Origin of the sequence: Aquabacter albus, from assembly GCF_040049275.1 — a bacterium.
Taxonomy (GTDB): domain Bacteria; phylum Pseudomonadota; class Alphaproteobacteria; order Rhizobiales; family Xanthobacteraceae; genus Aquabacter.
On record NZ_JBDZDT010000001.1, the window covers coordinates 1 to 115,343 of the forward strand.

Annotated in this window: 92 protein-coding genes (1 of these 92 running past the window's edge); 49 read left to right on the forward strand and 43 right to left on the reverse strand. The window is 66.0% G+C overall.

Annotated elements, in window-relative coordinates; translation table 11 throughout:
* Window positions 1-458: transposase (locus ABLE91_RS00005; RefSeq protein ID WP_348927158.1), on the forward strand; the 458-nt coding region annotated here is incomplete at its 5' end.
* A 228-nt stretch (window positions 459-686) separates the two neighbouring features.
* Here the strand turns inward: ABLE91_RS00005 and ABLE91_RS00010 are convergent.
* Window positions 687-6,878, reverse strand: coding sequence for an autotransporter outer membrane beta-barrel domain-containing protein (locus ABLE91_RS00010; RefSeq protein WP_348927160.1), 6,192 nt, complete (start codon window positions 6,876-6,878; stop codon window positions 687-689).
* Between the two features lie 454 nt (window positions 6,879-7,332).
* On the opposite strand from ABLE91_RS00010, the gene ABLE91_RS00015 reads away from it, so the two are divergent.
* The 3 genes from ABLE91_RS00015 (at window position 7,333) to ABLE91_RS00025 (ending at window position 10,895) form a co-directional block, all read left to right on the forward strand.
* Window positions 7,333-9,366 carry a sensor histidine kinase gene (locus ABLE91_RS00015; protein WP_348928285.1) on the forward strand — a complete coding sequence of 678 codons (2,034 nt, stop codon included), beginning with the start codon at window positions 7,333-7,335 and terminating at the stop codon, window positions 9,364-9,366.
* A 9-nt stretch (window positions 9,367-9,375) separates the two neighbouring features.
* On the forward strand, window positions 9,376-10,098 hold the full coding sequence (locus ABLE91_RS00020) for a response regulator transcription factor (RefSeq protein WP_348927163.1): 723 nt from the start codon (window positions 9,376-9,378) through the stop codon (window positions 10,096-10,098).
* Between the two features lie 371 nt (window positions 10,099-10,469).
* On the forward strand, window positions 10,470-10,895 hold the full coding sequence (locus tag ABLE91_RS00025; RefSeq protein WP_348927166.1) for a VOC family protein: 426 nt from the start codon (window positions 10,470-10,472) through the stop codon (window positions 10,893-10,895).
* Between the two features lie 147 nt (window positions 10,896-11,042).
* Here ABLE91_RS00025 and ABLE91_RS00030 read toward each other — a convergent pair whose 3' ends face one another.
* Together ABLE91_RS00030 and ABLE91_RS00035 are read right to left on the reverse strand one after the other, a co-directional pair.
* The gene (locus ABLE91_RS00030; RefSeq protein WP_348927168.1) at window positions 11,043-12,695 is read right to left on the reverse strand and encodes a calcium-binding protein; all 1,653 of its coding nucleotides are present in this window, start codon (window positions 12,693-12,695) and stop codon (window positions 11,043-11,045) included.
* Window positions 12,696-12,870: 175 nt separating this feature from the next.
* Window positions 12,871-14,427 carry an FAD-dependent monooxygenase gene (locus ABLE91_RS00035; protein WP_348927170.1) on the reverse strand — a complete coding sequence of 519 codons (1,557 nt, stop codon included), beginning with the start codon at window positions 14,425-14,427 and terminating at the stop codon, window positions 12,871-12,873.
* 537 nt (window positions 14,428-14,964) lie between these two features.
* Here ABLE91_RS00035 and ABLE91_RS00040 point away from each other — a divergent pair.
* From ABLE91_RS00040 to ABLE91_RS00055, 4 genes are all read left to right on the forward strand, one after another.
* Complete coding sequence (locus ABLE91_RS00040; protein ID WP_348927173.1) at window positions 14,965-15,612, forward strand: dihydrofolate reductase family protein; 648 nt, start codon at window positions 14,965-14,967, stop codon at window positions 15,610-15,612.
* Window positions 15,613-15,707: 95 nt separating this feature from the next.
* Entirely contained in the window at window positions 15,708-16,163 is a 456-nt protein-coding gene (locus ABLE91_RS00045) for a VOC family protein (RefSeq protein ID WP_348927175.1), read from the forward strand.
* Window positions 16,164-16,417: 254 nt separating this feature from the next.
* Window positions 16,418-17,440 carry a hypothetical protein gene (locus ABLE91_RS00050; protein WP_348927178.1) on the forward strand — a complete coding sequence of 341 codons (1,023 nt, stop codon included), beginning with the start codon at window positions 16,418-16,420 and terminating at the stop codon, window positions 17,438-17,440.
* A 313-nt stretch (window positions 17,441-17,753) separates the two neighbouring features.
* Window positions 17,754-18,722, forward strand: coding sequence for a helix-turn-helix domain-containing protein (locus ABLE91_RS00055; protein WP_348927180.1), 969 nt, complete (start codon window positions 17,754-17,756; stop codon window positions 18,720-18,722).
* Between the two features lie 184 nt (window positions 18,723-18,906).
* Here ABLE91_RS00055 and ABLE91_RS00060 read toward each other — a convergent pair whose 3' ends face one another.
* A complete protein-coding gene (locus tag ABLE91_RS00060) occupies window positions 18,907-19,242 on the reverse strand; it encodes a hypothetical protein (RefSeq protein ID WP_348927182.1) in 336 nt (111 codons plus the stop codon).
* A 33-nt stretch (window positions 19,243-19,275) separates the two neighbouring features.
* On the opposite strand from ABLE91_RS00060, the gene ABLE91_RS00065 reads away from it, so the two are divergent.
* Window positions 19,276-24,045 carry an autotransporter domain-containing protein gene (locus ABLE91_RS00065; protein ID WP_348927185.1) on the forward strand — a complete coding sequence of 1,590 codons (4,770 nt, stop codon included), beginning with the start codon at window positions 19,276-19,278 and terminating at the stop codon, window positions 24,043-24,045.
* 316 nt (window positions 24,046-24,361) lie between these two features.
* Here ABLE91_RS00065 and ABLE91_RS00070 read toward each other — a convergent pair whose 3' ends face one another.
* Window positions 24,362-25,609 (reverse strand): alpha/beta fold hydrolase, encoded by a 1,248-nt coding sequence (locus ABLE91_RS00070; RefSeq protein WP_348928286.1) that lies wholly within the window; start codon window positions 25,607-25,609, stop codon window positions 24,362-24,364.
* Window positions 25,610-25,708: 99 nt separating this feature from the next.
* Here ABLE91_RS00070 and ABLE91_RS00075 point away from each other — a divergent pair, with 99 nt between their 5' ends.
* The 4 genes from ABLE91_RS00075 (at window position 25,709) to ABLE91_RS00090 (ending at window position 31,323) form a co-directional block, all read left to right on the forward strand.
* Window positions 25,709-26,224, forward strand: a complete 516-nt coding sequence (locus ABLE91_RS00075) for a winged helix-turn-helix transcriptional regulator (RefSeq protein ID WP_348927187.1) — start codon at window positions 25,709-25,711, stop codon at window positions 26,222-26,224.
* A gap of 466 nt (window positions 26,225-26,690) precedes the next feature.
* A complete protein-coding gene (locus ABLE91_RS00080; protein WP_348927189.1) occupies window positions 26,691-27,692 on the forward strand; it encodes an NAD-dependent epimerase/dehydratase family protein in 1,002 nt (333 codons plus the stop codon).
* 5 nt (window positions 27,693-27,697) lie between these two features.
* Window positions 27,698-29,758 carry a glycosyltransferase family 2 protein gene (locus ABLE91_RS00085; RefSeq protein ID WP_348928288.1) on the forward strand — a complete coding sequence of 687 codons (2,061 nt, stop codon included), beginning with the start codon at window positions 27,698-27,700 and terminating at the stop codon, window positions 29,756-29,758.
* A complete protein-coding gene (locus tag ABLE91_RS00090) occupies window positions 29,758-31,323 on the forward strand; it encodes a DUF6212 domain-containing protein (protein ID WP_348927192.1) in 1,566 nt (521 codons plus the stop codon). Before ABLE91_RS00085 ends, ABLE91_RS00090 begins: the two co-directional genes overlap by 1 nt.
* 64 nt (window positions 31,324-31,387) lie before the next feature.
* Here ABLE91_RS00090 and ABLE91_RS00095 read toward each other — a convergent pair whose 3' ends face one another.
* The gene (locus ABLE91_RS00095; RefSeq protein WP_348927194.1) at window positions 31,388-32,380 is read right to left on the reverse strand and encodes a helix-turn-helix transcriptional regulator; all 993 of its coding nucleotides are present in this window, start codon (window positions 32,378-32,380) and stop codon (window positions 31,388-31,390) included.
* A gap of 482 nt (window positions 32,381-32,862) precedes the next feature.
* Between ABLE91_RS00095 and ABLE91_RS00100 the strand changes: the two genes are divergently transcribed.
* Window positions 32,863-33,087 (forward strand): hypothetical protein, encoded by a 225-nt coding sequence (locus ABLE91_RS00100; protein ID WP_348927196.1) that lies wholly within the window; start codon window positions 32,863-32,865, stop codon window positions 33,085-33,087.
* A gap of 243 nt (window positions 33,088-33,330) precedes the next feature.
* Entirely contained in the window at window positions 33,331-37,842 is a 4,512-nt protein-coding gene (locus ABLE91_RS00105) for an autotransporter domain-containing protein (protein WP_348927199.1), read from the forward strand.
* Window positions 37,843-37,885: 43 nt separating this feature from the next.
* Here the strand turns inward: ABLE91_RS00105 and ABLE91_RS00110 are convergent, their stop codons facing one another.
* The 5 genes from ABLE91_RS00110 to ABLE91_RS00130 all read right to left on the reverse strand — a co-directional run bounded on the left by ABLE91_RS00110 (window position 37,886) and on the right by ABLE91_RS00130 (window position 42,846).
* Window positions 37,886-38,767: an AraC family transcriptional regulator gene (locus ABLE91_RS00110; protein WP_348927201.1), complete on the reverse strand. Its 882-nt coding sequence runs from the start codon at window positions 38,765-38,767 to the stop codon at window positions 37,886-37,888.
* Window positions 38,768-38,938: 171 nt separating this feature from the next.
* Complete coding sequence (locus ABLE91_RS00115; RefSeq protein WP_348927203.1) at window positions 38,939-39,829, reverse strand: GntR family transcriptional regulator; 891 nt, start codon at window positions 39,827-39,829, stop codon at window positions 38,939-38,941.
* 112 nt (window positions 39,830-39,941) lie between these two features.
* Window positions 39,942-40,961: a TRAP transporter substrate-binding protein gene (locus tag ABLE91_RS00120; RefSeq protein ID WP_348927206.1), complete on the reverse strand. Its 1,020-nt coding sequence runs from the start codon at window positions 40,959-40,961 to the stop codon at window positions 39,942-39,944.
* Between the two features lie 32 nt (window positions 40,962-40,993).
* Window positions 40,994-42,316: a TRAP transporter large permease gene (locus ABLE91_RS00125; RefSeq protein WP_348927207.1), complete on the reverse strand. Its 1,323-nt coding sequence runs from the start codon at window positions 42,314-42,316 to the stop codon at window positions 40,994-40,996.
* The gene (locus tag ABLE91_RS00130; protein WP_348927210.1) at window positions 42,313-42,846 is read right to left on the reverse strand and encodes a TRAP transporter small permease; all 534 of its coding nucleotides are present in this window, start codon (window positions 42,844-42,846) and stop codon (window positions 42,313-42,315) included. Before ABLE91_RS00130 ends, ABLE91_RS00125 begins: the two co-directional genes overlap by 4 nt.
* A gap of 199 nt (window positions 42,847-43,045) precedes the next feature.
* Here ABLE91_RS00130 and ABLE91_RS00135 point away from each other — a divergent pair, with 199 nt between their 5' ends.
* The 4 genes from ABLE91_RS00135 to ABLE91_RS00150 all read left to right on the forward strand — a co-directional run bounded on the left by ABLE91_RS00135 (window position 43,046) and on the right by ABLE91_RS00150 (window position 46,396).
* Window positions 43,046-43,933: an isocitrate lyase/PEP mutase family protein gene (locus ABLE91_RS00135; protein WP_348927212.1), complete on the forward strand. Its 888-nt coding sequence runs from the start codon at window positions 43,046-43,048 to the stop codon at window positions 43,931-43,933.
* Window positions 43,934-43,991: 58 nt separating this feature from the next.
* Entirely contained in the window at window positions 43,992-44,294 is a 303-nt protein-coding gene (locus ABLE91_RS00140) for a DUF4387 domain-containing protein (RefSeq protein ID WP_348927214.1), read from the forward strand.
* Complete coding sequence (locus ABLE91_RS00145; protein ID WP_348927217.1) at window positions 44,291-45,685, forward strand: acyclic terpene utilization AtuA family protein; 1,395 nt, start codon at window positions 44,291-44,293, stop codon at window positions 45,683-45,685. Before ABLE91_RS00140 ends, ABLE91_RS00145 begins: the two co-directional genes overlap by 4 nt.
* Before the next feature lie 108 nt (window positions 45,686-45,793).
* The gene (locus ABLE91_RS00150; RefSeq protein ID WP_348927220.1) at window positions 45,794-46,396 is read left to right on the forward strand and encodes an HD domain-containing protein; all 603 of its coding nucleotides are present in this window, start codon (window positions 45,794-45,796) and stop codon (window positions 46,394-46,396) included.
* 19 nt (window positions 46,397-46,415) lie between these two features.
* Here the strand turns inward: ABLE91_RS00150 and ABLE91_RS00155 are convergent, their stop codons facing one another.
* Complete coding sequence (locus ABLE91_RS00155; protein ID WP_348927222.1) at window positions 46,416-48,095, reverse strand: Na/Pi cotransporter family protein; 1,680 nt, start codon at window positions 48,093-48,095, stop codon at window positions 46,416-46,418.
* Between the two features lie 257 nt (window positions 48,096-48,352).
* Here ABLE91_RS00155 and ABLE91_RS00160 point away from each other — a divergent pair, with 257 nt between their 5' ends.
* Complete coding sequence (locus ABLE91_RS00160) at window positions 48,353-49,627, forward strand: aspartyl protease family protein (RefSeq protein ID WP_348927223.1); 1,275 nt, start codon at window positions 48,353-48,355, stop codon at window positions 49,625-49,627.
* A gap of 36 nt (window positions 49,628-49,663) precedes the next feature.
* On the opposite strand, the gene ABLE91_RS00165 is transcribed toward ABLE91_RS00160, so the two are convergent.
* Entirely contained in the window at window positions 49,664-50,716 is a 1,053-nt protein-coding gene (locus ABLE91_RS00165) for an alpha/beta fold hydrolase (RefSeq protein WP_348927225.1), read from the reverse strand.
* Window positions 50,717-51,035: 319 nt separating this feature from the next.
* Here ABLE91_RS00165 and ABLE91_RS00170 point away from each other — a divergent pair, with 319 nt between their 5' ends.
* Window positions 51,036-51,452: an organic hydroperoxide resistance protein gene (locus ABLE91_RS00170; protein ID WP_348927226.1), complete on the forward strand. Its 417-nt coding sequence runs from the start codon at window positions 51,036-51,038 to the stop codon at window positions 51,450-51,452.
* Window positions 51,453-51,545: 93 nt separating this feature from the next.
* Here ABLE91_RS00170 and ABLE91_RS00175 read toward each other — a convergent pair whose 3' ends face one another.
* The gene (locus ABLE91_RS00175; protein ID WP_348927228.1) at window positions 51,546-53,315 is read right to left on the reverse strand and encodes a cytochrome c biogenesis protein DipZ; all 1,770 of its coding nucleotides are present in this window, start codon (window positions 53,313-53,315) and stop codon (window positions 51,546-51,548) included.
* 189 nt (window positions 53,316-53,504) lie between these two features.
* A complete protein-coding gene (locus ABLE91_RS00180; RefSeq protein WP_348927230.1) occupies window positions 53,505-54,275 on the reverse strand; it encodes an alpha/beta fold hydrolase in 771 nt (256 codons plus the stop codon).
* 207 nt (window positions 54,276-54,482) lie between these two features.
* Here ABLE91_RS00180 and ABLE91_RS00185 point away from each other — a divergent pair, with 207 nt between their 5' ends.
* Both ABLE91_RS00185 and ABLE91_RS00190 read left to right on the forward strand, forming a co-directional pair.
* Window positions 54,483-55,223 carry a response regulator gene (locus ABLE91_RS00185; protein ID WP_348927232.1) on the forward strand — a complete coding sequence of 247 codons (741 nt, stop codon included), beginning with the start codon at window positions 54,483-54,485 and terminating at the stop codon, window positions 55,221-55,223.
* Window positions 55,220-56,542, forward strand: coding sequence for an ATP-binding protein (locus tag ABLE91_RS00190; protein WP_348927233.1), 1,323 nt, complete (start codon window positions 55,220-55,222; stop codon window positions 56,540-56,542). The genes ABLE91_RS00185 and ABLE91_RS00190 overlap by 4 nt, the downstream gene beginning before the upstream one ends.
* A gap of 107 nt (window positions 56,543-56,649) precedes the next feature.
* On the opposite strand, the gene ABLE91_RS00195 is transcribed toward ABLE91_RS00190, so the two are convergent.
* Window positions 56,650-62,004 carry an autotransporter domain-containing protein gene (locus ABLE91_RS00195; RefSeq protein WP_348927234.1) on the reverse strand — a complete coding sequence of 1,785 codons (5,355 nt, stop codon included), beginning with the start codon at window positions 62,002-62,004 and terminating at the stop codon, window positions 56,650-56,652.
* 946 nt (window positions 62,005-62,950) lie between these two features.
* On the opposite strand from ABLE91_RS00195, the gene ABLE91_RS00200 reads away from it, so the two are divergent.
* Window positions 62,951-63,277, forward strand: a complete 327-nt coding sequence (locus tag ABLE91_RS00200) for a hypothetical protein (RefSeq protein WP_348927236.1) — start codon at window positions 62,951-62,953, stop codon at window positions 63,275-63,277.
* An 89-nt stretch (window positions 63,278-63,366) separates the two neighbouring features.
* Here ABLE91_RS00200 and ABLE91_RS00205 read toward each other — a convergent pair whose 3' ends face one another.
* Window positions 63,367-65,160, reverse strand: coding sequence for an ABC transporter ATP-binding protein (locus tag ABLE91_RS00205; RefSeq protein ID WP_348927238.1), 1,794 nt, complete (start codon window positions 65,158-65,160; stop codon window positions 63,367-63,369).
* A 627-nt stretch (window positions 65,161-65,787) separates the two neighbouring features.
* Here ABLE91_RS00205 and msuE point away from each other — a divergent pair.
* From msuE to ABLE91_RS00235, 6 genes are all read left to right on the forward strand, one after another.
* Window positions 65,788-66,348, forward strand: a complete 561-nt coding sequence (gene msuE, locus ABLE91_RS00210) for an FMN reductase (protein WP_348927240.1) — start codon at window positions 65,788-65,790, stop codon at window positions 66,346-66,348.
* A 25-nt stretch (window positions 66,349-66,373) separates the two neighbouring features.
* Window positions 66,374-67,330: an aliphatic sulfonate ABC transporter substrate-binding protein gene (locus tag ABLE91_RS00215; protein WP_348927241.1), complete on the forward strand. Its 957-nt coding sequence runs from the start codon at window positions 66,374-66,376 to the stop codon at window positions 67,328-67,330.
* A gap of 29 nt (window positions 67,331-67,359) precedes the next feature.
* Complete coding sequence (locus ABLE91_RS00220) at window positions 67,360-68,316, forward strand: sulfonate ABC transporter substrate-binding protein (RefSeq protein WP_348927244.1); 957 nt, start codon at window positions 67,360-67,362, stop codon at window positions 68,314-68,316.
* A gap of 28 nt (window positions 68,317-68,344) precedes the next feature.
* Complete coding sequence (gene ssuD, locus ABLE91_RS00225; protein ID WP_348927245.1) at window positions 68,345-69,496, forward strand: FMNH2-dependent alkanesulfonate monooxygenase; 1,152 nt, start codon at window positions 68,345-68,347, stop codon at window positions 69,494-69,496.
* Window positions 69,493-70,272 carry an aliphatic sulfonate ABC transporter permease SsuC gene (ssuC, locus tag ABLE91_RS00230; protein WP_348927247.1) on the forward strand — a complete coding sequence of 260 codons (780 nt, stop codon included), beginning with the start codon at window positions 69,493-69,495 and terminating at the stop codon, window positions 70,270-70,272. Before ssuD ends, ssuC begins: the two co-directional genes overlap by 4 nt.
* Before the next feature lie 202 nt (window positions 70,273-70,474).
* Window positions 70,475-71,236: an ATP-binding cassette domain-containing protein gene (locus ABLE91_RS00235; protein ID WP_348928290.1), complete on the forward strand. Its 762-nt coding sequence runs from the start codon at window positions 70,475-70,477 to the stop codon at window positions 71,234-71,236.
* Window positions 71,237-71,351: 115 nt separating this feature from the next.
* Here the strand turns inward: ABLE91_RS00235 and ABLE91_RS00240 are convergent, their stop codons facing one another.
* On the reverse strand, window positions 71,352-72,566 hold the full coding sequence (locus ABLE91_RS00240; RefSeq protein WP_348928292.1) for a lytic murein transglycosylase: 1,215 nt from the start codon (window positions 72,564-72,566) through the stop codon (window positions 71,352-71,354).
* Window positions 72,567-72,789: 223 nt separating this feature from the next.
* Here ABLE91_RS00240 and ABLE91_RS00245 point away from each other — a divergent pair, with 223 nt between their 5' ends.
* The 3 genes from ABLE91_RS00245 to ABLE91_RS00255 all read left to right on the forward strand — a co-directional run bounded on the left by ABLE91_RS00245 (window position 72,790) and on the right by ABLE91_RS00255 (window position 75,874).
* Complete coding sequence (locus ABLE91_RS00245) at window positions 72,790-73,680, forward strand: PhzF family protein (protein WP_348927250.1); 891 nt, start codon at window positions 72,790-72,792, stop codon at window positions 73,678-73,680.
* Between the two features lie 225 nt (window positions 73,681-73,905).
* Window positions 73,906-74,649 carry an SDR family NAD(P)-dependent oxidoreductase gene (locus tag ABLE91_RS00250; RefSeq protein ID WP_348927252.1) on the forward strand — a complete coding sequence of 248 codons (744 nt, stop codon included), beginning with the start codon at window positions 73,906-73,908 and terminating at the stop codon, window positions 74,647-74,649.
* A gap of 64 nt (window positions 74,650-74,713) precedes the next feature.
* Window positions 74,714-75,874, forward strand: a complete 1,161-nt coding sequence (locus tag ABLE91_RS00255) for an MFS transporter (protein WP_348927255.1) — start codon at window positions 74,714-74,716, stop codon at window positions 75,872-75,874.
* A 3-nt stretch (window positions 75,875-75,877) separates the two neighbouring features.
* On the opposite strand, the gene ABLE91_RS00260 is transcribed toward ABLE91_RS00255, so the two are convergent.
* Complete coding sequence (locus tag ABLE91_RS00260) at window positions 75,878-76,768, reverse strand: LysR family transcriptional regulator (RefSeq protein WP_348927256.1); 891 nt, start codon at window positions 76,766-76,768, stop codon at window positions 75,878-75,880.
* A gap of 265 nt (window positions 76,769-77,033) precedes the next feature.
* On the opposite strand from ABLE91_RS00260, the gene ABLE91_RS00265 reads away from it, so the two are divergent.
* The 7 genes from ABLE91_RS00265 (at window position 77,034) to ABLE91_RS00295 (ending at window position 84,449) form a co-directional block, all read left to right on the forward strand.
* Window positions 77,034-77,855 carry an alpha/beta fold hydrolase gene (locus tag ABLE91_RS00265; protein ID WP_348927259.1) on the forward strand — a complete coding sequence of 274 codons (822 nt, stop codon included), beginning with the start codon at window positions 77,034-77,036 and terminating at the stop codon, window positions 77,853-77,855.
* Window positions 77,856-77,904: 49 nt separating this feature from the next.
* On the forward strand, window positions 77,905-78,462 hold the full coding sequence (locus ABLE91_RS00270; protein ID WP_348927261.1) for a carboxymuconolactone decarboxylase family protein: 558 nt from the start codon (window positions 77,905-77,907) through the stop codon (window positions 78,460-78,462).
* A gap of 4 nt (window positions 78,463-78,466) precedes the next feature.
* On the forward strand, window positions 78,467-80,215 hold the full coding sequence (locus tag ABLE91_RS00275; RefSeq protein WP_348927264.1) for an ABC transporter permease: 1,749 nt from the start codon (window positions 78,467-78,469) through the stop codon (window positions 80,213-80,215).
* Window positions 80,216-80,228: 13 nt separating this feature from the next.
* Window positions 80,229-81,365 (forward strand): ABC transporter ATP-binding protein, encoded by a 1,137-nt coding sequence (locus ABLE91_RS00280; protein WP_348927266.1) that lies wholly within the window; start codon window positions 80,229-80,231, stop codon window positions 81,363-81,365.
* A gap of 101 nt (window positions 81,366-81,466) precedes the next feature.
* Window positions 81,467-82,558 (forward strand): ABC transporter substrate-binding protein, encoded by a 1,092-nt coding sequence (locus ABLE91_RS00285; RefSeq protein ID WP_348927267.1) that lies wholly within the window; start codon window positions 81,467-81,469, stop codon window positions 82,556-82,558.
* 74 nt (window positions 82,559-82,632) lie between these two features.
* Window positions 82,633-83,145, forward strand: coding sequence for a flavin reductase family protein (locus tag ABLE91_RS00290; RefSeq protein ID WP_348927270.1), 513 nt, complete (start codon window positions 82,633-82,635; stop codon window positions 83,143-83,145).
* A 194-nt stretch (window positions 83,146-83,339) separates the two neighbouring features.
* Window positions 83,340-84,449, forward strand: a complete 1,110-nt coding sequence (locus ABLE91_RS00295) for an LLM class flavin-dependent oxidoreductase (RefSeq protein ID WP_348927273.1) — start codon at window positions 83,340-83,342, stop codon at window positions 84,447-84,449.
* A gap of 130 nt (window positions 84,450-84,579) precedes the next feature.
* Here the strand turns inward: ABLE91_RS00295 and ABLE91_RS00300 are convergent, their stop codons facing one another.
* From ABLE91_RS00300 to ABLE91_RS00320, 5 genes are read right to left on the reverse strand one after another with little or no spacing between them, the layout of a single operon-like run.
* The gene (locus ABLE91_RS00300) at window positions 84,580-85,011 is read right to left on the reverse strand and encodes a DUF1801 domain-containing protein (protein ID WP_348927275.1); all 432 of its coding nucleotides are present in this window, start codon (window positions 85,009-85,011) and stop codon (window positions 84,580-84,582) included.
* 36 nt (window positions 85,012-85,047) lie between these two features.
* The gene (locus tag ABLE91_RS00305; RefSeq protein ID WP_348927276.1) at window positions 85,048-85,524 is read right to left on the reverse strand and encodes a DUF1801 domain-containing protein; all 477 of its coding nucleotides are present in this window, start codon (window positions 85,522-85,524) and stop codon (window positions 85,048-85,050) included.
* Window positions 85,525-85,529: 5 nt separating this feature from the next.
* Window positions 85,530-85,751 carry a hypothetical protein gene (locus tag ABLE91_RS00310; protein WP_348927278.1) on the reverse strand — a complete coding sequence of 74 codons (222 nt, stop codon included), beginning with the start codon at window positions 85,749-85,751 and terminating at the stop codon, window positions 85,530-85,532.
* Between the two features lie 40 nt (window positions 85,752-85,791).
* Window positions 85,792-86,202 carry an SRPBCC family protein gene (locus ABLE91_RS00315; protein ID WP_348927281.1) on the reverse strand — a complete coding sequence of 137 codons (411 nt, stop codon included), beginning with the start codon at window positions 86,200-86,202 and terminating at the stop codon, window positions 85,792-85,794.
* Window positions 86,199-86,522 (reverse strand): ArsR/SmtB family transcription factor, encoded by a 324-nt coding sequence (locus tag ABLE91_RS00320; RefSeq protein ID WP_348927283.1) that lies wholly within the window; start codon window positions 86,520-86,522, stop codon window positions 86,199-86,201. Before ABLE91_RS00320 ends, ABLE91_RS00315 begins: the two co-directional genes overlap by 4 nt.
* Before the next feature lie 249 nt (window positions 86,523-86,771).
* Between ABLE91_RS00320 and ABLE91_RS00325 the strand changes: the two genes are divergently transcribed.
* Entirely contained in the window at window positions 86,772-87,539 is a 768-nt protein-coding gene (locus ABLE91_RS00325; RefSeq protein WP_348927285.1) for an LOG family protein, read from the forward strand.
* Between the two features lie 59 nt (window positions 87,540-87,598).
* A complete protein-coding gene (locus tag ABLE91_RS00330; protein ID WP_348927287.1) occupies window positions 87,599-89,140 on the forward strand; it encodes a bifunctional aminoglycoside phosphotransferase/ATP-binding protein in 1,542 nt (513 codons plus the stop codon).
* Window positions 89,141-89,157: 17 nt separating this feature from the next.
* Here the strand turns inward: ABLE91_RS00330 and ABLE91_RS00335 are convergent, their stop codons facing one another.
* The 10 genes from ABLE91_RS00335 to ABLE91_RS00380 all read right to left on the reverse strand — a co-directional run bounded on the left by ABLE91_RS00335 (window position 89,158) and on the right by ABLE91_RS00380 (window position 99,194).
* Window positions 89,158-90,282: an MFS transporter gene (locus ABLE91_RS00335; RefSeq protein WP_348927289.1), complete on the reverse strand. Its 1,125-nt coding sequence runs from the start codon at window positions 90,280-90,282 to the stop codon at window positions 89,158-89,160.
* A complete protein-coding gene (gene ccoS, locus ABLE91_RS00340; protein WP_348927291.1) occupies window positions 90,279-90,428 on the reverse strand; it encodes a cbb3-type cytochrome oxidase assembly protein CcoS in 150 nt (49 codons plus the stop codon). The genes ABLE91_RS00335 and ccoS overlap by 4 nt, the downstream gene beginning before the upstream one ends.
* On the reverse strand, window positions 90,425-92,593 hold the full coding sequence (locus ABLE91_RS00345; protein WP_348927294.1) for a heavy metal translocating P-type ATPase: 2,169 nt from the start codon (window positions 92,591-92,593) through the stop codon (window positions 90,425-90,427). The genes ccoS and ABLE91_RS00345 overlap by 4 nt, the downstream gene beginning before the upstream one ends.
* 25 nt (window positions 92,594-92,618) lie before the next feature.
* A complete protein-coding gene (locus ABLE91_RS00350) occupies window positions 92,619-93,125 on the reverse strand; it encodes a FixH family protein (RefSeq protein ID WP_348927297.1) in 507 nt (168 codons plus the stop codon).
* A gap of 14 nt (window positions 93,126-93,139) precedes the next feature.
* A complete protein-coding gene (gene ccoG / locus ABLE91_RS00355; RefSeq protein ID WP_348927298.1) occupies window positions 93,140-94,591 on the reverse strand; it encodes a cytochrome c oxidase accessory protein CcoG in 1,452 nt (483 codons plus the stop codon).
* Window positions 94,592-94,624: 33 nt separating this feature from the next.
* Window positions 94,625-95,521: a cytochrome-c oxidase, cbb3-type subunit III gene (ccoP, locus tag ABLE91_RS00360; protein WP_348927300.1), complete on the reverse strand. Its 897-nt coding sequence runs from the start codon at window positions 95,519-95,521 to the stop codon at window positions 94,625-94,627.
* A 4-nt stretch (window positions 95,522-95,525) separates the two neighbouring features.
* A complete protein-coding gene (locus ABLE91_RS00365; RefSeq protein WP_348927302.1) occupies window positions 95,526-95,687 on the reverse strand; it encodes a cbb3-type cytochrome c oxidase subunit 3 in 162 nt (53 codons plus the stop codon).
* A 3-nt stretch (window positions 95,688-95,690) separates the two neighbouring features.
* Window positions 95,691-96,440, reverse strand: a complete 750-nt coding sequence (ccoO, locus tag ABLE91_RS00370; protein ID WP_348927303.1) for a cytochrome-c oxidase, cbb3-type subunit II — start codon at window positions 96,438-96,440, stop codon at window positions 95,691-95,693.
* 11 nt (window positions 96,441-96,451) lie between these two features.
* A complete protein-coding gene (gene ccoN, locus ABLE91_RS00375; protein ID WP_348927305.1) occupies window positions 96,452-98,125 on the reverse strand; it encodes a cytochrome-c oxidase, cbb3-type subunit I in 1,674 nt (557 codons plus the stop codon).
* Between the two features lie 127 nt (window positions 98,126-98,252).
* On the reverse strand, window positions 98,253-99,194 hold the full coding sequence (locus ABLE91_RS00380; RefSeq protein WP_348927307.1) for a LysR family transcriptional regulator: 942 nt from the start codon (window positions 99,192-99,194) through the stop codon (window positions 98,253-98,255).
* A gap of 300 nt (window positions 99,195-99,494) precedes the next feature.
* Between ABLE91_RS00380 and ABLE91_RS00385 the strand changes: the two genes are divergently transcribed.
* The 6 genes from ABLE91_RS00385 to ABLE91_RS00410 all read left to right on the forward strand — a co-directional run bounded on the left by ABLE91_RS00385 (window position 99,495) and on the right by ABLE91_RS00410 (window position 106,556).
* On the forward strand, window positions 99,495-100,691 hold the full coding sequence (locus tag ABLE91_RS00385; protein WP_348927309.1) for an ABC transporter substrate-binding protein: 1,197 nt from the start codon (window positions 99,495-99,497) through the stop codon (window positions 100,689-100,691).
* 182 nt (window positions 100,692-100,873) lie between these two features.
* A complete protein-coding gene (locus ABLE91_RS00390; protein WP_348927311.1) occupies window positions 100,874-101,749 on the forward strand; it encodes a branched-chain amino acid ABC transporter permease in 876 nt (291 codons plus the stop codon).
* The gene (locus ABLE91_RS00395; RefSeq protein ID WP_348927313.1) at window positions 101,746-103,542 is read left to right on the forward strand and encodes a branched-chain amino acid ABC transporter ATP-binding protein/permease; all 1,797 of its coding nucleotides are present in this window, start codon (window positions 101,746-101,748) and stop codon (window positions 103,540-103,542) included. Before ABLE91_RS00390 ends, ABLE91_RS00395 begins: the two co-directional genes overlap by 4 nt.
* On the forward strand, window positions 103,539-104,276 hold the full coding sequence (locus ABLE91_RS00400; RefSeq protein WP_348927315.1) for an ABC transporter ATP-binding protein: 738 nt from the start codon (window positions 103,539-103,541) through the stop codon (window positions 104,274-104,276). The genes ABLE91_RS00395 and ABLE91_RS00400 overlap by 4 nt, the downstream gene beginning before the upstream one ends.
* Window positions 104,277-104,312: 36 nt before the next feature.
* A complete protein-coding gene (locus tag ABLE91_RS00405; RefSeq protein WP_348927317.1) occupies window positions 104,313-105,011 on the forward strand; it encodes a cyclase family protein in 699 nt (232 codons plus the stop codon).
* Window positions 105,012-105,155: 144 nt separating this feature from the next.
* Window positions 105,156-106,556, forward strand: a complete 1,401-nt coding sequence (locus ABLE91_RS00410) for an amidase (RefSeq protein ID WP_348927320.1) — start codon at window positions 105,156-105,158, stop codon at window positions 106,554-106,556.
* A gap of 4 nt (window positions 106,557-106,560) precedes the next feature.
* On the opposite strand, the gene ABLE91_RS00415 is transcribed toward ABLE91_RS00410, so the two are convergent.
* The 9 genes from ABLE91_RS00415 to ABLE91_RS00455 form a co-directional block, all read right to left on the reverse strand.
* Complete coding sequence (locus ABLE91_RS00415; protein ID WP_348927322.1) at window positions 106,561-107,403, reverse strand: Pnap_2097 family protein; 843 nt, start codon at window positions 107,401-107,403, stop codon at window positions 106,561-106,563.
* Between the two features lie 5 nt (window positions 107,404-107,408).
* Entirely contained in the window at window positions 107,409-108,665 is a 1,257-nt protein-coding gene (locus ABLE91_RS00420; protein ID WP_348927324.1) for an MSMEG_0569 family flavin-dependent oxidoreductase, read from the reverse strand.
* Window positions 108,662-108,970 carry an MSMEG_0570 family nitrogen starvation response protein gene (locus ABLE91_RS00425; protein ID WP_348927325.1) on the reverse strand — a complete coding sequence of 103 codons (309 nt, stop codon included), beginning with the start codon at window positions 108,968-108,970 and terminating at the stop codon, window positions 108,662-108,664. The genes ABLE91_RS00420 and ABLE91_RS00425 overlap by 4 nt, the downstream gene beginning before the upstream one ends.
* Entirely contained in the window at window positions 108,963-110,120 is a 1,158-nt protein-coding gene (locus ABLE91_RS00430) for an MSMEG_0565 family glycosyltransferase (protein ID WP_348927328.1), read from the reverse strand. Before ABLE91_RS00430 ends, ABLE91_RS00425 begins: the two co-directional genes overlap by 8 nt.
* The gene (locus ABLE91_RS00435) at window positions 110,117-111,238 is read right to left on the reverse strand and encodes a sll0787 family AIR synthase-like protein (protein ID WP_348927330.1); all 1,122 of its coding nucleotides are present in this window, start codon (window positions 111,236-111,238) and stop codon (window positions 110,117-110,119) included. Before ABLE91_RS00435 ends, ABLE91_RS00430 begins: the two co-directional genes overlap by 4 nt.
* 1 nt (window position 111,239) lies before the next feature.
* Window positions 111,240-111,782 (reverse strand): MSMEG_0567/Sll0786 family nitrogen starvation N-acetyltransferase, encoded by a 543-nt coding sequence (locus tag ABLE91_RS00440; RefSeq protein WP_348927332.1) that lies wholly within the window; start codon window positions 111,780-111,782, stop codon window positions 111,240-111,242.
* Window positions 111,779-112,897, reverse strand: coding sequence for an MSMEG_0568 family radical SAM protein (locus ABLE91_RS00445; protein ID WP_348927333.1), 1,119 nt, complete (start codon window positions 112,895-112,897; stop codon window positions 111,779-111,781). Before ABLE91_RS00445 ends, ABLE91_RS00440 begins: the two co-directional genes overlap by 4 nt.
* Window positions 112,824-113,867 carry a Nit6803 family nitrilase gene (locus ABLE91_RS00450; protein WP_348927335.1) on the reverse strand — a complete coding sequence of 348 codons (1,044 nt, stop codon included), beginning with the start codon at window positions 113,865-113,867 and terminating at the stop codon, window positions 112,824-112,826. Before ABLE91_RS00450 ends, ABLE91_RS00445 begins: the two co-directional genes overlap by 74 nt.
* Before the next feature lie 69 nt (window positions 113,868-113,936).
* Entirely contained in the window at window positions 113,937-114,419 is a 483-nt protein-coding gene (locus ABLE91_RS00455; RefSeq protein WP_348927337.1) for an MSMEG_0572/Sll0783 family nitrogen starvation response protein, read from the reverse strand.
* A 313-nt stretch (window positions 114,420-114,732) separates the two neighbouring features.
* Here ABLE91_RS00455 and ABLE91_RS00460 point away from each other — a divergent pair, with 313 nt between their 5' ends.
* Window positions 114,733-115,343: the 5' portion of an aminotransferase-like domain-containing protein gene (locus tag ABLE91_RS00460; RefSeq protein WP_348927339.1), read on the forward strand. 772 nt of this gene lie beyond the right edge of the window; the window shows 611 of its 1,383 coding nt (coding positions 1-611); the start codon lies at window positions 114,733-114,735; its stop codon lies beyond the right edge, outside the window.

The following is a 115,343-nucleotide window of genomic DNA, read 5'->3' on the forward strand; positions in this document are numbered from 1 at the left end:
GGTCAGACTTCACCTACGACCACGCCCGCGATCTATACACCTGCCCATCCGGGAGGCAGTTGAGGCTTCGCCAGAAGGTCTATCGAACCGAGCGACCGCTTGTCGATGAGAACGGCTTGATGCGCTATCACGCCAGCAAGTTCGATTGCGATGCCTGTTCCCTGAAGCCGCAATGCTGCCCGAACACGCCGGCACGCAAGATCCTGCGATCGATCCATGAAGGCGCCCGTGACATGGCGCGGGACATCGCGGCCACAGAGACATACCTCACCTCGCGCCGACAGCGGAAGAAGGTGGAGATGCTGTTCGCCCACCTGAAGCGCATCTTGAGATTGGACCGGCTGCGCCTGCGAGGTCCAAACGGCGCCCGAGACGAGTTCCACCTGGCTGCCGCTGCTCAGAACCTCAGGAAGCTTGCCAAGCTCCTGCCGAATGCCCCGAGAGTGGCGACGGCTTGAGGGCGAGGCGCACGCCCGACACCAGCGCCAATGTACGGCCCCTCCAGCGACGACTTTTTCAACGACATCCGCCAGGAGCGGTAATGTCCACTGCCCGCTTGGAGGCGGAGCAATGCGTCATCCAGTTCACGCGCCTGGATGTCAATGCTGTGACCTGATTTCCGAACCACCATATTGAGCCTAGAGCGGGCGCGTCGGGTGTCCGGCGCGCCTCCCCGTGGCGTATCGCTAGAACGGAACGGCGAAGCGCGCGCTCAATTCCTGTGCGAGATAATCGTTGCCGATATCCGCCTTGTATTCGGCCCGCAATTCATAGCCCTTCGCGGAGACGAGCTGGAGGCCGGCACCGAGGTTCAGGAGTGTCTGCGGCAGAACGATTTGCGTGACGAAGTTTTCCGGCGGGGCCGAGAGCGAGGTGAGCTGGACATTCATCGCCATGCTGTCCGTGGTGAAATAGGTCATGCCGACGCTGGCATAGGGCCGCAGCCATGTCTGGGGATCGAGATCCAACCGCGCGCCGATCTCGAGGTTCGGGCTGAGCGCGATATTGAACTGGTCGACCGAAGACATCTGCAGGCCCGGCCCGCCCACCCCCTGCTCCGTGCTGCTGGGCATGTAGGTGTACAGGAAGTTCACATCGGCAAAGGGCCGCACATACCAGGTGGGGAAGGCGAACTCGTAGCTCGCGCGGAGCCGGGCGGCTGCCGTCAGAACGCTGGAGGTGCCGCTCGCGGTCCACACGGCGGGACCGACGGTCAAGGTCCGGTCCGTGTCGTAGCTGCCGAAGCCCAGGTGCCCGGAGGCTGCGAACAGCCACGGGCCGATCTGGTGCTTCAGCGCGATGGCCGCGTCCGCGCTGTTGCCTTCGGTGCTGGAGAAGCCGTTGCTGTCGGTGAGCCAGGATTGGGTGAAGCCCGCGGTCGCCCCGACAAACCAGTCGGAGACGACTTCACGCTGCACGCCCACGCGATAGGTGACGCTGCTCCCATTGTAGCCGTCCGCCACGTTTGACGTGGTGCGGTCCACCCAATTGCCGATGATGCGGGCCCAGGCGCAGTTTGTCTCCTCCAGAAGCGTGCCCGTGCCGACGAACATCGGGCAGCTCATCGCCGCGGTCATGGAAACAAGAGTATTACTGGTTTGGTTGGCGCCCACGCTGCTGGATTCCTCCGGCACGAAGCTGTCGACGGCGCTCATATAGCTTTGGGGCGAAGCCGACCGGGCATAATTGCCGAACAAGGTGGCATTATCAGTATCCCTGCCCCCGTTGTTCCAGATCCCCTGGAGATAACTCATGTGGCTCAGCTCGGAGGCAGAGGCGACCATACCGGTCGGGGTCACGAAATTGGCATTCGGGACGATCACCACCGTTGTGCCGCCATTCACAGCCGTCCAGGCGAATGGGCTGCCCGCAGCGGCGTTGGTGACGGAGAAGCCGCCGGTGATGGGCCCGCTGGCATTCAGGACCACGAAGCTGCTGCCCGGCAGAAGGCCGCCCTCCACGTTCGCCTGAAGAACGCCGCCGAGCCGGGCGCCGCCGGTGACGTTCAGCACGTCATTCGTGGGTTTGCCGGACGTGGGCGTGCTCGTTACGTCCACCAGAAAAGTTCCCCCCGCCCCCTGCTGGAACAGGCCCGTGAGGTTGGCCGTGGCGAAGGTGCCGACCCCGCCAATGTCGAAAGTTCCGTTATTTGCGAATGCGCCATTGGCACCGAGATTGACGGTGCCCGTTCCGGCCGTGCGGTAGATGCCGCCCGCCAGGTTGCTGAACTGGTTGAACTCGGTGGAACTCCCAACCGCAAGATTCACGTCGCCGATGACCTTGCCTGCATTTTGGACCAGATCCGTCCCGAAGGAGGAGAGAATGGCTTGGCCGGACAAGGCGGAGACGGTGGAACCGCTGGCGAAGCTTATGGTGTTGCCGCCGGCGCTGAGCGGAGCGCCGCCATCGATGCGGATCGCCGCGCCGCTGCCCGAGCCGCCCGTGAGGGTGCCCGAATGGGAGATAGAAACCACCCCGCCGGTGCGCGTGGGATCAAGGGTTCCGTCCGCCTTCTGAACACCGCTCTGGACGAAGATGCCGTAGGAGTTCGCGCCCAGCGCTTCGATGGCGCCCGCCGTATTGATGGTCACCGCTCCACCCGTGCCCAGGGCATTCTGGCGTCCGGACTGCGCAGACTGGAGCGGGAGAAGCGCTCCATTCATATCGTAGATGGATCCGCCGCCGCCACCGAGGCTCTGGGCGAAAATGCCATGGGCCTGAGCGCCATGCGTCTTGATGTTCAGGAGGGCATCGGAGCCGGTCATCCCCACGGTAATGGCCCCGCCATTGCCGTTCGATCCGCCATCCGACACGAAGCCGCCGTGGATGTCGTAAGGGGCGCTGAAGCCGCCCGCGCCGCCATAGCCCCCGCCGCCGCCAATGGACTGGAGAAATACCGCCGTCGCACCATTGCCTGAGGTGGTGATGCGGCCATTGGGGCCGAAATTCACGGCGACAGTGCCGCCATTGCCGGCCACGCCGCCCGCGCCGCCAATATTCGCGGCGATCGACAGAAGTCCTGAGCCGCCCGTGTCGCCGGCAAAGCCGCCGCCACCGCCGATGCTCTGAGCAAAGATGCCGAATGCGGCGTCCCCAAGGGTCGCGATCGTTCCGCTGTGGTTGACGGTCACACCGCCACCGCTCCCGCCCGCGACGCCGGAGCCGCCGATCCGCAGATTGGCTGAGGGCGACGGCAGGATGGTGGAAGGGGTGTCCTGGGCATTGCCGCTCTTGGTGATGCCGAGGGCCGCAAGAATGGTGAGCGCATCCTGCATCGCCTGCCCCTCCAGGGCAGAGGTTGCGAGCGCATAGGGATCGAAGACATCGGTGAGGCTCATAAAGGCAGCGCCACCACCGCCGCCAACGCTCTGCGCCACCAAGGCGTGCGACTGGTAGCCCTGTGTCCGAATGGTTCCGGAATTGTTGACGGTGACGCTGCCACCGTCGGAGCTGACGCCGCCCCTGCCGCCCAGGGCGACCGTGGCAGACATGGAAATGGTGTTGGCGCTGGAGGCAGAGCCTCCGAGGCCGCCGCCGCCGCCCACACTTTGCGCGAACAGACCGTAGGAACCTCCGCCCTCGGTGAGGATATCGCCAGTATTGCGAGCAATCACCGTGCCGCCGTTTCCGCCCGCCCCGCCGGTGCCGCCGACAGTGAAATCGACGTTGATGTTATTGTTGCCGAGAGCCATGCCGCTGCCGCCGATGCCGCCGCCGCCGCCCACGGATTGGGCGAAGATGCCGTAGGCATTATCTCCGCGCGTGGTGATGGTGCCGTCATTCTGGATGCCGACCGGCCCGCCCGAACCGCCGCCGCCTCCGCTGCCGCCCACGCCAAAAGCGAGCGCCACATTGGGCAGTTTCTGGCTCTCGAAGCCCGCTTCCTTCAATTGATCCTTGATTTGGTCGCCGAGCTGATCCCACAATATATCCAGACTTGCATCGGCCAAATTCTCAAAAAATGATCCATCTGACGTCAAAGTTTTGATAAATCCGAGTATATCTTTGGCGGCAGCAAGCTTCTCTTGCTGCGTGCTATTCTTGTCTAAGAAAGTTGCCTCTGCCTCCTTCTTTTTTGGATCACCGAACAAGCTTGACGCCACTTTGTCTGATTTGAGCAGCTCCCCGGTCAATGCAAATATAAAGTTCAACGGATCATCGCCATATGAGACGGGGGCCTTCACGCTTCCGGTGAAGGAGCCGCCCAGGCCGCCGCCGCCACCGACGCTCTGCGCGATAATGCCGAATGAACCCGAGCGATCCGTCGCGATACCGGCGTTCGCACGGTTGGTGACGGATACCGTACCGCCACTCCCGCCAACGCCACCGGTGCCGCCAATGCTTAGGCTAAAGGCTGCGGTGGCTGAGTTGTTCGTGAGATACCCGCCCCCCACACCGCCGCCGCCGCCAATGCTCTGAGCCAATATGCCCGCAGCGTTCATTCCGTGCGTCAGCAAGGTCTTGGTGTTGTCCACGGTTACGGCGCCGCCCGAACCGCCGCCGCCTGCGTTTCCTCCCACCGTAAGGGTGATCCCAATGGAATCGCCGGTTGGCAAGTTGGACGTGAAATCGTCCATCTGATCATCCCAGCTCGTGCCGGTGGAGGTGGTGGTGCTGGCGCTTCCGGCAGCACCACCGCCCCCGCCGATGCTGAGGGCAACGATGCCCTGGGCAAAGTGGCCGGATGTCTCGATGGAAGAATTGTTTGTGATATTGACGGTGCTGCCCGCGCCTCCGCCGCTGCCATCGCCGCCAATGGCAATGCTGATGTTCATGCTGGGCTGGTAGCTCAAGGTGTTGCTGATGGCCGAGGCCATGCTGCCGGTGCCGCCGCCGCCGCCAACGCTGATCGCCTGAATGCCGGAGGATGCCATGCCGGTGGTGACAATGATGGCATCGTTAACGACTGTGACGGGACCCGCTATTCCGCCAGCCCCTCCTGATCCGCCAACCGCATAGCTGAGGGACGCTCCGGGCGCATCCGGGGGAGATACTGCCATGGCATAGGCGAACGCTGCGCCGCCGGAGCCGCCGCCGCCGCCGACGCTCAAAGCCTGGATGCCATATGATTCAATGCCGGACGTCGTAATGACGGACGTGTTGTCGATGGTGACCGAGCCGCCATTCCCGCCGGCGCCACCCTGGCCGCCTATGGAACTTGCGTAGGCTGCAACAACACCGACCGTATAGGCCCTGGCCGTACCGCCGGTGCCGCCCGAACCGCCAATGCTCTGGGCAAGGATCGCGCTTGCAGCATCTCCCGAGGTGGTGATGGAAGGCGAGATCCCCGACGCGCTGGACGATGACCCCTTGATGGTCACAGTTCCGCCATTCCCGCCGCCGCCGCCGGTGCCCGAGTCGGTGCCCGAGCCCCCCAGTGCGGCACCGATGACGGGGCCACTGGAGTTGGTAAAGAGGCCTATGGAGAAGGCATCTCCGCCCACGCCGCCACCGCCGCCCACGCTCTGGGCCAGCATGCCATAGGCCTCGTCGCCCGTGGTTGAGAGCGCACCCCCATTGGTCATGGAGACGGAGCCGCCGTTACCGCCTGTTCCGCCCGCGCCACCCGAGCTGAAAAAGAGCAGCCCGTTGCCGCCGGCCCCACCGCCGCTGCCGGTCCCGGGGGCGGGCGAAATCGGTATCGGCCCTGACCGATAGGAATCGTCCGCGTTTCCCCCGCCGATGCTCTGGGCAAAAAGCGCGTAGGACGCCTGTCCTTCCGTACGGATTGTGCCTGTATTCACCAAGGTGATGGTGCCGCCGGCACCCGCCGCGCCACCGTCACCGCCGCCGAAGATCCCGGCGCCCCCCGTTCCGCCGGTGCCGCCGACGGACTGCGCGAAAAGGCCGATGGAATAATCGCCTGTCGTGGAGATCGTCCCCGTATGACTTGCGCCAATGGCCCCCGCCATGCCGCCGGCCCCACCGGGATTGCCGCCCGACATTGGCTCGTTACCGCCGCCCCCTCCCACGCTTTGGAGAATGACCCCAAGGGAGGACGCGCCCGAGGTCTTGATCGACCCGTCGCTCGTGAAGCTCACGGCCCCGCCGGCGCCGCCTTGCGACACATAGTCTCCAGAGCCCTTGGTGGTGCCGCTCATGGTGCCCACGCCGCCGATGGATTGAGCGATCACGCCGGGAGAGCTGTTCCCTGCGGTCGAGACGGTGCTGCCCGTATTCAACGTCACCGAGACCGTCCCGCCGGCGCCGCCCGCATTGGAGAAGATCTGGTCCTGGTTGACACCGTCCTTGCCTGCATCGCCCCCTAGTGACTGGGCCAGGATGCCGGCGAAATTGCTGCCGGCTGCTATCAGCGAAGTGCCAAGGGTCACCGAGACCGTCCCGCCGGCGCCGCCTCCGCCGCCAAGGCCCCCGGGGCCGCCATTGCCGCCATAGGAGTAGACTTTCAGAAGCCCCACGCGAGCCTTGAGGGGATTGTCCGCGCTCGATGCGTCGGGTTGATCGCCCGTGCCCGTGAGACTGCCGGTCTGGAGCAGGGTAAGGTTGCCGCCGCTGCCACCATTTCCGCCAGCTATCAGAGTGGCGAAGCAGCAATTGTCTCCTTTCCCGCCATTGCCGCCGACGGAGCCGATCTCCACTGCGGGGCCCGTGGCCCCGGCGGTATAGGAGGTGGACAGCGTAATCGTCCGGGAAATGCCTGGATTACCGGGACCGGAAGCGAAACTGTCGGTCCACCCCGCGTGGCCGGGCGAGCCATCCGTTGAGATAAGCACCTGGCTGAGGGGATCGGCGCTGGCGGGTTGGCTGATGGAGGACAGGCCAATGAGAAGGGCGCCGGCGTTGATGCCGCCCAGCAGAGCGACGCGACGGGAAAAGCCGAGGATCCGGGAATTCGATAGAGTTTGGAAATTGGACATGGCTGACGCTCCGGCGACGTGCGAGGACGTGCGGGTTCAAAGGTCAGCACCTGGCAAAAGCCCGGTGCGATCGATCCATTCGGGATAGCGTCAGAAGGCCCGCATCATCCTGTGCGAAGGCCTTTTCCAGATGGCGGCATGGCACGCGCCGCGCGCGGAGCCGCCGCCCGAGAAAACGGATCTAATGAACATCGAAGCTTGCCCCCACAACGCTCCGCAGACTTGGCACGGACGGCAGTGAAGAACCCCGACCGATAGCCACGGGCGCAATCCGACCCGTCGATATGTCTAAGGGGAAGAGGCACTATAAATCCAGAATTATGTCGTAGAGTTTTGAATCGAATTGTCACGTATTTTGACAATTGCCTGAAATCGATGGGGAAGCCGAATTCTTGTCGTAAAACCTGCACATCTCGGGCTATGTAATGCCGAGGAAGCGGGGGCTTACTTGGCGATGCGCGGCGCAGCATGTGCGTTCTTGTTTGTTTTGGCGTCGCTATATGTCCTCGCCACCGCGTCAGCCTGTGCTGCGGCTCCTTTAATCATCACAGGTGCGAGCGACCATCAAAGCGCCGATGGACATATGGAGGTTTTGCGAGACGAGGATGGCTCGCTTTCCATCGACGATCTCGCCTCGGGGCGGATGGATGCCCGCTTTTCTCCCTTAGCGGGCGGCTTCAATGGCGGCTTCATCCGGAGCGGCGCCTATTGGATCCGGTTCAGCATCGTACCGGCCGCGCCCCTAGCATACGGCCAGTGGTGGCTTGCCCTGGTGGCGCCTCTGGTGGACCGGCTCGATGTCTATCTGCCCGCACCGGACGGGGCTCCCGGCTATATCCACGAAGAGGGCGGCGCCCTGACCGTGGTTCAGGCGCAACGGGCCCGGATGCAGGCTTATCTGTTCCCGCTCGATTTTTCCGAGCCGCGGGAGCAGACCATCTATGTGCGCCTTGCGGGGGCGCGATCCATCAGCCTCAGCCCCGAAATCTGGCGCACGGCGCCGCTCTATGATTACCTTCTGCGCCTCTCGCTTCTCTATTCGCTCATCTGCGGATTTCTGCTCTTCACGGCCGTGGCCGGCTTCACCTTCGGCGTGACGCTGCGGGAACGAAGCCTTATCGTCTATGGCTTCTACATGTTGGTGACGTCCGTCCTCTTCCTCATCAATGACGGATATCTCTCCCTGCTGAAGCCCTCGATCAGCCCCGAATTCGCGCGGCGGATCATAGGCGTCGCCGCCTTCGGCAGCGTCACGCTGGCAACCTGTGTGGTGGTGGAGGTTTTCTCCACATGGAAAAGATTTCCCCGCCTGCATCTGGTCTGTGTCGTGACCATCGGGCTCGGCATCTGCGCGATCATCGCAAGCGTGGCCGGCTTCTATGGCAATATCGCCCCGGCCCTCTCCGGGTTCGTCCTGCTGCTCACCTTCCTCACCCCCGTCGTGGCCTTCCGCTTCATGCGCGCGAACGAGCCCGCCGGCACCATCTTCTTCGTGGGCTTCTCGGTTTACAGCCTCACCATGCTCATCGCCCAGGGACGCTTCCTCGGACTGCTGCCGGTCACCCCCTTCACCGAATGGGGCTATCAGGCCGTGGCCTGCGTGCATGCCACCAGCATTCTGCTCGGGCTGGCCACGCGGATGCGCACGGCAGAGCAGGCAAAACTGCGATTGCAGGACGAATTGCTGGTGCGCATGCACAGCGAAGGCGTCGCGCTCGAGGCCGCGGTGCGGCAGCGCACGCGTGCCCTGGAGGAGGAGGTGGGGTCGCGTCGCGCCGCGGAGCAGGCGCTGCAGACCATGCTGCGGGAGCAGCGCCACCTGCTCGCCATGGTCAGCCATGAATTCCGCTCCCCGCTCGGCATCATCCGCGCGTCCATCTCCATGATCGGCCTCTATGCAAGGGGGATTGCCGCGCCGATCCATGCCGAGCTTGAGAAGATGGCCCGCGCCGTCGAGCGCCTCGTGAGCTTCATCGATGCCTGTCTCGCCGACGAGCGGCTCGATGACGCGTCGCTGCAAGTCAAACGGATCAGGACCAATATTTCGGAGCTGATCGAGCAAAGGGCAGCCGAACGGGCCGTTACGCGAAGCCGAACCGTGCGGACGGATATCGAACCCGGCATCCATGCGGACATTGACCCTACCCTTGTCGGCATTATCGTGGATAATTTGATCGGCAATGCGCTTAAATACTCAGAAGATGACCTACCTGTTGATGTCGTGGTGAGGGCAGACGAGGCGGCTCATTCCATACTTATAACCGTAGAAGATCGCGGGCTCGGGATCATCGAAGATGAGCAGGCCCTGATCTTTGACAGATACTTCCGCGGCCAACAATCCCTCGCCCGGCCGGGGCTCGGTCTCGGCCTCCATGTGGCGCAACGGATCGCGATCTTGCATGGTGGCCGGATCGAGGTCGCGAGCGTACTGGGAAAAGGCAGCCTGTTCACACTCACGCTTCCGGCTCAAGAGACGGCATCTGCCTGAAACGCCCGCATGACCAAAGATCAGATGACGAACGCTCCCGACAAGATCCGCGTCGTCCTGGTGGAGGACGAGGCCGACCTGCGCGACACGTTGTGCCGATTTCTCCGGGAAGTGGGGATGAACGCCCGAGGGATTGGCTGCGCCAACGATCTCTGGCCGGAGCTGAAGAAGGACCCGGCCGACATCGTCGTGCTGGATGTCAATCTGCCGGGCGAGAGCGGCTTCACCGTGGCAGCGCGGCTCAGGGCGGCGAGCAATATCGGCATCGTCCTTATGACAGCCCGCTCGCCCAAGGAGGATCGGCTGCTCGGCCTGTCCATCGGCGCCGACCATTATCTCGTGAAGCCGGTGGAGCCCGAAGAGCTTGAGCTCCTCATCCGCAACTTGCACAAGCGCCTGATGTCCAGTCTTGCTCCCGTTGCCGAAACGTGGACGTTCAATGCCAAATCCTGGACACTGATCACTCCCACGGCCCAATCCATTCAGGTGTCGAAAGCTGAATTTTCGATCCTGACAAGCCTTATGGAGCGCCCGGGGACCCCTGTTTCGAGAGATCAATTGCGTATCCTGCTCAACGCATCCGACCAGCAGGGCACGGGGCGTAGCGTTGACACCGTCATTTACCGTTTAAGGCGAAGGATTGCCCTTGAATGCCAGGCCAACCTTCCAATTCACACCGCGCGAGGCATTGGATATGTCTTTGTGGCGGATGCTGAGCTTACCAATAAATAAGCTGTGACCGCAGGAGATTAAGCAGTTTTCCTGTTAAGATGTTTTCTTTTCCGCGCCTTAGGCATTTGGGCGCTGGCATAGGCGAATTTCAGCTGGCTATTCCTGCAACCGCTGCCGGGAGTCGGGCGAGGCTCTTTAAGAGGCTTCTAGTTCTGCATCGCTGCTTGGATAGTCATTCCAATTGGCTTTAGCAGCGAGCAAAATCTGCCCATGCTGAGTGAACGAAGGTCCGCTCCTGGCGCGACGGCTGTTGAGGGCCGGCTGGAGATGACCCCGAGCAGGCCTCGGGACCGCGGGCGAGATTTTTTCGCCCGCCTGTCGGGTCAGTGCGGGCTGGCGCGTCCTAGGTGAGCGTACCGCGGAGGAATGCCATGCCACAGATGATCTTCGTGAACCTGCCCGTTACCGACCTCGCCCGATCCGTCGCCTTCTACGAGGCCGTAGGCGCCACCCGGCACCTTCACTTCAGCGATGAGACCGCCACCTGCATGGTTTTCTCCGATGCCATCCACCTGATGCTGATGACCCACGCAAAGTTCGCCGAATTCTGCCCCCGGCCGATCGCGGACGCGCGTGAGGTGATCCAAGTGCTGCTCTGCCTCACTGCGGCGAGCCGCGCGGAGGTGGACGGCAAGGTCGAGGCCGCGGTCTCCGCTGGCGGCAAAGCCGACCCCAGCAAGGTCGACGAGTATGAAATGATGTACGGCCGTAGCTTTGAAGATCCCGACGGCCACTTATGGGGAATCAACTGGATGGACCCCGCCATGATGGGGAGCTCCGAGGCCGAAACCGCCTGAGCCCGCCCCGCGCCATCGCGACGGCCAACCATCCCAGCTCACATACATCGGTGGGGCGCTTCATGCGTGCCGTCTACTGATGCAGTTCGACATCAATCACAGGGGGGTGGATGCGCGCAGCAGCATCGCCGCGGCGCGCATCAGGTGTCACATGAGATGCAGATTGTCCGCCGAGAGATCGGCGACGTGGGTGTTCTCCATCAGGATGCCATAGGTCCAGGGGCGGCCATCGCCGAGATCGATGTAAAGGCCGTCCGGCGTGTCGTCGGCGTGGGCCACGAGATCGCCGAAGGAATGGATGCCGGCCCAATCCTGCGCCGCCTTGGTGAGCCCGATGATGTCGCCGCCGTCGCCGGCCTGGAAATCCACGATGCGGTCGCGGCTGCCGGCTTCCATGTCATAGATGAACGTGTCCGAGCCCTCGCCGCCCACCAGCCAGTCATTGCCTTCTCCGCCCGCGATGACATCACCGCCGGCCCCACCATGCAGGGAATCGTGGCCCCCTCCCCCTTCCACGTGGTCGGCACCCGCCGCACCATTCAGGAAGTCGCGGCTTGAGCTGCCAAGGAGCGTGTCATCATGGGCTGAGCCCTCCACATCCTTGATGCGGATGAGCGTGTCGCCCTGGGCGTCCCCACCCGTCCCCCGGCCGTTGGCCAGATTCACGGTGACGCCGGCGGATGACGTGTCATACGTGGCACGCGTCGGCTCATTCTCGGACCCGGCCGAAGCTTCCAGGATGTCGGCGCCGGCACCGCCCCGCAACAGGTCCCCGCCATTCTGGAAGTCGGAATCCCGGCCCGAATTGCCGCCGGAAATGAGGTGGTCATCGCCCGCCCCGCCGTCGAGCCTGTCATCAAGCGTGGTGCCGATGAGCGTATCGCCGTGGGCCGAGCCGACCACGTTGTGGAAGAAGAACAGCGTGTCGCCTTCCGCATCCCCGCCAAAGCCACGGCCAGACACGAGATCGACCGTCACGCCGGCGGCGGAATGGGCGTAGACCGCCGTGTCGTCATAGGTCCAGGCGAACTCGTTGCCGTACAGGATGTCGGCGCCCATGCCGCCTTCGATCACGTCGTTGCCGTTGCCGCCATGAATCTCGTCGTCCCCGCCCCCGCCCGAGAGGATGTCGTCGCCGAAATTGCCGTAAAGCAGGTCGGAATAATCGCCGGTGCGGAACACGTCGTCGGTGTCCGCGCCGTAGAGGGTGAACTGCTCGATATTCTGGAAATGAGCACCCTCGGTGGTGGTGTCCATGGTCCAGTCGAGCGTGCCGCTGACATTCATCTCCAGGTGGTCCACGCCCGCGCCGCCATCGATGTCGGCCTGATCGTAGACATGGATGGTGTCGTCGCCGCCGCCGGCCTCGATATGGTCGTCGCCAAAGCGGCCATCGATGACATTGTCTGCGTCATTGCCGATGATCACGTCGTGCTGAGCGGTGGCCTCTACATTTTCCACGCTGATATAGCGGTCACCTTCCGCCCCACCGGAGCCGATGCCGGTGAGAAGGTTCACGTTCACGCCCACGCGGGTGAAGAAATAGCTGATGCTGTCGCTCCCGGGGCCACCATCGAGCAGGTCGAAACCCGCTTCGCTGTCAGGGCTGCCGAAGAAGCTCGGCGACAGCATGTCGTCGCCGGCGCCGCCCTCGATATGATCGTCGCCAAGCCCTCCCGACAAGCGGTCGTTGCCATCCTCGCCGAAGAGCCTGTCATTGCCTTCGAGGCCCATGATCTGATCGTCTTCGGGGGTGCCGTTCAGGATGTCGTCGCTGCTGGTTCCGGTGATGGCGGCCATGAATGCCTCCTGTTTTCCATCCCTCAGAGCCAGTCTAGCGACCCGATGGCCGACTTTGACGCTCCGGTATTACCTTCGGCCACCAGATTGCATAACAAATATATGATGCGAATTTTGCTTCAAAATGGAATGTAATTCATAAAAATTACTTTCATTATCCGATCTTTTGCACGATTTAGCAGACTTCGGGGGCTTCAAGCTGGCGCGCGCCGAACCAACTGCCCAGCGCCTCTTCAAGCCCGGAGCGGTCGCGTTCTCCCGCCCAGACCACGTGTCCATCGGGCCGGATCAGTACGGCCGCAGGTGCGGTGACGGCGCCAAGCGCCGGAAGCTCCCACACGCCTTCGCATCTGGCGTCGACCCGTTGCACCCGATCCGCCCACGGCGTGATGTCGAAGCTGCCGGGCTCACCGAAATTGAGCAGCACCGGCCGGGCAGCGTTGAGCAGGGTGAAGACCCGCAGCGGGCCGTTCTCGGTGACCAGATCAAGATCGGGCATGCGACGGCCGCGCAGCGGATGCCCCTCTCCAAGGTCGTAATGAATATCCAGGCCGGACATCATCGCGGCGAACCGCCGGCGCGGCTCTTCCATGCCGAGGAGTTCTGCCATCGTGTCGCGCAGCGCCTTCGTCCGTTCGTCTTCACGGCGAAGGACGATGGACGCCATCGTGTGGCGCAACACACGGGCGCCGATCGGGTGGCGCTCGGCATGGTAGGTGTCGAGGAGACTGTCCTGCGACACCCCCTTCACCACCTGCGCCAGCTTCCATCCCAGGTTGACCGCATCCTGCACGGCGGTCTGGAGACCCTGGCCGCCGTCGGGTGGATGCACGTGCGCGGCATCGCCCGCGATCAGCACACGTCCTTTGCGGTAGGAGGCCGCCTGCCGCGCAGCATCGGTGAACCGGGAAATCCAGGTGGGAGAATGGATCCCGTAATCGGTCCCGTAGACGGTGATGAGCGCCGCGCTGAGATCACCAAGGGTGGGCTCGCCGGCCTGTCCAACGTGCTGCTCGGTCACGAGAATGCCGACCGGCCCGCGATCCGCATAGACGATCTTGCCGTTTCGGATCTCGTATTCCACCCGGCCGAGGGCATGGGTGCCAAGGGCGTCACGGCGGATGCCCCATTCCGGCGGCGTCTCCGCGAGCTCGGCTTCGGCGATCAGGTTGCTGGTGGTGGGTTCTGATCCAGGGAATGCGATGCCGGCGGCCTTGCGGATCAGGCTGCGTCCGCCGTCGCATCCGACGAGATATTGCGCCCGCAGCGAGCGGCCATTGCTCAGCTCGACATCCACGCCGGTGTCGTCCTGCGCGAAGCCTTTCACTTCGATGCCGCGATATATCGGCACCTTGAGTCCATCCACCCAGCCGGCGAGAATCCGCTCGATATGGTTTTGCCGCAGCCCGAGACTGTAGGGATGGCGGGTCGGAAAGCCGCTGAGATCAAACTGGACCCCGGCAAACCCGATGACCTGCACCTTCTGCCCCTCAGCGAGAAATCGATCCGCAATGCCGCGTTGATCGAAGACCTCGAGAGTGCGCGCGTGGAGGCCGCCCGCGCGCGAGCCGGCGAGATCCTGGTTGTGGCGCCGCTCGACGATGGCGACGTCGACGCCCGCCAGCGCCAATTCGCCCGCGAGCATCAACCCTGTCGGCCCCCCGCCCGAGATAATCACGGCACGCTCATCTTGGGAGCGATCGCCTGCGTTCAGACCGTGGGGAGCAGCCATAACCCGTCACCCTGCATCTGCGGAACCGGGTTCGAGAACGCGGCCCCTCGTTTGCTGAGGGCCTGTAATCTGCGCACAAAGAGGCGGCCAGCAACTCTTGATCTCAGTTTGTTTGTCCCCAGATACAGGTTAGCCACAGCACAGCAGCGTCTCCGCGAACGGCGAGTTCCGGTTCCACCGGCGGGCAGAGACGCGCCTCGACCCAATATTGGATCGGCCTGAAAGCGGGCGCTTTGAGTGGCCGTAAGAAGGCGCTTGCGGACATGGCCGCTCTGCCGGTCGGCGTCCGGAACCAGCCTTCTGAAGCGATCCTTATCGGCAGCCTCAGGTCGCGCATCTCACCTCGGATACCCGCGGCTGTATCGGCCGGTGACAAGGTCGGACCGGTGCTCTCCCATTTTTATTTCCGTGCGATGTCGCATTCCCGCAGGCGTGTTCGTCATTAACGAAGCGGCCGGATGGCTGCCCGACGGCTCCAGAACCGTCGATCGGGCCTCCCGACCAGGTTCGACCCTCAGCAGAGAAGGAGCACCTTTAATGTCACTCGCCCGTGTCCAACACGTCTCCGTCTCGCTCGACGGTTTCGCCACCGGCGAAGGTCAGAGCCTCGACGCACCGTTCGGCCACGCCGGCGAGCGGCTGCACGAATGGATGTTTGAGACCCAATGGGGTCGCAGGATGCTTGGCCAGCCCGGCGGCACAGGAGGCATCGATGACGCCTTCCTGCGGCTGTTCCTTCCAGGGATCGGCGCCGAGATCATGGGTGCGGGGAAGTTTGGCTACCCGGGATGGCATGAGGATCCGGAGTGGAAGGGCTGGTGGGGTCCCAACCCGCCGTTCCACACACCGGTCTTCGTTCTCACCCATCACCCGCGTGCGTCGATCGAGATGGAGGGCGGCACGACATTCCACTTCATCGACGCTTCGCCCGCCAAGGCACTCGCGACCGCCCGCGAGGCTGCAAGGGGCCAGGACGTGCGCATCGGTGGGGGGCCCAGCATGGTCCGCGACTTCCTTGCCGCCGGGCTCGTCGACCATATGCACATCGTGGTGGTCCCGATCCTGCTCGGACGGGGCGTGCGCCTCTGGGATGGGCTGGAAGGTCTTGAGAAGGGCTACAAGGTCGAGACCACGTACGCCCCCAGCGGCGTCACGCATGTGACATTCACCCGTTCGGGCCTGTAGCCGCCACGTCGATCCCCCGCCACCGGCGCGTCGCCGCCTTCCGGCGAGAGCAAGGTCTCCGCGACCGCCCACCTCCTAAAGAGACGACGGAAATCATGACTAAAAGCAAATTGCTACGAATGGACAATGTCGGCATCGTGGTGGAATTTCTTGATGATGCCGTCTCTTTTTTCACCGACCTTGGCCTGACGCTTGAGGGGCGAGCCATGATTGAAGGAGAATGGGCCGGACGTGTCACTGGATTAGGAAATCAGCGCGTCGAGATCGCCATGATGGTCACTCCTGACGGCCACAGCCGCCTCGAACTCTCGCGTTTTCTCACCCCGTCTGTCGTCGCCGATCACCGGAACGCCCCGGTGAACGCCTTTGGCTACTTGCGCGCCATGTTCACGGTGAGCGACATCGAAGAAACACTCACCAGACTCCGCAAGCACGGTGCGCAGCTCGCCGGCGAAGTGGTTCAATACGGGGACTCGTACCGGCTCTGCTACATCCGCGGTCCCGAAGGACTTCTCATCGGACTGGCAGAACCACTCGGCAGTAGCTCTTAACGGTTAGACAGGGTCTTCTTCCCGTCCCAGCGAGACGCTCATGCAGTTAAGCCGCGCGATTGTTCACGCCTTCCAGAAGATCCCCGCGCCACTAGCTGTGCTGAGGGTGCGGCTTTCGGCGGTAAGACGGACAAGCCTCACGCAGCATGGTCCCCCCTGCATGGAAACAGCCCAACTAGGGCCGCAATAGGACGTTGATAGATGCGGAATTCCCGGGAGGATGAGCCTGGGATTTCGTTCCTTGGAGGTCACGCGTGCCAATAGCCGCTCCCCACATCGAGGGTATCTACTATGCGGGCACGGAGGCTAGCTTCGACCTGCCGGTGATCAATCTCACCGATCCTCGTTTCTTTGTAGCGGAGGACCCGGCGGCGGCCGCCAAACTATACGAAGCCTTTGCCGCGGCCCAGCGCCGCCCATGGTACGTGCCAGGCTTCGTCATGCGCATGGTGCTGCGCTCCGCGGCAAGGAAATCGCTGCTCCTGAAGGCCATTCTCCAGCCCGAGGGCGGCTTCCTTGATGGCATCAGCACCTATGTGATGAAGCTCGGCCCGGATTTCCTCGTGCTGCCCTTCGACACGCCCATGGACCGCCGCATGGCCTCTTCGCCGCACGTCCCGCTGCTGCGGCTACGCATGCAGCAGACCGCGCAATTCCTAGTGCAAGGGCTGCTGGGCGACCTCATCGCGAGCTCGGCGCCGCTGAGCCTTGTGAACATCGGCGGTGGCCCGGCTTTGGATAGCATCAATGCGGTGCTCTTCCTGCGCCGCGACCATCCCGAACTGGCACAGCGGCCGATCGCCATCCATGTGCTGGACGGCTCGAAAGCCGGGCCCGATTTCGGCATGAATGCACTGGCTGCGCTGCAGGCTGAGGGCGCCCCATTGCACGGGCTGAGTATCACCATGCGCCACGTTACCTATGACTGGAGCCACACGGCCCCGTTGCAGCGGCTCGTGGACGATTTGAACGCCAAGAATGAGATCTTCGCCGCATCGACAAAAGGCGCACTGTTCGAATACGGCAACGATGCCGATGTGATCGCTAATCTGAAGGTGCTCCGGAACGGTGCGCGGCTGGTCACCGGCTCGGTGACGCGGGACGATGCCATCCGCCGCAGCACTGTTGCGGAGACCGGTGTCAAGCTGATGCTGCGTGGGCAGAAAGGTCTCACGCCTCTGGCGGCGGAGGCGGGGTTCGAGATCACCGATAGCGAATCTGTCTATCTCAGCGATCAGGTGCTGCTGCGGCCAGCCCAGGTCGGAGCCCATGCTTGAGGCTTCTCCACGCTCCTCGTCGACGCGGGAAATCTCTCGAGCTTTGAGACGGGCCTGATGTGCCGGCGGATGCGGATCGACTGATTATCGATCGACCAATAGTCGAGGTCGGTGCGGGGATGCCGCGATGGTTTGCGAGCTCTGTGACCGTCAGAAATATCCCCGCGCCCGCGAGATCGTCCAGCAAGGCGACGTGTGCCGCGAGGTCTTGCGGCGCGCCACATGCACCCACTGACAGCCGCCATGCACAGCCCGCTTGCGGTGCGCCGTCCGGCGTGAATGATATCGCGCCTGACCAAAGGAGAGCCGAGACGTGAAAGTTGCGCCGACACCTGCCAATGCAGGGGAGTTTCGGACCGGCCTTTGGAAGTTCGACGGCCGCACATTGGATCTGCCCTGGGGACGTGGGCGCCTGGAGAAGGTCGATCTGGAGATCGGCCTTGCCTTTTATCGGGCTGAGTTCGAAGTCGAGGAAACCTGCGTCATGCAGGCCGACCATGACACCGAGAACCGGCCTCTTGTCGGCAGTTTCATGCATCTTATTGGGCGCTCCTTCCTGCTGACGCCGGACGGTGCCACTCACGAGGTCGGCCAGGGCAAGGCCTTGCTGTTGCGCGTCGCGCAAAACGGCACCCGCTTCCTTCTCCCAGGAGGGCAGGTTGTTCGGCATGTCGGGGTTGCGATCCACCCGGATCGGCTTGCCCAGTGGTACGGCGGCAGCCTGCCAGAGAGCCTCGCCTGCTTTAGCGAAAGCCCGACCAGCGGCGCCTGCGTCAGGCTCTTTTCCATCAGCAATCGACTACGGCGACTGAAGTCGCTCGTATTCACCGGCCTGCGCGACGGCCCGGCCGCGCGCATTGCGCTCGGCGGCATCTGCGCCCAGATCATGGCCGAAGCCCTGGATGCCTGCCATGCCGCAGACGCGGCCGCCAAACTGCAGATGACACCCGGGGAACGCTTCGCCGTCGAAGACGTGATCGCCGCCATCCGCGCCCGGCCGCAGCGGGCTCTGTCGGCGGACGAGGCGGCCGCATCGGCAGGGCTGACGCGTCACCGCCTGCTGCAGGTCTTCACCGCGATAGCGGGACAGTCCTTCGCCGCCTTCCAGCGGAGCGAACGGCTGAACCTGGGTCGTCGTCTCATCGAGGACAAAGGTTTCAACATCCCTCGCGCGGCCGAAGAGGCCGGCTATAACCATGTCACCAACTTCTCCGTCGCGTATCGCCGTCAGTTTGGCGAGACCCCGGGCGATACCCAGCGCCGCGCGGCCAGAAGCGCCTGAACATCGACGCCCCGCGCCGGCAAAACGCATAATTCCCTGCAAAAATCATAGGAAATAATTCTTTCTCGCAAAGGCCTTGCCTTGCATAACTTCCCTAGCGATTTCAACACACCGATCCGGGCACCCAAGGTGACGACAACGCGGCGAATGCCGTGGGCGTGAGGCCGCAGGGCGTGGTTGGAAGTCATGCGAAGGGGAAATCATGCGGCCGGTTGTGACGCGAGCTGATGCGCAGCGTCGAGGAGCGCTGGCTGGGGTTTCCATCCTCGCCCTGGTCCTCGCCGCTGGGACCGTTCAGGCGGACAACCTGCTCATCGGAGCTGGCGGAAACGGCGGGGCTGAAGTTTTCGCTACAGGCGGGGGCGGAGGGGGCGGCGGCATTGGTGGCGGTGGCGGTGGCTCCGGCGGGCAGGTGAGCGGTGGTGGTGGGGGCGTCGGCGGTGGCGGCGGTGGCGGCGGTGGCGCCAATGCCCAAGGAGGAAACGGTGGAAGCGGTGCGCTCGGTGGCTCCGGCGGGCAATTTTCCGCGTTTGCATCGGGAGGCAGCGGTGGCGTGGGCGGGGGTGGTAGCTTTGCCTACTCGGGCGGCGGCGGCGCGATTGGCGGCGCCGGGGGCACGGGCACTCGTTTCGATCTTGGCGGCATCGCCGGTGCCGGCACAGGATCAGGATTGAATGGCGCCGGGCATAACGGCGGTGGTGGCAGTCTTTATGGCGGCGGTGGTGGTGGGGATAGCGGCGGCGGTGGTGGTGGCCGGGTGGCCGATCTCTCCGGTACCGACATTTCCGGCAAGACGCCGGGCACCGGTGCGGTCAGCGTTGGCACCGGCGCAATTATCTCGAACCGGACCTATGATTTCGTGGGCATTGGCGGCGGTGGCGGTGGCGGTGGCTACAACACGGGTGGGCTGGCAGGCTCCAGTGGCAGTCTTACCTTGGACGCCGCCACGTTGACCGTGAACAGGTCGATCTTGGTCGGCGGCGCGGGTGGCGGCGCGGGCGGCTTCGGCAGCGGCGGAGGAGGAGGAACTGGCACTCTGACAATTAACAATGGCAGCACACTTACGGTTTCGGAGACTCTTCTGATTGGCGGCAGCGCCGGCGGCGGCGACTCCGGCGGCGCTGCCACCGGCGGCAACGGCGGTGTCGGCGAGGTTTCGGTAGATACTGCCTCGTCCATCGTCATTGGCAATGGCGGCGGCCTCATCATCGGCGGCGCGAAAGGTCAGGCCGGCGCAAGTACGGCCGGCGGAACGGGAGGTTCCGGCACGTTGAATCTCAGCGGCGCCCTGACATTCGGGAGCGGCGCGACCTTCACGATCAATTCCGGCAGCACCTTCAATCTCGGAAATGCCGTGGCAGGGGGTACCAGCGCGGGCGCAATCACAGGTGTGTCCAGTCTGACCAATAACGGCACCATCAATTTCAATCAGTCGGACGCCAACTACACGTTCTCGATCAATATCATCGGCTCCGGTGAAATGACCAAGTCCGGCACAGGAGTCCTGACCCTGACCGGAACGAACACATTCGTGGGCGGCACCACAATCAATGCCGGCAGGCTGGCTCTTGGTGCAGGTGGTGCGCTTGCCCCGGGCGGGGCCGTGACACTCGCCGGTGCTGGAGCCAATTTTGACATCAGCGCTGCCTCGGGAAACCAAACCATCGGTGACTTGGTTGGCGTTGCCGGCTCCGATGTGACGCTCGGCACGAATACTCTGACGTTCGGCGGCACATCGACCTCGCTGTTTGCAGGCACGATCGGCGGGACGACGGGCGGCATCGTCAAACAAGGAACGGGCACGCAGACGCTGACCGGCGCCAGCGCCTTCACGGGCGCAACCACCATCTCCGCCGGCACGCTGGCTCTGTCGGGCGCGGGCAGCATCGCCTCGTCTTCCGAAGTGATGGTGGACGGGACGCTGGACATTTCCGGCACCACGTCTGGGGCGACCGTTACCAATCTATCCGGCACCTCCGCGAGTGGTGTCGTCGCGCTGGGCGGCCAGACCCTCACCGTGATGCAAAACAGTGGGGCGGGCTTTGCCGGCAGCATCACCGGCAGCGGCATGCTCTTGAAGCAGGGAAGCGAGGTTCTGCATCTCTCCGGCGACAGCAGCGGCTTCAGCGGCTCCACGCAGGTCAATGCCGGCAGCCTCAAAGTCACAGACACACTCGGCACGACGGCGGGCAAGCTGGGGGGCAATGTCAGCGTCGCCTCGGGGGCGACACTGGAGGGCTTCGGCGGCACCATCGGTGGCGCAGTGACGGTGGCGTCGGGCGGCATCCTCAGCCATGTCACCCCGGACGCCGCCGCCGGCGGGCTCACCATAGGCTCGCTCACCCTCGATGCCGGCGCGATCATCAATGTGGGCCTCATGACGCCCACCATTTCCAGCGGCATCTTCACCACCACCGGCACGGCCACGGTCAACGGCACGCTGAACATCACGGACCTGCCGGGCTACGGGGTCGGCGTGTATCGGGTGTTTGCCAGCGGCGGCGTCACCGACAACGGACTGGTCCTCGGTACCCCCCAGATCGGCGGCTTCGTGAACGCCCTTGATGTGAGCGCATCGGCGGTGGACGTCCAGGTGACGGTGCTGAACACCAGCCTGCAATACTGGAGCGCGAATGGCACCACGCGCGGCGGCGGCGGCACCTGGACGTCCGCGAACCTCTGGCTGAACGCCGGGGGCGGCGCCTCGGCCTGGGCGAGCCAGACGGGCGTGTTCGACCGGCCGGCGGGCATCGTGGCGGTGGACGGGACGCGGGGCTTCGGCACGCTGGAGTTCCTCACCTCGGGCTATGAGATCCAGGCAGGGACGGCGGGCGCGCTCGACCTTGGCGCCGGAGGCCGGCTCTGGGCGGAGGGTGACGCCACCACAGCCACGATCTCCGCGCCCATCGTCGGCGCCGGGGCGCTGACCAAGATCGGCGCCGGCACTGTCATCCTCTCTGGCACCAACAGCTACCAGGGCGGCACAGTGCTGCAGGCCGGCACCCTGCGGGTGTCGTCTGACACCAATCTCGGCGTCGCCTCGGGTGGGCTGACCTTCACCGGTGGCACGCTTGCCACCGCGGCGAGCTTCACCACCAACCGCAATGTGACGCTCAACGGCACCGGCACCTTCGATGTGGCTGGCGGCACCACCCTGACAGCGGGCGGCGTGATCTCAGGCGCAGGCGCACTTGTGCAGGCAGGTCCCGGCACGCTGATCCTCACTGGGGCGAACAGCTATGCCGGCGGCACTCTCGTCTCCGGCGGCATGCTGCAGATCGGCAGTGGCGGAACCACGGGGTCGATCCAGGGCGATGTGGTCGTCACCGGCGCCCTGGCCTTCAACCGCTCCGACACTGTGACCTTTGGTGGCCTCATTGCCGGCACCGGCTCCGTGGAGCAAATGGGCCCCGGCACGTTAGTCCTTACCGGCGCTAACAGCTACACCGGCGGGACCACGGTGGCAGCTGGCACGCTGGTGCTCGGCAGCTCGACGGCCGCGGGCACCGGGCGCATTCTCCTGTCCGGCGGCACCACGCTCGGGTTCACGGATGGCATCAGCATCGCCAACGCGCTGATGCCTGGCGGCAACGTCACCTTCGACCTCGCCTCGGGCAGCGCGACGGCTTCCGGATCATTGAGTGGCACCGGCGCCGTGACCTATTCCGGCGCGGGCCTGATCAGCCTGACTGGCGACAGCTCTGTCTTCGCAGGCACCACCAGCGTAGGCGGCATCCTCTCCGTGAATGGCACGCTCGGCGGCAGCATGAATGTGCTCTCGGGCGGCACGCTGAAGGGCAATGGCACAGTTGGCCCGACCACGGTGGTGGCGGGGGGCACCATTGCGCCAGGCAACTCCATCGGCACCCTCACCGTGAACGGCCCCCTCACCTTCTCGACCGGCTCCATCTATACGGTGGAGATCAATCCCGCCGGACAGTCGGACCTGATCAACGTGACCGGCGCGGCGACCCTGAAGGGGGCCACCGTCTCTGTGACCAAGGCGCCGGGCAGCTACCTGCCGGGTACCCGGTACACCATCCTCACCGCCCAGGGCGGCGTGGTCGGCACCTTCGGCGCGTTCAGCCAGGACATGCCATTCATCGACCTCGCCCTCTCCTACGATCCCGGCGACGTCTATCTGAACGTGGCACGCAATCAGGTCTCATTCCCCAACGTGGCGGTGACGCCGAACCAGATTTCGACCGCCGGGGCGGTGGAGGCCCTCGGCCCTAGTAACGCGCTCTACAACGCCGTGGTCTCTCAGACCGGCGTCGCCGGCGCCCAGCAGGCGTTCAACGCCTTCGACGGCGAGGTCTATCCCTCGGCCATGTCGGTGTTCCAGAACGAGAGTCTGATCCTGCGCCGAGCCGTGCTCGATCGGGCAAGGGTGCCGGTGCAGGCTCCGGGCAGGGCTCCGCTGCCCTACGCCGCCAAGGCGCCTGCCGAGCCACTCGCGGCCGGCACCGACGTTCTGGAGGTGCCGGGCACGCCGAATGCCTTCTGGGCGCAGGCGTTTGGCGCCTGGGGCCAGATCGACGGCAACGGCAATGCCGCCACCATCTCGGGCAACACAGCCGGCGTCTTCGTCGGCTATGAGCGCACCTTCGCCGGCACCACGGGCGACTGGCGCCTCGGCTTTGCGGCGGGATACTCCTCCTCCAGCTACCAGGTGGATGCCCGCTCCTCGTTCTCCTCCGACAACGGCCATGTGGCGGTCTATGGCGGGGGCACGTTCGGCCCGCTGGGGCTGCGGCTCGGTGCGGCTTACAGCTGGGCCGACATCAGCGCCAGCCGCAGCGTGGTGTTCCCCGGCTTCTATAATGCCCTCTCCGCCGACACCTCGGCCCGCACTGGTCAAGTGTTCGGCGAGGTGGGCTACGGGCTCTCCTTTGCCCAGGTGGACCTCGAGCCGTTCGCCGGCCTCGCCTACGTGAACGTTGATCTCGACGACTTCGCCGAATGGGGCGGTCCCTCGGCGCTCACCTCGCCGGGGACCAGCCAGGGCGTGACGTACTCCACCCTCGGCGCGCGGATCTCGGTGCCGTTCGCACTCGGCGCGATTCCGACCGCGTTGAAGGGAACGCTGGCCTGGCAGCATGCGTTCGACGACACCACGCCCGAGGCGCTGTTCGCGTTCAGGCCGGGAGCCCAGCCGTTCATGGTTTCGGGGGTGCCGATCGCCACCGACGCTGCCCTGGTGGAGGCCGGGCTCGACATGGCGTTCACCGCCAACATCTCGCTGTCGCTGTTCTATGCCGGACAGCTCACCGAGACCGACACCAACAACATGCTCAAGGGGAACTTCACCCTCAGGTTCTGAGGAAAGCGATAGGCCCTCTCACCTCCGCCCTTCTCATTGTGAATACGGTTATCGCGAAAGGCGCCGGAAGTCGGCATGGCCGCGCCCCGGCGCCAGTTGCAGATCGAAGCCGAGTATCTGCAGCAAGGGGTATGAGCGGGACTGCATGGCGGCGCCTGCGAGCGGATCACGCGCAACCGAGGTGGCTATGCCCGGGGGGCGCCACTCTGCACATTTCCCAGAGACCTGTTGGCTTGGGTAGGCTCGCAGAGAGCTGGGAAATGCCGCTGAACCAGCACAACTAGCGCTTCAAGCATCGCCCGATAGTCTCTGGTGTCTACTTGCGCGCCGTGGGGGGCGTATCACCGAGCCAGCGCATGAACTCGCCCACATGCTGCGCCCAAAGGTCCGGGCGCGTCATGGTCAGGTGGCCGGGCGATGTCGCCGTTCCCGCCTGGACGACGTACCGGCCCTGCTTGAGCTTCGGCATGGCGTTCTGGAGGATGTGAAGCTCGTCGGGATTGAAAGCGTCGTCGGAAAAATTGAGCGCAAAGAGCTTCGCCTTGATTGAAGACAGCCCGGGCCCGGGATCGTAGTCGAAGGACGACTTGATCGAATAGAGGACATCGTTCGTGTCGGTCTGCGCGACCTGCTTGCGGGTGGCGTCGAGGAACCTGTCCGCGGCCGCATTGTCGGGAATGGTCTCCTGCAAGTGTGAAACGCTGTCGATCATCATCCGCAGCACGCCATAGCTCTGGAGCCAGCCGCGCGGCGGCTGGGTGTAGTCTCCGTTCTTCCACTCTGGATCGGAGCGGATCGCGTCAACCACCAGGCGCCGCCACAAGAGGTTACGGCCCGAGACCTTGATCGGCAGTGAGACCACCGGCATCACGCCGTCCATCATGTCGGGATAGGCCTCGGCCCACTGCCAGGCATTCATGCCGCCCATGGACATGCCGAGGATGGCATGCAGATGCTTGATGCCCAGCGTCTCGGTGATGAGCTTGTGCTGCAGGTCGACGATGTCGCCGTAGCCGTAATTGGGGAACTTTGCCTTCAGGCCGTCGCTCGGCTTGCTCGACTGCCCATGGCCCACGCTGTCCGCGAAGATCAGGTAGTAGCGGCTCGCATCGAGCGGGCGGCCGGGATCAAAAAGTGCCTTCGTATAGGTCGGGTTCAGGAGGACGCGGCTGTCCGCGCCGGTCCAATGCAGAACGAGGACGGCATTGTCGATCTCGCCCTGGGCATTGCGGTGCGGCGTGCCGAGGGTGGCATAGTGGATCTTCACGCGCGGCAGCGTTTCCTCACTGCGGAACTTGTAGTTCTCGAACGAGGCATCGGCCTGCACGGCCGCCGCATTCGCCTGTCGGTCCCAGGGTGAAGTCGACTCGCTGGCGGCGGCCGGTGGCGGTGAGTTCGATTGAGCAAATCCTGGGCCTGAAAGCACAGTTCCGGAAAGCAGGACGCCGACCAGCACGCGGATTGCCGTGCGAGCACGTTGAGACTTCATGACGTTTTCCTTGGACCGATGGGGACGGCAACCCAATCCACGCGGGTTGCTCATCGATCTTATAACTCTTATCATAAGAGTTATAAAGGTTGAGCCCCTCACAAGATCGTGGCCCTTGGAGAGGGCCCGGACTGGTGTTACGGGCGCTCAGGCGTAGTGGCGCGGGCGGAGTACATGCGGTCCAAGGGCTTTGAAGGAATGACGTGCTCGATGGCGAGCGTCATGGGCGCACTCGGCGACCGATGGGGGGCGCTGATCGTGCGTGACCTCTATCTCGGGCTCACGCGCTACGACGATCTGCAGCGCTCGACCAGCGTGACCAATGCCACGCTGTCCGACCGGCTCAAGGCGCTGGAACAGAACGGATTGATTGAACGACGCCGGTATCAGTCCCGCCCTGATCGGTACGAGTATGTGCTTACGGAGAAGGGCCGGGATATCGGGCTCGTGTTGCTGGCAATGGTGCAGGTTGGCGACAAATGGAACCTCAACGACCTCGATGGTCCGCCACTCCGTTTTTTCGATGCCCGCTCCGGGCATCGCGTCCAACTGGCACTTGTCGATGCCCAAACCGGCAAGCCGATCGATCCCGCGCATATATCGGTCGAGGCAGGGCCGGGAGCGGACGATCTCACGAAATGGCGCGTTGCCCGGCGTGCAATATCCAATCCCGGAACGCTGCGATCTTAGGGTGATTTTGCTTGTTGTCCGGGCAGACGAGATAATCCGCGAAATCCTCTATTCGCGCCGGCGCATCACCACGCGCCGCTGGTCATTTTAGCGCCAAGAGCAAGCATTGGGTGTTTGCCCGAAACCGGACATTGCCAGCTCGACCAGATCCGAGCCGTTGGCGCTATTTGCAGAGTTTGATGTATCGCCAGGAGGGGACCGGCGGTCAGGGACGCTCATCATCAGAAGGCCAAAGCCATCGCCTGGCAGGTGGTCGCGCCGTATTCATGCCCCATTCACCCCATAGCGCGCCATTCAACTCAAGCGAGCATTCTGTCTATTGGCGTAAATTACATATCCTCGACCAAATATATCATTTCAAATTTCATTCAATTAAATACCGAAATCTAAACTATATAAGAGTCGTATTTACTTTAAGGAATTTCATCACCACTATATCCTTCGCGTTACGAAACGGGGAGGAGACATGCCGATCGCCACCGCCGATGCTCCAAGGCTCGATGGCATCCGATGCCTGATCATGGGAGGCGGCGGTTTTCTCGGAGTCCACCTGGCCAATGCCCTGGCCCGCCAAGGCGCGGTGGTCCGGGCCTTCGGGCGCGCGCCGGCCGATCCGCTGGAGCTGGACGGGCGGGTGCATTGGAACAGCGGGCGTTTCGAGGACCCTGAAGCGACCACCGAGGCGGTGCGGGGGCAGGAGATCGTCTTCCATCTCCTGTCCAGTTCCGTTCCGGGAAGTCCCGGTCAGATCCCGGCCTTCGATCTCGAGACGAACGTCCTCGGCACGTTGCGCTTCCTGGATATCTGCAATGCCGCCGCCGTCCGGAGGATCGTTTTCGCCTCGTCCGGCGGCACCGTCTATGGGCCGGCCGACACATATCCGATCTCGGAAACCGCGCCCACCCATCCCATATCGGCCTATGGCGTCGGCAAGCTTGCGATCGAAAAGTATCTCGGCCTGTACCACCACCTCTACGGGCTCGAATATATCGCCTTGCGCATCGCCAACGCATACGGCCCGCTGCAATCCATCCTGAAGCGCCAAGGCGTGGTTGCGGCGATGCTGGATCACGCGCTTGCCGGCAAGCCGCTCAAAATCTGGGGCACCGGCGAGGTGGTGCGCGACTTCGTTCATATCGACGACGTCGTCTCGGCCTTTCTCTGGGCCGCGACCTATGGCGGCCCGCACCGCGTCATGAATGTCGGATCGGGGACGGGGCTCAGCATCAACCAGGTGGCGAACGATATCGAGGCCATCACCGGCACCGCCAAATTGTCGAGGAACTATCACGCCGGCCGGACGGCGGACGTACCCATCAACATCCTCGACATCTCGCTGATCACCCGGGAAACGCCCTGGCGCCCCCGGCGCACCTGGCTCGATGGCCTGCACACCACGGCCCAGTGGATGGCCGCGAAAAGGCGCGCCCCACTTTCCGATCATGCACGGGGCCGGAGCCCGGCGTGAGCACCATGGCGGAGAGGGACGTGCGAGCGGTCATCCTCGTGCCCGCCTATGGCCAGCCTTGGCTGACCGCCGAGACGCTCCATACGGCATTGGCCCAGGTCACCGACTTCGACTACGCCATCGTCGTCGTCAATGACGGATGCCCTCATCCCGAGACGGACGAGGTCTGCCAGACATTTGCGACGATCCATCCCGAGCGGATCTTCTATCTGCACAAGCGCAACGGCGGCTTGAGCGCCGCCCGCAATACCGGAATCGAGTTTGCACTGATCGCTTTCCCGGATCTTGAAGCCGTCTACTTCCTCGATTGCGACAACCGCATTGGCCCCCATCTGGTGCAGCGGCTTCTGACGGCGTTACGCAATGCAGACGCAACTGTCGGCTGGGCCTATCCGGACGTCGATAAATTCGGGTTCGCCGAGTTCGCCGATACTTCGGGGCCCTATTCGCCGCTGGAGCACCTGTTCCACAATTTCTGCGAAGCCGGGAGCATGGTTTCGCGGCGCATGCTCGACGCCTCGATCCGGTTCGACACCGAGATGCGCCAGGGTGTCGAGGATTGGGAGTTCTGGCTGCACGGCCTGGAGCGGGGCTTTCGCGGTGTCCACGTCGCCGACGCGGGCTTTGCCTATCGCCGCCGCGGTGAGAGCATGCTGGTTGCGGCCCAGCGGGATTTCGTCCCCATCCTCCGCTATATCCGCAACCGCCATCCCCGTTTGTTCAATGTTCGCAACGTCGTGGCGCTCGAAACCGAGGCGCGGTCACGTTATGCGGTTTATCACCCGGACACGGGGATGGTTCGGTGTTTCACCGAGATCAGTCATGTCGAGACCCTGACGCGCGAGGAATATATCCGCCGCCTGCTGCGGGCGCAGCTGCGCCCGTCCTACGGTGACTGCCCCGGCCAGCTCATCATCATGAGCAGTTCGGTCTTCGAAACGCTCGCCATGCAGTCCTTGCTGGCGGGCGTTTTGTGGACGCTGGAGTGCGGGCTCGCCCGATCGACCTTCGTCGCCTGTTCAATTCGCAATGCATTGCGCGATGATCGCCTTCTCGCCTGGACCGACGGCACGATCGTCCAGGAGCAGGCGGACAAATTCCGGCTGTCATCCCAAGAGATTCATATTCTGGCGGTGGAGGCATCCTTCGTTGCCGAGCATGCATCGCTTCAAGGGCTCGAACTGACGGCTTTGCCCAGGCAGCATGGCAAGCCTCAACATGCCATCGAGCTCGATCTCGCCGTGAGGGGAATGCAGGCGGAGCTCAATCCGATCGATGCGGATTTTGCGCGCCTGTGCCGGGATATGGCCGCCACCGAAGAGGGAGACAACCCAGCCAGTTGGCAGGCAGTGGTGCCGGGCAAGTACCGGCTTCAGGCGGCGCTGCCGCGCGATGCCTATCCGGAACTCTTCGATCTGATGTCGGTGTTCGCCTGCCCGTCGTCCGATGCAAGCCCCTGTGCCGCCTTGGTGCTTGCATCGCCGGCGCCCGAGAGCGTGGCGACCGCGGCAAGGCTGGCGCTGACCCTCAACGAAGAGGGATGGGACGTTCATCTCGTGACATTCGAGACGGATCTCGCGCTGCCCCCGGACCACGCCAAATGCTTTTCGCAGATCATTGCCCTGCCCCTGCCGACGCTGCTGTCCCGTGCCCAGACACGATCCTATGAGGGGACGCGGATGCCCTGTTTCCAGCCGAGGGACACGCTTGATGCCGTCTCCACCTTGGCCGGCTATCACCGCGCCGTGTCGGTGGACGGCGGAGCGTCGCACACATTGATGGGCGCGCTGCGTCGCCTGAAAGTGGAGACCTGGGCGCTGCTGGGTTTCTGCGAGCAGGATCAGGCCGCGAGCCAGGTGGTGAACGCATGTGCGGCCTTCGAGCAGGCCTACACGCATATTGTCGTCAAAGACGCCGGAATCCTGCCTCTGTCCCGCGCCTTCGGCATGCCCCAGGCAAAGATGCGCCATTGGCCCGACCAGAACACTGATCTCGATTTTGAAGACTGCGAGCTCAGGCCGCTTTTTGCAGGCGCATCGGCTCCGAAGATGAAGCAGGCCGTCTGATGATCATTCAAACGACCAAGAATTTGTTTTCGACGCTCTACTCCGCCGATCCCAAGGTCATAGCATTGGGCGCTTCTGAGGCGCCGGATGTGGCCGCAAAGCCATCTGAGGCCATTCGCTGGTACGGCTGCGAGCTGGTTAAATCCGACCAGTATGTCCTGACCGAATGCGGACGCGGCGCAAATCCGTTGCCGTCAGCCCTTCGCACCCTGGAGGTGCCACCGACGAATGTATGGGCGCTGTGGGCTCCCGATCCCGTCAAGGAACGGCTTTTGCGCGGATTGCAAACCTGGTGGACAAGGACAGGCGGCGCGCAGACGCCTGTCCCCATCATCGTAGGAAGCAGGGCTGGTCTCGATGCAGCCCTCCTCGCGCGCTCTTTAAGTGAAACGCGCAGAATGCAGCACAGCAACCAGCTCTTGATGCGTGATCTCGCGGCATTGCGGGAGAGCTGGACCCATCATGTGCGCATCCCGCCGGAAATAGAGGACCTGATCGCCACGCTCCGCATCGGGCGGCCGCACCTGATCTTCAACAGCCCTCTTCCCAATGATGATGTCGAAGTCCCCCGTTCGATGGAGCAATGCCTGACGCAGCGGCTGCCCACCTCCGCGCGGGGATGGCTCGGGGTCGATCTGCATGTCGCCGATCCTGGGGAGGGCGCCGGTACACTGCATGCGCAGGTCGAGGCCGCCGATATGGGGAGGGTCTTGGCGCAGTGGCGCGTTCCCTTTGATCTCCTCCGCCGCGGCTGGCTGCCTCTGCGGCTCCCCAACGCCGCGTCACAGACGTCCCGTTCCCTAATGCTCAAGGTCTGGGCCAGCGACGGTGAAGCGGCCCCTCGCCTTTCGAGCGCGCCAACGGGTCTCTTGCATGAATATCGGTTTGACCCTCAAGGCCCGGCTCAGCCGGATGATCGCGACGCCGCGGCCAACATGCTTGCGATCAAGCTGTGGGGCGGATTGCCGGGCGTTCGTTATTTCGCATCCGGAGACGATGGCACATCTCTGCATGAGGCCGGGGCGATCGTCCCCGTCCCTGACCGGGTCGTTGCCAAGGTGCGTCTGACCAGGGAGCAGTCCGCAGCTTACCCGGTGTTCGGATATATGGAGGCAGGAAAGGTCCTCCTGCGCCCTCTCAAGACGGCTTCATCCGCGGCGGTCATCAGATTGCCGTCTGCGCCCGGCCTGATCGAGGTTTCGTGCGATGTCGTGATCGACGACAAACGCTGCCAGACGCGACGCCTCGGTGCCCGGCTGGTTGTCACGCCGTGCGAGATCGGTCCGGACGACGCGGAAGCCGGCCGGAATGTTCTTGCAGCAACGGAATGGACGGAACTGAGCGAGCCGCTTGTCCCCTCGCGATTGGTTGCGCGGCTGCCGATTGCTCACAACAGCCCGGTCGCCCTCCATCTCTTCACGCGCCTGCCGGAGCCGGGTCCGATCCCGCCGCACGGGCGCGTGGTATTCGGCCGATTTGAAGTGGAGCTTCATGCTCCATCAGCCTGGGACATGACAGCCGTCCTGCCTGTCGGGGATGATCGAACCGATCCACTGTCAGGTTAGGGCGGCCCTGACGGTGTGGAACTCACCGCAAAGCTTGGTGGTGTGAGCGCGCCTCCACGCCAACTTAAGCCTTTCGCTTCGCAGCCAGTGTTTCAGAAGGTGTCTCCCCAAAGCGCTCCTTATACTTCTGGGAGAAATCTCCGAGATGGCCGAAATACCGACTGGCGATCTGATGGATGCTTGTGCCCGGCGGGGCTGACAAAAGCTGGGACCGAACGGCGTCCAAGCGCCTCTCGCTCACCCACTGCATTGGGGAACACTCAAACCGCTCCCGGAAGGCATATTGCAGCGCTCTTGGAGACAGGCCGCTGGCGGCTTCAAGCATCGTCAGGGTGATTTTTGTGTCGAGATTGGCGAGGATGTAATCGCATGTGTCGTCCAGGCGCGGGCGCCGGGTCGTCCGCTTCGAAGGCTGCGATACGAAGGCTTCGGGCTTGAGCAGCATGACGATAGTGCGGCTGATGGCATCGTCGAGGCCGCTGCGATCGAGGATTTCAGGCTCAGGAATGCAGTGTTCGACCGCGGCGAATAGGCGGCGGAGAATCATATCGAACCGCGTCCGGCCCACGGCGAGCTGCAAGGAGCGGGGCGTGGCCAGATCAAGCACCGGCCCTTGGGTCTCGATGCCGAGCATGTGCCGAGCCAAGGGCTGAAGGGCCTCTTCGACGATATTGATTCCGGCCACCGACCGGCAGGTGGAGTAGCCAACCGTATCAATGCAGGGAAGGAATGCGCCGATCCTGTCGGCGCTCCAGCCGACCTGACGCTTGTCCTGCCAGCTTTCACCCTTTCCGACGAAGGGCAGAAGCAGGATGCACGCGTTGAGGTTGGACGCGCGATATTCCACTGCAGAGCAGCTGTTGGCCGCAAGCCAAAGGCTGCCGACCTTCATCATGGAGGACAGGCTGCGGAACGGCTCCTTCGGGTGCTGGGGGCGATATTCCATGCGCGCGGTCCCTGCAGCGGAAAAGCGCTCAGACATGATGTCTGCATTCGTCTCCTCCCAAGCGGCGGCAGGCGCAAATGCTAATGGCGGCAATATGACTTTAGCGCGCATGAACTATCCCCCCGGATGCACTGCGATTTCATGAGAATGTTAAGTCGAATGCGTCTGTGCCCTCATTCAGGGCGAATAAAATGGGAATGTCTCACAAGGCTGCAGCTCTATACTCGGTTGTGCTCACTAGGCTTATCAGCATTTCCGATAAGTGGACGAATTCTCCCGGCAGCGAAAGATGCGAGGGTGCTGGAATGGAAGTTCCCTCTCCGGCGCCCGCCCGCAATTGGCGACGGCAGGGCTGAATCGATGAATTCGCCGCGGCCTCAGACCCGTTGAAACTTTCAGAGCTAAGTTGGAACGCCCGCCGCCTTGCCCAAGCGGGTGTAACCTTTTGGCAACGTTTGATCCGTTTTTGCCCAAGACTTCGCACCCGCGATAGCCGCTGCGCAATTCCGATCACGCCCGCAGACCTCATCCCTTAGCGTTGCACCTGTCACGCCTCTTCCAGCCTGCCTCGTGGCCGGCCGGAAGAGGATCAGATGAAGGAAGCGCCGCGCGGCGCTCAACGCAATCGGGATTGGGCCGTGACACGCGCTGACCAGCGAACCTGCCTTGAAATCATAGAACCGGGCATGCCGCCGCCACGCGTCAGCGCCGAAGACGTGCGCCGCTCGGAAAAACCAATGACAAGCGCGATCGTGGCCCTCCCGGAATTGCCTTCGCAAACGCGCGGCCGCTGGTCGGCGGCAGACGGGACGACCTGACGGTGGTTGGAAAATAGGGCCGAGATTCACGATCCCTTCGCGGTCTCGATCTCGGCAAGGATTCAGCTCGTTGCGCCGAAGTGCTTCGGGATCAAGGTGTCGGGGGATTTTATGTTGGCGTTTGATTCTTTGCAGCAAAACCGTCTTTCCTTCGGCGCGCCCCACGCGCGGCGCGGCCTGAAGGCCCTGCTGCTCGGCTCCGTTGCGATCGCATTTTTATGCGCACACACGGCTTTACCCGCCTTGGCGGCCGACGGTGACGGCGGTGCCTATGGCACAAAGACGGGTGGATTTTCCAATTCTGGAAACGGCGGCGGCGGCGCTGGCGTCGGCGGCACTGGCACCGGCAATGGCGGCAACGCAACGCCTTCCGGCGGGGGTGCCGGCGGCGTCAGCGGCAACGGCTCAGGCAGCGCGGATGGCGGCACCAGTAGTGCCGGGGGGGCTGGCGGCACCGGCGGCGGCATCACCGGCGGCAACGGTGCCGGTGTGGGCATCGCCAGCGGCAGCTCCGGCACCGGCAATGGCAACGGCGGCGGCGGCGGCACGACCCTCGGCAGCGGTGGTGGCGGCGGCGGCGCCAGCAGCGGCGGCAACGGCGGCAGTGGCGGCGGCAGCGGTGGCGGCAGCGGCGGTACGGGCGGGGCCACCGGCGCCGGCGGTGGTGGTAGCGGTGGTACGGGTGGCGGTGGCGGCGGCGGCGGTGGCTCCGGCGCCGGCGGCGGCGGCGGCTTCGCCGGTTTTTATGGCACTGCGTCTACCTTCAGCGCCGCCACGATATACCAAGGCAGTGGCGGCGGTGGCGGCGGTGGTTTCGGGGGCGGCGGCGGTGGCGGCGCCGGCGCGGTGGTCTCGACAGGGGCCCTCACCGGCGCGACCCTTTCAGCGAACATAACAGGTGGGAGTGGCGGCGGCGGCGGTGGGGCCGTCGGCGCCGGCAACGGTGGCAACGGCGGTACCGGCCTGCTATTGCAGACCTTACAGGCCTCTGACCTCACCATCGCCACGACCGTCAAGGGCGGCAACGGCGGCAACGGTGGCAACGGCACCGCCGGCGGCGCCGGTGGCAATGGCGCCCGTGGCATGGCCGTCGAAAGTAATACAGCAACTGTCACCCTCACCATCAGCGGCAGCGTGAGCGGCGGCAATGGCGGGGCCGGCGGAACCGGCTCATCCTCCAATGGTCGGGTGGGCGCGGGCGGCCGGGGCATCGAGGGGCAGAACCTCGCAATCACTATCGGTTCCACCGGCACGGTGAGCGGCGGCACCACTACGAGCGGCTTGCAGGCGGAGGCCCTCGGTTTCACTGGCGGCTCGAACAGCCTGATCGTCCAGGGCGGCGCGACCCTTGGCGGCGGCATCGTGGTCTCGAACACCGCATCGCTCGATTTTAATCAGGGCACCGATATCTCCCTGACGAATGTCGTTAGCGGCGCGGGCTCCATCTCCAAATCGGGTGTCGGCAAGCTGACGCTTACAAGCGCCAACCCCTACTTTGGGAGCGTAACCGTCAATGCCGGCACGCTGGCACTTTCCGGCAGCGGCAGCATCGCGAGCGCCAGTGCAGTGACCGTGAACGGCACGCTGGACATTTCCGGCACCACCTCCGGTACCTCGATCAATAACCTGTCCGGCGCCACGGCGGCGGGCGTGATCGCGCTCGGGCCTCAGACGCTGAGCGTCTCGCAAAGCCAAGATCTCACCTACGCGGGCGGGCTCTCGGGCAGCGGCAGCTTGGTCAAGCTGGCGGTTGGTGTCCTGATCCTTGCCGGCGACAGCAGCGGCTTTACAGGCACCACGACGATTCAGCAGGGCGCGATCTGGGTCGGTGACGCGACGGCCGGGAGCAGCGCCATCCTGGGTGGGCCCGTGTCCGTCGCCTCGGGCGGGCTGCTCGTGGGCGGGAACGGGACGGTGACGGGAGCGGTCACGGTGGAAGCCGGCGGCCGGATGACCGGCGGACAGGAGGGCCACAGGCTCACCATGGATTCGCTGGTGCTGAACGACGGCGCCATCACCAACGTGCTTCTTTCGACGGCCACCACCGCCAGCAGCGTCTTCACCATCACGGGCGCGCTGACCGTGGCCGGTACGCTCAACGTCAATGTCAGCTCCGGAGCGGGCGTCTACCGGGTGTTCCAGAGCGGAGCCGATTTGACGAACAATGGGCTCGCCCTGGGCCAGTTCCAGGCGGCGGACACCAGCCTGAGCGGCACCCTCGATGTGGGCACGAACTTCGTGGACGTGCAGGTGACGGGTGGCGGCGGGGGCGGCGGCGGGGGCACCCTGCAATATTGGAGCGCCGACGGGAGCACCCGGGGCGGCAGCGGAAGCTGGACCGCCAGCAATCCATGGCTCGACACCGCGGGTGCCACGGCCCCGTTCTCAGGGGGAACCGGGATCTTCTCCGGCACCGCCGGCACGGTGAGTGTGGAGGGGACGCAGGCATTCGGCACCCTGGAATTCCTCACCTCGGGCTATGTGGTGCAGGCGGGGGCCAACGGCGCGCTGAACCTCGGCGCCGGCGGGCGGCTGTGGGCGGAAGGGGCGGACACCACCGCCACCGTCTCGGCTCCCCTCGTCGGCGCGGGCGCCCTCACCAAGGTGGGTGCGGGCACCATCATCCTCTCGGGGACGAACACCTATCAGGGGGGCACGGTCATCAACGCCGGGACACTGCAGGTGTCCTCGGATGCCAATCTGGGCGCGGCGTCCGGAGGGCTGACGTTCAATGGCGGCACGCTTTCGACCACGGCAAGCTTCACCAGCGCTCGGAACGTCACGCTCAACCCGACATTCATCACATCAACCAGCTGCGACATCCCCGGAAACGGCACGTTCAACGTGGCGGGCGCAACCGCGCTCACCTTGTCGGGCACCATCTCGGGCGCGGGCGGGCTCCTCAAAGATGGCGCGGGCCTGCTGATCCTCACCGGTACCAACACCTATACCGGCGGCACCGCCATCAACGCCGGCACGCTGCAGATCGGCAATGGCGGCACCACCGGGTCCATCGTCGGCGACGTGGTCAACAACACTGCTTTGGTGTTCAACCGCTCCGACACCTACACCTTCCCCGGCACCATCTCCGGCTCCGGCACGGTGGCCTTCATCGGCGGCGGCACCGTGCTGTTCTCAACGCCCGGCGCCTATTCCGGCCCGATCACAGTGGCGGATGCCACCGTGACGCTCCAGCAGGGCTCCACCACCGGCTCGACCTTCACGGTGGGCAATGGCGGCGTGATCGGCGGCAATGGCACCATCGGCGGACTGATCGTGAACAATGGCGGCACCGCCGCCCCCGGCAACTCGCCCGGCACCATCTCGGTGAACGGCACCGTCGCCTTCAATGCCGGCTCCATATACCGCGTGGACGTGACGCCGGACGGCCAGCACGACCTCATCACCGCCACCGGGGCGGTGACCATCGCCAACGGCGCGGTTGTGCAGGTGGTCGCCCAGCCGGGCGTCTACGCCCCCAACACCACCTATGCCATCCTCACCACCACCGGTTCGGTGACAGGCACGTTCGGGTCGGTGACCAGCGACTACGCCTTCCTCACGCCCTCCCTGAGCTATGACGCCCGGGACGTGTACCTGACGCTGGCCTACAACAATGTCAGCTTCGTTTCCTTTGCCCAGACGCCAAACCAGGCGGCCACCGCCGTGGCGGCGCAGGGGCTAGGGTTCGGCAACGGAGTGTTCGACGCCGTCCTCGAGCTTCCGGCCAGTGCGGTTCCCACCGGGCTCAACCAGCTTTCGGGCGAGGTCTATCCTTCGGTCGACAGCGTGATCCAGCAGCAGTCGGTCTATGTGCGCGAGGCGGTGGGAGCGCGGCTGCGCGCATCCGTGAGCGCGCCGGGCATCCAGCCGCTTGCCTATGCCACCAAGGCCGCGGCGCCGATGACGGCACAGCTCGGAGAAGGGCTCACGCCCACCTTGTGGGCACAAGGCTATGGCGGCTGGGGCAGCACCTTCGGCAACGCCAATGCGGCCACCATCTCCAACACGCTGGGTGGCTTCCTCATCGGCGCCGACGTAGCACTCGCCCCCAATGCCCGGGCGGGCGTGTTCGGCGGCTACAGCCAGTCGCAGTTCGACGTGAACGCCCGCGCCTCCACCGGCTCCATGGACAATTACGACCTTGGCGCTTACGTCGGCGCGCAGTTCGGCGCCGTCGCGCTGCGCGGCGGGCTTGCCTACACGTGGCACGACGTGTCGGTGGACCGCACGGTGGCATTCCCCGGCTTCTCGCAAGCCGTCAGCGGGGGCTACACCACGGGCACGACGCAGGTGTTCGGCGAGGTGGGCTATGACGTGGCGCTCGGAGCCTATGCCTTCGAGCCGTTCGCAGGGCTCGCTTATGTGAACATCGCCGGCGCCTCCTTCGGAGAGACCTTCGGACCGGCGGCGCTGCAGGTCTCCACGGGATCCATGGAGACGCTCTACAGCACGCTCGGGGTGCGGGCGGCCACCTCCTTCGACGTGATGGGCCGGGCGCTGACGCCGAGCGTGACGCTCGGCTGGCAGCACGCCTTCGGCGACACGACACCCACGGCGGCCATGCTGTTCGCGGGCGGGGCGACGCCGTTCCAGGTCTCCGGCGTTCCCATCGCCGAAGATGCATTGCTGGTGGGCGGCGGGCTGTCTTATGCCCTCTCGAACGTCGCGGCACTGTCGGTGAACTATACCGGCCAACTCGCCGCCACGGCTTCCCAGAACGCCTTCACGGCGCAGTTCTCGCTGAAGTTCTGATGCAGATGTCCCCGCCGCCTGGCGGGGACATCCATTCGGGGCGCTATTTCAGCGGCAAAAACAGCTCCGCGACCGTCTCATGCTCCGGCACCTCGGGAAAGAAGCTGAGCCGCTGGCAATAGATCGGGAAGTCGCGCGCTTCCTCACCGCTGGCCGGAAGCCACTCGCGATAAAGGTAGAGCGCGGCGGGCTCCAGATTGTCGGTGTTGCCAACGACGCGCAGCACCGCGCAGCGTCCGCTGGGGATCTCGCCGGCCTTGATTTCATCGCCGTTCGCCGCGATCGGTTGGTCGGTCCCGACACAAAGGTCCACGCTATAATCGGCAGGCGAGGCAGGACGCCGCTCGGAACGCCAGACATTGAAGGTCGGGCTTGTCTTGGGGTGCAGGCCAGCGGCCTTGCGCCACGCGATGAACCGCTGGATGGTGGCACCCAGCGTCGCCGGATCGCCCCGGTGCTCCATGATCGCCACCGGCGTTCGGGGCACATCGCGAATCGTCACGTCGTCGTGGGTAAAGGTCTTCTGCATGCGCTTGCTCCTCGCATTGTCGAGAGGCCCGAAGGCGGCAAGCCACGGCTCCCAGCCGGGAGACTTCCGGAACGAGGAAGGCGATTGCCCGAACCGCTGCCGAAAGGCGCGGGCGAAGGCGTCCGGTGCATCGTAACCGGCATCCATCGCCATATCCGTGACGCTTTGGGCATCCCGGTAGGCCAGCCGGTATGAAGCGCGCTTCATCCGGGCGAGCTGGATATAGCGATACACGGACAGCCCGAAGGTCGCTGTGAACTGCCGGTGGAAATGATATTTCGAGTAGGCTGCGATGCTGCTCAGCGTGTCCAGGTCCAGATTGTCGTCCAGATGCCGGTCTATGTGATCCAGCACCCGCTGCATCCGGGCGTGGTAGTTTTGAAGCGCCGCCTTCATCGTTCTGTCTTCCGTGGCAGCACCAGCTAAGCGCCCGCAGGCATGACGCGCTCGACCGATCTTGCGGTTCTGTCACGGGTTGCAGAACGTCGCCAAGGACCGTTTACGGGCACGCCCCATATCGTGCCGAACTCTAATCCAAGCTCACAATGAGCCGATATGATCTGCGGCTCACGGCTCGGGCGTTTCAAACCGCTTCGCGCGGATGCCGCCTTCGAGGTGCCGGCGCATGAGATCCGCGGCGGTTTGCCGGTCGCCCTCCAGCAAGAGGTCCACCAGCGCGATATGCTCGGTAGCACGCTTCAGCCAGCCCGCGCGATCATCGATGCTGCGATACTCGATCAGGCGCCGCAACCTGTTGAGGCGCGTGAGGGAGTCGATGAGGAAAGCATTGCCGGAGCATTGCATGATGATTTCGTGGAAGCGGCTGCCGGAATTGAACAGCTCCGCCGCCGAGAGATGATAGCCGACCCCGTCCACGATGGCCCGCTGCTGTTGCCGGGCCAGTTCGAGCGCGGGCCGGTCGAGACGGAAGGTATCCTGGAGGATGCCCGCAGGCTCGATGATGATGCGGAAGCGGTAGGCCTCCTCGAAGGCCCGCGCCGAGGCGAGCACCGGCAGGAAGGCCCAGCCGTGTCCCGGCAGGCGCTCGGCCCATCCCTCCTCCGCGGCGCGCCGCAGGATGCGGATGACCTGGCCGCGCTTGATGCCATAGCGGCGCATCATGGCGTTCTCGGAGACGCGGTCCGTCAGAAGCCCGGCGAGATGGTCCTCGGCGATCTGCAGATAGAGGCGCTCTTCGGGATCGGGCGGATCCGCTTTCACTGGCGCGTCGGCTGAGAGGACAGGGAGCGCCGCCACCAGGAAGCCCTTGTCGGGCTCGTGCCGGATCAGCGCGTCACGCTCCAGGATGCCCAACGCCGTCTTGATGGGGGAGCGCGAGACGCGGAACTGCTCGGCGAGCTTCCGTTCCGGAAGTCGGTCGCCCATTTGCAGCCCGTTGATGCGGATGTAATCCGCAATCTGCCGGGCGAGCTGGGTGGCGAGAGGCGTGGCCGTCATCGGAGCCCGTGAAAAAAGGGACAGTGCATCTCCCAAGGCTAACCTTCAGGTCCGGGTTTTCAAATCCTGCCGGTGGCCGCACCCGGAAGACGCGGCCACCCGTTCGCTCCCCTCATTGCGCCTTGGCGTCGATTTCCTTCAGCCGGGCCATCACTTCGGGCCCGACAACGTTGTCGCCGAATTCCTTCCACACCGGCTGGACGGCGGCGACCCATTGGGCCCGCTGCTCCGGGGTCAGGCTGTAGACCTTTTTGCCTGCCTTCTCGAGCTGTTGATAGGCCTCGGCATTCTCCTTGTCGGTGTTCTCCCAGTTCCAGGCGGTTGCGACCTTCAGAGCCTCCTGGAAACCGGCGCGCACATCGGCCGGCAGGCTGTCCCACCATTTCTTGCCGGTGGCGACGAGATAGAAGTCGAAGCGGTAGCCCACCTTCGAGGTCTCCCCGATGAGGTCCGGCAGGCCGGCGCCGACGAGCGCGTTCGGGGTCGGCTCGACCGCGTCGATGACGCCCTGCTGCATGGCGGTGGACACTTCCGTCCAGTCGATGGTGACGACGTTGGCGCCCAGCACCTGCATGGTCTTGATGTCCACCGGGGCCGGCTGCACGCGGATCTTCAGGCCTTTCATGTCCGTGGGCAGAAGGACCGGCTTGGGCGAGCGGGTGGAGATGTCGCGCGGCCCGTTCATCCAGACCGCGACGATCTTGACGTTCTTGCGCTCCAGCTCCGGCTCGAACGTGCCGCTCACCTTCGGGTCCTTGAGCGCGCCATCGATGGCGGCGGGGGTGGAGAGCAGGAAGGGAATGGACAGCACGTTCACGTTCGGCGCGAGCGAGGCGAACACGCCCTGGCCCGGCGCGATCAGGTTCGCGCTGCCCAGCTGCACGCCCTGGAGCTGGGTCTTCTGGTTGAACAAGGTGCCCGAATGGTGGAGCTCCACCTGCACCTTGCTGCCAAGGCGCGTCTCCAGCTCCTTCTTCAGCACCTCGAAGGTCTTGCCCTTCAGGCCGAGGCCGCTGTTGTCGTTGGAGAGGATGATGCGCGTCTGCGCGGCAGCGGGGGCGGCGAAGGCCAGCATCGCGGCGAGGCCGAGAGACGCCGCGAGATATCCGCGGCGTGTCCTGGAAGGCGTCATGGCTTTCCTCCTTGGTTATGGTTCTTGGACGCTCAGTTGAACAAGAGGTTCGGCAGCCACAGCGAGAGGGCCGGCACATAGGTGACGAGGAGGAGCGTGGCGATGGTCACGCACATCCAGGGCAGCACCGCCTTGAACACCTCCCACACGGGCAGGCCGGAGATGGAGCTGCCCACGAACAGGTTGAAGCCCACTGGCGGGTGGATCAGCCCCAGCTCGATGTTCACCACCACCACGATGCAGAAATGCACCGGGTCGATGCCGAGCTGCTTTGCCGCCGGGAACAGGATGGGGATGAGCATCAGGATGGTCGGCGTGCCCTCCAGGAAGAAGCCGACGATGATGAGCAGGATGTTCACCAGCAGCAGGAACATCCACGGCTGCATGTTCCACTCCACCAGCGTGCGGGCGACAAGCTGGGGAATGCCGATCTGCGTCACCACGAAGGCGAACAGAAGGGCGCAGGTGGTGATGAAGAACACCATGCCCACCGTGGGCGCGGTGGCGAGGATGGTCTTGATGGCGGAAACCGGCGTCATCTCCCGATAGATCAGGATGCCGATGACCATCGCCAGTGCGGCGCCCATCACCGCGGCCTCGGTGGGCGTGAAGATGCCGCCGCCCTCATAGGAGACGCCGAACAGGTCGAAGCCGGGGAAGCCGTAGATGCCCACGAAGATGAAGAGGGGCAGCAGCAGCGCCGGCCCCGCCGAGGCGAGGGCCTGGGACTTCTCGGCCCAGGTCGATCGTGGGCGCGGGGCAATCTTCTGCCGTCCCGCCAGGAACCGCGCCATGGCCATCAGGCCGAAGCCGTAGACGAGGCCCGGCACCACGCCGGCGATGAACAGGCGGCTGATGGAGGTCTCGGTGACGAACCCGTAAAGGATCATCGGGATCGACGGGGGAATGAGGATGCCCAGCGAGCCGGAGGTGGCGAGCGCGCCGATGGCGTAGCGGGGCGAATAGCCCTCCTTCACCAGCGAGGGGTACATCACCTTGCCCACCGCCGCGACGGTCGCGGGACTGGAGCCCGAGATGGCGGCGAACAGCATGCAGCTCAGCACCGCCGTCATGCCGAGGCCGCCGGTCCAGTGCCCGACGAACGCGTTGGCGAGGTTCACGAGGCGCCGCACCAGGCCGCCGGTCTCCATGAGCGAGGCGGCGAAGAAGAAGAACGGCACGGCCATGAGGGTGAAGTGATCGACATTGTCGAGCACCTTCTGGCCGATGATCTCCGGCGGGATCGGGTTGAAGATCAGCGCGGTTCCGACGGCGGCGGCGCCCAGCGACACCGCCACCGGCACGCCGATGATGAGAAACCCGAAAAAGCTGATGACGAGGACTGCGGCGCTCATGGCTGAAGCTCCGCTTCGGCGACGGCCTGATGATGGGGTGCGGGGAGCGGCGCGCCGGAAAGGGCGAGCACGAGACGGATGACGTAGCGCAGGGAGAACATGCCGAAGGTGATCGGCACCAGCAGGTAGAAGATCCAGTCCGAAAGCCCGGTGGCTGGGTTGGTGGCCTCGATCATCCTCAGGAAGACGACGTAGAACCAGCCGCAGACGGCGTAATAGGCGCACAAGGCGAGGGAAATGAGGATGCCGGTCACGTCGAGCCCGCGGCGCCACGCAGCCGGGAAGAGGTCGTAGACGATTTCCACGCGCACGTGGTTGTCGTTCCGCACCGCGCGGCTGCCGGCGATCATCATGCCGGCGGCGGTGAGCATCACGAACACCGTCTCGGCCCAGGTGATGCCCATATTGAAGCCGTAGCGCAGGATCACCTGTGTCACCCCGAGAACCAATGCGGACATCGTGAAGACCACGATGAGCACGGACTCGAGCCAGGACAGCAGCCGATCCAGCGCGGCCAGCGCCTCTTTCATCACATGTCCTCCCAACCCGGATTCTTTATTTTTGCCAAAGCCTTGAAGGCAGATGACGAGATCGCCGGGCCGGGCTCGACCGACGATCCATAGCCAAATCATGGTTGACATGTGGATTTTTGTCCACCCAAAATGCCAACAGTTTTTCGATGCGGCCGATCCTTACGGCTGCCAAAAATTTCAATCGGGATGGGACGCCATGATGAAGAGCACCACCCGCCTCAGGGAGCTCCTGAAGGCGAAGACCTTCCTGCACATGCCCTCGGTCTATGATCCTCTCGGTGCCCGGCTCACGGAGCTGGCGGGGTTCGAGGCGGCCTATGTGGGCGGCTATGTCACCGGAGGCTCGCTCGCCATCACGGAGCCGCTGCTGTCGGTGACGGAACAGGTGGAGGTGGCCGAGCGCGTGGCCCGCAGCATCGACATCCCGGTGCTGGCTGACGCGGGCGCGGGCTTCGGCGAACCCCTTCACACCATGCGGACGGTGAAGGAGTTCATCAATGCCGGCATCGCCGGCATCCATATCGAGGACCAGCTGTATCCAAAGCGCGCGCACTATCACAAATACCAGGTGCACGGCATTCCGACGGACGAGTTCGTCACCAAGATCAAATATGCCTGCCGCGCCCGCGACGAGCTGGACCCGGACTTCGTCATCATCGCCCGCACCGACGTCTGCCGGGAATTCGGCCTCGCGGAGGCGGCGGACCGCCTGAACCGCGCGGCGGATGCCACGAACGCCGACCTCGGCCTTCTCTTCCCCCGCAATCGCGACGAGGCGGAGCGCGCGCCGCGCGAATGCAAGCTGCCGCTGGTTTATGTGATGAGCCGCGGCAACCGCGACGGCCGCCCCATCTTCACGCGGCAGGATCTGGAGCAGATGGGCTATGTGGGCTGCATCGAGGCGCAGGTGGTCATCGGCCCCGCCTTTGCTGCCATCAAGCGTGCCCTTGCCGAGCTGCGCTCCACGGGCACATACACCGGCATGACGGAGGGCGAGTTCGTGAAGGTCCGCAAGGACATCGAGGACACCATCCGCCTCGAGGAATACTACGCCATCGAAGAAGAGACGGTCGAAAACCACTGAGGCCGCCATACCGCGCCTCTCCGCGGCTGGCGGGAGGCGCGGACAAGGAAAGCATATCATGCAACTTCAGGACATCGCCCAGGTTATCCGGAGCAAGAATGCGGGGCCGCGCACGCTGACCCTCGACCTCATGTTCCGGAACGATGAGGACTACCAGAAGGTCGCCCAGAGCGCGGCCATCAATGCCGCTCTCATCTCGGAGCTCTACGGCATCGCCCCCCAGGCGGTGGAGATCATCAACTATCCCATCGGCCGGGCCATCAAGATCTCCATTCCCCGCCGCATCACGGCCGGCGATCCCGGCGACCGCGACGTCTACGGCGCGCAGCAGCATGCCCCCCTTCTGGAGATTGAAATATGAGCGCCTCGGCCCGCGTCCTCGATGAGCTGTCCCGCGACAATGCGGTGGTCCGGGTGCTCGGCGCCTCCGGCCAGCTCGGCTATGGCGTGCCCACTCCCGCCTTCAATGCCGGCCTGGAGCGCAAGCCGCACATGATCGGCTGCGACATGGGCTCCATCGATATCGGCCCCTATTATCTCGGCAGCGGCCAGCTCGCGACCGCCCCCAACTCCACCCGGCGTGACCTGCGCAAGGTGATCCTCGCCGCCCGGCGCCTGGACATCCCGCTGGTCATCGGCTCCGCCGGCTCGGCGGGAGCGGGCGCGCATCTCGACCAGACCTTGCAGATGGTGCGCGAGATCGCCCGCGCGGAGGGCCTGAAGTTCCGCCTCGGCGTGCTGCGCGCGGACATCCCCAAAGCCGCGCTGAAGGCGGCCCTGGCCGCCGGCGGCGTGACCTCCATCGAGGGCATGGCCGATCTCACGGACGAAGAGATCGATGCGGCGAGCAACATTGTCGGCCAGATGGGCCTTGGCTCGTTCCAGCGCGCGCTGTCCGCCGACATCGACATCCTGATTGCCGGCCGGGCCTGCGACACCGCCATCTTCACCGCGCTGCCCACCATGGCGGGCTTCCCCACCGGGCCGGCCATGCACATGGCGAAGATCATCGAGTGCGCCTCGCTCTGCTGCGTGCCCGGCGGGCGCGATTCCATCCTCGCCACCCTCGACCATACGGGCTTCGAGCTGGAGAGCATGGCGCCCCAGCGCAAGGCGACGCCCGTCTCGGTGGCCGCCCACAGCCTCTACGAGCAGGGTGACCCCTACAAGGTCTACGAGCCGGAAGGCATGCTCGATCTGAGCGGCGCGCACTACGAGGCCATCGACGACCGGCGCACCCGCGTTTCCGGCGCGGTGTGGAAGCCCACCACGGATTTCACCATCAAGATCGAGGGCTCGCGCCATATCGGCGAGCGGGCGGTGCTGCTGGCCGGCACGGCGGACCCGCGCTTCATCGCCCGGCGCAAGGAGAATATCGAGGACATCACCACCATCGTCCGCGACCTCGTCTGCGAGGACACGCCGGAGGACTACCAGCTCACCTTCCGGGTCTATGGGGTGGACGGCGTGCGCGGCTATGTTCCGCCCAACGAGCCGCTGCCGAAGGAAGCCTTCATCATGGGCGAGTGCATCGCCCCCACCCGCGAGCGGGCGGCAGAGGTGGTGCGCACCACGAAGCAGTATCTGCTGCATCTCGGCTATCCCGGCCGGCTCTCCACCGGCGGCAACCTCGCCTTCCCGTTCACGCCGCCGGAAGTCTCCATCGGCCCGGCCTACCGCTTCAACGTCTACCACCTCATGCGCACCGCCGACCCCGAGGCCCTGTTCCCGCTCGAGGTCGAGACCGTCTGAAGGCATGGCCCGCATCCTCAAGGGTGCGGGCCTCCGACACGTCACACCGGCACGACATGCAGGCTGCAACACCTCGACAGTGCCGGGATTATCATCAGGGAGGCCATGATGGCAGTGAAGATCGATGAGGCCGGGCTGGTCCGGCTGTTCCCCGAGATCGAGCAAGTTCAGGATCCGAAGCTGCGCAAGGGCGTCGTGGATATCTGGCTTGAGATCGCCGACGAATGCGCCTGGGACAGGTTCGAGGACGTGCCGAAGAACCTCGACTATGAGAAGGGCCGCCGCCTCGTGGATCACATCCGCGGCGTCACCCAGATGGCGCTCGAACTGGCGGAAATCGGCAAGCGCCTGCACGGGCAGGATTACAATCGCGAATATCTCCTCGTGTCCTGCCTTCTCCACGATGTCAGCAAGGTGGTTGAGACCGAGCCGGACCCCTCCGGAAAGCCCACCGGCGGGCCGGCGCTTCCGGGCAAAAAGAGCGAGCTCGGCGCGAAGATCCAGCACGCCGGCTACGCCACCCACAAGGTGTTCGCCCACGGCCTGCCGCTGGAGGTGGCGCACCTGGTGCTGACCCACACCCACGCCTCCGGGCTCCGGTCCAACACGCTTGAGGCGTCCTACCTGTTCTATGCGGACTTCGCGGATTCCGACATCGGCGTGATCCAGGGCAAGGGCAAGACCTTCGCCAGCCGCATCGAGTTCGTCTGATAGCAGGAATGCAGCGCGGTCAGCGCTGCATTCCCCGTTCCGAGCCCGGATCGCCATGCCCGCCGCGGCCGAGGAGATGCGCCGCCGAACGCCACGCATGATGCGCGATCCGATCGAGCCGCCGGGCAGCTTCGATCCGCGCGAAGGCATCCGCAGCGTTCAGCTCTCCCGGTGCGACGGAGGCGAGGGTCGCGGCGCGATGATCCCGCTGCAGGGCATCGAGTTCCCGCGCTGCGCCCTCCCCTTCCGCGAGCGCCGCGGCGACCTTGGGCGAAATGCTCCAGCCGATGGGTGCGGCCTGCATGCTGAGGGCTGATTCCGATGTGATGGAGCCACCCACCGCCCCGGCCGCGCGCATGGCCCGTGTGCACAGCTCGGCGGCGCGAAGGTCATGGGAAGCGACGGCCGGCTGCCCTGGAAGCCCGCCGTCCGCCAGAACCTCCACGAGGCGCGAGGTGTGATCGAGCGCATGCAGCGTGCTCGTCATGCGCCGCCGTTCGGCCTCGGTCTCGGGCGGCTCCTTCAGTTCGGACATGAAATCCCGCACCTCCTCGAGCGTGGCGGCCGCCGTTTCTTGCGCCACCGGGCTGGCCCCGCCCGAAAGCGCAGCGGAAACCGAAGCGGCGGTTTTCGTGAGAACATCCGCCACCACACGCCGGGCGGTCTCGACCGCGATCACCGGGTTGGCGAGCGCGCTCGGATCCAGCGCGCGCTGTAGCGCCGTCTGGCCGGATGGCAGGAGCCGCTCCACGATGCGGGTGAACCATTGCGTCGCGGGCAGGAGCACCGCGACACCCACGACGTTATAGGCCGTGTGGTAGGCGGCAAGGAGCGTCATTCCGTCGACCGACGCGGAGAGGGCTTTCATCAGCGCCGCCGTGAACGGAAAGGCGAGGATGGCGATGAGCGCCGCGATGACCTTGAACAGCACATAAGCGAGCGCAAGGCGCTTGGCCGTCGCGCTGGCGCCGAGGGCCGCCAATGCGGAGCTTGTCGCCGTGCCGATATTCTGGCCGATGATCAGGGCCGCGCCCTGCTCCAGGTTCACCGCCCCGGCATAGAAAGCCGAAATGGTCACGGCGATGGAGGCCGTCGAGGACTGCATGACGGCGGTCATCGCGAGGCCGACGACGATCAGGATCATGAGGCCGACCGACCCGGAGGCCCAGCCGACCCCCGGCGTGCCGAGCACCGCCGGCAGGTCGGAGGGATGCAGGCTCTCTGCAAGGCCGCCCATGCCCTGCTGGAGGGTGGTCAGCCCATAGAGCACCAGCGCGAAGCCCGCGAGCGCGCTGCCCGCCGCCGCGATCCGTCCTCCCCCCAACAGCTTGGCCAGCGCGCCGATGAAGATCAACGGCAGCGCGTAAGTGGAAAGCGAGACGCGCACGCCGATCAGCGCCACGAGCCAGCCCGTGCCCGTGGTGCCGACATTGGCGCCGAACACGAGGCCGAGGCCCTGCGGAAAGGTGAGAAGACCGGCGCTGACGAGGCCGATGGTCGTCATCGTCACCGCGCTCGACGACTGCACGAGCAGCGTGACGATCGCGCCCCAGAAGGCGCCCGAGAGCGGGGTGGCCGCCGCCTTGCCGAGGACGGTGCGCAAAGCGGACCCCGCCAGCGCCTTCAGGCCGTCGGTCATGACGGTCATGCCGAGCAGGAACAGCCCGACGCCGCCGAGAATGGCAATTGCTGTCGACATGCGCGTTTCGTCCCGTCCACGCTTCGTTTCTTGGTGCCTTGCGGGTGTCGTCGGTGCATGGTCCCAGCCGACACTGCCGATAGCCTCCACACTGCACCGACTTTGCCCCACGCGGAAATGGGCCAAATAACGCCCTGCCGCCTTTGCAGCGAGATGCGTTCTCCAGCGACGGCTTAGTTGATATGTTCCCCCTGTCGCTCCACCTCCCGCCTGGATGTCGAACAATGAGATTTGCTGGAATCACTCTCTCACTCTGGATGGCGTTCGCATCCTCCACGTGTCTGGCGCAGGCGGCGGAACAGACGCCATCGGCAATCGCCGCCGCCGATCAGCTCTTCCAGAAGGGGGAGTTCTCCAAGGCAGGCGAGCAATATGCCCGCATCGTGGCCGGTGCCCCCGACGATTATTCGGCAATCCTCCAGCTGGGCCGGATCGCGCTGCTTTCTAACCATCTGGACGACGCCAAAACCTGGCTTGAGCGAGCCATTGCATTGCGGCCCGGCGACAGTGACCCCAAGGTCATGCTCGCCGAGACCTATTATCGCCGTGACGATTTCGAGAAGGCGGCGGCTTCCCTCGACGGCGTCGACGTGAGCACCAATCAACTGGTTCTCAACCAGTATCCGACGCTAAATGTCGCGAAGCTCAAGAGCTTCCGGGGCCAAACGCCCTATGAGGTGCTGGGCGATGGACAAAGCACGCGCCTGAAGTTCCTGAGGATGGATCCGCTGCCACTGGTCAGCGTCCGCGTGAACGGCGGCGAGGAGGTCACGTTCTTCATCGACACCGGGGGCTCGGAGGTTGCGCTCGACACGGAGTTCGCCCGGGAGCTGGGCGTTCCGCGGTTCGGGGCCGTGCAAGGCACATTTTCCGGCGGCCAGCATGCTGAGGTCGAGCATGGGCGGATCGACGCGCTGAAGCTCGGCGACTGGACGGTCCGCAATCTGCCCGCCGCGATCCTACCCCTGCGCCAGCTTTCGGAAGGCCTTGGGGCGAAGCGGATCGACGGCATCATCGGGACCACCCTCTTCTACCATTTCCTCACAACCCTCGATTATCCGCGCGGCGAGCTGGTGCTGCGCCGGAAAAACGCGACGAACCTCGAGCAGTTCACGGCGTCCCTGGGCAAGAGCGTTTCGGTTCCCTTCTGGATTGCGAGCGACCATTTCATGGTGGGCTGGGGCCGCGTGAATTCGCTCCCGCCCACGCTTCTGTTCGTTGACACCGGGCTCGCCGGGGCGGGGGTCAAGCTGGCGGAATCGGTGATCAAGCAAGCCGGCATCAAGCTGGAACGTGACAAGGCCCAGTCCGGCTCCGGCGGCGGCGGGACGCTGGAGATCGTGCCGTATGTCGTCAGCCATCTTTCCTTCGGAGACGCCAGGCAAGAGAACGTGCCCGGGCTCTACGATGGGCCGTTTCCCTGGGAGAACCTTTTCGGCTTCCACCTAGCGGGCATGGTCGGCCACGATTTCTTCAAGCGCTATGTCGTGACCTTCGATTTTCAGAATATGAAGATCATCCTATCGCAATAGGGAGCCGCCATCCGGCGTGCTCCCTATCACCCACCATCAAAACTTATCGACAGCAAGGACGGCCTGAGCGAATGCATCGGGCGCCTCTTGTGGCAAGTTGTGACCCGTGCCGCCGGTGATCAGCCGGTGCTCGTATTTGCCGGTGAACTTTTTGGCGTAAACACTCGGATCCGGGTGTGGCGCGCCGTTCGCGTCCCCTTCCATCGTAATCGTCGGCACTGCGATGCTGGGGAAGGCGGCGAGCTTCCTTTCGAGGTCGTCATACTGCGCTTCGCCGGAGACCAGGCCCAGCCGCCAGCGATAGTTATGGATGCTGATGGCGACGTGGTCGGGGTTCTCGAAAGCGCGGGCGGAACGGTCGAAGGTCGCATCGTCGAAGGCCCATTTCGGCGAAGCCAGCTCCCAGATGAGCCGTGCGAAATCCCGCGTGTACTTCTGGTAGCCGGCCTGGCCGCGCTCGGTCGCGAAATAATACTGGTACCACCATTGCAGCTCTGCCTTCGGCGGCAGCGGCGTCCGGTTCAATTCCTGGCTGCCGATGAGATAGCCGCTCACCGACACCATGGCCTTGCAGCGCTCCGGCCAGAGCGCAGCCATGATGTTGACGGTGCGGGCGCCCCAATCGCAGCCGCCAAGGATCGCCTTGTCGATCTTGAGGGCATCCATCAAGGCGATGGCATCCACTGCGACCACCGCCTGCTGGCCGTTCCGGGGGGTGCCGGCGGACAGGAAGCGCGTCGCGCCATAGCCGCGCAGATACGGCACGATCACCCGGTAGCCCGCCGCGGCGAGCAGCGGCGCGACGTCCACATAGGTGTGGATGTCGTAGGGCCAGCCATGCAGCAGAAGAACCGGCGGCCCGTCCGCCGGACCGTCCTCCGCATACGCGACATTCAGAACCCCCGCATCGATCTGCTTCAACGAGGCGAAGGCGGTGTGCGATCCGCGCGCGGCGCCTTGCAGGCGGCCGGGCGCTTCCGTGCCCGGCTGGGCCGAGGCCATGGAGATTGCGGTAAAGGGTGCAGCGGCAAAGCCGAGAGCCGCCATGCCGAGAATGCTGCGCCGCTGCTGATTGATCTGGTCCGACATCGGTCTCGTCCCGTCTGCTGATGTGCGGCTGTAGATGACGCCCGGCCTGTATCTCCGGTGTGTGGGATCAGGCCGGAATTGAAAGCCCGTGTAGAACCCGCCCGGCGCGATACAGTGCGATACAGAGTGCCGATGATGTCTTCGGCCGCATGGCGCGATACGGGGCGGACCGAGATCATCCCGGTCACCCAATGTCGCTGGCGGGCTCTGAGAAACGTTTCGTTACGTTTTGAGCCAACTTGAAAACACACCCGATACGTTGGGGTGGGAATTCGCGGGTCGACGCCGCCAGAGGCGGCGTGAACCAGCGGAGCATTCCATGACGAAGATCGAAAAGGTTCTGTACACCGCCCACACGCACACCATCGGAGGGCGCGAAGGGTCTTCCCGCAGTTCCGACGGCCGGCTCGACGTGAAGCTGTCGACGCCGGGCTCCAGCGGTGCCGGCACCAACCCGGAGCAGTTGTTCGCCGCCGGGTGGTCCGCCTGCTTCATCGGCGCTCTCGGCAAGGCCGCCGCCAAGCACCGGGTTGCCCTTCCTCAGGATGTTGCAGTCGATGCCGAGGTGGATCTTGGAACCACGGACGGCGCCTTCTTCCTGCAGGCGCGCCTCGCTGTGCGGCTGCCGGGCATCGACCGGGAGCTCGCCCTCAGGCTGGTGGAAGAGGCGCACCAGACATGCCCCTACTCCAAGGCGACGCGCGGCAATATCGAGGTCACCCTCACCGTGGCATGAACAGAAAGCCAAGGCCCGGCATTGCCGGGCCTTGGCTCCTCTTCAGTTTCAGCGGTGCCGGCAGGCGTGGCGCAGCCTCAATGTCATTGCCACCTAGCCGAATGTGAATGCATAGGCCTCGACACCGAGGTCCAGGAAGCGGATCTCGAACGTCCGTTCGCGCACGTCGCCCGCCTGGCGGACAAGCTGGTAGAGGCGGGTTTCCAGGACCGTGCCATAACCCTCGGCATCTATATCCGCTCCGTGATCCGCCCCCGGGGTCTTCCCGTCGATGGTCACCTGGAAGCGCACCGGCTTTCCATCCCGGCCGGGACCGAGGATGAGGTGCAGGTCCCGCGCACTGAATCGATAGACGATGGCGCCGCCGGCCTCGTTGAGCATGACCCGCTCGGCACCAACCGTCCAATTGCCGGAGAGCCCCCATTGGTTGAGCCGGGGCGCTCCCGCTTTGTAGGTCCTCGGAATATCCCCGCCGACGCCGTCCGGAGAGACGAAACCCGTCGCCTGACTATGGCCGAGATACGTCTCGCCGGAACGCAGATGCGCGAGGTCTGGGGACGCCTCAGCCCCTGACGCCGCGGGAGAGACCGGGCTACTCTGGGCACCTTCGCGCCCGGCCGCCTCGGCGAGGAGGTCCTGGATGACCCGCTCCGAGCGCTCATAGCCGCCCTCACCGAATTGGTGATGCCGGATCCGGCCCTGGGCGTCGACGAAGTAGAGAGCCGGCCAATAGCTGTTCCGGAACGCGCGCCAGATCCTGAAGTCGTTGTCGATGGCCACAGGATAGGAAATCTCGAACTTGCCGATCGCGCGCTGGACATTCTCGATCTTCTTCTCGAAGGCGAATTCGGGCGAGTGAACGCCGATCACCACAAGGCCCTGATCCTTGTACTTCTCGGCCCAGGCGCGGATATAGGGGAGCGTCCGGATGCAGTTGATGCAGGAATAGGTCCAGAAATCCACGAGGACCACCTTGCCGCGCAGCGCCTCGACGCTCAAAGGCGCCGAGTTGAGCCATGTCACGGCCCCGTTGAGGGACGGAAACGCCCCTTCCACCGGCAGATTGCTGCGATAAGGCTGGCGCCCGGCGGGGAACGAAGGCACCGCCTCGTTGCTTGCGACCCGGGTTGTTTCGGGAGAGGGAACGCCATTGAAGCGATCCAGGAGCGACTGCTCGATCGCGGCCGTGCCGGCATAGGACAGCCGGGCCAAAGCGCCCGTATCGAGGCCCAGCGCGATGGCGCCGACGCTGGCGAGCACCGCAATGCCGAGGAGTTGGCGAAGGCGCTCGCCGACGCCGAGAGCCCGCTTCATCGCCGCGAACACGCGGCCGCCGGCCAGCACCGCCGCGGCCAACGAGGTCGCGGCGCCGGCAGCGTAGGCAGCCAGGATCAGCGTGGTCGAGGAATTCGCACCCTGAAGTGCGGCGCCGGTGAGCACGAGCCCGAGGATTGGGCCCGCACAGGGTGCCCAGAGGAATCCCGTCGCCACACCGAGCAGAAGCGAGCCGCCGATGCTCGGCCCGTCCGCATCCGCGGCGCGGGACAGTCGGTTGCCGAGGTCAACCACTGGCCTGGTCACGATCGCGGCGGCCGCGGGCGAGATGAGCGTCAAACCGAATACGGCCAGCAAGGCAAGCGCGGCGGCGCGTCCAATCTCATTGGCTTCGACCACCCAGCTCCCTCCCACAGCGGCGAGGGTCGCGACGAGCGCGAAGGTCACGACCATGCCGACCAGCATCGGCAGGGTGCCGCGAACAAAGGGCTTGTCTGACCGCGAGAAGATGAAGGGCAGGATGGGGAGGATGCAGGGGCTGACGATGGTCAGCACACCCGCAAGATAGGAGACGGCGAACAGGGTCATGGCTGATCCTCTCAAACGCGATCGGCGCGGTGGCGCGCCGGTCGTGTGGGGCGTTCAGCTCATTTGACGTCTCGACGTATCCTGGATGTTTTCCGTTCCGACCGAAATGTAACCCAGTGTAGACGCGGCACCCTTGTGCCGGCGGCGGGCGGCGGTCCTTGGAAGGAACCGCCACCCGTCGCAGCCTGTCTAGCGCACAGCGGCCTCGGCAGCCTCGATGATGGTTGCGGCCACTGCATCGGGCTGCGAGGCATAAACCGCGTGGCTGGCCGCCACCTCGTGGACCCGGCTCGCCGCCCGCCTGGCCATGTCGCGCTCAAGATCGGGGTTGATGGACCTGTCCTGCGTCGCGATGAGCGCCCAGCTCGGCTTCACCTTCCAAGCCGGCTCGCCGGCCTCGGCGGTGAACGCCGCTTTCGCCGCGAAGACCTGCGAGCGGGAGAGGAATTCAGCATCCGCTTTCGGCAGGTCCGCGGCGAAGGCCGCCGGAAATGCCTTCGGATCGAGATAAAGATAACCGTCCTGCGTCGCCTTGATCGCGCCGGGATCCGCGTTGGGCACAGGCTTGCTTTCCGCCAGCTTGACGAGGCTTTCGCCCTTCTCCGGCTGGAAAGCGGCGACATAGACCAGTGCCGCGACCTTCCCGTCATTGCCGGCCTCGGTCACGACCATGCCGCCATAGCTATGCCCCACCAGCACGGTCGGGCCGTCCTGTAGCGCCAGCACGCGCCGGGTGGCGGCGACATCCTCCTGGAGCGAGGTCAGGGGCTGCTGCACCACCGAGACGTTGTAGCCCTTAGTGGTCAAGAGATCCGACACTTTGCGCCAGCCCGAGCCGTCGGCGAAGGCGCCGTGAACGATCACGATATTCTTGATACCGGCTGAAAATGCAGGCGAGGCGGCGCCGGCCAGCGATATTGCAAAGCCGATGACGGCAGCCGAAAGCGAGCGGCGGAGCATGGGCAGATCCTTTCATGAGATAATCTTGCGCAACCGGACGCGCAGGGCTGCCTAACATCGAGCGCGCGAGGAAGGGATTGCCCGAGGCGGGAATGTTGTCAGGCTGTGTACCCGTGAAGCAGCCGGATACATGCCGGTACAAATCTCCGCACATCGGCGCGGTCCAAATGGCTACAAGGGTCCCCAAGCGATCAAGAAAAGCTCTTCATGGATCACATTGACCACATCCTCATCGTCGATGATGACCGGGAGATCCGGGATCTCATCTCCGGCTATCTCAAGAAGAACGGGCTGCGCGTCACGGTGGCCGCCGACGGGCGGCAGATGCGCTCGTTTCTCGATGCGGACCGCGTCGACCTTATCGTGCTCGACGTGATGATGCCGGGTGATGATGGTCTTGTTCTGTGCCGCGAGCTGCGCGCCGGGAAGCACAAGGCAACCCCCATCCTCATGCTGACCGCCCGCACCGACGAGACGGACCGCATTGTCGGCCTCGAAATGGGAGCGGACGACTATCTGGCGAAGCCGTTCGCGGCGCGCGAACTGCTGGCGCGCATCAAGGCCATCCTCCGCCGCACCCGCATGCTGCCGCCGAACCTGCAGGTCACCGAGGCCGGTCAGTTGCTGACGTTCGGCGAATGGCAGCTCGACACCACCGCCCGGCACCTGCTGGACAAGGATGGAACCGCCGTTGCCCTCAGTGGCGCCGAATATCGCCTGCTGCGCGTCTTTCTCGACCATCCCCAGCGCGTGCTCTCGCGCGACCAGCTCCTGAACCTGACCCAGGGCCGCGAGGCCGAGCTGTTCGAGCGCTCCATCGACCTGCTCGTCAGCCGCGTGCGGCAGCGCCTGCGCGATGATGCGCGCGAGCCCGCTTACATCAAGACCGTGCGCAGCGAGGGCTATGTGCTTGCGATGCCGGTCGAGATCACGACGGCCCGCCAATGAATGTCGTCGGCCGCCTTCGCGGGCTGCTGCACCTGCCTCGCACATTGCGCTGGCGGCTCTTCCTCATTCTGTTCGCCGGGCTCGCTGCCGCGCACATCTTGTCCTTCGGCGTCTTGTTCCTTGAGCGCACCATGAGCACCAAGGCGACCATGCTCACCACACTGGAGAATGACGTCGCCACGTCAGTTGCTCTTCTCGACCGGCTTCCGGCCGAGGAACGGCCCCGGTGGCTTCCCATGTTGGACAGGCAGACCTATCGCTATCAGCTGGGGCCGGGACTGCCCGGCGTGCCAGAGCTGAGCCCGCGCGCCGACGAGATCGCGCAGACCATCAATGCAGCGGCCGGGAGCCGCTTTCCGGTCACTGTCCAAAGCGTCCCCGGTGGGGACCGCGAGCATCTCCAGGCGCACATCACGCTGAGCGACGGCTCACCCCTGACCATCGACGTGACGCCGCAGCTCATGCCGCTCGCCAGCTGGCTTCCATATGTGCTCGTGGCCCAGCTCCTTCTCCTGCTTTTCTGCGCCTGGCTCGCGGTGCGCCTCGCGATCCGGCCGCTGCTGCGTTTCGCCAATGCGGCCGAGGCGCTCGACCCCAGCAGGAAGGTGGGCCGGCTTGAGGAGGGCGGCCCCACGGAGGTGGCTTATGCCGCAACCGCCTTCAACGCCATGCGGGATCGCATCGCCCATTATCTGGAAGAACGCGTCCAGATCCTTGCCGCGATCTCCCACGACCTTCAGACCCCCATCACCCGGATGAAGCTGCGCGCCGAAATGGCGGATGAGGGTCCGGAGAAGGAAAAATTGATCAACGACCTCTCGCAGATCGAGACGCTCGTGCGCGAGGGGGTCGCTTATGCCCGGAGCGCCCATGGCGATGCAGAGAAGCCAACCCGCATCGACATCGGCTCCTTCGTCGAGAGCATCGTCTTCGACTATCAGGACACGGGAAAGCCGGTGGCCTGCGCAAAGCTCACCGACGCCGTCGTGACGACGCGCCCGCACGCGCTGCGCCGCATTCTGACGAACCTGGTCGACAACGCTCTCAAATTTGCTGGAGAGGCCGAGGTCAATGTTGAAAGGATCCATGGCGGGCGGGTCTGCATCGCCGTTCTGGACAAGGGGCCGGGCATTCCCGCAGACCAGCTCGACGCCGTCCTGCAACCCTTCTACCGGCTCGAACAGTCCCGCAATCGTGACACGGGCGGAACCGGCCTGGGCCTCGCCATCGCCCATCAGCTCGCCTCGGCCATCGGCGGCTCGCTCACCCTTCGGAACAGGCCGGAAGGCGGGCTTTCAGCTGAAGTGCGGCTTGGCTGATCGCTCAGATCCGGCGCGTAGCGCGGGCTCATCCGCATACGGACCGTGGCCACTATCCCCGAACGACAGGGCCACGCTCCAAGCGGACGTTCCAGATCTGCCCCGCCTCAGAACCTCAGCGTGAAGCTGCCCTTGACCATGTTGCTGGTGTCGCTCTCGGCGAGCTGGCCGGCATAGAAGACGGACAGCGTGGTGTTGGCGGTGAAGGCCATGTCGAGGCCGGCCTCGATGAGCGCCGCGTCGGCGGCGATGGGGGCGCCGGAGATGGCGAAGGGCTGGGCGCCCGGGCCGAAGGCGAACAGCGCTTCGGGTGCCGTGTCGCCGAAGGCGTGCTGCCAGGCCAGCGTGCCCTTGAAGCTGGTGGCGATGGTGCCCAGCGCCAGAGGGACACTTACTCGCGCGCCCAGGGTGGAATAGGTCACCCCCTCGCTCGACCCAGAGGAGGTCAGCGCGGACGGACCGCCAATCTCCGAGAAGTCGTCGAGATCCACGTTCACGTAGGCCAGCCCGGCGAACGGTTCCAGTCCCACACCCGCGAAAGAGAGCCCATAGCCCACTTCGCCGAACACCTGGCCCGTGCGGGCGGTGGTGTCGGCGGTGAGCTGGTTGAAGAGGCCGGGGAAGACGACGGTGCGGCTGGCGCTCATGTCCGCCCAGCTGTAGGCGCCGCCGAACCTCACACCGAGCGCACCGACCGTACCGCCGCCATAGAGCGCCACATGGGCATTGTCGCTGGAGAAGGAGGAATTGCGGGCGTCCACCTGGTAGCTGGAGGAGGAATACCCGGCAGCAAAGCCGAGCCGCCAGTCGCCCATGCCTGGGGAGAAGGTGCGGTCATAGCCCACGAACACGCCGGAGGTGTTGCCCGAGATGGTGGCGGCATTGCCGTTGCCGTCGATCTGCCCCCAGGCGCCGAAGCCCTGCGCCCAGAAGGCGTTGGGGGTGCCGGGCACCGCCACCACGTCGCTGCCGGCGCTGAACGGGCCGGCCGTGGCCTTGGCGGCATAAGAGAGCGGCGCGTTCGCAGGTGTCGCCACCGGCACCCGCGCGCGGTCGAGCACCGCCCGGCGCAGGATCAGGCTCTCATTCTGGAACACCGACAGGGCCGAGGGATAGACCTCACCGGACAGCGCGTTGAAGGCCGCATTGGCGGAGACGACATTGGTCTGTCCCGCCAGCGCGTTATAGACCGGATTGCCCTGGCCGAGCGCCTCGGCCGCATTCGCCACGGAGGCCGCATTGGGCGTCACCGCCAGGGCGGCGAAGGGCACGGCATTGCGGACGATGTTCAGATAGACGTCGGTGGCGTCGTAGCTCAGCGCAAGGTTGAGGAAAGGCAGGTCCTGGGTCAGCGCACCGAATGTGCCCGCGACCCCGCCGGCGGCGGTGAGGATGGTGTATTGCGTGCCGGGCGCATAGGTGCCCGCCGCCCGGGACACCGAGACCGTGGCCCCGCCCAGCGTCGCCGTGCCGGTGACGGTCAGGCGGTCCGACTGGCCGGCGGGATTGATCTCCACCGCATAGGTGGAGCCGGACGCAAAGGTGAGGTTGCCCGCCACGGTCAATGTGCCGATGGAATTGCCCGGCGCGATGGTGCCGCCCGCCGCCACGCTGGTGGAGCCCACCGTGCCGGTGCCCTCGAGCTTGCCGCCGGACAGGACATTCACCGTGCCGCCGAGGGTGCCGTTCACCGAGAGCGTGCCCGCGACGGATGTGGTGCCCGCGAAGCCGGAGCTGTCTCCGGTGAGGGTCATGAGACCCCCGCCAGTATAGGAGATCGCCCCGGTGCCGGAGAGCGCCCCTGACGCCGTGGCGGCCCCCGATGCGAGGTCGAAGGTGACGGTGCCCCCCAGCACGAGGGCATTGGCAACGTTGGTGCCGGCGGTGAAACCGAGCGTCGCGCCGTTGGCGAGCGAGATGGCCCCGGTGCCGGCCGCCGTCGAAGAGCCGAGCACCAGCGTCCCCGCCGACACCGTGGTGCCCCCGGCATACGTGTTGGCCCCGGCGAGGGTCTGCACGCCGCCGGTCACGGCGAGCCCGCCGCTGCCGGAGATGACGCCGGAGAAGGTGCCGGAAGCGTTGCTCAAGGTGAGCGTCTGCGCCCCCAGCACCACGCCGCCGGTGCCGCTGAGGCTCTGGATGGACGCGCCGGCCGTGGTGGCGGAGATGTCAAACAGGCCGTTGGCCACCACCGCGCTGGACGCGATGCTGCCGCCGCCCGAGAGCGCCAGCGTGCCGCCCGATATGGTGGTGGGGCCGGTATAGGTATTGGCGCCGGCCAGCACCTGCGTTCCGGCGGCGACGGTGAGGCCGCCGCTGCCCGAAATGATGCCCGAGAAGGTGCCGGAGGCATTGAACAGCGTGAGCGTCCGCGCCCCCAGGGCCACATTGCCCGTGCCGCTCAGTGTCTGGATGGACGCGCCGGCCGTAGTGGCGGAGATGTCGAACGTGCCGTTGGCCACGACCCCGCTGGAAGAGCCGATGCTGCCGCTGCCCGAAAGCGCCAGCGTGCCGGCCGAAATGAGGGTCTGGCCGGTATAGGTGTTCACCCCTGACAGGACCAGGGCGCCCGCCCCCGCCTTCACCAGGGCGCCGCCGCCGGTGATGGAGCCACCCGCCGTCAATGTGGTGGCCCCGGCCACGTCGATGGTGCCGGTGCCGTTGAGGGTCACCGTGCGGCTCGTGGCGAAGCTGGCGATGGTGGAGAGAACGCCGCCATTGAAGGTCAGCCCGCCCGCCGCCGCGCCGAGGTTCGCGTCCGCCGAGACCTGGAGCACGCCGGCATTGATGGTGGTGCCGCCGGTATAGGTGTTGTTGCCGGCGAGCACGATGGTGCCTCCGCCGGTCTTCATCAGACCACCCGCGCCGGTGATGCCCGCTGCGATGGTGGCGGTGAGGTTCGGATCGATCCGCAAATCGGTTTGCGGCGCGGAGACCACGAGCGCCCCCTGCCCGGTGAGCGTATAGCCGCCCGTGGTGAACTGGAGCCCGGCCACGTTCATGTCGGAGGCGAGGGTCACCGTCCCTCCGGCGGGGCCGGCGAAGACCGCGGTCAGGTCCGCCCATGTGGAACTGGCGCTGCCGTCCGGATTGGTCCAGTTGGACGTGCCCGCGGCCCAGGTGCCGGAGCCACCATTGACCGTGCCGTTCGGCGTGGTCTGCGGTCCGTTCCAGAATTGCAGCCCGTTATAGGTGACGGACAGGGTCACCTGGTTCGGCGTCGCCGTGTCCACCAGCAGGGTGTACCCGCCCGGCGCAAGGCCGAGGAGGAGACCGTCACCGCCGGCCAGGTTGCCATAATCGAACAGAGTGTAAGTGCCCGGGCCAAAGCCGGGCTGAGCGGCGACGTTGAGGATGCCGTCCAGCGTGAGGGCGCCATTGACGATCACGAGGTCGTTCACGCCGCTCCCGACGATGCCGGGGGTCCCCAACTCGAAGTTGAGCTGGGAGGCGGGATTGAGCGCGAGCGCGCCCACGGTGAGCGTGCCGGGGCTGCTGCCAGGCGCCAGCGTGCCCCCGTTCGCCACGGTCACCGCCCCCGCAATGCTGCCGCTGCCGCCGAGGGTCGCGCCCGCGCCGACGCTCAGCGACGCTGTCGCCAGCGCGCCCTCCACCAGCAGCGTGCCGCCATTCACCAGGGTCGCGCCGGTATAGGTGTTCACCCCGGTCAGCGTCAGCACGCCGCCGCCCGATTTGGTGAGCGTGCCGAGGCCGGAAATCACCGGCGTCAGCGTCACCGCGCCGGTGAAATTGGCGACGATTGCGCCGTCATTGATAATGGTCGGCGTGTTGATGGAGCCGGCAGCCCCGCCATCGCCGATATTGAGTGTGCCCAGGGCGCCGATCTCAAGTCCGGCAGCGGCGTTGACAAGCCCCCCGGAAGTGATGGTCAGGCTGCCCGCATTATCGCCGCCGCAGCCGCAGCTACCGGGATAGCCCACCGTCAGCCCGCCGTCGGCATTGAGGACCGAGCTGGCGCCGGTCACCAGCATTTCGGAAGGCCCAATGGTGACGTCGCTGCCGATAAGGACCGGCCCTCCTCCGGTGGCGTTGACGACGCCGCCGGCAGCGATGACCAGAGATGCTGGCCCACTAGGCCCTAGTGGCGCCCCGCCGACGAAGAGGCCGTTGCCGACATTCCATATGGCCCCTGGCCCGGTCACGGTCACAGCCGCCGGGTCGAACATCCCGGCGATGATGGCGCCTGCGACACTGGTCATCACGCCGCCGGCGCCGATTGTGAGGGAGGAGGTCTCGAAACCGCCGACCGCCGTGAGCCCTTCGACGGTGACGCTCGAACCTGCACCGGAGATCTCCATCGTGCCTCCGACCAGCAGCGATCCCCCGTTCCCGTCCACCATGCGCAGCGTGCCGCCGTTGACCACGCGCAGCTGCCCGCCATCCAGGACGACGAAGCTTGAACCGACCAAGGGGTCTCCGACGTCCAGAGATCCGCCGTTGATCTCGAAGACCATGCTGCCGGCACATCCGCAGATTTCGAGATTGCCTTGGATGTCGCTTGCGCCCGTCAGGGTCAGCTTTCCGGCCCCCTCGACGTTCAGGGATCCATCGCCGCTCATCTGGCCGGAAAAGACGGTTTCGGCATTGGCTGCACCGACCAATAGCGAGGCATTGGCGCCGAAGATCACATTGCCGGCGCCTGCCAACGATCCGATTTCGGCAGGGACGCCATCCTCGATCTGGAGTTGCGCGCCTGTCTCGACGGTGACCGCCGTCAGTTGCGGAAGGCTGGCGCTGGTTCCCACCGAGAGCGTGCCCGCCGATATCAGGGTCGGGCCGGTATAGTCGTTACTGCCCGTGAGATGCAGGGTGCCGGTGTTGCTCTTCGTCAGGCCGCCGGCGCCCGTAATGTCGCCGGCATTCGTGAAATTGCCATCTATGAAGAAGGTGCCGCCGCCCGTGCCAAGGGTAATGGGACGGCTGTTGGAGGAACTCGCGTATCCACCCAGCGGGTAGATTCCGCCCCCATTCATCGTGATGCCACCTGCCGGGTCGCCGAAGCCGCTGTCAGCCTGGGCGTAGACGAGGCCACCATTGATGATGGTACCGCCCGCATAGGTGTTGGCCCCGAACAGGGAAAGCCTCGATGGGCCTGTCTTGGTAAGTGCTCCCGCGCCGTCGATGACACCGTTCAACTCAAGATCGGCATTGGTTTCAATGGTCCCGCCTCCGGCGAGAAGGGTCATGGACCGGCCCATGCTGAAGGCATTGGTGCTCGTCCGCAGGGTGCCGCCATCGAAGCTCAGCGCTCCGCTGCCGAGATTTGCGTTGGCGGTGATGGAGACGTCTCCGCCATTCAGGAATGTGCCGCCCGTATAGCTATTGTTGCCCGTCAGGGTCAGCGTGCCGGTGCCGGTCTTGATGAGGCTTCCAACCTCTCCCGGGCCGCCGCTGAGTTGGCCGATAACGCCGTTGATCGTGGTGTTGTGGGCGCCGGTCACCGTGAGCGAAACGGACCCGGATAATGCCAGATTAAAGAGAACCGGAGAGGTGATGAGAAGGTCACCCGCCTGGGCATCCCAAGTTTGTGTGTTGTAAAGAACAACCTGAATTAAATTGATCGTCTGGAGATTTGACGATTGATTTGTTATTCCGCCACCTCGAAGCGTCAATACCACCCCATTGAATACAAAAGCGCCTGCTCCCGCGGTGAAGGTGACCGAATTAAACGTAATAGGAGCACTGGCGTCCTTGAAATTAGAGAGGTTATTGCTGCCTGAGAACTGCAGATCCTGATTTGGCACCAGCGCTTGAGAAAAATTTCCGGCCGCGGACCAGTCGGTGCTTGTCCCATTATTGCCAAGCCAGACGTTCTGCGCGTGCGCCGCGCTTCCTAGAGCCAGCACGACAGCGCCGGCCAGGAAGGTGGCCGAAAGCAGCCGATCTGCGAATCCGCGTAGCCGGCCATTTCCAGATCTTGTGGAGAGGCTCGTGCCCTCACGCCATGCGCCCGGTCCCTGGGGGATGGTCTGTGAGCCGGGATTCAACCCAGGGGCACCGATTTCGGGCACGGCAAAATCGATCATAAGCAATTTCCCCCCGCCAGATCCGGTATCAGAACCGGATGGCAGTCATGATTCTTATTAAGCTGGAAGGTGTTTTTTGCAACGATGCAATCGATCTTTCCCATGCCCGATGCCGGTTCTCCAACCGGGAAGCCTCCCTGTAAAGGTATAGGTTCAGATAATTTGAATATGACGGTATGATGGTGCAGAATACTGGCCACTGGACCCGATGTTCGTCATGCGGTCCCGCACTGCCGCGGCGCGAGGTGACCGCGCATGGATGCACGCGGCAATCCGTCTAGGGCCGGGGCGCTTTCCCTTTCAGACATGGTCAACTTATGGCTTGCTACCTTCCGCACTCCATACGGGGGGATTTGCGGGCATGGCTTTGTCTCAGGTCATCATGGTTTCGCTGGCCCTTTTCGTGATCCCGCTGAAGACCGAATTGCCCGCGGACGAGGAGCGGCTTGCCTGGATCGTCGCGGCGGCCGTGGAAGCCCAGGACCTCTGCAAGCTGAAGGGGGAGCTCCAGGCGGCGCTCGCTTATGTGAAGCAGGTCGAGCCGGAGTTTGACTTCATAAGAGATCCGGGCGACGCAAAGGCGGTCTTCCTCGCCAATCGCGAGTTGAGGATGACGACCCGAAGGCTCGGCACGAAGGCATGGTGCGAGCAATATTTCCAGGGCCGCTTCAAGCCGCCGGCATCCTGAGCCTTAGCGCTCCACCGCCGGCGCGGCCGGGATGGCCGCCCGCACGCCGATGGAGATCGACCTCATCAGCGTGCGGTGCGCGGACGCGCTCAGTCCTCGATGAATTCCGGGACCAGCGCGCCCGACTGGTGGTCGAACAGCCGGCGGTAATGGCCGTCCGCCCGCTGCATCAGCGCATCGTGGCTGCCCTCCTCCACGATCCGCCCGCGCTCGAACACGAGGATGCGGTCGAGCGCGCGCACGGTGGAGAGGCGATGGGCGATGACGATGGCGGTGCGGTCCACCATCAGCCGGCCCATGGCCTGCTGGATCAGCGCCTCCGATTCCGAATCGAGGCTGGAGGTGGCCTCGTCCAGGATCAGGATCGGCGCGTCCGCCAGGAAGGCGCGGGCGAGCGCCACTCTTTGGCGCTCGCCGCCGGAGAGCTTCACGCCCCGCTCGCCCACCAGCGTCTGGTAGCCCTTGGGCAGCCGCACGATGAAATCGTGGGCGTTGGCGAGGCGCGCCGCCTGCTCGATCTGCGCCATGCTGGCGCCGGGCCGGGCATAGGCGATGTTCTCCGCAAGGCTGCGGTGGAACAGGATGGGCTCTTGCTGGACGATGGCCACCTGCGAGCGGAGCGAGGCTTGCGAGGCCTGTCGCACATCCTGCCCGTCGATGAGCACGCGCCCGCCGGTGACGTCGTAGAGCCGCTGGATCAGCTTCACGAACGTGGTCTTGCCCGAGCCGGAATGGCCCACGAGACCCACCCGCTCGCCGGGGGCGATGCGCACGTCGAGGTCCCGGTAGAGCGGCGTCGCGTGGTCCCCATAATGGAACGTGACGTGCTCGAACCGCACCTCGCCCGCATGGATGTCGAGCGCCCGCGCGCCGGGCGCGTCCTCGACGCCGAGCGGGGCATCGTAGAGCCGCACCATCTCCTCCATCTCGTTCACCGCCTGCTGGAGGTGATGCACGTGCTGGCCGATGTCGCGCAGATAGCCGTGCAGGACGAAATAGGTGGTGAGCACATAGGTGACGTCGCCGGGCGTCGCCCGCCCGTCCCACCACAGCCAGAGGGCCGTGCCGGTGACGAGCGTGCGGATCACCCAGAGCAGGGCGAGCTGCCCCGTGCCGCTCCAGGTGTGGAACATCCAGGTGCGCCACGTGCGGCGGCGCCATTTGCTCACCAGCCGGGTGAGGCGCGCATCTTCCCGCGTCTCGGCGCCGAAGGCTTTGACCACTGCGTTCGCGCCCAGCGCATCCGAGAGCACGCCGCCCATGCGCGTGTCCCACGCATTGGACAGGCGCGAGGCGGGGGCCAGGACCTGGGTCGCGAGCAAGACGGTCAAGGTGCCGTAGGCCAGCGCGCCGACGCCCATCACAAGGCCCATGACGGGCCAGTGCAAAGCGAGCAGCACCACGGTTCCCACCAGCACCACCAGCGAGGGCAGGAGCGAGAGGAGGAGCACGTCGTTCAGCGCGTCGAACGCCCACATGCCGCGCGTGATCTTGCGCACGGTGGAGCCCGCGAAGCTGTTCGCATGCCAGTCCGTGGAGAAGCGCTGGACGCGGCTGAATGCATCCTGCGCCACATCGCTCATGATGTGCAGCGTGAGGGGCACGATGCCCCACCATGCGAAGTGCCGAAGCACGATCAGGGCGATGCCGAGCGCGCCCATGGCGACGAACGCCTCGACCGCCACCCCGGCCATGGAGGGCCCCTGGGTCAGCGCATCGATGAGGTTGCCGGCAAAGAGCGGGACGAAGATCTCGGTCAGCGTCGCAAGGCACATGCCGAGCGCGACCGCGGCCGTCAGCTTCTTGTGACGGGCCCAGTGACGGAACGTGAAAGACAGGACGGTGCGAAGCGTTTCCGCTCCGCTGGAACGATGCATGGACATTGGTGATAACGGCGCGGTTCGGACGCGCCTCTCCCTGCGAAGACAGGTAAAAATTTCGGCTCAGTATGGAGGTGTCGGGCGGGCCCCGCTGCGGGGGCCAGAGGGCCTAGCGACCGTCCGGGATAGCCGGGGGAGGCGTGTAGAAATCTGTCATCGACACCCTCCTTCTCTTCGCAACAACGGCGCCCCAGATAGCATTCCCGTGCCCCTGGGACAAGCCGTGTCGCGCTCCAGTTTGAGCCGAGAACCCTTGATAGCACTTAAAAATCCAGCCCCGCCAAGCGCTTAATTCACGTCGCAATTTTCCAAATAACTTAACTCTATAGATTTGATAGAAAATATATTGACACCACGCGCCACAACCCCGATCATGCTTGTCACAACCACGGTGGGGCGCCCTTGCCGCTCCCGCATTTCGCCCTGCGCGAACTGAACGAGGCACCTATGTCGTCCGCAGGCGTGTGCAGTGTTTTGTGTAGGTGGAGCGGCCGCCGAAGGGCTTGATCCCGGCCGCCGCTCGCCCCTCGCCTCACCCCAATCGTTCCTCTTCAACTGGGCGCCGGCTGTGGCCGGCGAAGGCCGAGCCATGCCTGTCATTACCCTCGCTCATTCCAGGGGAGCCCGCTCATGAGCCCCCGCATCGTCGGCTTCAGCGGAAGCACCCGCCGCCCCTCGCGCACCCGGAGCCTCGTGGAGGCGGTGGCGGCGGAATTCTCCAGCCGCCGGTCCATCGCGTTTGAGGTCCACGACCTCGTGGATGCCGGCCCTGGTGTCGGCGCCTTCAGCCTCGCGGCGCTGCCGCGCGAGGCGCGGGCCATCATCGCCGCCATCGAGGAGGCGGACGGCCTCATCGTCGGCTCCCCCGTCTATAAGGGCTCCTATGCAGGCCTGTTCAAGCACCTGATCGACTTCGTCGATCCGCTGGCGCTGGCCGGCAAGCCCGTGGTCATCACCGCCACCGGCGGCGGCCACCGCCACGCGCTCGTGGTGGAGCACCAGCTGCGGCCCCTGTTCGGCTTCTTCTCCGCGCAGACCGCCCCCACCGCCATCTATGCCAGCGACCACGATTTCCAGGACGGCATCCTCACGGATTCCGGCGTGCGCGCCCGCGTCGCGCAGGCCGCCATCGAGTTCGACCGGGCGGTGGTCCGCACCGCGCCGCGCCCGTCCATCGTCAACGTCGCCTGACGCAAACGACTTCCGGAGCAATCCCATGATCACCAAACGCCAGTTCCTCGCCGGCTCCCTCGGTGCCGCCGCCCTCGCCGTCTCCCAGCGCAGTGCCTTCGCGCAGGAGGTGCCGAAGGAGTTCCGCGTCGGCTACCAGAAATCGAGCGGCATCCTCGTCTCCGCCCGCCAGCAGCAGGTGCTGGAGAAGCGCCTGAAGGCGCTGGGCGTCGAGAATGTCCGCTGGGTCGAATTCCAGTTCGGCCCGCCGCTCCTGGAGGCGCTGGGTTCCGGCTCGGTGGACATCGGCACCGTGGGCGATGCCCCGCCCATCTTCGCCCAGGCAGCAGGCGCGAACCTCGTCTATGTGGCGAGCGCGCCAGCCACCCAGAATGCGCTGCTGGTGCCGAAGGACTCGCCCGCCAAGAGCGTGGCCGACCTGAAGGGCAAGAAGGTCGCCTTCGCGAAGGGGTCGAGCTCCCACAACTTCACCGTCCAGGCGCTGAAACGGGTGGGCCTCACCTACAAGGATATCGAGCCCATCTATCTCGCGCCCGCCGACGCGGCGGCCGCCTTCGCCTCGGGCCGCGTGGACGCCTGGACCATCTGGGATCCCTATTACGCCATCGCCCAGAAGCGGCACGACGCCCGCGCCCTCGTCACCACCAATGACGGGCTGGCGAGCCATAGCTTCTACCTCGCCAACAAGACCACGGCGACGAAGTCCCCGGCCGTGCTCCAAGCGGTGCTGGACGAATTGCGGCAGGTGACGGCCTGGGCCGCGCAGAACCGCGACAAGCTGGCGGCGCTGACCGCCGAGGTCACGGGCGTCGAGTACGAGGCGCAGAAGATCGCCACCGACCGCTACCCCATCGAGTTCAACCCCATCACCGAGACCGCGGTGAAGCAGCAGCAGGAGATCGCCGACACCTTCTTCGAGCTGGGCCTGATCCCGAAGAAGATCACCGTCAGCGATATCGTCTGGTCCGCCCAGCGCTCCTGACCGCAGCCCCCCATCGAAAGACAAAAGACATGATCCGCCTCTCCCATCTTGCCGGCGCGCTGGCGCTGGCCGTCGTCGCCTTCGGCTTTGCTCCCGCCAAGGCCGAGGAGCCCGCGCCGAAGGAATTCAGGATCGGCTTCCAGAAGGCCGGCCTGCCCGTCATCACGCGCCAGCAGAAGCTCATCGAAAAGCAACTGGAGCCCCAGGGCATCGCCGTCAAATGGGTGGAGTTCACCGCCGGCCCGCCTTTGCTTGAGGCGCTGAATGCCGGCGCCGTGGACGTGGGCTGGACGGGCGATGCCCCGCCCATCTTCGCCCAGGCGGCGGGCGCCAACCTCGTCTATGTGGCCGCCCTGCCCTCCAATGGCGCGGGCGAAGGCATCCTTGTCCCAGCGGATTCCCCCATCAAGTCGGTGGCCGAGCTGAAGGGCAAGAAGGTCGGCGTCACCAAGGGCTCCAGCGCGCACAATCTGCTGGTGGCCGCCCTTGAGCGGGCCGGCGTATCCTTCTCCGACATCACCCCGGTCTATCTCAGCCCGGCGGACGCGGCCGCCGCCTTCGCCTCGGGCAAGATCGACGCCTGGTCCATCTGGGACCCGTTCTTCGCCATCGCCGAGCTGCGCGGCAAGCCGCGCGTGCTGACGACCACGAAGGACGAACTGAACGTCAACACCTACTTCCTCGCCAACAAGACCTTCGCCACGGCCCACCCCTCCATCGTCCTGAAGGCCGTGGACGCGCTGAAGCAGAGCGCCGCCTGGGCGGATGCGAACCGGCCGGAAGTGGCCAAGGTGCTGGCGGAGGTGACCGGCGTCGACATCGCCGCCCAGACCCGCGCCGCCGACCGCCAGGTGTTCGGCATCTACCCCATCACCGACGCCATCATCGCCGGCCAGCAGCAGACTGCCGACCGTTTCTTCAAGCTCGGCCTCATCCCCCGCGCCATCGTGGTGAAGGATGCGGTGTGGGTGCGCCCCCAGAGCTGAGCCTGACCCAAGCGAACAGGAGGCCCCGATGGCCCGCGATCCCCTCAATTTCTTCTGGTTCATCCCGACCCACGGCGACGGCTCCTATCTCGGCTCCGAGACCCGCCAGCGTCCGCCGGAGTTCGGCTATTTCAAGCAGGTGGCCCAGGCCGTGGACCGGCTCGGCTTCAAGGGTGTTCTGCTCCCCACCGGCCAGAGTTGCGAGGACAGCTGGATCACCGCCACCGGCCTTGCCACCGTCACCGAGCGCCTGAAGTTCCTGGTGGCGCTGCGCCCGGGCGTCATCACGCCCGCCCTCGCCGCGCGCCAGACGGCGGCCCTGGACCGGCTCAGCAACGGGCGGCTCCTGCTCAATGTGGTGGTGGGGGGCAACCCCACCGAGCTGGCCGGCGACGGCGTGTTCGTGCCCCATGACGAGCGCTATGCCCAGACCGGCGAGTTCCTCACCATCTGGCGCCGCCTGCTCTCGGGCGAGACCGTGGATTTCGACGGCAAGTATTACCGCATCCAGGGCGGGCGGCTCGACTTTGCCCCCGTGCAGGCCCCCTACCCGCCGCTCTATTTCGGCGGCTCCTCCGAGGCGGGGCAGGACCTCGCCGTGGACCAGACGGACCTCTACCTCACCTGGGGCGAGCCGCTCGCGGGCGTGAAGGAGAAGATCGCCGCCGTGCGCAAGCGCGCCGCCGCGCGGGGCCGGGCCATCCGCTTCGGCATCCGCCTCCACTTCATCGTCCGCGAGACGGAGGAGGAAGCCTGGGCCGCCGCCGACAAGCTCATCAGCCGCATCTCCGACGAGCAAATCGACCGCGCCCAGAAGCGCTTCCAGAGCGAGATGGATTCCGTCGGCCAGCGCCGCATGGCGGCGCTCCATGGCGGGCGACGCGACAAGCTGCTGGTGGCGCCGAACCTGTGGGCCGGCGTCGGCCTCGTACGCTCCGGTGCCGGCACCGCCCTCGTCGGCACGCCGGAGCAGGTGGCCGAGCGGCTTAAGGAATATCAGGACCTGGGCATCGATACGGTGATCGGCTCCGGCTACCCCCATCTGGAGGAAGCCTATCGCGTCGCCGAGCTCCTGTTCCCCGCACTCGGGCTTGAACAGGAAGCCACCTTCAGCCGCCATGTCGCCAACGAGTTCACCGTGGGCGCCCATGGCGGCTCGAAACTGAAGGTGGCGTCATGACCGGCGCGCTCAAACGCTTCGCAGGCAAGGGGACGGGCTGGATCTTGCCGGTCCTCCTCATCGTCGTCTGGGAGGCCGCCTCCAAGTTCGGCGAAATCCCCGCCAACATCCTGCCCGCGCCGTCCGACGTGGTGGCCGCCCTGTGGAAGCTCACCCTCTCCGGCGACATCTTCAAGCATATCGGCGTCTCCTCTTGGCGGGCGCTGACGGGGTTCGCCATCGGCGGCTCCATCGGCTTCGCCCTGGGCCTTGCCAACGGCCTCTCCACCGTGTCCCGCGAGGTGTCGGACACCACGCTCCAGATGGTGCGCAACATCCCGCATCTGGCGCTGATCCCGCTGGTCATCCTGTGGTTCGGCATCGACGAGGAAGCGAAGCTGTTCCTCGTGGCGCTGGGCGTGTTCTTCCCCATCTATATCAACACCCTGCATGGCATCCGCACGGTGGACCCGCAGCTCATCGAGATGGGCCGCATCTACGGCATGTCGCACCTGGAGCTGTTCGTGCGGGTGATCCTGCCGGGCGCCCTGCCCTCCATCTTCGTGGGGCTGCGCTATGCGCTCGGCATCATGTGGCTGACGCTGATCGTGGCGGAAACCATCTCGGCCTCCTCCGGCCTCGGCTACATGGCCATGCAGGCGCGCGAGTTCCTGCTGATCGACGTGGTGGTGCTGTCGATCCTCATCTACGCGCTCCTCGGCAAGCTGGCGGACAGCGCCGCGCGCACGCTGGAGCGCCTGTTCCTCCAATGGCACCCCGCCTTCCAGCCGCACTGAGGAGATTGCTGCCGTGAACATCGCTTTGCGACGCACCGACGTGGATATCGACGCCGGCCTCTCCGCGGGCGCCCCGCACTTCCCCCGCCCGCTGGCGGGGGAGGGCAAAGGAGCGGGACATGGCGCGGCCTTCGATACCGGAGAGCTGGCGCTTCAGGACGCGCCTCCTTCCCCCTCGATCGGGAAAGGGAGCGTATCGCGCCTGCCGCAACCGGCGGAGACCGGCTCCACCGAAGACGGCCTCTCCTTCACGCTCCGCAAGGTACGCAAAGCCTTCGGGCCGAAGGTGGTGCTGCACGATATCGACCTGCATGTCCCAGCCGGCCAGTTCGTGGCCATCATCGGCAAGAGCGGCTGCGGCAAGAGCACATTGCTGCGACTGCTGACGGGACTGGACAAGCCCACCAGCGGCACCCTTGCTCTGGGCGAGGGCGACACGCAGGCGCGCGTCACCCGCATCATGTTCCAGGAGCCGCGCCTGCTGCCCTGGGCGCGGGTGGTCGCCAACGTGGAAGTGGGCCTCTCCCATATCAAGGACAAGGTGCGGAAGCGGGCGAAGGCCTTGTCACTCCTCGGCGAAGTCGGCCTTGCGGACCGCGCAGGCGAATGGCCTGCCGTGCTCTCCGGTGGCCAGCGCCAGCGGGTGGCGCTCGCCCGTGCGCTGGCGAGCCGACCGCGCATCCTCGCGCTGGACGAGCCGCTGGGCGCGCTCGATGCCCTCACCCGCATCGAGATGCAGCAGCTCCTGGAGCGCATCTGGCGCCACCAGGGCTTCACCGCCGTGCTCGTGACCCACGACGTCTCGGAAGCCGTGGCGCTGGCGGACCGGGTGGTGCTGATCGAGGAGGGCCGCATCGCCCTCGACGTGCTGGTGCCCCTGGAGCGCCCCCGCCGCCGCGGCTCGCCGGAGCTGGCCCAGCTGGAAGGCATCATCCTGGAAAAGCTGCTGGGGGCGCCGGCGTAAGAGGAGCGTGAGCCCCTGCCGCCGCGCGGCGGGGGCGGAAGGACGCTGGCCCCCGGATCAGCGGTATCGGCTGCATCGCCCTCGGTGACACGACCCTTCAGATCGTACCGGGCCGCTATCTCGCCGCCCCCATGGACTGGAGCACCGTCTCGCTCGGCCAGCAATCCACTTTCAGCCCGGCCGATTTCTGGTAGGCGCCGAGTGCCGCGCGGGTCAGCATGCCGGCCTTGCCGTCGATCTTGTCCTTGTAGAGGCCGATGCGCGTCAGATGCTTCTGCATCGCCTCCACCGATGTGGTGCGCAATTGCGCCGAAGCCGACCACGGCGTCGCAAAGGGCTGCGGGTCCATCATGCGGTCGGACAGATGACCGACGAACAGCACGTAGAGATCGGAGAAATTATATTCCTTGATCACGAAGTAGTTCTTCGTGGTGAGGAATGACGGGCCATAGATGCCCTCGGGCTGCAGCAGAGATGCCGGCTGCCCCTGCTCGGCGGCCGAGAGCCTCTGTCCGCGCACCGGCGTAAAGCCTGCGCGCAGCCACTCGCCGATCGGCCTCTGAACTTCGGGCACGCCCATGGTGCAGTCGACATTCGCGGGCGCGCGGACCTCGTAGGCCCAGCGCAGTCCCGGCTGCCACCCCTTGTCGGCGAGTTGCTTGGCGGCGGACGCCAGCGCATCCGGCACCGAATGCCAGATATCGGCGTGGCCATTGCCGTCCAGATCGACGCCGTGGCTGTAATAATCCGACGGCAAGAACTGCGTCAGGCCGGTGGCGCCGGCCCAGGACGAGCGGAATTCCTTCCGCGTGACCGTTCCCTCATCCAGGATCTTCAGCGCGAGAATGAATTCGTCGCGGTACTGGTCCTTGCGGCGGCCCACATAAGCCTGCGTGGCCACCACGCGCAGCGTGTCGTAGGAACTCGTGTAGCGGCCGAAATCGGTCTCGCGGCCCCAGATCGCCAGCACCACCGTCGCCGGCACACCGAACTGGGCCTCGATCCGATCGAGCGCGGCCCGATGCTTCTGCATGAGCCGCTGCCCCTCGACGGCCAGCCGCGCGATGGTGGATTCCTTCACATAGTCGGCCGGCACCTGCACGAACTCCGCCTGCGCCCGCGCGCCGGTTGCAGGCCGTCCCGGCAGGGCCAGATCGGGCAACTTGTAGTCCGGCTCAAGGCCACGCGTTTCGCGCTCGAACGTCTCCCGCGACACGCCGGCCGCCTGCGCCTCCGGCCAGAGCGAGGCGATGAATTGCGTGAAGGCGGCGTCCGCCGCGCGGGCGGGCCATTGAAACGCGAGCACCGCAAGCAGCACCCCGGGGATAATTGTGCGGCAGCCTGATCGCACGGGACCGCTCACGCTTCGTTTTCGAGATTGTTCATGGCGCAACGCTAGCACAGCGCCGCCATGAACGCGCAGTCCCCTCCCCTGGCTTGCGCGCGCGTGGCCCCGCAGCGCGCTTCAGGCTCCGCTTCGCGCCATCCCGAGCCGTGTCGATGCTCCGCGCGTCTTCATAGTATGCTGCGGTTCAGGCGGGAGGTTCGTCCACATGTCGCGCAGATTCGAGTTCATGACCGTTGATGTGTTCACTGTTCAGCGGTTCGGAGGAAATCCCCTGGCTGTCTTCTACGATGCCGAGGGATTGAGCGACGCGGAAATGCAAAGCCTCGCGGCGGAGATGAACCTGAGCGAAACGACATTCGTCCTGCCGCCCGCCTCGCCCGAAAATCACCGCCGCGTCCGCATCTTCAACAGGTCCGCCGAGATGCCGTTCGCCGGCCACCCGAACGTGGGCACGGCCTGCGCGCTGGCCATGCTCGGGCTGACGAGGGACGATGCGCTCCGGTTCGAGGAGACGGCGGGTCTCGTCGGGGTGGAACTGATGCGGGACCAGGCCGGGGCGGCCACCGGCGCCACGATCAATGCTCCCAAAGCCCTTGATGTCATCGAGGAATTGGCGCCTGACGCCATCGCGGAATGCATCGGACTGAGCGCGGCGGACATTAGGCTGTCAACCCACGCGCCGGTCATCGCCAGCGTCGGCGTCGATTTCGCATTGGTGGAGGTTTCGCCGGATGCCGTCGCCCGGGCGACCCCGCGGCTTGACGCATTCAGGAGCGCGCAATCCCTGCTTCGCCACCAGTCCGGCCGGCTTTCGATCCACCTGTATAGTCGGTCGAACGATCAAATCCGCGCCCGGATGTTCGCTCCATTGGCGGGAACATGGGAGGATCCGGCGACCGGCAGCGCCAATGCTGCTCTCGCCGCCCTGCTTGTCTCCCTGGGGGAAGGCAGCGACCAGACCTTCCAGATCACACAGGGCGTGGAGATGGCGCGAGCGAGCCAACTCGTTGCTCGGGGATGGCGGGTGGGTTCGAATGTGCATGCGAGCGTCGGGGGAAGCTGTGTGCCGATGTTCCGTGGGCATGTCGAGCTGTGATGACGCGGCCAGAGGTGTCGATGCCGGCTGCACTCTCGTAAGCTTTTAAGCCCCCACGTGCTTCCCCATCATCCCCGCACGGCATTTAGGACATTCGGGAAAGGATGATTTTCTCTCTCACCTTTTTCAGGGATGAAGCCGTGCCGCTAGCCTGTTAAGCAACAAGGATCCGACGACCGGCAGTGCCGGCGTGGAGCGGCCATGAACGGGATGGAAGCAAGAGGAATGGGGCGCACGGCCATTGTCACGGGTGCCGGCGCGGGCCTTGGGCGCGCCATCGCGCTCGGCTTGGCGCAGGCGGGCTATCGCATCGGGCTTGCGGACATCGATGAAGCCGGCCTTGCCGGCGCGCTGGAGGAATGCGAGCGCCATGCGCCCGGAAGCCTCGTGTTGCCGCTGGACCTGCGGCAGGAAGAGAGCATCAAGGCATGCTGCGATGCGGCCGTCGCGGCGTTCGGCCCGCCGGACCTGCTGGTGAACAATGCCGGCGTCGCCTTGCACCGCCCCGTGGTGGACCTGACCTGGGACGAGTGGGACACGGTGCTCGACGTCAATCTGAAGGGCGTGTTTTTCATGTCCCAGCGCTTCGGCGCGGCGCTCATCGCCGAGGGACGGGGCGGGGCCATCGTGAACATCGCCTCCGCCCACGGCATCGTCGCCCTGGCGGACCGCGCGGCCTATGGCATCTCCAAGGCCGGCGTCATCCATCTCACCAAGATGCTCGCCATCGAATGGGCGCGCCTCGGCATCCGGGTGAATGCCATTGCGCCCGGCACGGTCATGACGCCCTCCCGCGAGGCCCTGCTGCACGATCCGGATGCGCGCCGGCGGATGCTGGACCGCATCCCCATGGGACGCTTCCCGACCCCCGAGGAGGTCGCCGCCGCCGTGCTCTATCTGGCGGGCGACGGCGCGGCCGCGATGACCGGCCACACGCTGGTGCTCGACGGAGGCACCACTGTCTGGTGAGGCCCGAACAGACCTAGGCGCCCCGCCGGCGCAGGAGGGGTGGATTGCGGCGCTGGCGGCGATGATGCTGCTCCAGACCACCTCGTCCTTCCTGAACCAGATGCTCCCCACTCTGGCGCCCATCCTGCGGGTCGAGCTCGGCTGGCCGGACACCATGGTGGGATATCTCGTCGCCCTCGGCACGGCGGGGGCCATCGTCTTCCTCATGTGCGGCAGCCCTTTGGTGCGCGGCGCCGGCTCCATCCGGGCCGTGCAGATCGGCCTCGTTCTGGGCATGGCAGGGGTGGCGCTGCTGCCCGCTCCATTCGCCGCCGCCCCGTTCGTGGCGAGCGTGATGATCGGGCTCGCCTACGGCCCGTCGACGCCGGCCGGGAGCGACGTGCTGATGCGCTATTCCCCCGCGCGTCACCGCTCCCTCATCTTCTCCCTGAAGCAGGCGGGCGTGCCGCTCGGCGGGGCCGCGGCGGGGCTGATCCTGCCGGCGCTCGCGTCCACCGTGGGCTGGCGCGCCGCGCTGCTGGCGGTGGGCGCGATCCTCCTCGCCACCGTCCTTCTGGCGCAGACGGTGCGCAAGCGGGTCGATGCCAGGCGTGACCCGGACCAGTTGCGGCTTAGGCTCTTCCTCTCGCCTGCCAATATCCGCCAGCCTTTTGCCGCTTTGCGCGCCGGGCCGGGCCTCCAGCGCCTTGCCTTTGCGGGCGGGTTCCTCGCCATGAACCAGGGCGGGTGGAACGCCTTCCTCGTGACCTATCTGGTGGGCGCCGTCCATCTGTCGCCCATGGCGGCCGGCATGGTCTTTGCGGTCATGCAGGTCGCGGGCGCCATGGGGCGCATCGGCGTCGGCTGGCTGGCGGACAGGGTGGGCTCGGGCCTCATCGTCACGCGCCTGTGTGCGGCCTTCGCCGGCGCCGTCACCCTGGCGCTCGGGCTCGCCCGGCCGGACTGGCCTCTGGCCGCGCTGCTGGGTATCGCGCTGCTGGCCGGCCTTACGGTGTCAGGGTGGAACGGCATCCAGCTCGCCGAGATCGCGCGGCGTGCGCCCCGGCATCTGGTGAGCGAGGCGACGTCGGGCGGATCGGTCTTCGTGTTCCTCGGCTTCGTGGCGGGGCCGTCCGTGTTCGCGACCCTCCTCGCCGTGACGGGCCGCTATGACCTGCCCTGCTTCGCCATCGCCATCACGCCGCTTCTTGCCCTGGCGCTCGTGGCGCGCATGCCACCAGCCTAGCCTTCAGCCCATCTTGGTGATGGAGACGAGGAAGTCGAGGAAGACCCGCACCTTCGCCGGCAAATGGCGATTGGCGGGATAGAGCACGGAGATGGGGGCGCCCTCCACCGCATAATCGGTGAGGATGGACTGCACGTGGCCCTGCTCCAGGTCCTTGCGCACCAGCCACCAGGTGCCGCGGATGATGCCGAGCCCCGCCACCGCCGCCTCCCTCAGCGCATCGCCGCTGTTGAGGTTCGCATTGCCCTTCACATGGATGATGGTCTCGCGCCCCTTGGCGTCGGCGAAGCGCCATTCCGGGCCGCTGCGGTTGCCGGTAATGCAATTGTGGTCGAGCAGGTCCTCCGGCGTCTTGGGGATGCCGTGCGCCTTCAGATAAGCGGGCGAGGCCACCGTGACCTGCGGGCTGCGGATCAGCATGCGGGTGATGAGCCGGGAATCGCTGATGTTGCCGGTGCGCACGGCGATGTCATAGCCCTCCGCCACGAGGTCGATGGGCTTGTTGCTGTCGCCGAAACTGAGGTCGATGGAGATATCCGGATATTTCTTTAGGAATGACGGCAGCTCGGGCACCAGCGTCACCCGCCCGAAGGAGAGCGGCACCAGTGCGCGGATGCGCCCGCGGGTCGCCACGTTGCCGCGCTGGAGGGCGAGTTCCGCATCCTCCAGATCGGAGAGGATCTGGACCGCCCGCTCATAGAATTCCTGTCCATAATCGGTGGTGCTGAGCTGCCGCGTGGTGCGGTTGAAGAGCTGGGTGCCGAGCTCGTCCTCCAGGCGCGTGATGGTCTTGGTGACCGCCGACACCGACATGCCGAGCTTGCGGGCAGCCGCAGTGAATCCGCCATTCTCCGCGACACGGGTGAACACGCTGAGGGCAAGGAACTTGTTCATCGGCGGTTTCCCGAAGAGGACGTTTCCCGAACCGGCCTTCTTCGCACTTGCGAAAATTCATCCGGTAGTTGGCGCCTATTTATATCCGATTTGTCTCCGATTCTCGGAACTTTCGGAAAGAATCAATTTCCAACTCCGACATTTCATATCGGAATAGGCCCGCTAAGCTGGATTGCAACGAGGGGTAAACCCCATCCGGCTAAGGGCTATCGCTGCTCTCCGCCGGAAGCACTTGCGGTGCTGCAAGGCAGGTAAGGAGAGGCCCGTGAAAGTTGAGAGCAACGGCTGCACGTTCAACCTCAGCCTGGAAGGGCGCGCGGATGCGCCCGTCATCATGCTCAGCCATGGCATCGCCACCGATATCGGCATCTGGGACGACCTCGTGCCGCTCCTCGCCACACGCTACCGCGTGCTGCGCTACGATTCCCGCGGCCACGGCGCGTCCGAGGCGACGCAAGGCGCCTATTCGCTGTCCCAGCTCGCCGACGACGTGACGGGCATCCTCGATGCGCTCGAAATCGACCGGGCCCATTTCGCCGGCCTCTCCATGGGCGGCATGGTGGGCCTGGAGCTCGCGCTGCGCGCGCCGGAGCGCATGACCTCCATCGCCGTATGCAACGCCCGCGGCTCAGCGCCCGCGCAGTATCGCGACGCCTGGACGGACCGCAGCCGCAAGGCGCGGGAGGGCGGCATGGAGACCATGGTCGAGCCCAGCATCTCGCGCTGGTTCACCCCCGGCTTCCAGGCGCGCCGGCCCGATGCCATGGAGAAGATGGCCGGCATCATCCGGCGCACCTCCGTGGACGGCTATTGCGGCTCGGCGGCGGCGCTGTCCGAGCTCGACCATGAGAAGCACCTGCCCGCCGTCACCGTGCCCCTCCTCTTCCTCACCGGGGCCGAGGACCAGGGCGCGCCGCCTTCCGTTGTGCGTCCCATGCAGGAGAAGGCTCCCGCTTCGCTTTATGTCGAGCTGCCGGATGCGGGCCATATCTCGGTGATGGAGCAGCCGCGCCTGTTCGCCGAGGCCCTCCTCGGCTTTATCGATCCCATCGCGGCAGGCGCGCCTGCCCAGCCAGCCCACGCCTGACACGCCGCATCGCCTTTTCGCCATTCGCGCCAATCCAGAAGGTGCCCAGATGAGCCGTATCGCCCTGCTCGCGCGGGAAGATCTTAGCCCCGCTCAGGCCGAGGTCTACAATTCCATCAATGCCGGCGCGCGCGGCGGTGTGCGCGGGCCGTTCCGCGTGCTGCTGCACTCGCCGGACCTCGCCAAGCGGGTGGAGCAGCTCGGCGTCTATGTGCGGTTCCAGTGCAAGGTGCCCGAGCGCCTGCGGGAATTCTCCATCGTCCTCGTCTCCGAGCACTGGCACGCGGCCTATGAATGGTACGCGCACGCCTCGCTGGCCCTGAAGCAGGGGATCCCCGAGGTGGTGCTGGATGCCGTCGCCAAGGGCGAGCGGCCGGCCTTCACCGAAGAGGCCGACGAAATCACCTATGACTACGTCACCAGCCTCCTGAAGACCGGGCGCGCATCGGACCCGGTGTTTTCGCGGGCACAGGCCCTGCTCGGCGAGGAGGGGCTCGTCGATCTCACCGGGTTGGTCGGCTACTACACGCTTCTCGCGCTCCAGCTGAACGCCTTCGAGGTGCCGATCCCGGAAGACGGCTACGCCCCGTGGCCGGTCAAGGGCTGAGCCGATGAGCACGGGCAGCGATACCTTGGCGAAGGCCGGCGCTCAGGGGAGCCAGAGCCAGGCGGCTCCGGGCGCTCCCCCGTCCCATTCCCGCTTCTGGGAGAAGGGGCTGCCAGTGCTCGGCGTCGCGGCCGGCATCCTGCTGGTGCTTGGGCCGTTCCTCGCCACCCTCATCCGCAGCCTGCTCTATTGGCAGCCGGACGGCTCGGTCGTCGTCACGCTGCAGAACTTCACGGCCCTGCTTGGCGATGCCCGCTTTCTCGACGCGGCGCGCAATACGCTCCTCTGCGGCGCGGGCGCGACGATCGTGAGTTGCGTGCTCGGGGTCACCCTGGCCTGGATTGTCTCGCGCACCGACGTGCCGGGCCGGTCCTGGTTCGAGGTGGGCAACCTCATCCCCTTCTTCCTGTCGCCCTATGTGGGCGCCGAGGCGTGGCGCTACCTCGCGGCGCCCGGCAGCGGCATCATCCACAAGATGGCGCAGGACTATCTCGGCCTGAAGCTGCCGTTCCTCAACATCTATGGGCTCGCGGGCGTCATCTGGGTGCTGGCCATCTTCTATACGCCCTATGTCTATCTGTTCGTGATCTCGCCGCTGCGGCGCATGGACAGCGCGCTGGAGGATGCCGCACGCGTCCATGGCGCCTCGTTCGGCTACACGGTCCGGCACATCACCCTGCCCTTGCTGATGCCCGCGCTGCTGTCGGCGGCGATGATCGTGTTCGTCACCAGCGCCGGCCTATTCGACGTGCCGTTCGCCCTGGCGGCCACCCACGGCATCCGCACCATTCCCACCGAAATCTATTCCTCGCTGCAATACCCCGCCGATTTCGGCCGCGCCGCCGCGTTCGGCATGCTGGTGCTGTGCCTCACGGTGACGCTCACCTTGTGGCAGCGGCACTATCTCGCCTCCCGCCGCTTCGAGACCGTGAGCGGCAAGGGCTATCGCCCACGCGTCATGAAGCTCTCGCTGGGCGGCCGCATCGTCGCGCTGACGGTGGAGGTGCTCTATATCGGCCTCGGCGTGGTGCTGCCCATCATCGCGCTGCTCATGGTGTCGCTGCAGAGCATCTGGACCGGCAAGTTCCGCTCGGGCTACGCGACCATCGAGAACTTCACCTACGTCCTGCTCAATTACGACCTGACCCGCACGGCCATCGTCAACAGCCTGTTCCTGGCGGTGGTCGGCGCGAGCATCGGCGTCGGGCTCAGCGTGCTGCAGAGCTATTATCTCAACCGCAGCACTTCCAAGGCGCGGGGCTTCATGGAGGCCGTGCTGTCGCTGCCCATCGGCATCCCGGGCATCATCCTCGGCCTCGGCTTCCTCATCCTCTCCGTGCGCACGCCGCTCTACAGCACCATCTGGGTCATCCTCATCGCCTATGTGGCGCACTTCTTCCCGCTGGCGATCCGCACGGTCACGGCCATGTTCGTCGCCATCAATCCCGAGCTGGAGCAGAGCGCGCGGGCGAGCGGGGCGTCGTGGTGGCAGACCATGCGCCACGTGCTGCTGCCGCTTCTCAAACCCGCGCTCATCGCCGCATGGCTCATGCTGTTCGTGATCTTCGTGCGCGAGCTGGGCTCCACCATCCTGCTCTATGCGCAGGGCACGGAGACCATCTCGGTGGCGCTGGTCGCCCTCGGCGACCGCAATTTCGGCTTCGTGGCGGCGCTCGCGGTGATCCAGCTCGTTCTGCTGCTTTCCGCCTTCGCCCTGTTCCGCTTGACCCGCGCCTCGCTGGTGCAGGACTGATTTGGAGGACGCCGTGAAAAGCGACCTGTCTCACTTCGTCACCGTCCGGGGCCTGAAGAAGACCTTCGGCTCCAACACCGTCCTCAACTCCATCTCGCTGTCGGTGGAGGAGGGCCACACCCTCGCGCTCCTCGGCCCCAGCGGCTGCGGCAAGACCACCATGCTGCGCTGCCTCGCCGGCCTGGAGACGGCGGACGAGGGCTATATCGAGATCGCCGGCAAGGTGGTGTTCGACAGCGCCAAGAAGATCAACCTGATGCCCGAGGCGCGCCAGCTCGGCATCGTGTTCCAGTCCTATGCGGTGTGGCCGCACATGACGGTGGCCGAGAATGTCGGCTTCCCGCTCAAGGTGCGCCGCATGTCCAGGGCGGACCAGGAGAAGCGGGTGCGCGTGATGCTGGACGTGGTGGGCCTCGGCGCCTGGTACGACCGCCCCGCGACCCAGCTCTCCGGCGGCCAGCAGCAGCGCGTGGCGCTTGCCCGGGCCCTGGTGCACGAGCCGCGCCTTGTGCTGTTCGACGAGGCGCTCTCCAACCTCGACGCGCAGCTCCGCGAGCAGATGCGCATGGAGCTGTCCATGCTCCAGGACCGCCTCGGCTTCACGGCGATCTACGTCACCCACGACCAGTCCGAGGCCTTTGGCCTGGCGGACCGGATCATCATCCTGAACAAGGGCCACATCGACACGGAAGGCGCGCCGCGCGAGGTGTTCGACCGGCCGCAGACCCCGTTCGTCGCGCAGTTCCTCGGCCTGAACGTGCAGGAGGGCGAAGTGCTCGAGACGGCGCAGGCCGCCCCCCATGGCGCGCCGCAGGACGCCGCGGGCTGGGCGCGGGTGGCCCTGCCGGGCGGCACCGCCATCTGGGGCAAGCTCGGCCACGACCGGCCCCTGAAGGCCGGCGGCAAGGCGCTCATCTGCATCCGCAAGGAGCATGTGAAGGTCAGCGCGCGGGAGGCCATGGCCGGGCGGCAGGCGTTTCCCGCCGTGGTCCGGGCCGCCTCGTTCCAGGGCCTCTCCGAGGAATACATCATCGATCTCGCCGGCATCGAGCTGCGCGCCATCCAGCCCAGCGCGGGCGTGCGCTCGGGCGACGCGGTGGCGGTCGATCTTGCGCCCGAGCAATGCATCGTGCTCGCCCGCGACGCGTGAGAACAGGTTCAGGAAAGACGGGTGCTGTTGGTAGGGGCGTGCCGGCAGGACCTTTTGGGGGGCAATAGACCCTGCTGCGAGCGCTCTCAGGAGGAGAAACGATGAACGTCCGTAAAACGGCCCTCGCGGCCCTCATGTTCGGCGCCTTCGCGCTGAACCAGGCCTCGGCGCAGGAAGCGCCGGTGCTCAAGGGCGCCACGCCCGAGGAGAAGGCACGGGTGACCGCCCTGATCGACGGCGCGGTGAAGGAGGGCAGCCTCTCCTACTGGGACACGGTGATCCAGCCCGGTACCAATGACAAGCTCGTCAAGGCCTTCAAGGAGCGCTACGGGCTGCCGGCCGCCTTCAAGGTGAACTACACCCTGTCGCAGACCGGCGAGCTCGTCACCCGCATCGAGCAGGAGCTGGGCGCCGGCCGCGTCACCATGGACGTCGCCGCCATCTCGGCGCCCATCTGGGTGTTCGAGCGGCTGGGCGCAGGCGACCTGCTCCAGTACAAATCGCCGGAATACGCCCACTACCAGAAGATCTTCGATGCCGGCCTCGGCATGGACGGCTACTTCGCCTTCAATGGCGGGTACGTCTTCGTGCCCATGTGGAACAGCGAGAACCTGGATTTCAAGGGCAAGTCCTACCAGGACATGATCGCCGCCGTGCCTGAGGGCAAGCTCTCCATGGGCGACGCGGCCAATTCCACCACCTTCCTCGCCACCTTCATGGGCGAGCGCACGGTCCTGCCGCCGGATTTCTTCACCAAGCTTGCGGCCAAGAAGCCCGTGCTGCTCCGCCGCTCCGAACAGCTCGCCTCCGGCCTCGTCACCGGCGAGCAGGTGATGACGCTGTCCGGCATGCCCACCCGCGCCTACCAGATGAACCAGAAGGGCGCGAAGCTGAAGTTCCTGTTCCCCGACGAAGGCGTGCTTCTGCTCGCGCCGAGCACCTTCATCCTCACCAAGGCGCCCCACCCCAACGCGGCCAAGCTCTGGATCGACTTCATCCTCTCGGAGGCCGGCCAGAAGATCCTCACCACGGAAGAGGCGCTGATCTCCGGCCGGTCCGATTTCAAGAGCTCGATCCCCGAATACTCGCCGCCCATCGAGAGCCTGAAGCTTATCCGGATGAACTGGGGCCGGCTCACCACCGAGAGCATGACCAAGGCCAAGGCCGACTGGGTCGGCATCTTCAACCCCTGAGATCCCGAGGAGCGGCGGGCGCGACCCGCCCGCCGCTCCTGGTCCGCCGCAACGGACAGTCCTGGAGACACCTCATGTCCATCGCGTCCCTGCACATGGAATCGGATCGGCTGGATCCGCGCCGCTTCCGCAATGTGATCGGCTCGTTCGCCACCGGTGTCGCCATCATCACCACCGAGCTTGACGGCGCCTATCACGGCATGACCGTCAACTCGCTGACCTCCGTGTCGCTGGACCCCTGCATGCTGCTGGTCTGCCCCCGGCGCGGTAGCGCCACGGGCGAGGCGATCCGCGCGCGCGGAGAGTTCGCGGTGAACATCCTCGCCGCCCACCAGCGCGACCTGTCGCACCGCTTCGTGAGCGCCGGCATCGCCGACCGCTTCACCGATCTCGACGTTGAATTCAGCCCCCGCGGCATGCCGCTCCTGCCCGGCGCCATCGCACATATCTGCTGCCGCGTGGCGGCCATCCATCCCGGCGGCGACCATGAGATCGTGCTCGGGGAAGTGCTGACCTGCTCGGATGCGGACGGCCACCCGCTGGTGTTCCACAAAGGGGCGTTCGGCGCCTTCAGGACCGACGCCTGAGCCTCCGTCTCCAGGGGGCGAAATGCGCGAAGATTTCAGACAAAAACGAAAAGTTCAATTTCACATTTAGGACGTTTGAGACCGGCTCTCCGGCTTCTATCGTCCCTTCAAATCCAACGGGCGAAACGCGTTGAGACGCATTTCGCCAAGGGGCGGGCCGTCTCCGGCCGCCTGCCGAACCACGGAGCGATGTCATGAAACTCGGTTACTTCACCATGCCGGTCCACCCCATCGAGCGGGACTGGCGCGAGACGCTGCGGGAAGACCGGGAGACCGTGATCCTCGCCGACCAGCTCGGCTTCCACGACGCCTTCATCGGCGAGCACCTCTCGGATCGCTGCGAGACCATCACCAACAGCATGATGTTCCTGGCCTCGCTGGTCTCGGACACCAAGACCATCAAGCTCGCCACCGGCACCTCCAACCTGTCGCAGACGCACCCCACCCTCATCGCGGCGCAAGCGGCGATGCTCGACCATCTGGCGGATGGCCGCTTCATCTTCGGCATCAGCCCCGGCGCGCTGACCACCGATGCGGAAGCCCTCGGCATCCTGGATGAAGACCGCAACAAGATCTTCGCCGAAGCCATCGACGTGATCCTGGAGATCTGGCAGCGCGAGGCGCCCTACGAGATCGACCTGCCGGACAACCGCTTCAAGGTCTCCACCAAGCGCTCCGCAGCGCTGGAGCTGGGTGTGGGCTACCTGCCCAAGCCTTTCCAGAAGCCCTATCCGGAGATCGTCGGCACGGTGCTCTCGCCCTATTCGCCCGGCGTCATCGCCATGGGCCGGCGCGATTTCCATCCTCTGTCCGCCAACTTCCTGCTGTCCAAGTGGATCAAGACGCACTGGGACAATTACGTGGAAGGCAAGTCGCAGGTGGGCGCGAAGGCGGACCCGGCCGACTGGCGCGTGGCGCGCACCATCTTCGTCGCCGACGACGAGGCGACGGCCTCCTCCTATGCCCGGCACGACCCCAACAGCCCCTACCGGCACTATTACGGCCAGATCCACAAGAAGCTGATGCGCTCCAAGCGCCTGTTCGTGATGAAGGAAGAGCGGGACCAGCCGGACGAGGCGGTGACGCACGATTTCATCATGGACCAGCTGGTGATCTACGGCACCGTGAACAAGGTGGTGGACCAGCTTCTCGCCCTGCGCGAGCAAGTCGGCGATTTCGGCGAGATCGTCTATGCCGGCATGGACTGGGTGTCGCCGGAGCTCGCCAAGCGCTCCATGCAGCTCATGGCGGAACAGGTGATGCCGCGGGTCAACGCCGCCATCGGCTCAGCCGCCGCGGCGTGAGAACCGGCTGAAAAGCCCGGAAGACAATGCCACTGGCCAAGGGGCCATAGAATATCGCCCCTTGGCCCGGTTATGAGCCGAAAGCAGTCATCGCCCAGCCGCAGGTGAAGCTTGTAACGCTTCCGCGCGATCAAGCGCGGGCGCGGGAGGTGTTCAGCGCAATGGCCGCGCGAATGAGGGCCTTCAATGCCTCCTCGTCAATCGCCTCGCCCTCGTGGAAGTCGATGGCGCGCCTCGTATTGCCATCGAGGCTGGAGTTGAAGAGGCCTGACGGGTCATCGAGCGCGGCCCCCTTGGCGAAGGTCATCTTCACGACGCTCTTGTAGGTCTCGCCGGTGCAGATCATTCCGTCGCGATACCACACCGGAACGCCTCTCCACTTCCACTCCTCGACCACCTCGGGGTCGGCCTGCTTGATCAAGGCGCGGAGCTTGGAGAGCATCTCGCCCCGCCAGTCGCCCAACTCCTTGATCATCGCATCGATCAACTGAGCGGGGGAGGTTTCCCCTTTTCCCTCCGGCGAGACGGTCGTGTTCTTCTTCATGGTTGTCGCCTTCTTCATGGTTGCTCCCAAGCCGTGCGCCTCATCCCGTCCCGCTCACAATCGTTCGCCGGGCAATTGGCTGGCCTGCTTCACCCATTCAGCGAACTGAGCCTCGTCGAGCTGGTCCTCGTAGATGTCGAGATAGCGTACGTCCTTCTGCTTGGAGACGCCCGGAGGAAGAGGATGCAGCGACGTCCCGCGGAAGAAAGCCACCTTTATGTATTTCGTGAAGACGTGGAGGCTGAGGAACCAGCCTTGGCCCTCGTCGGCAACGCCATAGAAGGGCGAGTTCCATTTGACCGCTTTGCGGACACCGGGGACGGCGCTCTCGATGAGCCTGTCGAGGCGTCGTCCGACATCGCTTTTCCAACCCGGCATGGCCGCGATATAGGCCTGCACGGGAGCGTCCCCGTAGCCCTTCGCGATCTGGGGGTTACCGCCCGAGAGGAGGACCGGCTTTGCGGCATCGCCGGCCTCCGCCGTCTTGCGCGGTTTGGCTGCCCGCGCCGCTTTCTTGGTCTCTCCTGCCATGGCGTTCACGCCCGCATGCTGGCACGTCGCCCGCTGCGCCACCTGGCGGCATAGGGCAGCATGAACATGTACAGCCCGCTGAACAGGAGCAAGAAGAGCGGGACCAGCGGCGAATAGACCAACCAGAGAGGAGGCTCCCCTAGTCCCCGGGCGACGAAATTGGCGATGACGGTCACCGTGAAGGCAATGGACAGCCAGCGATGGACCTGCCGAACCCAGGTGCTCATGGTGGGACCTCCTGATGATTGTTCGCCGAAGCGGCAGACCTCACTCCGCCCGACCCAGAACCTGCTCCAGGTTTGCAAAGAACTGCGCCCAGCCGTGCTTGGCGCCCTGGTAGGCCTGCTGCTGATCCGGCCGGAAGCCAGCCTGCTCCATGCGCAGGTGAGTCCCCGTGCGCGAAGGGGTGAGCGTCCAGGTGACCACGCTCTCGAGACCGTAGGCCGCCCACGTGTAAGACAGCGTCCTGTGCGGTTCGACTTCCAGGACCTGACAGTCCACGGCGCCCCAGTCGGCGCGAAAGTTGAAACGATGGTCCACCACAGGCTTGAAGTCGCTCTTCATGAGCCATTCTTCGATCAGGTGCGGCTGGGTGAGCGCGCGCCAGATCTTCTCCGGCGGAAAAGGGATCTCCCGTTCGACAACGACGGAGAGCGTTTCGGACGCGCTGTTGGTCATTGGTCCATCCTCTTGAGCAGATCTTCGAGATCGTCGAACCGGCTCTGCCAGAAGCCGGTCATTTGGCTTGTCCAGTCGATCAGCGGCGCCAGGGCGCCAAGCTGCGCGCTGTAATGTGTCTGGCGGCCTTCGTGGCGGTCGCGCACCAGCCCGGCCTGCTTCAGAACGCCGAGATGCTTTGAGACGGCCGGCTGCGAGACCCCGGCTTGAGCCGTCAGGGCGCCAACCGTCTGCTCCCCGTCACGGCACAGCCGCTCGAAGATGGCCCTCCGCGTTGGGTCGGCGAGCGTTCTGAAGAGCATGTCGTGGGCATTCGGCATCAGGACGCATAACTCTCCAGCTATTGATCCGACCTATAACCGACGGGCTATGCGTGGGTCAAGCGAGAGGGATGGCTGAGGCCGCCCAGGTCCATCCGTTGCGGCACGGAGCTTCTGGTCCACGCAAAGCGGTGACATGATGCGAGCCCTTGAACCTCGACGGGAGGGGCTGTCCCCTCTTCCGCCCGCGGACGCCGGCAGGTGCCGGGCGCATGTCACCTCCGGCACCGCACCCACCGAACGGATCCCATGCCCGATTTGCCCTCCCCTGCCCCGCCCGACCCGCTGCTGCTCCCGTCCTACAGGCTGCCTGCGCTCGACCAGGATTTCATCCTCGGCGATTCCATGCGGGGCGTCCGGTTCCTTCTGGAATATGCCAAGGCGGAGGAGGCGCTGCGGGCGTGGCAGGTGCGCTCCACCATCGTTGCCTTCGGCTCCGCCCGCGTGCGGGAGGATGGGCCGGGGCGCCAGCCCTTCTGGTATGCGCAGGCGCGGGAATTCGGCCGCATCGCCTCGGAGCGGGGCGGGGCCTTGCGGACGCAGAAGGAGCGCGACAACGTCATCGCCACCGGCGGCGGGCCCGGCCTCATGGAGGCCGCGAACCGCGGGGCGGCGGATGCCGGGGCGCCGTCCGTGGGCTTCAACATCAGCCTGCCGCACGAGCAGGGCCCCAACCCCTACAGCACCCCGGAGCTGACCTTCCAGTTCCACTATTTCGCCATGCGCAAGATGCACCTCGCCATGCGGGCCAATGCGCTGATCGTGTTTCCGGGCGGCTTCGGCACCCTCGACGAGCTGTTCGAGATCCTGAACCTGCGCATTACCAACAAGGCGCCGCCAATCTCCATCGTCCTGTTCGACGAAGCCTATTGGCGGTCGATCATCAATTTCGACGCCCTGGTGGAGCACGGCATGGTGACCCGCGAGGAGTGCGCGTTCTTCTGCTTCGCAGACCATGCCGAGGAGGCGTGGCTGAAGCTCTCGGCCGAAGGGCTGGACGCGCACCCCAAAGGCTGACCACCGAGCAGGGACCGGCGCGCATGTCCTCAATGCGGTTCATGAATGGGAGACCGGACGTGGAGGACCAGAGCGATGTCTTCGCCTTCCTCGCAAGCCCTGAGACCCACGGGCTGAGCGAGCCTGTCCGGCGCATCGACACCCATGGCGCCTGCGTATTCCTGGCGGGCCGCGACGCCTACAAGGTGAAGCGCGCGGTGCGTTTCCCGTTCCTCGATTTCTCGACCCTGGAGAAGCGCCAGCGCGCCTGCGAGAACGAGATGGTGGTCAACCGGGAGAACGCCCCCGGCCTCTATCTCGGCGTCGTGCCCGTCACCCGCGGCCAAAACGGTCTCGCCATCGGCGGAGAGGGCGAGGTGGTGGAATGGGCCGTGCACCTGCGCCGGTTCGACGAGACGCAGACCCTCGATCGCCTCGCGGACGCGGAAGGACTGCCGCCGCCGCTGATAGCTAAGCTCGCCGCCCGCATCCTCGCCTCCCACGGCCGTGCGCCCGTGCACTCCGGCACGGCGGCGGTCGCTGCGTTCGAGCGTCAGGCGCGCGAGACACTGGACGAGCTGGACGATGGGGCAGACGTCTTCACCGATGCCGCACTCGGCACGTTGAGGGCGGCGGTGGAAGATGAATTGGAGGCCTTGCAGCCGCTGCTGCTTCGGCGCGGCGATCTCGGCCAAATCCGTCGCTGCCATGGCGACCTGCATCTGCGCAATGTGGTGCTCCTCGAGGGCGAGCCGGTCCTGTTCGATGCCATCGAGTTCAACGACGCCATCGCCACCTGCGACGTGCTTTTCGATCTCGCCTTCATGCTCATGGACCTTGGCCACAGGGGCTTTCTTGCGGAAGCGAACCTGCTGTTGAACCGCTACCTCTGGGGTGCGGAACAGGAGGAGCTTCAGATCGAGGGCCTGCGCGCGCTTCCGCTCTTCATGGCCCTGCGCGCCGCCATACGGGCAAAGGTCTCCCTTGACCTCGCGCATCTTTCGAGCGCGGCGGCCGAGACCGCCATCGCGGAAGGCCGGCGCTATCTGGATCTGGCGCTCCGGCTCGTGGGGATGCGGTCGCCCCCCGCGCTCATTGCCGTCGGCGGCCTGTCCGGATCCGGCAAGAGCACGCTTGCCGCGCGGCTCTGCCCGGTTCTGGGCGACATGCCGGGGGCGGTGCATGTGCGCAGCGACATCGAGCGCAAGCGGCTGTTCGGCTCCACCGAATTCGAGCGCCTGCCGCCATCGGCCTATGATGCCCCGGCAACGCAGAGGACCTATGAGCGGGTGCGCGAGCTGGCCCGCCTTGCCTTGCGTGCGAGATGCAGCGTGGTGGTGGATGCCGTCCACGCGCGTCTGGACGAACGGGAAGCCATAGCCGCCGTGGCTGGCAAGGAAGGTGTTCCTTTCCACGGTCTTTGGCTTGACGGCGCTGTGGCGACCTTGCGCGACCGCGTGGCGCGGCGGGTCCACGATGCCTCGGACGCCACGGCGGAGGTGGTGGACCTCCAGGCCGGCTTCGATATCGGGCCGCTCTCCTGGCCAAGGCTCGACGCGACGCGCCCCCTGGAGGAGGTGGCGGAGCAGGCGCTGGAAACGATCGCTTTGGGAATGAAATAAGCGCCGCCCCCGGAAGTTCAGACGACCGCCACCATCTGCGTGCCGAGAATGGCGGCGCAGAACAGCCCACCATCGTGCAGCGCCAAGGCGAGCCGGCTTGGAGGGCCAGCGCGGTGAAGCCAGGCGGTGGCGCCGAGGGTTGCGAGCGCCCACCCTGCCCCGCCAAGGATAAGCGCAACGGCCAGGAAAGCAGGCACGGCGGCCGTATAAGCCAAGGCGAGCCCGGCGGCCGTGCATAGGGTTCCTGCCGCAGTCAACGGGCGGGGGGAAATGGTGCGTCCCAGCCAGATCATGGGCAGAGCGGGCGCGTACATGGCGAAGACGTGGAGCGCAATGAAGCCGAAGACGGCGCCCTCCCCGATGCCGCAATCCACCAGTTTCAACGGGGCGCCGGCCATAAGGGCGCTCATGGCGAACCAGGCCGCTGCACCGCCGAGGGTCGGCCACAGGGCTCCTTTCAGCGGCGCAGCGGCGCCTTCCGATGCTGCCGAGAGCGGGTCCGGTGCAAGCCGCACGGCGACCGCGAGGGAGGCGGTATGGGCGCTGGCGGCCAATACCGCCGCGCCCACGAGGAAGAAGGGCGCGAAGAGGGCCTCGGCGCCCTGCGCCAGGAGAGGCCCGGCGAGCGCCGCCAAGAGCCCACCGGCAAGGACGCCGGCGGCGGCCACGCCGGGGCGCCGGGACGCCGCCGCGGCCTCGTGGCGGTAGAAGAAGGAGAAGCCTTGCGCCATGCCCAGCCAGAGCCCGCCGATGCAGGCGAACGCGAACTGGCGCTGCAGCAGCCCCAGCGCCAGGAGCGCACCGCCCGCGATGCCGAGCGAGGCGCCGAGGGCGAAGCCTGCCCGCCGGCCGAAGGCATCGCGCAGGAAGGCGGCGGGGAACGAGGCGAGCGCCGCGCCCAGCATCATGGCGGAGAAAGGCCAGATCGCGAGGGGAAGGCGGAACGCGCCCTCCGGGGCCAATGCCGCGCCGGTCAAGGGCAAGGCGGCGGAAGCGATGGTCTGGCCGAGCACCGCGAAGGCGAAACCGGCGGTGAGCGCCAGGGTGCCGGCGGCCGGGCGGATATTGTCATTGACCGGCGGCCCCACCGCCGGATCGCAGGCGCAGATGAGCATGCCTGCCCGGAGCGGGGCGGCGCTCACCGCTTCAGGTCCTCGTCCGAGAGCACCCGTGCCGCCGCGCCGTCGAGGTCTTCATACTGCCCTGCGCGCAGGCACCACAGGAAGGCGAAGAGGCCGGCAAGACCGAGGGCGAGCGCCAGGGGCACGAGATAGATGAGCACGTTCATGGGGCGGGCCTCCCCTTCGCGCGCAGCGCATTGAGCGTCACCAGGATGGACGAGCCGGACATGGCGAGCGCGGCCACCAGCGGCGTGACGAAGCCGCCGACCGCGAGCGGCACCGCGATGAGATTGTAGAGCAGCGCCAAAGCGAGGTTCTCATGAATGCGCCGAAGTGCCCGCCGAGCGCCGTCCAGTGCATCCAGCACCGGGGCGAGACGCGTGCCGAGGAATTCCGCATCGGCCTGCGCCTTGGCCAGGGCCGCTCCCTCCACCGGCGAGAGCGAGACATGGGCCGCGGCAAGAGCCGGGGCGTCGTTGAGGCCGTCGCCCACCATGAGGACGCGATGCCCCTGGGCCTTCAGCGCCTCCAATGCGGCGATCTTGCCGGCGGGCTTCAGTCCGGCGCGGGCGTCCGCGATGCCGAGTGCGTCGGCGACCGGCTGCACCGCCTCCGGCCGGTCGCCCGAGAAGATCGCGACCTTCAGGCCGCGCGCCTTGATCGCCGAGACCACCTCGGCGGCATCGCTCCGCAGCGCCTGGTCGACGCCGGCCACAAAACCCCTCCCGCCCAGCCGGAAGGCGATGAAGGAAGCGGAGGCGGGAAGGTCCGCCGGTGCCTGAAGGCCGCAGAAGGAGAGGCTGCCGAGGCGAGCCTCCTCCCCGTCGATGAGGGTGCGCACGCCCTCGCCGGGAGCCTCCGTCACGTCGGCGAAAGGTGCGCCCGCCGCCTGCCGCGCCAGGATGGCGGCGAGGGGGTGGCGGCTCGACACAGCGAGGCGCGCAGCGAGAGGAAGGAGGCTTTCGTCCGTTCCGGCGGGCAGGCGCAGGACGGGATCGGGCAAGGTGAGCGTGCCGGTCTTGTCGAATACCACCATGTCCACCTGCGCCAAGCGCTCCAGCATGTCGGCGGAGCGCAGCAGCAGGCCGGAGCGGAACAGGGCGCCGGTGGCGACCACCTGCACCGCCGGCACCGCGAGGGCGAGCGCGCAGGGGCACGTGATGATGAGCACGGCCACGGCGATCATCACGGCGTCGTGGAAGCTCGCGCCCGCCAGCAGCCAGCCGGCGGCCGCGGCGAGCGCCGTCAGGTGCACCACCGGCGCATAGGCGCGGGCGACCCGGTCCGCCAGCCGCACATAGGCGCTGCGCGAGGAAAGCGCCGTGTCGAGCAGGCGCTGCACCTCGTCCACCAGCGTCTCCTCGCCGCCGGCGGTGACGCGGAGCGTGAGGGCGCCTTCGCCATTGAGGCTGCCGGCATGGACCGCCGACCCGGCCGTCACGGCGCGGGGCAAGGTCTCGCCGGTCGCCAGCCCCTCGCTGACGCTGGAGGCGCCGTTCACGACGACCCCATCGGCGCCGATGCGCTCGCCGGGGGGCACGAGGATGACGTCGCCGCACACCAGGGCTTGCACCGGCACCTGGACCGGCACGGCCGCTTCATCCAGCCGGTGCGCCATCTCGCCCCGGAGCGCCGCCACATTGGCCGCGACCGCGCGGGTGCGCTGGCGCGCGGCATGGTCGAGATAGCGCCCGGCCAAGAGGAAGAAGAGCAGCATCAGTGCGCTGTCGAAATACGCGTGTTCCTGGCTGAGCGCCGTCTCCACCACCGACATGCCGAGCGCCAGCAGCACGCCGAGCGAGATGGGCACATCCATGTTGAGGGCGCGGTTGCGCAGCCCGTGAATGGCGCTGAGGAAGAAGGGCTGGCCCGCATAGGCCGCCGCCGGCAGGGCGATGAGCGCGGAAAGCCAGTGGAAGAGGTCGCGGGTCTCGGGGGTGATGTCACTCACATTGCCGGCCCAGACGGAGACCGAGAGCAGCATCACGTTCATGGCCGCGAAGCCCGCGACACCCAGGCAGCGCAGCAGCCATCTGGCGCGCTCCGCCTCGCCGTCCTCGGCCTTTGCGGCGTAGGGATGGGCACGGTAGCCCAGCGCGGAGAGCCGCTCCACCACCGCCCCTGGCGCGGCCGTGTCCGACCAGGCGACGGTGAGGCGGTGGTTCGTATAATTGAGCCGCGCGCGGATGACGCCGGGCAGGGATGCGAGTCCGCGCTCGATCTCCGCGATGGCGGACGGCTGCTCGATGCCTTCCACCACGAGATTGAGCTGCGCGTGGCCCGACGCATCCTGGGCCAGGAAGATGGAATAGTCTGCCGCCTCGGCGTTCACGATGGTCCTCCCGGTCGTGGACCGGTCAGTGGAGCTGCACCCTGTTTCTTGAGCGGAACAGGCGCTCCCCGCCTTGAGAGAGATCAACCACGAGGTCCCACTGCCCCGGCGCGGCCTCGATGGTCGCGCTGTAGCGGCCGGCGCCGAGGTCGATGAGCACGACCGATGCATCGCGCCGGGCATCGGTCGGGTGGGCGAGGCGCGCCGTCGCTTCAAGGCCCATGAGGGGCCGGCCGCGGGCATCGAGCGCCGTCAGGGCGATGATGCGCTCCCCGGCGCCGAAATCGCGCACCTGTGCCTCCACCTGCCACTGACGCTCCGCCTGCTGCCCGGCGGCCAGCTCCTCGCCCCGGAAGGCGAGGCCAGCCTTGTAGGCGCTCGCGGTCTCCACCCCGCCGAAGGTGGACACCGCATAGCGGGCCATCACCACATTGACGGCGATGACGATACCGAAAAAGCCGAGAATGCAGAGGAGGACGAAGCGGCCGGTGATCTCGCCGGGCGGGCGGTCGCTGAGGGTGCCTTGGCTCATGATGCGTGCGCCTCCTAGGGCCCGATGAAATGATCGGCGGCCGTGGCTTCGACGCCGGTGGCCGCATCGCGAATGGTGAAGGTGATGGGGAGGGAGGCGCCCTGCGGAAGCGGCGCACGGGTGGTCACGAGCACCCGCAGCTCGCGGGTCTGGTCCGGCCCCACGGAGGCCGCCATGCCGTCCGCGCCGACAATGTCGAGCGCGGCACCGGAAACGCCCGCCACAGACACCATGAAGGTGCGCTCCTCCAGCTTCTTGTTGGCGATGCGCAGCGTATAGGCGTTGCGGATGGCCCCGTCGGAGAGGCGCACGAACAGCGGATTGCGGTCGTGGATCGCCGCCAGATCCTGAAGGCTCCGGCGCGCGACGCTGGTGAGCATCAGCCCGCCGGCCACCAGGATCAGCACCACATAGAGCACGGTCCTGGCGCGCACGATGTGGCGCACGGGCGGCTTGCCCTCGGTGCGGGCCTTGAAATTGGCCTCGCTGTCATAGGCGATGAGGTCGCGCGGGCGCTCGATTTTGTCCATCACCGTGTTGCAGGCGTCGATGCACAGGCCGCACTGGATGCAGGCGAGCTGCGAGCCGTTGCGGATGTCGACGCCGGTGGGGCACACGGCGACGCACTGGTTGCAGTCGATGCAGTCGCCGGCGGGCTGGTGCGCTTCGCGCAGCACCGCCGCCTTCTTCATGGAATTGCGCGGCTCGCCCCGGTCATAGCGATAGGTGACGTTGAGGGCGTATTCGTCCGTCAGCGCCGCCTGGATGCGCGGCCAGGGGCACATATAGGTGCAGACCTGCTCGCGCATATGGCCGGCAAGCACGTAGGTGGTGAAGGTGAGAATGGCGATGGAAGCATAGGCCACCGTGGGCGCCTGGAGCGTCGCGAGCTCCACCACCAGCGTGGGCGCGTCGGCGAAATAGAGCACCCAGGCGCCGCCGGTCCACCAGGCGATGATGAGCCAGATGGCATGCTTCAGCGTCTTGTGGGTGACCTTCTCCAGGGTCCAGGGGCCGGCATCGGCGCGCATGCGCTCGCGCCGGTCGCCCTCGATGAGGCGCTCGACAGCAAGGAAGAGGTCGGTCCAAACGGTCTGCGGGCAGAGATAGCCGCACCAGACCCGGCCGGCCACCGCGTTCATCAGGAACAGGATGAGCGAGGCCAGGATCAGCAGCCCGGCGACGTAGTAGAATTCCTGGGGCCAGATCTCCAGGAAGAAGAAATAGAAGCGCCGGGCGGAGAAGTCGATCAGCACCGCCTGGCTGGGCGCGTCGGGGCCGCGGCCCCATCGCACGAAGGGCAGCAGATAATAGATCGCCAGCGTCACCATCAGCACCGCCCATTTGATGCGGCGGAAGCGGCCATGGACGCTCTGGGGATAGATCTGCCGCCGCGCCTCGTAGAGCGGCGCGTCGTCTTCCGCGTCGATCTCCACGGGCATGGGCGAAGTCCTGGATGTGGTCATGATGTGCGGGCCGCCACGCGCGGGCGGCCTCTCCTATTGGCCGCCGCCCAGCGTGTGGACGAACACCGTCAGCGCCTTGATGGTGGAGGCGGGCAGGCGCCCGCCCCAGGCGGGCATCACGCCGCCGCGGCCGTTGGCGATGGTCTGCAGGATGGTCGCCTTGTCACCGCCATAGAGCCAGATGCCGTCGGTGAGGTTCTTGGAGCCGAGCTCCTTGTTCCCCTTGCCGTTCTCGCCGTGGCAGGCGGCGCAATTGGCCTTGAAGACGGCGGCGCCCCGCTGCGCTTCCGGCGTGTCGGCTGGAACGATGCCGGCCAGCGAGCGCACATAGTCCGCCGCGTCCGACATCTGCGCCGGGGTCAGCATACCGGCGAAGGGCGGCATGTTGCCCTGGTGGCCCGCATCGTCTCCGGCGCGGGCGCCATGGGTGATGGTGGCCTGGATCTGCTCCAGCGTGCCGCCCCACAGCCAGTCATCGTCATTGAGGTTGGGATAGCCCTTCGCCCCGCCGCCGCCGGCCCCATGGCAGGGCGCGCAATTGTCGGCGAAGGCGACGCGGCCCTCGGCGCGGGCGATGGCGAGGAGATCGGGATCGCGCTCGATCCCTTCCAGCGTCACGTTGGCGAGGCGCGCGGAGGTGGCGGCGCGCAGGGTGCTGAGATCGGCAAGCTGCTGCTGCACGGCGCTGCGCGAATTCCAGCCCAGCACCCCCTGCGTGCTGCTGAAGATGAGCGGCCAGGCCGGGAACAGGATCCAATAGCCCACCGACCAGAGGATGCAGGCATAGAAGCTCCACAGCCACCAGCGCGGCAGGGGATTGTTCAGCTCGCGGATGCCGTCCCATTCGTGGCCGGTGGTGGACTTGCCGGTGGCGGCGTCCACCTGTGCGGCATTCACCTGTGTGTCGTGGCTCTCGTGCGCGGGGCTCACGGGATCAATCCTCTTTCAGGGGAATCTGGGCGGCGGCGTCGAACGCCTTCTTGCGCGCCTTCGAGGGCCAATAGGCGTAGGCGATGACGCCGCTGAAGCCGAAGAAGAAGAGCAGCAGGCCCCAGGTCTGCGCGAAGGAGGCGAGGAACATGTAGATGTCGCGCATGGCTCACCTCACATTCGCTTTGTTGTCGTAGAGCTTGAAATCCACCAGCGTGCCCAGCATCTGCAGGTAGGCGATGAGCGCGTCCGCCTCGGTGAGCGTGCCGGGATTGCCGTCGAAGTCGCGCACCTGGGCCTTGGGATAGCGCGCGAGCAGCGCGTCGCCGTCCGCCGCGTCGGTGGTGGATTGGGTCTTCAGATCATCCTGCGCGGCCGCGATCATCTCGTCCGTGTAGGGCACGCCCTCCAGCCGGAGCACCTTCATGTCGTCGGCGATGTGCTTGGCATCCAGCTTCGTCTCCGCGAGCCAGGGATAGGCCGGCATGATGGAGGCCGGAACCACGGCGCGGGGATTGTTCAGGTGCTCGAGCTGCCAGAGGTCGGAATATTTGGCGCCGACCCGCGCGAGGTCCGGCCCCGTGCGCTTGGAGCCCCATTGGAAGGGGTGGTCGTACATGCTCTCGGCGGCGAGGGAATAATGACCGTAGCGCTCCACCTCGTCGCGCAGCGGGCGGATCATCTGGCTGTGGCAGTTGTAGCAGCCCTCGCGCAGGTAGATCTTGCGGCCCGCCAGCTCCAGCGGGGAATAGGGGCGCATGCCCTCCACCGTCTCGATGGTGCTCTTCAGGTAGAAGAGCGGCACGATCTCCACGAGGCCGCCGATGGAGATCACCAGCAGCACGCCCAGCAGCAGGATCGAGGAATGCTTCTCGAAGATGGCGTGCTTCGCCCAGAGCGAAGATGATTTTGCGGACATTTTCGTCTCCGTCATTCGGCGGGGGCGAGCGAGAGCTGGGCGGCGTCGCTGGCCGTGTCGGGCTCCGCGCGGCGGATGGTCATCGCCACGTTCCAGGCCATGATCAGCGCGCCGAGGAGGAAGAGGATTCCGCCCACCGCCCGGATCACATAGAGGGGGTGCATGGCCTCGACCGTCTCGATGAACGAGTATTCGAGGAAGCCGAGCGCGGTATAAGCGCGCCACATGAGGCCCTGGAGGATGCCCGCCACCCACATGGCGCAGATGTAGAGCACGATGCCGAGCGTCGAGATCCAGAAGTGCCAATTAATGGCCTTGACCGAATACATCTCACGCTTGTTCCAGAGCCAGGGAACGAGGCAATAGATGGCGCCGAAGGAGATGTAGGCGACCCAGCCCAGCGCGCCGGAATGCACGTGGCCGATGCCCCATTCGGTATAGTGGCTGAGCGAGTTCACCGCCTTCACCGACATCATGGGGCCCTCGAACGTGGCCATGCCGTAGAAGGCCACCGACACCACCATCATCCGCAGCACCGGGTCGGTGCGCAGCTTGTCCCAGGCGCCGGACAGGGTCATGAGGCCGTTGATCATGCCGCCCCACGAGGGCATCCACAGCATGATGGAGAAGGTCATTCCCAGGGTCTGCGCCCAGTCGGGCAGCGCCGTGTAGTGGAGATGGTGGGGGCCGGCCCAGATATAGAGGAAGATCAGCGCCCAGAAATGGACGATGGAGAGCCTGTAGGAATAGACCGGCCGCTCGGCGCGCTTCGGGATGAAATAATACATCAGCGCGAGGAAGCCGGCGGTGAGGAAGAAGCCCACCGCATTGTGCCCGTACCACCACTGCACCATGGCATCCTGCACGCCCGACCAGACGATGTAGGAGGTGGGTGAGAAGACCGAGACCGGCACCGTGGCATTGTTGCCGAGGTGCAGTACCGCGATGGTCAATATGAAGGCGAGGTAGAACCAGTTCGCCACATAGATGTGCGGCTCGGTGCGCTTCAGCACCGTGAGCAGGAACACGCCGAAATAGGCCACCCACACGATGGTGAGGAACAAGTCGGCATACCATTCCGGCTCGGCATATTCCTTGCCCTGGGTGATACCAAGCAGATAGCCCGTGCCGGCGATGACGATGAAGAAATTATAGCCGAGCACCACGAACCAGGGCGCGAGATCACCCGCGAGCCGGGCGCGGCAGGTGCGCTGGACCACGTAGAAGGACGTGCCGATGAGCACATTGCCGCCGAAGGCGAAGATCACCGCCGAGGTGTGCAGCGGCCGCAGGCGCCCGAAGGCGGTCCAGGGCAGATCGAAATTGAGCACGGGGAAAGCGAGTTGGAGCGCGATGATCACCCCCACCAGGAAGCCGGCAATGCCCCAGAACACGGCGAGCAGCGTCGCCACCTTCACCGGCGCCATATTGTAGTTGGGCCGCCCGTCAATGGTCTGGGGCGGCAGTTCCGCCGGCCGGTCCATATAGCGGTTGCCGATGGCGAACACCGAGGCGATGGAGGCGGCGGCGAACAGGAAGGCGTGGAAAGCGTAGGCCTGCGTGTGGGCCTTCGCGATCACCATGATGGAGAAGAGGGCGAGCGCGAAGAAGGCGATGAGCAGCGCCATCTCGCCGTCGGTCATGCTCTTTTCGGGCGTACGTGTCTTCGCGGGTGCGGTCGGCATCGGCTTTCCCCTGCTTCGGGGGCGCGCGCCGACCAAAGCTTCTGCCCGCACCGTGGGGGCAGACGCCGATTCCTTCCTTGATACACGTCAAAAGTAGCGCTGCCGAGCACCGGGCACGCGCCTCGCATCAGGCGAGTTCGCGCACATTCTCCTTCAGCCGGGCGCGCCAGACATTCTGCTGGACCATGGTGGCGATCACGTCCGCCAGCACCTTGGCCACCGCCTCGCTGCCGCGCAGGTTCATGGTGCGCTGGGAGACCACGACGGAGAGCCGCCAGGAGGGTGTCGGATCGACAATGGGCACCGCCACAACGAGGCCGTGGGCGATCTCCTCCGTGAAGGCGAAATGGGGCATCACCGCCACGTGGCCGGAACGGCAGACCAGCTTCACGATGGCCGGCAGGCTGTCGCAATCGATGGCGTTCAGCGTGCCGTTATGGCGGGCGGCATATTGCTCCATCACCGTGCGCAGCACGTTGGGGCGGCCCGGCAGCACCACGGTCAGCCGCGACAGGTCGGAGAAGGAAATGCTCGCCTCCCGGGCGAGCGGGTGCTCGGGGGCGACGCACAGCATCAGGTCCTCGACCATCATCTCGGTCCAGGCCACGTGCTCGAACGCCTTGTGGTCGTAGAGCAGCGCCACGTCGAGCCGGCCGGCCTGGATATAGTCGTCGAGATAGCTGGTCATGGCCTCCACGAGGTGGAGGGTGATGTTGGGCTGGCGCTCGGCGATGGCCTGGAACAAGGGGAAGGACAGGCCCCGGCAAGCCGAGGTAGGAAGGCCCACCGAGACGCGGCCGGACGGGTTCGTGGACTGGGAGCGGATGACGTCCTTGGCGCGGTCCACCTCCTGGAGGATGCGGCGGGCATGCTCGTAGAATTGCTGGCCAAGCTCGGTGGTGGTGACGCCGCGCGCATGGCGCAGCAGCAACTCCACCCCCAATTCTTCTTCCAGATGCTTCATCTGTTGGCTCAAGGACGGTTGCGCGATGCGCAACACTTCCGCGGCACGCGAGAAATTCCCGCTTTCCGCGATCTGCACGAAATATTTGAGCTGCCGCAGGTCCATGAACTGCCCCTTCCGTAGAGGAGTTTCTGCGCTAGACGAGGAATTTGTCAAACTGCTGGAATATGCGCCATCTGCACAAACTATCGGCATCATAGTACGATAAACCGATAAATATCAGTGACTTAAATCAGTTTAATTGCAATTCGCGCTGCCTATCGCATACTTCAATAGGCTTTACCTATGAATGCGATCGGAAATGAGTCTTTGTCATTCACATGTGTTTGGCGGAGCGTTGACCTCGCAGATGGGAAACACAGGCCGTAAACGGCCGGGCATCCTGTAGATCAACAGGAGAACAACATGCTTCCGGAGAAGATTTGGCGTGGCCATGCATTGGCCGCGACGCTGGCGCTCGGTCTTTCTTCGACCGCCGCCTTCGCACAGCAGGAGCCGTGCATCGGCAATTCCGCCGCCATCACCGGCCCGGCCGCCTTCGGCGGCATGGCCATCAAGATGGGCGCCGAGATCGCCATCGACGAGATCAACGCCAAGGGCGGCGTGCTCGGCAAGCCGCTGCGCTTCGTCCAGTATGACGATGCCGGCGCCCCGCCGCGCGGCGTCGACAATACGCGGCGCATCGCGCTCTCGGACAAGTGCGTCGCCATCCTCGGCGGCTACCACTCCACGGTGGCGGTGGCACAGGCACAGCCGGTGAACGAGATCGGCATTCCCTATGTGGGTGTGCTCGCCGCCAACACGAAGGCGATCGAGAACGGCGCGAACCCCAATTACATGTTCCGCGTCTCGGCCAAGGACAAATGGGTCGCCCGCTTCCTGGTGGAGAAGGCGCTCAAAGCATCGAAGACCGGAAAGATCGCGTTCTTCTATGAGAATACCGGCTGGGGCAACGGCGCACTGCCCGACGTGAAGGACGCCATGGCCAAGGCCGGCAAGGAGCTGGTGGCCGCCGAGACCTTCAACTGGAACGACCAGGACATGACCCCGCAAGTCATCCGCGCCCGCGACGCCGGGGCGGACGTGGTGCTGTTCTGGGCGCTGGACCGCGAGGGCAACCAGATCCTCAGGTCCATGGACAAGGTGGGCTACAAGCCGACCGTGATCGGCGCCTGGGGCATCGCCGGCAATCTCGGCGAGCTGGCGGGGCCCCTCGCCGACGGCGTCCAGGTGGTGCAAACCTTCACCTTCATGGGCGACATGGACCCAAAGAAGAAGGCGCTGTGGGAGAAGATCAAGGCCAAGTACGGCCTGAAGGATCCCTCCGACGTGAAGATGCCGTCCGGCACCGCCAATGCCTATGACGCGGTCTACATCATCGCCGACGCCATCAAGAAGGCCGGCGCCTTCGACTGGAAGAAGGTCCACGACGCGCTCTACAGCGTGAACATGGAGGGCCTCGTCGCCGAATATAAGCCCGCCTTCGACGCAGCCGATCCGGAGCGCCAGGACGCCATCCTGCCCAAATACTACAAGCTGACGGTGTGGGTGGACGGCAAGCTGCTCCCCATGGAGCAGACCAAATACGGCAAGACCAACTGAGGCCACTTGCCCCCGCGGCGCGCCCTGAACGCCCTCCCCCCTTGCGGGGGAGGGTTGGGGAGAGGGGTGATAAGGGGGCCGCCTGGAACGACATCTGCTTAGCGAGCGGAGAGGGCATCACCCCCCTCCCTGCCCTCCCCCGCAAGGGGGGAGGGTGAAACCTTCAGGCAGTGCAAACCCACATGACCACCTTCCTTCAATACACCCTGTCGGGCCTCGCCATCGGCGGCATCTATGCCCTGGTGGCGCTCGGTTTCCACATCATGTGGAGCGCGGCCAAGGCGGTGAATTTCGCCCACGGCGACACGCTGATGATCGGCGCCGTGTTGGCGGTGCTCGGCGTCGATGCGGGCTTGCCCGTCTGGCTCGCCTGCCTCCTCTCCGTCCTCGCGGGTGGGGTGTTCGGCGTGCTGCTGGAACGCTTCGCCGTGCGGCCCTTCCTGGGCGGGGCCACCTCCATCGGCTGGATGCTCACCACCATCGCGGTGGGCATCATGATCGAGAGCCTCGCCACCATGCAGTTCGGCGGCTTCTCGCGCCCCCTCCCCTCGCCGGGCGTGGCCAAGGCCGTGCACATTTTCGGCGCCGGCGTCTATCCGCAGGAACTGCTGATCCCCGTGGTCGCCATCCTCGCCATGCTTGGCCTGAGGGCGCTCCAGAAGCGCACCCTCGTCGGCCGCGCCATGCAGGCGGTGGCCCACGACAAGCGCGCGGCCGCGCTCATGGGCATCGATGTGAACCGCATCGTCGCCTTCTCCTTCGGCCTTGCGGCGCTGTTCGGCGCGGCGGGCGGCGTGCTCGTGGCGCCGGTGGTTCAGGCGTCCGCCACCATGGGCGCGCTCATCGGGCTGAAGGGCTTCGCGGTGGCCATCATCGGCGGCATCACCTCGGCGCCGGGCGTGGTGCTGGCGGGCCTCGCCTTCGGCATCATGGAAAAATTCGTGGAGGGCTACATCTCCACCGCCGCCCGCGAGATCATCGGCTTCTCCATGATGATCCTGGTGCTGCTGGTGTTCCCGCAGGGCCTGTTCGGCAAGAGGGAGGTGCTCAAGGTATGAGGCACCTCACCCTCCTCGGCTTCCTCGCGCTCGCGGCCATCCTCGCCGCGGTGCCGGTCACCGCCAGCAACGAATACGAGCTGCGCCTCTTCATGCTGTTCATGATCTACGGCGTCATCGCCGTGGGCCTGAACACGCTGGTGGGCCTCACCGGCCTCGTCTCGCTCGGCCAGGCGGGCCTGTTCGCACTCGGCTCCTACACCGGCGCCATCCTCGCGACGCGGGCCGGCTTCGACATGATCTCAGCCTCGATCGCCGCGGCCGTCGTCGCCGGGCTGTTCGGCGTGCTCCTCGCCTATCCCACGGTGCGGGTGCGCGGGGTCTATCTCGCCGTGGTCACCATCGCCTTCGGCATCATCGTGGAGAATGTCGCCATCGAGTGGCAGTCGCTCACCGGCGGCACCACGGGCATCACCTCCATCCCCTCCCCCAACGCCTTCGGCGTGCGCCTCTCCGGCTATGCCTTCTACGGCGTACTGGCGGTGACGCTCTTCCTGGCGACGCTCGGCACCCACAATCTGAAGACCTCGCGCTATGGCCGCGCCATGCTGGCGGTCTCCCAGAGCGAGACGGCGGCACGCGCATTGGGCATCGACGCCACGGGCATGCGCACGCTCGCCTTCGTGGTGGCGGCGGTGACGGCGGGGCTGGCCGGCACCTTCTACGCCTTCCTCAATGCTTATATCTCCCCCGACATCTTCACCTTCTCCGACAGCGTACGCTTCCTGCTCATGGTGATCCTGGGCGGGGCGGCGACCACGTTCGGGCCGGTGCTCGGGGCCTATCTCCTCACCTATCTGCCGGAATTCCTCCAGCAGTTCGCGCTCTGGCAGAAATTCGCCTATGGCGCGCTGCTGCTCATCGTCATGTTCGCTCTGCCGCGCGGCATCCTCGGCACGGCGGGACAGTTCCTGAAGCGCCTGCGGCCGCCGGCGCGCGGCGTGGACACGGCGGGCGCCATCCCCGCCGAGGAAAGCCTGAAGCCCAACGCGAGGGCGCAGGATGCCGAGCTTGTGGCCCGCGACCTCACCGTGCGCTTCGGCGGCCTCACCGCGCTCTCGAAAGCCTCGCTCCGGGTGAAGGGAGGAGAGGTGCATGCCCTCATCGGGCCGAACGGCGCAGGCAAGTCCACCTTCGTCAACACCATCTCCGGCTTCTACCGGCCGGCGGAGGGCGATTGCGAGCTGGACGGGGTGATGCTCACCGGCAAGAAATCCCATGAGATCGCCCGCATCGGCCTCTCCCGCACCTTCCAGAACACCGAGCTGTTCGGCGACATGAGCGTGCTGGAGAATGTCATCGTCGGCTGCCAGCAGCGCCTGTCTTATTCCATCGTGGACGCCGTGCTGCGCACCCCGCGCATGCGCCGGCAGGAGGCGGAGGCGCGGCGCGTGGCCATCGGCCTCCTCGCCTTCGTGGGACTGGAGGATTACGCGAACGACGAGGCGCGCTTCCTGCCCTTCGGCCTCCAGCGCCGCCTGGAGATCGCCCGGGCGCTCGCGGCCCGGCCCCGCCTGCTACTTCTGGACGAGCCCGCCGCCGGCCTCACCACGCAGGAGATAGACGACCTCGAAGCCATGATCCGCCGCATCGCGGCGCTGGGCATCTCCGTGCTGCTCATCGAGCACCATGTGGACCTGATCATGGCGGTGGCGGACACGGTGACCGTGCTCGATTACGGCCAGGTGATCGCCAGCGACAGCCCGGCCGTGGTGCAGGACGACCCGCGCGTCATCGAAGCCTATTTCGGCACGCCCCTCGACCTCTCGGAAAAGGCGGAGGCGGTGGCATGAGCGAAACCCTGCTGGACATCCGGAAGATGGAGCTGCGCTACGGCGCGGCGGTGGCGGTGCGCGACATCTCGCTTTGCGTGAAGCGCGGGCAGCTGGTCGCCATCATCGGCAACAATGGCGCCGGCAAGTCGTCTCTGGTGCGTGGCGCCACCGGCCTCGTGCGGCCCTCCGGTGGCGAGGTGGTCTTCAAGGGCGAGGACACCACGCGCCTTGCCGCCCACCGGAAGGTGGCGCGCGGCCTCGTCATGGTGCCGGAAGGCCGGCTGCTGTTTCCGGACCAGACCGTCGAGGACAATCTGATCCTCGGCGCCTATGCCCATGGCGGCCTGAAGGGCGAGAAGGCGCGCGCCGCGCTCGACAAGGTTCTCGCCCTCTTCCCGCGCCTGAAGGAGCGGCTCCGCCAGCAGGCGGGCTCCATGTCCGGCGGGGAGCAGCAGATGCTCGCCATCGCCCGCGGGCTCATGGGCGAGCCGGACCTGCTGATCATCGACGAATTGTCCCTCGGCCTCGCGCCGAAGATCGTCAACCAGCTCATGGGCGTGCTCGCGGAGCTCAACCGCGCCGGCCTCACCATCCTCTTGGTGGAGCAGCTCGCCTCCTATGCGCTGGCCATCGCCGACCACGCCTACGTCATCGCCAATGGCCGCGTGGCGCACGAAGGGCCGAGCGCGGAGCTCGCCCGCAATCCCGACGTGATGGCGGCCTTCCTCGGCAAGAAGAAGCACGCCGCCTGAACCCCTTTCAAAACCAAGCCCCTCAAGGAGCGAACCATGGCCCAGAAAGTGATCGACCTCTCCCTCCTCATCGAGGACAACATGCCGGCCCACAAGCTGTTTCAGCGGCCGGTCATCACCACCCATCTGAGCCATGAAAGCTCCAAGGCGTTCGATCTCGGCGTGCCGGGCGACGCCATGACCTTCCAGACCAATTTCATCGCCATGCTGGACCATGTGGGCACCCATGTGGACGCCTATCGCCATGTGAATGCGCAGGGAGCGCCCATCGACGAGATGCCGCTCGACCTGTTCATGGGCAAGGCGGTCTGCTTCGACCTGCGCCATATTCCCGACCTCGGCGATATCACCGCCGAGGACATGGACGCGGCCGAGGCGAAGGCCGGCGTCAAGGTGGACGGGCACATCGTGCTGCTGTGCACCGGCTTCCACGCGCGCAATTATCCGACCCTCGATTCCGTCTGGAAGAACCCGCTGCTCACGGTGGAAGCCACCCAATGGCTCCACGACCGCGGCTCGAGGATGCATGGCGTGGAAGGCCCGTCCACCGACAAGCCCACGGACAACATCTTCGCCCAGCACCGCCTCTGCCGCGACCTCAAGATGAGCCATTGGGAATGGCTGGTGAATCTGGAGGAGCTGATCGGCAAGGGCGAGTTCCAGTTCTTCGGCGCACCGCTGAAGTTCAAGGGCGGCTCGGGCTCGCCGGTGCGGGCGTTCGCGATCCTGAATTGAGCTAGGTTGCGCCTCACGTCCTGACGAGGCGCAAAAAGACGCCGGGCGGCGGACTGCCAGGCTGCCCGGCGTCTTTCCAGCCGTGCGACGCGCCCCTTTCCCGCAAGGGGGAGAGGGAATCCGGTCCAGCTACGGGGCAACATCATGTCCGCCGAATTCGACACCATGAGCGCCATGGAGCTGCGCCGCCGCGTGGCCGCCAAAGACATCTCCCCTGTCGAGCTGACGAAACGCGCTTTGGAGAAGGCGCAGGCAACGCAGGAGAGCCTCAACGCCTTCTTCCTCCTCATGCCGGAGGACGCCATGGCCGCCGCCCGCATCGCTGAGGATGCGGTGATGAAAGGCGCCCCGCTCGGCCTGCTGCACGGCCTGCCCTTCTCGGCCAAGGATCTCATGGCGGTGAAGGGCGTGCGCTATGCCTCCGGCTCGCGCACCATGGCGGAGAATGTGGCCCAGGTGGATGCCCCGGCCGTGGAACGCGCCAAGGGGGCGGGCGCCATCCTCATCGGCAAGACCACCACCAGCGAGTTCGGCTGCAAGCCGGTGGGCGACAGTCCGCTCACGGGCATCACCCGCAACCCCTGGAACCTTGGAAAGACCCCGGGCGGGTCGAGCGCCGGCGCGGCCGCCTCGGTGGCTGCCGGCATCACGCCCTTCGCGCTGGGCACGGACGGCGGCGGCTCCATCCGCATCCCCTGCTCCTTCACCGGCCTTGCGGGCCTGAAGGGGCATTTCGGCCGCGTGCCGGTCTGGCCCACCTCGGCCACCCCGACCCTCGCCCATGTGGGGCCCATCGCCCGCTCCATGGAGGATGCGGCGCTGCTCTTCTCCGCCATCGCGGGCCATGACCGGCGCGACCCGTTCGGGGTCGCCGGCCCGGTGCCTGACGTGCTGGGTGCGGCGAAGGCGTCCGTCGCCGGCCTGCGCGTCGCCTACAGCCCGACGCTGGGCTATGCCCGGCCGGAGCCGGAAGTGGTGGAGATCACCCGCCGCGCCGCGCGCAGCCTGGAAGACCTGGGATGCCGTGTGGAGGAGGTGGACAGCGTCTTCGACACGGATCCGGGCAACCTCTGGACCGCCGAATTCTATGCGGGCGTCGGCATCCGCCTGCGCAGCTTCATGGAGACCCAGCGCGATCTCCTGGACCCGGCGGTCGCCGACGTGCTGGAGCCGGCGCTCTCGCAGCAGATGCAGGATTATTATTCCAGCGTGTTCGAGCGCTACGCGCTGCGGGAGAAGGTGCGCGGCTTTTTCGAGCACTACGATATCCTGCTCTCGCCCGTGCTGCCCGTGACCTCGCTGGATGTGGGCCTGAACATCCCGGCCGCGCTGCCGGACAGGAACCTCGTCTCGTGGGTGTTCTACACCTACCCCTTCAACCTCACCGGCCAGCCGGCCGGCACGGTGTGCGCCGGCATCGCCTCGGACGGGATGCCGGTGGGGCTCCAGATCGTGGGGCGGTCCTATTGCGAGGACGACGTGGTGCGCATCGGCGCGGCCTTCGAGCGAACACAGCCCCCTGGCTACAATATCCGCCCGTTCTAGAGGATCAGGATGCGCCGGCTGTTGGGTCGGTGCTCGCAACCTGCTTCAGGGTCTTGATCCGCGCCAGGCAGGCGCCATCGCTCTCCCGGTTGAGGACAGCATGGGTCAGCCATCGCCCAGGGACGGCCGGCGCCTCCGCCATGGTCACGCGCACGGCTTCCCCCATGTCGATATTGCCGTGATAGGCAATGGTGCGCTCCAGGGTGACCGCGTCCCTGGCGCGCGCCGGGTGCAGCGTCCATGCGGCCCGCTCCGTGATCCCCACATAGCTTGAGAAATAAAGGAAGCCGGCCCCGTTGAAGTCCTCGCCCGGACAGGGCGTGAAGAGGAAAGAGCCCCCATCAGGCACATCCGTTGCACTTTCCTTGCCAGAATAGGGCTGCGGCTCGCCCCATGCGGGCAGTTCGGACAGTCCCGGCACCTCCACCCTGGACACGCGGTGGTTGGAGCCGCCCTCGCGGCGGATGAAGGCGGACACCATGGTGACCGTGCCCAGAGGGCGCCCCCCGATGCTCAGATCGTGCCGGCTGAGCACCTGCGTGCGGGAGAGCCGCCAGATGGAGGAGAGGATGTCGAGGCTCTCGTCCTCCCGCGCCTCGGCGAAGCGCGCGCCCTCCACCTGCACATGCCGGAAGGCCGCATAGACGCGGTTCCCGCGCGCATCTTCGATCTCGGCGGCCGGCCGGCCGAGCTTCTGCGCCAGGAACTGCCAGTGCACATCCCCCAGCTCCCTCAGCAGCCATGTTTCCGAAAGGCCGTTGGGGGTGAGGTGCGGCATGCCGAGCCGGACGCTGGTGCGCCGGCCGGGATCGATGGCCACGCGGTGGAGGGGCAGGACGAGGCTCATGGGCGCTATCCCGCCTTCGCCAGCGGCGATGCCGCCCACGCCGCAAGCTCCGAGACCACGAATTCCGCATCGCGCCCGACGCCGAGGAAACGCCCGGAGCCCCAGGTCCACAGCCAGGGCAGACCCAGCACATAGAGGCCCGGCACATCGGTGACGCCGTGCCGGTGGACGGGATATCCCGTGCCGTCGAAGATGGGCAGGCCCACGAACGACCAGTTGGGCCGGAACCCCGTCGCCCAGATGACGGAGGTGACGCCGGCGGCCTTCAGATCCAGCTCGGTCGGCTCGGCTTCGGGTTTCCAGACGGGCACATAGGTGGAGGCCGGCGGCGCCGCGATGTTCTTCTCGGCGATGTGGCGGTCGATGAGGCAGTTGATGCCGTTATAGACCCGGTCGGCAGCGTCGAGATTGGCCGTCAGGTTCGCCTCGAACAGCATCTTGCCGTCCGCCACGCCGGACATGCGGCCGTAGAGCGCCATGCCCTCCAGCGCGAAGGCGCGCAGGTCGATGTCCCGCCCGCCGTCGCGGCCGGTGAGGTAATGGTTGGTGTCGTGCTTCTTCTTGCCCATGCCGTCGTCTGCGACGGTGATCTCGTACTGGCCCACGTCCCACAGCCAGTCCACCACGTCGCGGCCGCGATAGAAGCGGGCGCAGCGCGGCGCGTTGCCGGTCACGAGATGCACCTTGCGGCCGGCGAGGTGCAGGTCCTCGGCGATCTGCGCGCCGGACTGGCCGGAGCCGACCACCACCACCGCCCCCTCAGGCAACTGAGCCGAGCTGCGATAGGCGGCGGTGTGGATCTGCACGATATCCGGTGGCAAGCGCTCGGCGGGGCGCGGAATGTCGGGCTCGCCGTAAAGGCTGGTCGCCAGGATGACGGCGTCCGCGGTGACGGTGCCAGCCGTGGTCTCCACGCGGAACACGCCGCCCGCCCTCTCAAGCGCAGTGACCGTGGTGTTTTCCAGGATCGGCGCGTTCACCTTGCGGGCGAAGCGGTCGAGATAGCCGAGGATCTCATCCTTCACCATGAAGCCGTTGGGGTCGTCCCCGTCATAGGGATGGTCGGGAAGCTGGCACTGCCAGTTGGGGGTCACGAGGCAGAAGGCCTCCCAGCGCTCGTCACGCCATTTGTGCATGGCCGTCTTCTTCTCGAACACCACATGGTCGATGCCGTGGCGGGAGAGATAGTGGCTGGCGGAAAGACCCGCCTGTCCGCCGCCGACCACGACGGCGCCGTAATGGGATTGGGAAAGCTTGGTCATGACGGAATTCCCTGGTCAGGCAGGATGAAGGCGAGGCAGGCCACTTCGGCCTGCGGATCGTCACGGAAGCGGGATGCGGCCTGCTCCAGCCGGGCGAGCTGGCCAAGCGCGAGGGAGCAGGGCCGCCCGTATTTCGCCTCCACCCGGTCGGAGGCGATGCGCAGCATGGTGCGGGCGCGCGCCATGAAGTCGGGCAGAGGATAGGTCTCGCCCGGCGCGAGGTGCTCCGTGACCACCAAGGAGGGCGAGTAGCAGGTCTCCCGAGCCCCGTCGGGCCACGCGATGAGGAAGCGCATCTCAGGCATGGGTCACCTCCGCAAGGCGCTCGTAGAGCGGCAGGTGGGCGCGCGCGACGCCGGCCCAGTCGTGCCGCGCGGCAATGGCGGCGCCGCGCCGGGAGAACGGCTCATGGACGGGTGTGCGCAGCGAGAGCGCCATGGCATCGGCGATGGATGCGGGCCGCAGCGGATCGCACCAGAGCGCGTCGCCGCGGCCGAGATATTCGGTGAATGGCGCGATGGAGGAGACGATCACCGGCACGCCGCTCGCCATGGCCTCCAGCACGCAGAGGCCGAACCCCTCCTTCACCGAGGCGAAGACCAGCGCATGCGCGAGCCGGTAGAGCGGGGCCATATCGGCATCCCCGAGCGGCCCTGTGACATGGACCCCGCTTGCGGCGACGCCGGCAGCAGCGAGCCGGGCGGAAAATTCGGCACGGTAGGCATCATGGTCCAGCAGCGAGGCACCACCCGCGATGACGAGCTGCGCGTCGGGGCGGAGGCTGCGGAGCTGGACGAAAGCATCGAGAATGCGCACCGTGTTCTTGCGCGCCTCGATGCCCCCGACACAGAGGAAAAGCGGGCCGGCCCCCAGCCCCAGCCGGGCGCGCAGCAAATTCTCCCGGCCGTCCGCCTCGGGTCGGAAACGCACGGTGTCCACGCCGTTGCCGGAGAGGTCCGCCGCGATGCCCCACGCCTCCGCAAGGTGCGCCTGCCAGGTGCGGCTCACCGTGAGCCAGCCATCCGCCGCGCGGATGGCGCGCGCCTGGAGGGCCGATAGGCGCGGGTCCTCGAAGGTGTCGATATGGTGCACGGTGCGGAGGAAGCCGGGGATGCGTCCCCGCTCCTTCAACGTCGCCAGCGCATTGCCGGAGATGCCGTCATGGGCATGGAAGAGGTCGAAGCCGTCCGTCCCCGCATCCTCGAAATGGCGCACATAATCGGCAATGCGCTGCTCCACCATGGCCGTCATGTCGGGGACGGCGCGCGCGACCGGGAAGGCCACGGCAGGGCAGCGCGGCACCCGGAAGAAGCCCGCGCCGCGCGCATCGGGTGCGTGGAGCACGGGCGCGTGACCGAGGTCCAGGAGCGCCTCGCAAAGCTGCATGGCATGCACCACCCCGCCGCGCGGATTGGTGGAGTGGGTGAGCATGGCGATGCGCAGCGGCCGGGTCATTGCGCACCCTTCCCGCGAGCACAATGCGCTCCCACTCCCGCTTGCGGGGGAGGGCTGGGGAGGGGGAAAGGGTGCATCCCCTCAGAGCTTCCGAGCATCGCTCTGCTTGAGTGCCCCCTCCCTACCCCTCCCCCGCAAGCGGGAGAGGGAATCTCGGGTGCGCCCAGCCCCATAAGCCGATCAGCTTGGTAGTCCCGCACGATCGCGCGATGCGAGCCGAATGAGACCGAGACGGCGTGCCCCTCTTCCACCTTGCCGATAGCCACCGCACTGATGTTACGGGCGGCGAACAAGGCACAAATCGCCTCCACATGCTCCGGCGGGGCGGAGAGGAGGTAGCCGTAGCTCGGGAAGGTGGCGAGCCAGCGCGCGAGCGGCACTCCAGGCGGCAGCGAGATGGTGTCGAGATCGATGGCGATCCCGACCCCGGAGCATTCCGCCAGCATGATGGCGGTGCCGACAATCCCGCCCTGGCTGATGTCCTTGGCGGCGCGACAGAGCCCGCGTTCCGCGATCTCCGGCAGCAAAGAAAGATCGTCGCGCAGGCGCTGCGGCGGCGCATCGATGGCGGCCTGCCAATTGTCAAACGGCGCGCGATAGGCGCCGCGATGGTCGATGGCGGCGATCAGCTGTTCGCCCGGCCGCGCATCGAAACTGGTGAGAAGGCGACTGCCCGCCCGGCCCAGAACCGCCACCGCGAGCTGGCCCTGGGCCGAATTGAGGTTGGTGTGCCCGCCGACGATGGGAACGCCATAGGCGTCCGACGCCGCACGCAGCCCGTCGAGGATGGCAGCGCCGTTCTCCTGCCCCTCCGCCCACACCGCATCCACCACGGCCACCGGCCGCCCGCCCATGGCGGCGATGTCGGAGAGGTTGACCATCACCCCGCACCAGCCGGCGAACCAGGGGTCCGCCGCCACGAAGCCGTTCATGAAGCCTTCGATGGCAAGCAGCAGGTGCCCCTCCCCGTCCGGGATGGCGGCGCAATCGTCCCCCACCGGCACCCCCGCGCCGCCGAGCCCGAGGCGCGCGGCCACCGCGCCGATATCGGCCTTGGCGGCGATGCCCGGGCTGGCGCGCAGGGTCTCGACGAGGGAGGTGAAGGCCGCTTCGTCCATCTCAGGCCGCCTTCCGGGGAAGCGCCACGAAGCCGTGCTCGGGAGAGAAGCAGGGCGGATAGTAAGCAAGGTCCGCCTGCATCTTGAAATGACGCCGCCCCATCAATTCCACCTCGCCGATCACATGCCAGTGGAGCCGGCGGAACAGCACGCCGTTCTGCTCCTGCACATGGGCGAGGAAGGTGTGGCAGCCCATGGCGTTGGCGGAGGAGACGGCGAGACGGATGAGCGTCGCCCCCAGCGCGCCGATGCGGCGATAGTCGCGATCTACGGCGAGCCGGGAGCCCCACCACAGCCCCTTCTCCTCCTCGTGGATACGCACCGTCCCCACCACCTTGTCGGCGGCGACGCCCAGCATGGAGAGGGCGACGATGGGAATGGCGTAGTCGTCCACCCCGTCGCGATCGTCGCCGGAGAAGAGGTCCTGTTCGGCGCAGAACACGGCGCGGCGCAAAGCGTGGGAGCCCTCGCGCTCCCAGCGGGAGGCGGCGAACTTCACCTGATATTCGCTGGCGAGGAAGGGCGAGAAGGGCTCGATCATCATCGCGTCAGCATCCGCTCATAGGTGGAGAGGGCAGAGCAGGCGCCGCACTTGCCGCAGCCGGCCTTGATGTCCACGGCCTTGAGCCCGCTCTCCACCAGCATCTTCGACAGCGGCCCGAGGATGGCGTGCATGAAGGCCGGCGGCGGGGTGGGATGGCTCTCCAGCGGCGTCCCGGAGATGGGCACGAACGGCACCACGAAGGGATAGACGCCGAGCGCCACCAGCTTCTCGCAGATGTCGAGGATGGCTTCGCGCGTGTCGCCGAGCCCGGCGAGGATATAGGTGGAGACCTGCCCCCGCCCGAACACCGGCACCGCCGCGGCGAAGGAGGCGAGATATTTCTCGATGGAGACCTGCGCCTTGCCGGGCATGATGCGGTGGCGCACCTCGGGCGTCACCGCCTCCAGGTGCATGCCGAGGGCATCGACGCCCGCCGCCCGCATGCGTTCGAACCAAACATCGTCCTCCGGCGGCTCGCATTGGGCCTGGATGGGCAGATCCACCGCCGCCTTGATGGCGCGGGCGCTCTCCGAAAGGATCGCCGCGCCCCGGTCGTCGCCCCTGGGCGTGCCGGTGGTCATGACCATGTGCTTGACGCCGTCCAGCTCCACGGCGGCCCTGGCCACTTCGGCGAGCTGAGCCGGGGTCTTGTGGGCGATGGTGCGGCCGGCGGCCAGCGACTGGCCGATGGAGCAGAACTGGCAGGTCTTGGTGCGGCTCTGATAGCGGATGCAGGTCTGCAGCACGGTGGTCGCCAGCACGTCCCGCCCATGGAGAACGGCGATCTTGGAATAGGGAATGCCGTCCTGCGTGGTCAGGTCGTAGAAGCGCGGCCGCAGCGGGAAGGAGACCTCCCCCACCGAGCGGCCGTCGCGGCTGATGCGGCTTTTGCCGAAAGCATCGGGCTTCTCCACGAGATAGGGGCTCGCGAAGGCCGGCGCGGTGTGCACCGGCACCATCACCGTCATGCCGTCGATGGTCAGCGCCTTGTGGTCGGACGGGCCGGCACCGCCGCGGCGGCTCTCGGCGCCCGCCGAGGGATCAACCAGCCGCGCTCCGAAGGATTGCAGCTCGTTGATCAGAAGCTCGGTCGGCAGCGTCGTCTGGTTCTCCATCGGGGAGCCTCCTGAGTTCGGCAAAAGCGGGCGGCGCGGTCTCGACATGCAGCGGCCGCGCGGGACGGGGATCGAGGGAGAGGTGCAGCAGTTCCGGCCGGGCGTAATGGCCGACAGAATCCATCATCCGCTTGCGCTTGACGATGAGGCCGAGGTCGAGGTCCGCCACCAGCAGGCCCTCGCCCTCGGTGAGCGGCGGCACCACGTGCCGGCCCTCGGGGGAGATGATGGCGGTCATGCAGCCGCCGCGCAGCGCGTTCTGCAATCCTGCGTCGGGGGTGACGGAGGCGATCTGCTCCTCGGAGAGCCAGCCCGTGGCGTTCACCACGAAGCACCCGCTCTCCAAGGCGTGGTGGCGGATGGTCACCTCGATCTGCTCGGCGAAGATCGGCCCCACCAGGGAGCCGGGAAACTGCGCCACATGGATCTCTTCGTGCTGTGCCATCAGGGCGTAGCGGGCGAGCGGGTTGTAATGCTCCCAGCAGGCGAGCGCGCCGATCCGCCCGGCGGCGGTCTCCACCACGGTGAGGCCGGAGCCGTCGCCCTGCCCCCAGATCATGCGCTCATGGAAGGTGGGCGTGATCTTGCGCCGCTTCAGGCACAGCGTGCCGTCAGCATCGAACACGAGCTGGGTGTTGTAGAGCGAGCCGTGGTCCCGCTCGTTGACGCCGAGCACCACCACCATGCCGGCGCGGCGCGCGGCAGAGGCCACCGCCTCGGTCTCGGGGCTGGGAACGGCGACGGCATTCTCATAGAGCCGCACATGCTCGCGGCCCGAGAGCACGGGCGGCAGTACGAAGGAGAAATAGGGGTACCAGGGCACGAAGGTCTCGGGGAAGACGAGGAGCTTCACGCCCTTTCCCGCCGCGTCAGTGATGGCGCCGAGGACCTTCTCCATGGTGCCCGCGCGCGATGTCAGGTCCGGTGCGATCTGCACCGCGGCAACGCGGATGGTCGGACTTTGTGTCATCGCAGATCCTCTTTGGCTCGTCCCTTTCGAGGGCCGGCGGGCTGCGCCCGCCGGAGCCCGGTGTCCGGATCAGAGTGTCCAAGTGTCGAGGATGACGGCGTTGTCGCGCTTGTGGATCAGCACGATGTCCAGCACGTCGAGCGGGCTGATGGGCGTGATGCCCTCGATCAGCGAAGGCTCGCCATGGCCGTAAAGGGCCTGGAGCGCGAAGCGGCAGGCATAGACCTTGCCGCCTTCTTCCATGAACTTCTTGATCTGGTTGTTGAAGTTCTGGTGGCCGGGGAACGCCTCATCGCCAATCTTCGGGAAGCCGCGCTGCACGCCGAGCGTCACGCCGGGGCCGTAGAGAAGGACGGAGGTCTCGAAGCCCTTGCGCTGGAGGCGCGTCGCCTGGAGCAAATTGACGAAGCCGATGGAGCCTTCGAAGGCGACGGTGTGGAAGGTGACGAGCGCCTTCTCTCCCGGCTGGGCCTTCACGTCCTCGAACAGCTTCTGCTCGTAGTCGACGAAGATATCTCCGGTCTTATGGGGCGGATGGGTCACGGCCGGCATTGCTTGCTCCTGGTCTCTGGGTCGCCCGATCGGGGGACACCAAGAGGATTGCAACCGCCGTGCCAACATTGTTGCATTCAAATTTGCGGTCATTTATGAGGGGAAGAGCCTAGATCTCCATTCAATGGGGCCTGTTTCCCCGTCAATCCCCGCACTTCCGATCCTGTTTCTGAAGCGCAAAGGGCGCCACCATGCTCAAGTTTCTCGCAGGCCGGCATGCAACAATATGGGGTCAATGAGCGAGAGGTAGCGCGGGGCGTTCGATGATGGAGATTTCGCGCAACACTATGCAGTCAATCATGAGGGGCAGGCGATGAAAGACTGGATCCCGAAGATCGAGAATAGCGACAGCCCGCGCTATCTCGCCATCGCCAACGCCATTGGCACGGACATCGCCGCCGGCATTCTCGTGCCGGGCGACCAGCTGCCGCCGCAGCGCCGGCTGGCGGCGCTCCTCGGGGTCGATTTCACCACCGTGGCGCGCGGCTATGTGGAGGCGGCCAAGCGGGGGCTGATCGAGTCCACCATCGGCCGGGGCAGCTTCGTGCGGAAGACCGCCGCCGCGCGCATCTCCGCCGATCCGCAGCGCCTCCGGGCGGCGGACTTCTCCATGAACATGCCGCCCGAGCCCGACGACCCCGACCTCATCGCCCGCATGCAGGAGGGCTATGCCAGCGTGGCGCGCGATCTGCTGCCGCTCCTGCGTTACCAGGGCTTCGGCGGATCGCCCCTGGACAAGGATGCGGCCTCCGCCTGGCTCGGCCGCCGGGCGCTGGTGCCGGCGCAGGAGCGCATCTTCATCACGCCCGGCGCGCACCCGGCTCTGGTGGGCATCTTCTCCCTGCTTGCGAAGGCCGGCGACACGGTGCTGTCCGAGGCCGTCACCTATCCCGGCGTGCGCTCCATCACCGCCCAGCTCGGTCT

Coding starts and splice junctions, on each gene's coding strand:
- ABLE91_RS00305 (WP_348927276.1), bottom strand. CDS start 85,524: ATGGCAGGAGAGACCAAGAAAGCGGCGCGGGCAGCCAAACCGCGCAAG.
- ABLE91_RS00365 (WP_348927302.1), bottom strand. CDS start 95,687: ATGCGCGACATCTACATGTTCCTCGCCTCCTTCGCGCAGACCTGGGGC.
- ABLE91_RS00220 (WP_348927244.1), top strand. CDS start 67,360: ATGATCCGCCTCTCCCATCTTGCCGGCGCGCTGGCGCTGGCCGTCGTC.
- ABLE91_RS00455 (WP_348927337.1), bottom strand. CDS start 114,419: ATGCCGGCCGTGACCCATCCGCCCCATAAGACCGGAGATATCTTCGTC.
- ccoG (WP_348927298.1), bottom strand. CDS start 94,591: ATGACCACATCCAGGACTTCGCCCATGCCCGTGGAGATCGACGCGGAA.
- ABLE91_RS00145 (WP_348927217.1), top strand. CDS start 44,291: ATGAGCGCCTCGGCCCGCGTCCTCGATGAGCTGTCCCGCGACAATGCG.
- msuE (WP_348927240.1), top strand. CDS start 65,788: ATGAGCCCCCGCATCGTCGGCTTCAGCGGAAGCACCCGCCGCCCCTCG.
- ABLE91_RS00160 (WP_348927223.1), top strand. CDS start 48,353: ATGGCGTTCGCATCCTCCACGTGTCTGGCGCAGGCGGCGGAACAGACG.
- ABLE91_RS00410 (WP_348927320.1), top strand. CDS start 105,156: ATGTCCGCCGAATTCGACACCATGAGCGCCATGGAGCTGCGCCGCCGC.
- ssuD (WP_348927245.1), top strand. CDS start 68,345: ATGGCCCGCGATCCCCTCAATTTCTTCTGGTTCATCCCGACCCACGGC.
- ABLE91_RS00180 (WP_348927230.1), bottom strand. CDS start 54,275: ATGCTCCGCCGCTCGCTTTCGGCTGCCGTCATCGGCTTTGCAATATCG.
- ABLE91_RS00390 (WP_348927311.1), top strand. CDS start 100,874: ATGACCACCTTCCTTCAATACACCCTGTCGGGCCTCGCCATCGGCGGC.
- ABLE91_RS00155 (WP_348927222.1), bottom strand. CDS start 48,095: ATGTCGACAGCAATTGCCATTCTCGGCGGCGTCGGGCTGTTCCTGCTC.
- ABLE91_RS00170 (WP_348927226.1), top strand. CDS start 51,036: ATGACGAAGATCGAAAAGGTTCTGTACACCGCCCACACGCACACCATC.
- ABLE91_RS00440 (WP_348927332.1), bottom strand. CDS start 111,782: ATGATGATCGAGCCCTTCTCGCCCTTCCTCGCCAGCGAATATCAGGTG.
- ABLE91_RS00135 (WP_348927212.1), top strand. CDS start 43,046: ATGATGAAGAGCACCACCCGCCTCAGGGAGCTCCTGAAGGCGAAGACC.
- ABLE91_RS00380 (WP_348927307.1), bottom strand. CDS start 99,194: ATGGACCTGCGGCAGCTCAAATATTTCGTGCAGATCGCGGAAAGCGGG.
- ABLE91_RS00300 (WP_348927275.1), bottom strand. CDS start 85,011: ATGAAGAAGGCGACAACCATGAAGAAGAACACGACCGTCTCGCCGGAG.
- ABLE91_RS00325 (WP_348927285.1), top strand. CDS start 86,772: ATGCCCGATTTGCCCTCCCCTGCCCCGCCCGACCCGCTGCTGCTCCCG.
- ABLE91_RS00275 (WP_348927264.1), top strand. CDS start 78,467: ATGAGCACGGGCAGCGATACCTTGGCGAAGGCCGGCGCTCAGGGGAGC.
- ABLE91_RS00260 (WP_348927256.1), bottom strand. CDS start 76,768: ATGAACAAGTTCCTTGCCCTCAGCGTGTTCACCCGTGTCGCGGAGAAT.
- ABLE91_RS00395 (WP_348927313.1), top strand. CDS start 101,746: ATGAGGCACCTCACCCTCCTCGGCTTCCTCGCGCTCGCGGCCATCCTC.
- ABLE91_RS00435 (WP_348927330.1), bottom strand. CDS start 111,238: ATGGACGAAGCGGCCTTCACCTCCCTCGTCGAGACCCTGCGCGCCAGC.
- ccoS (WP_348927291.1), bottom strand. CDS start 90,428: ATGAACGTGCTCATCTATCTCGTGCCCCTGGCGCTCGCCCTCGGTCTT.
- ccoO (WP_348927303.1), bottom strand. CDS start 96,440: ATGTCCGCAAAATCATCTTCGCTCTGGGCGAAGCACGCCATCTTCGAG.
- ABLE91_RS00285 (WP_348927267.1), top strand. CDS start 81,467: ATGAACGTCCGTAAAACGGCCCTCGCGGCCCTCATGTTCGGCGCCTTC.
- ABLE91_RS00100 (WP_348927196.1), top strand. CDS start 32,863: ATGAAGGAAGCGCCGCGCGGCGCTCAACGCAATCGGGATTGGGCCGTG.
- ABLE91_RS00245 (WP_348927250.1), top strand. CDS start 72,790: ATGTCGCGCAGATTCGAGTTCATGACCGTTGATGTGTTCACTGTTCAG.
- ABLE91_RS00450 (WP_348927335.1), bottom strand. CDS start 113,867: ATGACACAAAGTCCGACCATCCGCGTTGCCGCGGTGCAGATCGCACCG.
- ABLE91_RS00425 (WP_348927325.1), bottom strand. CDS start 108,970: ATGCCTGAGATGCGCTTCCTCATCGCGTGGCCCGACGGGGCTCGGGAG.
- ABLE91_RS00080 (WP_348927189.1), top strand. CDS start 26,691: ATGCCGATCGCCACCGCCGATGCTCCAAGGCTCGATGGCATCCGATGC.
- ABLE91_RS00070 (WP_348928286.1), bottom strand. CDS start 25,609: ATGATAAGAGTTATAAGATCGATGAGCAACCCGCGTGGATTGGGTTGC.
- ABLE91_RS00175 (WP_348927228.1), bottom strand. CDS start 53,315: ATGACCCTGTTCGCCGTCTCCTATCTTGCGGGTGTGCTGACCATCGTC.
- ssuC (WP_348927247.1), top strand. CDS start 69,493: ATGACCGGCGCGCTCAAACGCTTCGCAGGCAAGGGGACGGGCTGGATC.
- ccoN (WP_348927305.1), bottom strand. CDS start 98,125: ATGCCGACCGCACCCGCGAAGACACGTACGCCCGAAAAGAGCATGACC.
- ABLE91_RS00020 (WP_348927163.1), top strand. CDS start 9,376: ATGACCAAAGATCAGATGACGAACGCTCCCGACAAGATCCGCGTCGTC.
- ABLE91_RS00150 (WP_348927220.1), top strand. CDS start 45,794: ATGGCAGTGAAGATCGATGAGGCCGGGCTGGTCCGGCTGTTCCCCGAG.
- ABLE91_RS00270 (WP_348927261.1), top strand. CDS start 77,905: ATGAGCCGTATCGCCCTGCTCGCGCGGGAAGATCTTAGCCCCGCTCAG.
- ABLE91_RS00420 (WP_348927324.1), bottom strand. CDS start 108,665: ATGACCAAGCTTTCCCAATCCCATTACGGCGCCGTCGTGGTCGGCGGC.
- ABLE91_RS00030 (WP_348927168.1), bottom strand. CDS start 12,695: ATGGCCGCCATCACCGGAACCAGCAGCGACGACATCCTGAACGGCACC.
- ABLE91_RS00120 (WP_348927206.1), bottom strand. CDS start 40,961: ATGACGCCTTCCAGGACACGCCGCGGATATCTCGCGGCGTCTCTCGGC.
- ABLE91_RS00350 (WP_348927297.1), bottom strand. CDS start 93,125: ATGAGCCAAGGCACCCTCAGCGACCGCCCGCCCGGCGAGATCACCGGC.
- ABLE91_RS00310 (WP_348927278.1), bottom strand. CDS start 85,751: ATGAGCACCTGGGTTCGGCAGGTCCATCGCTGGCTGTCCATTGCCTTC.
- ABLE91_RS00035 (WP_348927170.1), bottom strand. CDS start 14,427: ATGGCTGCTCCCCACGGTCTGAACGCAGGCGATCGCTCCCAAGATGAG.
- ABLE91_RS00315 (WP_348927281.1), bottom strand. CDS start 86,202: ATGACCAACAGCGCGTCCGAAACGCTCTCCGTCGTTGTCGAACGGGAG.
- ABLE91_RS00045 (WP_348927175.1), top strand. CDS start 15,708: ATGACTAAAAGCAAATTGCTACGAATGGACAATGTCGGCATCGTGGTG.
- ABLE91_RS00205 (WP_348927238.1), bottom strand. CDS start 65,160: ATGTCCATGCATCGTTCCAGCGGAGCGGAAACGCTTCGCACCGTCCTG.
- ABLE91_RS00295 (WP_348927273.1), top strand. CDS start 83,340: ATGAAACTCGGTTACTTCACCATGCCGGTCCACCCCATCGAGCGGGAC.
- ABLE91_RS00405 (WP_348927317.1), top strand. CDS start 104,313: ATGGCCCAGAAAGTGATCGACCTCTCCCTCCTCATCGAGGACAACATG.
- ABLE91_RS00250 (WP_348927252.1), top strand. CDS start 73,906: ATGGGGCGCACGGCCATTGTCACGGGTGCCGGCGCGGGCCTTGGGCGC.
- ABLE91_RS00140 (WP_348927214.1), top strand. CDS start 43,992: ATGCAACTTCAGGACATCGCCCAGGTTATCCGGAGCAAGAATGCGGGG.
- ABLE91_RS00385 (WP_348927309.1), top strand. CDS start 99,495: ATGCTTCCGGAGAAGATTTGGCGTGGCCATGCATTGGCCGCGACGCTG.
- ABLE91_RS00445 (WP_348927333.1), bottom strand. CDS start 112,897: ATGGAGAACCAGACGACGCTGCCGACCGAGCTTCTGATCAACGAGCTG.
- ABLE91_RS00110 (WP_348927201.1), bottom strand. CDS start 38,767: ATGAAGGCGGCGCTTCAAAACTACCACGCCCGGATGCAGCGGGTGCTG.
- ABLE91_RS00320 (WP_348927283.1), bottom strand. CDS start 86,522: ATGCCGAATGCCCACGACATGCTCTTCAGAACGCTCGCCGACCCAACG.
- ABLE91_RS00040 (WP_348927173.1), top strand. CDS start 14,965: ATGTCACTCGCCCGTGTCCAACACGTCTCCGTCTCGCTCGACGGTTTC.
- ABLE91_RS00085 (WP_348928288.1), top strand. CDS start 27,698: ATGGCGGAGAGGGACGTGCGAGCGGTCATCCTCGTGCCCGCCTATGGC.
- ABLE91_RS00290 (WP_348927270.1), top strand. CDS start 82,633: ATGTCCATCGCGTCCCTGCACATGGAATCGGATCGGCTGGATCCGCGC.
- ABLE91_RS00185 (WP_348927232.1), top strand. CDS start 54,483: ATGGATCACATTGACCACATCCTCATCGTCGATGATGACCGGGAGATC.
- ABLE91_RS00075 (WP_348927187.1), top strand. CDS start 25,709: ATGCGGTCCAAGGGCTTTGAAGGAATGACGTGCTCGATGGCGAGCGTC.
- ABLE91_RS00215 (WP_348927241.1), top strand. CDS start 66,374: ATGATCACCAAACGCCAGTTCCTCGCCGGCTCCCTCGGTGCCGCCGCC.
- ABLE91_RS00010 (WP_348927160.1), bottom strand. CDS start 6,878: ATGTCCAATTTCCAAACTCTATCGAATTCCCGGATCCTCGGCTTTTCC.
- ABLE91_RS00125 (WP_348927207.1), bottom strand. CDS start 42,316: ATGAGCGCCGCAGTCCTCGTCATCAGCTTTTTCGGGTTTCTCATCATC.
- ABLE91_RS00430 (WP_348927328.1), bottom strand. CDS start 110,120: ATGACCCGGCCGCTGCGCATCGCCATGCTCACCCACTCCACCAATCCG.
- ABLE91_RS00400 (WP_348927315.1), top strand. CDS start 103,539: ATGAGCGAAACCCTGCTGGACATCCGGAAGATGGAGCTGCGCTACGGC.
- ABLE91_RS00015 (WP_348928285.1), top strand. CDS start 7,333: ATGCGCGGCGCAGCATGTGCGTTCTTGTTTGTTTTGGCGTCGCTATAT.
- ABLE91_RS00025 (WP_348927166.1), top strand. CDS start 10,470: ATGCCACAGATGATCTTCGTGAACCTGCCCGTTACCGACCTCGCCCGA.
- ABLE91_RS00090 (WP_348927192.1), top strand. CDS start 29,758: ATGATCATTCAAACGACCAAGAATTTGTTTTCGACGCTCTACTCCGCC.
- ABLE91_RS00115 (WP_348927203.1), bottom strand. CDS start 39,829: ATGACGGCCACGCCTCTCGCCACCCAGCTCGCCCGGCAGATTGCGGAT.
- ABLE91_RS00095 (WP_348927194.1), bottom strand. CDS start 32,380: ATGCGCGCTAAAGTCATATTGCCGCCATTAGCATTTGCGCCTGCCGCC.
- ABLE91_RS00200 (WP_348927236.1), top strand. CDS start 62,951: ATGGCTTTGTCTCAGGTCATCATGGTTTCGCTGGCCCTTTTCGTGATC.
- ABLE91_RS00415 (WP_348927322.1), bottom strand. CDS start 107,403: ATGAGCCTCGTCCTGCCCCTCCACCGCGTGGCCATCGATCCCGGCCGG.
- ABLE91_RS00130 (WP_348927210.1), bottom strand. CDS start 42,846: ATGAAAGAGGCGCTGGCCGCGCTGGATCGGCTGCTGTCCTGGCTCGAG.
- ABLE91_RS00190 (WP_348927233.1), top strand. CDS start 55,220: ATGAATGTCGTCGGCCGCCTTCGCGGGCTGCTGCACCTGCCTCGCACA.
- ABLE91_RS00165 (WP_348927225.1), bottom strand. CDS start 50,716: ATGTCGGACCAGATCAATCAGCAGCGGCGCAGCATTCTCGGCATGGCG.
- ABLE91_RS00255 (WP_348927255.1), top strand. CDS start 74,714: ATGCTGCTCCAGACCACCTCGTCCTTCCTGAACCAGATGCTCCCCACT.